This window comes from Methylocaldum sp. 14B, assembly GCF_002005105.1.
Taxonomy (GTDB): Bacteria; Pseudomonadota; Gammaproteobacteria; order Methylococcales; family Methylococcaceae; genus Methylocaldum.
In genome coordinates, this window is sequence record NZ_MSCV01000003.1 from 1 (window position 1) to 115,343 (window position 115,343).

Below are 115,343 nucleotides of genomic sequence, written 5' to 3' on the forward strand. Positions count from 1 at the left end.
TTTCTCTTTGGACACGACCTGGATACCTCGCTACTTCTTATTTTCTAAACATTAACCCACAGATGCCTTCTTAATCACCGCGTCCGCAATGTTCGCAGGGGCTTCTTGGTATTTCTTGAATTCCATCGAGTAAGTGGCTCGACCCTGACTTAATGAGCGCAGAGTGGTCGAATAACCAAACATTTCCGCCAAGGGAACTTCCGCCTTCAGCACCTTGATGCCGGCATTATCTTCCATCCCGAGCACCATGCCGCGCCGCCTGTTCAAGTCACCCACGACATCACCCATATAATCCTCCGGCGTCTCGACGTCCACACTCATGATGGGCTCAAGCAGGACCGGATTGGCCTTACGGGCACCCTCTTTGAAACACATCGAGCCAGCGATCTTAAATGCCATTTCGCTGGAGTCTACGTCGTGGTACGAACCGTCGAACAGCGTGACTTTTACGTCAACAACGGGGTAGCCGGCTAATATACCATTTTGCAGTTGCTCTTGCACACCTTTATCCACCGCCGGAATATATTCCTTCGGAACAACGCCGCCTACGATCCCGTTGACAAACTCGTAACCGCCAGTCTCTAACGGCTCGATCCGCAACCACACGTGCCCATACTGACCGCGCCCACCGGTCTGGCGAATGTATTTCCCCTCTTGCTCGACCGACTTGCGGATGGTTTCCCGGTAGGCCACCTGGGGCGCACCCACGTTGGCTTCAACCTTAAACTCGCGCTTCATTCGGTCGACGATAATCTCCAGGTGCAACTCCCCCATGCCGGAGATAATGGTCTGCCCCGACTCTTCGTCAGTGTGAACGCGAAAAGACGGATCTTCCTGAGCCAGTCGCTGCAGCGCGAGCCCCATCTTTTCCTGGTCACTCTTAGTTTTCGGCTCCACCGCAACCGATATTACCGGCTCAGGGAACTCCATTCGCTCGAGAACCACCGGCTTATCCACAGCCGAAAGGGTCGTCCCGGTAACAATATCCTTCAAGCCGACGCAGGCAGCAATGTCGCCAGCGCGAATCTCTTTTATCTCCTCACGGGTATTGGCATGCATGCGCAACAATCGACCGATGCGCTCTTTGTTTCCGGATTGCGAATTAATTACGCTATCGCCGGAGCTCAATACACCCGAATAAACCCGAACAAAGGTCAGGGTACCCACGAACGGGTCGGTCATAATTTTGAACGCAAGCGCCGAAAACGGCTCATTATCTTCCGATCTGCGCTCAACAGGCTGCCCGGAATCCGCATCCGCTCCTTTTATAGGAGGCACATCCACCGGGGACGGCAGATAGTCGACAACCGCGTCCAACATGGCCTGCACACCCTTGTTCTTGAAGGCGGAGCCACAGAGCATTGGAACGATTTCGAGGCCGATAGTCCGCTTACGGAGCCCGCCTTTAATCTCGTCTTCAGAGAGCTCACCCTGCTCCAGATATTTATTCATCAACTCTTCGTCAGCCTCGGCCGCAGCCTCGACCATCTTTTCCCGCCACTCAACAGCAGCGTCCGCGAGCTCTGCGGGAATGTCCGCATACACAAACGTCGCGCCGTGGTCTTCTTCGTTCCACACAATAGCCTTCATCTTCACAAGGTCGATTACGCCTTTGAACGAATCTTCAGCACCAACGGGAATTTGAATCGGAACCGGGTTCGCGCGCAGACGCTCACGCATCTGCTTATAAACCTTAAAAAAGTCCGCCCCCGTCCGATCCATTTTGTTTACGAACGCGATGCGGGGAACGCCATATTTCGTAGCCTGGCGCCACACCGTTTCCGACTGGGGCTGAACACCACCAACCGCGCAGTAGAGCATGCAAGCACCATCCAAAACGCGCATAGAACGCTCTACTTCGATCGTAAAATCGACGTGCCCAGGAGTATCGATAATATTGATACGGTGCTCAGGATAGTTGAGACCCATACCCCGCCAATAGGTCGTAGTCGCCGCAGAGGTGATGGTGATACCACGCTCCTGCTCCTGCTCCATCCAGTCCATAGTAGCGGCGCCATCATGAACCTCACCGATCTTGTGATTTATGCCGGTATAAAACAACACACGCTCTGTGGTGGTAGTCTTACCCGCATCAATATGCGCGGAAATCCCGATGTTCCGGTATCTCTCGATTGGAGTCGTGCGTGCCACTGCTTTAACCTTCGCTAACCTAATTGGAGATAAGAAGTCACTGCTTACCAGCGATAATGAGAGAATGCTTTGTTTGCCTCTGCCATTCGGTGCGTATCTTCACGCTTCTTCACAGCCGATCCGCGATTCTCGTTCGCATCGAGCAGTTCGGCGGCCAACCTCATGACCATACCCTTCTCACTCCTCTTGCGAGCAGCATCGATTAGCCAACGCATAGCCAAAGCAGCCCTACGCGCCGGACGAACCTCAACTGGAACCTGATAGGTAGCCCCACCAACGCGACGCGACTTGACCTCCACCAGGGGCTGAACGTTTTCCAGAGCCTTGGTCAACACATCCAGGGACGATTGACTGGTCTTGGCAGAAATGTGATCCAAAGCACCGTAGACCACCTTTTCAGCCACGGACTTTTTTCCGTCCAACATCAACATATTGACGAAACGAGCCAGTATTTCGCTGCCGAAGCGCGGATCCGGAATAACTTCTCTTCTTTGAGCGACTCTTCTTCTAGACATAACGCAACCTGGAACTCAGTTAACTTTTCGGTCTTTTCGCACCGTACTTGGACCGCCCTTGGCGACGCTTTTGAACGCCCGCAGTATCAAGACTACCTCGAACAATGTGATACCTCACACCCGGCAAGTCTTTTACACGACCACCCCTAATTAAAACCACGGAGTGCTCCTGCAAATTGTGACCCTCTCCACCAATGTAGCTGGTCACCTCAGCACCATTCGTCAGGCGAACACGAGCCACTTTTCTCAAAGCGGAATTCGGTTTCTTAGGCGTAGTCGTATAAACGCGCGTACATACGCCACGCCTTTGAGGACAACTGTCCAGGGCCGGCACATTGCTTTTGTCTTTTTTTCTGACTCGCGGCTTCCGAACCAACTGGTTTATCGTGCTCATTACCAAACTCCAAAACTTTTTCGCTCAACCTTCGGAAAAATCGTCACCAGAAACCTTGCCCACCCAAAACGTTAAAAGGCGCTGGTAAAGCGGCGAAATTTAAAACTAAAAAACCGACTTGTCAACATCACGCGACCGAAACCTAAAAACCCCAGAATCGCGAGACACAAAGAAATTGGCACTTCGAGAAACATCCCTTCTTAGCTGCGCCGAGATCTACGGAGGAATAAACCAGAACCGCGAACTTGGACGCTACCCACAATCCAATTACCCTCAATCCCGGCTCACAATGACGATCGAGCACATCAACGCATCTTCACAGCCCATCACACCAATCGCCGCGGACTGATGACACCCAAGAAGACAGAAGGGATAAGAAAGAAACCTTGCCAGGACCGCCCCGCGGCCCCAGAGATCGCACGATGACTTCTTACTCGCGAGCCTGACACCAAAAAGCGAACAGAACTCACAACATGGAAATGTGGCTCCCCCGGACGGGCTCGAACCGCCGACCCGCTGGTTAACAGCCAGCTGCTCTACCGACTGAGCTACAGGGGAACAAATTGAGTCGTGGGATTATAGAAACAGACCAATCCCCTGTCAAACCCCACGCAAACCGTACAAGATGGCGCGCCTGGAGAGATTCGAACTCCCGACCACCTAGTTCGTAGCCAGGTACTCTATCCAACTGAGCTACAGGCGCGCGGCAGAATGCGTATTATGAATTATGGCACATGCCTCGTCAAATTATTTTTCTTAACAACTTCACCGCTTCTGATAGTTGCACCGGCCCTAACCGGAAAAGGTCACGCACCAGCAAAAACGAATCAGAGCACTCCCACAGCAAACCTCTACCCATGCCTTGCCCGCAGGTGATGCCGATTCAATGCGAGCCACTGAAGACCTATGATGGGAATAGCGGCCTCAATTCGGCCCCGACTAAGCCAGTCCATCGCTTGATCGAAGCTCGCCACGCGAGCCAGAATATCTTCGTGCTCCTCTTCAACACCGTGAATACCACCCAAGCCCCGTGAGTCGACGATTCCACAATACAGCGTAATTTTTTCCGAACAACCGCCGGGCGTCGGAAAAAACTCGGCAATACGAATAAGCTCAGTGATTTCACATCCCGCCTCCTCGGCGGCTTCGCGATAGGCGACGTCTTCTGGACTTTCCCCTTGTTCGAAGGCTCCCGCCACGATTTCGAGCAACCACGGATCCCCATTCACAAACATGGCTCCGACCCTGAACTGCTCGATAAGCACCACTTGATCCGCCACAGGATCATAGGGAATAACGGCAACGCTCCTGCCACGATGAAACAACTCCCTATCCAAATAGTCACTCCAGCCTCCACGAAACAATGCATGCCTAAATCGTATGCGCGACAGACTGAAGAATCCGCGATAGATCGGCTCTTCCTTGATCAACTCGAACGCCTTGTCGATTTCATTCATAATTGCGCCGACCTAGTTCAAATAGGGGCCGGCCGATACAGCAGTGCGCAGCATGTGGCCGAATGTGATACCAATGCGACTTGTGACGCGGTCCCAAAGATTTTCCTCCGGTGTGTAATTGACCATATCCTTGGCACCGATCACCGATTCTGCAACAGAACGGACATCCCCAAGCCCATCCGCTAGTCCGAGCTTAATACCTTCGTCACCCGTCCAAACCAGCCCCGAATACAGTTCAGGAGTATTCTCCTTGAGGCGTCCGGCCCGCCCTTGACGGACGGCATCGATAAACTGTTGATGAATTGCATTTAACACCGATTGCACATGTTCTTTTGCCACGGGGTCGACCGGCGAAAAAGGATCGAGAATCGCCTTGTGTTCTCCGGCCGTCATTACTCTGCGCTCGATACCGAGTTTGTTAATAGCATCCACGAATCCGAAGCTGTCCATGATTACGCCGATCGATCCGACAATGCTCGATTGGTTGACGAAGATCTTATCGGCAGCGGAGGCAATGTAATACCCACCAGAAGTGCACATATCCGCAACCACCGCATAAATCGGGAGCTCCGGTTTTAGTTTTTTTATCCGTCGAATCTCCTCGTAAACGTAAGCCGACTGAACGGGGCTACCACCTGGCGTATTCATGCGCAATATGATCCCTTTTGCACCAACTGCTTCCGCGGCTGCCCTAAGTCCTTCGATAATGGCATCGGCATTAGCCTTTTCCCCGGCGGCGATCATCCCCGCCACGTCAATAACAGCTGTATGACTTTTCTCCCCCCTACTACGCTGATCCGACAACGGTTGTGCAACCAACCAAAGCGCAACGCCAAAGTAGGCCAGCATAAGCAGCTTAAAAAATATTCCCCAGCGCCTCGCCTGTCGCTGTTCCGTAAGAGACGCCAACAGCACTTTTTCCAGCGTATCGCGCTCCCATGCGGGTGAAGGCGTCGGTGTTTCCGGCTCTTGCTCGATTTCACTCATGTCGCGTTGGTCCATAGCGTTATCTCAGTCGACTTCGTTTGCCTCAGATTCAAACCAAAGTAATTCGTCAGCTCAGAATTTCCAGAAGGTCGGTAGTCCGCTCTATACATGCCAAAGGATCAAACTCAGCCAACTCGAACAAATCATTCGCACCGCATCCGACACCTACCGCAGCGACCCCGGCATTGTGAGCCATGCGCAGATCATGAAGCGAATCACCCACCATTAAAGTCCTCTCTCGGGCGATGCCGGCTTCAGACATGAGTTGAAAGAGCATTTCCGGGTTCGGCTTGGAAACCGTCTCATCCGCACAGCGGGTCGAATGAAAAAACAGCTCCGTCCCAGTTGCGGCAAGCGCATGATTCAACCCCGCGCGGGTCTTCCCAGTAGCGACCGCAAGGCGGTAACCGCGCCCCCTCAACTCCGTCAACATATCGAGCACACCAGCGAATAAACCATCCGCACTAATTATCCTGTCACCGTAATGACGGCGATAACCTTCCGCCAAGCGGCGCGCCATTTCGGAAGGATATTCGGGAAATAAAGCCTCCATCGCCTCCATCAACCCGAGACCTATGACGGATTTAGCCTCTTGGTCAGACGGAATAGGGAGACCGCAGCCGTGCGCAGCCCGCTGCAAGCAATCCACGATCCATCCGACCGAGTCGAACAGAGTGCCATCCCAATCAAAAACCAAAAGATCGAATTGGTTCCTCATCGCGGCAGCACTTTAAGAAATTCGGAAAGCTCCTGATCAAGCGGAGCCTTTACCTCGATCGGAGTGCCCGTACGCGGGTGGAGAAAAACCGTTTCCAAAGCGTGAAGAAAAAGACGTTTCAAACCAAGTCGACGAAACTCCCGATTGACTTTCTCATCGCCGTACCGCTCATCGCCGACAATGGGATGCCCCATAGATTGAGCGTGGACCCGAATTTGATGGGTTCGCCCAGTAACCGGACGTGCCTCAACTAGCGTCGAATCAAAATAGCGCTCCCTTCGCCTGAATTCGGTAACTGCGGGCTTACCCTCGCGCGCGACCTTAACCATCCGTTCGCCGCTCTGCAAGACATTCTTTTTTAACGGCGCATCCGCAATCCATCGCGCTCTCGCCCACACTCCGGCAAGCAGTGCCAGGTAAACCTTCTTTACTTCGTCACCACGAAATTGCGCGTGCAGAGCTCGCAGGGCACTGCGCTTCTTGGCGATCAGCAAACAACCGGAGGTATCTCGATCCAAACGGTGCACAAGCTCCAAGAACCGTGCCTCCGACCGGATTTCCCTCAACCCTTCGATCACACCGAAACTCAATCCACTACCGCCGTGCACGGCCATGCCAGCAGGTTTATTAAGGACCAAAAGATCATCGTCCTCGTACAAAATGCGAGGCTCCAAACGGGCTCGCACGAAAGTCTCCGGAATTTGGCTGGGATTGCTCATCGTTACCCTAATCGGTGGAACACGGATCACATCCCCCGTATCCAGCCGATCTTGGGCCTGAATACGTCCGCCATTTCGGCGGACTTCACCGGTACGCAAAATTCGATAAATATGGCTTTTCGGCACTCCCTTAAGGCGTGTGAATAGAAAGTTGTCGATTCGCTGCCCCGCGCTCTCCTCATCCACTTCGATCCATCTGACAGAGGCGCCACTCAATGCTTGTTTCATAGGAACATAATATCAGCTTTGCCCAGCCAAATTGATGACTCTCCTTAAGATTGTTATAGTTAGCTTACGGTTGACAGCAACCGAACGCCTAGTAGTTATCCGGACCGTGCCCGGTGGTGATAGCCCATGAAGAATTAGAACGGCCTGGACTAAATGGTCGATAAGAATGCCTATAAAGCAATCTGTCTCGGGGCTACATGACATGGGGCGGGAGAATCGTAAGTTTCGCGGTTAAATGAGGACGCCGTCGCGCAGAGCGGCGGGATACGACTCGATTTTCGAGGTAGCGGGGCTCGACTGCTCACACGTCAGCCCAAAATAGTCCATCCCTGGCAAATGCCAGATCTAACCGAGAACCGTTTGCTGAACGGAATTATTGGCGACAGACAGAACATTTTGTTTAGAAGGTCAAAGTACCAAACAGAAAAATTTGGCCGGAAAAAACGACAACAGTAGGGTTTTTTCGCTCGACCCATGACGAGCGAGTATCGCGTGACCTGAAGAGAAGAATGGAACCCCCCTCCTCCGATTGAGGCAGGGTATCCCTCGCAACGTCAAGATTCGGTTTTCAGCGCAATAGGCGCATTCACGTCAATTGAGAACACGCTTTGATTGATAAGAACAATGGCTGCATGAAACCGCTTGCCCGCTTCTTCGGGGAACCGCTAAAGGACCAGCCGGATGAGAAGAATGTTAATCAACGCCACTCAGCCCGAGGAACTTCGGGTTGCACTGGTGGACGGACAAAAACTTTACGACTTTGATATAGAAATCCCTTCCAAAGAACAGAAAAAAGCCAACATTTATAAAGGTATTATTACCCGCATTGAACCCAGTCTCGAAGCGGCCTTCGTCAATTATGGCGCCGACCGCCATGGCTTCTTGCCATTCAAGGAAATTACGCCGAACTATTTCGGACAGCCCCTGGACGAGGAATTTTCCCGCCGGGATATCAAGGATTTAGTCAAAGAGGGACAGGAAGTCATAGTTCAGGTCGAGAAGGAGGAGCGCGGGAGCAAAGGGGCGGCGTTAACGACTTACATCAGCCTGGCCGGCAGTTACCTGGTGCTAATGCCCAATAATCCGCGCGCCGGCGGCATTTCTCGACGTATCGAGGGCGATATTCGTTCCGACATGCGCGAGGTTATGAATCAACTCCAAATTCCGGAAGGCATGGGGCTTATCGTGCGGACTGCCGGGGGCGGCAAGTCAGCCGAAGAACTTCAATGGGACCTGAATTACCTTTTGCAATTGTGGGAGGCTATTGACCGCTCGGCCAAGGAAAAGGCCGCCCCGTTCCTAATCTTTCAGGAAAGCAACGTGATCATTCGTGCGCTGAGAGATCATCTCCGCGGCGATATCGACGAGATACTGATCGATGATGCGGGCACTTTCAAGCTGGTGCGCAGCTTTTTGCAGCAGGTCATGCCGCAGTTCATCCAAAAGGCAAAGCTTTACCAAGACACAGTCCCGCTATTCAGTCGTTATCAGATCGAAAGCCAGATTGAAACAGCTTACAGCCGCGAGGTCCCTTTGCCATCCGGTGGAGCCATCGTAATCGATCACAGCGAAGCCTTGACAGCGATCGACATCAACTCCGCCCGGGCAACCAAAGGCGGCGATATCGAAGAAACAGCGCTAAATACCAACTTGGAAGCCGCCGACGAAATCGCGCGCCAACTCAGACTGCGGGATTTGGGCGGTTTGTTCGTGATCGACTTCATAGACATGATGGCGGCGCGTAATCAGCGGGCCGTCGAAAACCGATTACGTGACGCGATCAAGGCGGATAGAGCCCGGATACAAATCGGCCGAATCTCTCGTTTTGGTTTGCTCGAGATGTCCCGTCAGCGCCTCCGACCGTCGCTCGGTGAATCCAGCCTGCTCACCTGTCCACGATGTAACGGCCAAGGCTCCGTGCGCAGCGTACAGTCGTTGGCACTCTCGGTACTGCGTATCATCGAAGAAGAGGCGATGAAAAAAAATACCGACAAGGTTATCGCGCATCTGCCCGTAGATTCGGCTACCTACCTTCTCAACGAAAAGCGCTCGGCTGTCGCGGACATCGAAAAGCGCCACCTAGTTAGTGTTATCGTAATACCGACCAAACATCTTGAGACGCCGGCGTATGAAATCCAGCGCGTGCGAAGCACTGGCGCAGAGGAAGAAGGAGAGCGGAAACCGAGCTATCAGATGCTGAAGTCAGCTGAATCCGAGCTCCCCAGATTTACGAGGGAAAGCGCATCAATCAGCGCGGAGCCTGCCGTTAAGGAATTCCTGCCCGCTCATCCGGCTCCGATTACTAGCGCAGGGAAACACGCCGCAGGTGGCTTCATAAAGCGGTTCTGGTCGATTTTGACCGGCGGCAAACTTGAGGACGAAGCGGAAGCTGTCGTCGAAAAGCCTCAGCCGATACTCTCACAAGTCGCTCAACACCGCCCCCATCGGATAGCCGACTTCAAACAGCGTCAGCAGTCAATGAGCGGGGAAATGCTTGAAACCAGAGAAATCGAAGCCCGAACTCCAATTCCGGAGAAACAGGAATTCGGCAATGGTGACCGGCGAACCCGAGATCAGTCCAGACGCGGGGGGTCGCGCAGGAGACGCCCGAGGCGGGGCGAGCCCGGCTTAGCGCGTAGCGGCCAGCAAAACCAAGCTAGAGAGATCGCCCCGGAGAAAATCGAAGACGCCAATCTCCCGATCCCGGAGCGTCAAACGATTGGGTACAAACCTACCGAAGAGGCACCGACTGAGACAATCATGTCCGCTCTGGTTTCCGACAATGGGGTCCAAATCGTAACCGAACCAGACCGTCCGTCGCTGGAGAAAGAGGAAAAGCCGGAGATTCCTGCGGTCCATTTGCCAAGGCCCAGGGCGCCCGAGGAATCTCGGGGCGAGCGCGAAAGCATAAGCTCAGTTAGTACGCCGGTTATCGGGTCCTTTGAGCTTGATTCACCATCGGATGATAGCGAGGAAACCGAAGCGGAAGATTTGAGTCTCGAAGCGCGTAAATCGCCTCGCCGATCCTTGGCCAAACGCCGGGGGCGCGGCAGACGAGATAAGAGGTTTAGCGCCAAACGAAGTGAGTCCAGCGAAGGACCCGATGACAGTATTCACGAAGATCGCCGCGAAACGGGTGAAGTGGTCTCGACGGCCAATGACAACCGAGCCACCGATGAGCACCGACCAGCCGAAGAAAGTCGGAGCACTACTGCCGTTGTCGTACCGGACAAATCGAGTGTCGAAAGTGGCACGGAGTGATTTTGGCCAGGGAGAAAGAAATAGCGTGCTAGTCAACTTGTCGGGCGGCTCTGCCGCCCGACAACTTCTTCGTTTGTCTTAGATCTACCGTATAATCCGAGGGCCTTTGTCGCACTGCAAATGGCTCGTACAGTTCACTTCTTAAACAATCTTCAGCGCTCAGTCACACCTCCAACTCGCTTTGCAAGTGGCTATTCAACATCTCCTCGGCATGCGCCAAGGTTTGCTGGGTGACACGGATTCCACCAAGCATACGCGCAATCTCCTGCTTCCTCTCTTCACGAGAAAGCTTTCGGACGGTCGATAGTGTTACCCCATCGGTGCTGACTTTTTCTACTAACAAGTGGTAATGACCTTGAGCCGCAACCTGAGGCAGGTGGGTCACGCAAAATACCTGCCGCCCCTGTCCCAGCGCGCGCAGTTTTTGACCGACGATTTCGGCCACCCGGCCGCCGATTCCCGTATCCACCTCATCGAATATCAAGCTCGGAACTGTCTTGGAGTCGGTAGCAGCCACCTGAATGGCTAGACTGATGCGTGACAATTCGCCGCCAGACGCGACTTTGGCCAAAGGACGCGGCGGCAATCCCGGGTTGGCGCTTACCAAGAACTCGGCCTGATCCAGGCCAAACGGGGTCGGTTCTTTCGCATTCTCGGCACCCACATCCACCAAAAACTGCCCCTGTGGCATGCCCAATTCCTGAATCATCTCCGAGATCCGTGACTGTAACCGGCTAGCGGCCGTACGACGGCGTTGGGACAACATATCGGCAACTTTCCCGTAATCCGTGAGGACCTGCCGAAGATCCGACTCCAACGCTTCGATTCTTTCCGATCCATGGGCGATACCGTTCAATTCCGAGCGTAGCGAATCAAGCAGTCCAGGCAATTCTTCCGGCCGGACCTGGTGTTTGCGGGCCAAACGATGGATATCGCCAAGGCGCTGTTCAAGCCAGTCCAGACGACCGGGGTCGGCCTCAATCCGCTCCAGTTGACGACGGAGCTGCAATGCCCCTTCTTTAACTTGCACTTGCGCTTCATTTAGGAGAGCGGTCGTTTCTTCCAGTTCGGGAGCCAGCCGGCTCAAATCCGATAGGGCATGGATAGCTTGCGCCAGGCGCGCGTTGACCGATTGACTTTCATCTTCATAGAGGAGTTCGAGCTGCGCCTGACCGGTGGTGAGAATTTTGCCAACATTGGCAAGGAGTGTATGCTCGTCAACTAGGGCCGGGTAATCGAGCCCAGAGATGTCGTGCTGCTCCAACTCGTCGATTTGGTAGCGCAACAACTCTTCGCGGGCGGCTTGATCCTTGGCTGTATTGGTAAGCTTTTCCAGCTCGCACCGAGTACTTCGCCAACGATCATAGAGATTGCCGATCTGGACCAACAACGATTCGTTCCCAGCGGCTTCATCCAGTAACCGGCGCTGCTCCGCTGCCTTCAGAAGATGTACATGAGCATGCTGGCCGTGTATCTCGACCAAGCTGGAACCCAACTCCTGCAAGGCTTGCAAGGTAACCGGGCGACCATTGACGAAAGCCTTCGAACGGCCGTCTTGACTGATAACCCGCCGCACCAGACACTCGCCGTCCTCCGATAATTCATTTTCGTCGAGCCAGCGACGCGCATCTGCAGCATCCTCCAAGCCGAACGAAAGACTGATCTCGGCGCGCGCAGCCCCGGGGCGGATGAACCCCGAATCGGCACGCTCGCCCAAAGCCAACCCCAAAGCAGTTAATAATATCGATTTCCCGGCGCCGGTCTCGCCGGTTAGCACGGTCAATCCGCGCTCAAACTCCAGATCGAGTGATCGGACGACGGCCAAATCTCTGATGCTGAGGTGGACAAGCATAGTCAGCTTCGATAACCGGAGCTCCAGTTGAGCTTCGCTCTGAGAATCTCAAAGAAATCATAGTCAAGCGGATGAAGAATGCGAAAAGTCTTAGGTTCTCTTCGAATCTCGATGCGATCCTCTATTTCGACATCAGGAAACGACACATTGTCGCAAACGACCTGAGCTTTGAATTGTTTGCTGGGACGGAAGGCAATTTCGATTACGCTGTCGTCATCCACCACGATCGGACGATTAGACAAGGTATGGGGATTGATCGGCGCTAATACGATAGCCTTAAGCGTGGGATAAAGAATCGGACCTCCAGCCGACAGGGCGTAAGCCGTAGAGCCCGTGGGAGTTGACGCGATAAGCCCATCAGAGCGTTGCGAATTCAGAAAAACGCCGTTGATCGATGCCTCAATCTCGATCATGCTGGCGGCATTCCCGCTATGCACGACTACTTCGTTAACCGCCGTCTGCTCGTATATCACATGACCGTTGCGAAAAATTTTCGCCCGCAACAGAAAGCGCTCATCGGCACTGTAGCGTCCGTCAAGAATTTCATCGAGCTTCGCTCCGGCGTCCGACGGAGAAATATCGACCAGGAACCCCAATCGCCCCAGATTGACCCCAATCAATGGAATCTCGAACTGCGCGAGAACACGCGCGGCGGATAAAAGTGTGCCATCGCCGCCAACCACAATTGCGAGATCGCAGCACTGGCCTATTTCGGCAACGGTACACGTTTCCGGCGAAGAATCGGCTACGAAATGAGCGCAGTCCCGTTGCACCAAAACACGCAGGCATCTCCCGGTAAGATGTCCGTAAAGCGAGGAAAGGGTTTCGGCTATGCGTGGCGCATCGGGCTTCCCGATTAGGGCTACGTTCCGGAAAATGGATGGCATATGTTTCTGAAGCCGCGAGCGTCCCGCGTCACTGTAAATGGGGCTGACCGGTACCGCAGCTTACATCTGAGACTGCAAATAGTTCTGCAGGCCGATTTTCCGAATCAACTCCGCCTGCGTTTCAAGCCAGTCGACCTGCTCTTCCTCATCTTCGAGTATCTCTTCCAGAAGATCTCGGGAGACATAATCTCCGGCCTTTTCACAAAACTCGACCGCTTCGCGCAGCAAAGATACGCTTTGAAGTTCCAACTGAAGGTCGCAGCCGAGCATTTCCTCCGGATTTTCTCCGATCTTCAAATGCCCCAAATCCTGCAAGTTTGGCAATCCTTCAAGAAACAAAATACGCTCGATCAACTTGTCGGCACGCTTCATCTTACCGATAGATTCATCATATTCGTGCTTGTCGAGCTCGCCCAACCCCCAGTTCCTGTACATTCTCGCATGAAGAAAATACTGGTTGATGCCGATCAGTTCGTTGCCCAGCACGCGATTAAGATAATCGATAACCGTCGAGTCGCCTTGCATAATTCTCTCCTTGGATATGGAAGCGTTCGCCATGTGGTGACCTAAGATTTACACCTAATTAGACGCCGCTTTGCTCGATATGGTATGAGCTTCTTGACACATTATCTAGGGGTTGCTAACTTTTTAGCACTCGATGGTCTCGAGTGCTAAAACCCCCACCATTCGAGGATACCGGTGCCTAAATATCCCCAATTGAGCGAGCGAGCCCAACACTTGCTTAAAGTGCTGGTGGAGCGTTATATCGGCGAAGGCCAGCCGGTTGGTTCGCGGGCTTTAGCGCGCGACACCGGCTTGAATTTAAGCCCGGCGACGATCCGCAACATCATGGCGGATCTCGAAGACATAGGGCTGATCACATCGCCACATACGTCAGCGGGACGCATGCCGACGGTAACCGGCTACCGTTTTTTTGTTGATACCTTGCTGACCATCAAACCTTTGCAGCAAGACATCATCCGACAGCTCCGCCAGGACCTGAATACTCAGGAAGATCCCGACGATTTGCTCGAAGCCGCCTCTCGCGTCCTCTCGGAAGTAACCCATATGGCGGGCCTCGTGATGTTGCCGCGCAGGGAGATAGTCACCTTCAGACACATCGAATTTATCCCGCTGTCCGGTCAACGCTTGCTGGTCATCCTGGTCACTAACGAACAGGAAGTCCACAACAAGATCATTCACTCACCCCGTCAGTTCACGCCTGCCGATTTGCAAGCGGCAGCAAATTTCCTCAATTCAACCTATGCAGGCAAGGATCTAACTGCGATCCGCGAGAGTCTATTTAACGACTTGCAGGAAATGCGGAATCGTTTAAGCCAGGAAATTATTGATGCGGCTGAAATCGCGGATTTGGCACTTAAGGATAAAGGAAAACGTCGGAACCCGTTTGTGCTAACCGGCGAAATCAATCTGATGGATTTTGCCGATTTGGCCAATATGGAGCGGCTCCGTTCCTTATTCGAAACGTTTCATCAGAAGGAAGACTTAGTCCATCTACTAGACCGTTGCCTAGAAACCCCCGGCGTCAAGATCTTTATAGGCGAGGAATCCGGCTATCGTGCGCTGGATCAGTGCAGCCTGGTAACCGCCTCTTACTCTCTCAATGGCGAGGCGGTAGGCGTACTCGGCGTTATCGGCCCCACCCGCATGGCGTATGAGCGGGTCATTCCTTTGGTTGACATTACCGCGAAATTGTTGGGGGCCGCCTTGAATCAAAAATCGCTGACCCCATCTTAATTCTTAACCCATATTGGTAGAAATCGTCGACCTGTGTGCGTGCATAGGCACACGGGCTCATTATTTTTCGTTGAGGAGCAGTTATATGAGCAAAGACCAGGCTTCGCCCGAATCGGCGCCAAAGGCGCCAGATCAAGCGGAACAAGCCGCTTCTGTCGACACGGCAATCACAACGGAAGAAGGTGTTGTCGAACCAACGCCGATCGAGCAACTTGCACAGCAATTGACCGAAGCAACTCGCCGAGCGGAGGAGAATTGGGACAAATTCGTACGCACCCAGGCCGAGTTGGAGAATTTGCGCCGACGCTCGGAAAAAGAACTCCAGAATGCCAATAAATATGCTCTGGAGAAATTTTCGAAGGAGCTATTGACCGTGGTCGATAGCCTCGAACTCGGGCTGCAAGCGGCCGTCGGAGAGACCTCGGATGTGGTGAAATTGCGCGAAGGCATGGAGCTCACGCTAAAGCAGCTGAATTCGGTACTGGAAAAATTCAGCGTCCGAGCAGTGGATCCCATAGGCGAAAAGTTCAATCCGGACTTACACCAGGCCATGGCGATGCAACCGACCACTGATATCGAGCCCAATACGGTGGTAAAAGTTTTCCAAAAAGGATATCTCCTCCATGATCGCCTGTTACGTCCGGCCATGGTGGTTATTGCCCAAGCCGCCGCAGAATCCACGCGCATCGACGAGCAAGCTTGAAATCAGCCTTGGCGCCCCCATATTAACGCTAAACCCACACCTAACCCACAAGCTATTGATTAATTTGGAGAATTAAATGGCGAAGATTATTGGCATCGATTTGGGCACCACCAATTCCTGTGTGGCCATTCTTGAAGGGGGCAAACCGCGCGTCATCGAAAATGCCGAAGGCGCTCGCACCACCCCCTCGGTCGTGGCCTTTACGGCCGATAACGAGGTACTGGTCGGGCAGTCCGCTAAGCGGCAGGCGATCACCAATCCCAAGAATACCTTATATGCCATAAAGCGGCTTATCGGACGCCGCTTCAAGGATTCTGTGGTTCAAAAAGACATACATCTTGTGCCGTACAAGATTGTCGAAGCCGATAACGGCGACGCGTGGGTCGAAGTCAACGGCAAAAAAATGGCCCCTCCGGAAATTTCGGCACGCGTATTGATGAAGCTGAAAAAGGACGCCGAAGCGTTTCTCGGCGAGGAGATCAAAGAGGCGGTCATCACCGTACCCGCGTACTTTAACGACTCCCAACGCCAAGCAACGAAAGACGCCGGCCGCATTGCTGGGCTCGATGTCAAGCGCATCATCAATGAGCCGACCGCCGCAGCCATGGCCTTCGGTCTGGACAGAAAGCACGGAGACATCAAAGTTGCGGTCTACGATCTCGGCGGCGGTACGTTCGATATTTCCATCATCGAAATTGCCGAAGTCGACGGTGAGCATCAGTTTGAAGTACTTTCCACCAACGGCGACACCCATCTTGGCGGCGAAGACTTCGACCTGCGCATCATCGATTACATCTGCGACGAGTTTAAAAAAGAGAACGGCATCGACCTGCACAATGATCCGTTGGCTCTGCAACGCCTGAAGGAAGCGGCGGAAAAGGCGAAGATCGAGCTGTCTTCGAGCCAGCAGACCGACATCAACCTGCCCTACGTCACGGCCGATGCGAGCGGGCCCAAGCATCTCAATATGAAGCTTACCCGTGCCAAGCTCGAATCCTTGGTCGAGGATCTGATCTTGAAGACAAAAGGCCCGTGCGAAACCGCGCTCAAGGATGCTGGCCTCAAGCCCAGCGAAATCAACGAGGTTATCCTCGTCGGTGGGCAGACGCGCATGCCGAAAGTTCAGGATTTCGTGAAGGACATCTTCGGCAAAGAGCCTCGCAAGGACGTCAATCCGGATGAAGCGGTGGCGCTCGGTGCGGCGATCCAAGGCGGCGTTCTAGGTGGACAGGTCAAAGACGTACTGCTGCTGGACGTCACTCCGTTGTCTCTAGGCATCGAGACCTTGGGCGGCGTCATGACCAAGCTGATCGAGAAGAACACCACCATCCCCACCAAAACCGGGCAGGTCTTCTCGACGGCCGAGGACAACCAAACCGCGGTTACGATTCACGTCCTGCAGGGCGAACGTGAAATGGCGAAAGACAACAAGTCTCTCGGCAAATTCGATCTGACCGACATCCCGCCGGCTCCGCGCGGCATACCGCAGGTCGAAGTGACTTTCGATATCGACGCCAACGGCATCCTGCACGTGTCGGCCAAGGACAAAGCTACTGGCAAGCAGCAATCGATCCGCATCACCGCCTCCAGCGGCCTGACCGAGGACGAGATCAAGCGTATGGTCAAGGATGCGGAACTGCATGCCGAAGAAGACAAGAAACTGCACGAACTGGTAACTGCGCGCAATAACGCAGACGCCATGATCCATGCAACGAACAAGACGCTGCACGAACTTGGCGATAAAGTGGAAAGCGACGAGCGCAGCAAAATCGAAGGTGCGATTAGTGAATTGAAGACCGCCATGAACGGTGACGATAAGGCGGAAATCGAGCGAAAGACTGAACATCTGACCGAGCTTTCGGGTAAACTGGCGGAACGCTTATACGCACAGAAAGGCGAGACAGCTGGTTCGCCCGGCGCTGAAACCGAACAACCGACGGAAGCCAAGGCAGGCGAAGATGTCGTCGATGCCGAATTCGAAGAAGTGAAAGAGGATCGGAAATAAGGCCTTATCGCTCGGTTTGGCACTGTGCCATGAATGCAGATGAGCGGAAGCAAACTGCTCTGCTCATCCGCCCTCCTCTCCTAAGTTTATGCGTAAAGCAGTCGAGCTTTCGGGTGAGGGAAGGTGGCGAGGAATTAACGCCTGAGTATTTCGGGCAAGTTTGATGCGTCCTGCGCATTGACTCCAACTTAGCCGCAGGCAAAGCCCTGCGGCTCTTTATGTTATGGCGAAAGAAGATTATTACGAACTTTTAGGCGTGGCGCGAAACGCGAGCGATAGCGACATCAAAAAGAGCTTTCGCCGCTTAGCGATGAAATATCATCCAGATCGCAACCGCGACAATCCGAAAGCGGAAGAGCAGTTCAAAAAGATCAAGGAAGCCTACGATGTGCTTTCCGATCCGAAGAAGCGTTCCGCTTATGATCAATTCGGCCATGCCGGAGTTGATCCATCCATGGGCGCAGCCGGTGGGTTCGGCTTTACCGGCGAAAGTTTCAGCGACATCTTCAGTGATGTCTTTGGTGATATCTTCGGTGGCGGTGCGACAGGCCGAAGACGGGGCAGTCGCGTGCAACGCGGTGCCGATCTTCGCTATAACCTGGAGATCACCCTCGAGGAAGCGGTCGCGGGCACCGAAGTCAAGATCCGCGTACCGACCTTCGTAACTTGTGACGAATGCAATGGCACCGGCGCCAAGAAGGGCACGGGACCCACGACCTGCTCTACTTGCCAGGGCCATGGCGCCATCCGCATGCAGCAAGGCTTCTTCGCCGTGCAGCAAACCTGCCCGACCTGTCACGGTACGGGCCAGCAAATAAAGGATCCTTGTCGCGTCTGTCACGGGCAGGGACGTGTTCAGGAAACCAAAACGCTATCAGTCAAGATCCCGCCAGGTGTGGACACGGGGGATCGTATCCGTTTGGCCGGCGAAGGCGAAGCGGGAGAAAGCGGAGGACCACCGGGCGACTTGTACGTACAAATCTCCGTTAAAGAGCACCCGATTTTTACCCGGGATGGTGCCAATCTCTATTGTGAGGTTCCGATCAGCTTCCCGACCGCTTGTTTGGGCGGCGAACTAGAGGTTCCAACGCTCGATGGCAAAGTGGTACTTAAGATTCCCGCGGAAACCCAAACCGGCCGGCTGTTCCGGCTGCGCGGCAAAGGGGTAAAACCGGTGCGCGGCGGCCCGCAGGGCGATCTGTTGTGCCGAGTCCGTATCGAAACGCCGGTACATCTCAATAAGGACCAGATCGAGTTGATCAAGAAACTGGACGACTCCCTGAGCGGGGGCGGCAGTCATCACAGTCCACAAGCACATGGCTGGCTCGACGGAGTGAAACAGTTTTTCGACAAACTCGGGCTTTAATTGCCGGATTGCCGGATTGTCGAAACGCCGCAAGGCCACTGATCGACACGAAAATACCAAAGCCATATCTCAGGAAAACCATAATGATCAAAGTTGGAATCGTCGGAGCCGCTGGTCGCATGGGACAAGCCTTGATACGCGCCTGCCTCGACACCAACGGAATGCTCCTGACAGCCGCGGTGGAGAGAAAAGGCAGCCCCGAAACGGGGAGGGACGCCGGAGAGCTTGCCGGACTGTCGAAGCTCAACATCCCCGTGGTTGACGACCTGAGCCGCGTCGTCTCGGGCCTCGATGTCGTCGTCGACTTCACCCGTCCCGAGGCAACCATGGAACATCTCGCGGTGTGTCGGGAGCACGGTAAACGACTCGTTATCGGTACGACTGGCTTCACGCCTGAACAGAAAGCGGATATCGAACATATCGCACTTACGATACCGCTCGTACTAGCACCGAACATGAGCGTAGGGGTAAATCTTTGCCTCAAACTGTTGGAAATCGCTGCGAAGGTCATCGGCGAGCAAACCGATATCGAGATCATCGAGGCCCATCACAGGCATAAAGTGGATGCCCCCTCCGGGACGGCATTACGTATGGGCGAGGTCGTGGCCGCCGCACTCGGCCGAGATCTGCGCGAATGCGCCGTCTATGGACGGGAAGGCTACACCGGGGAACGCGATCCCAAAACGATAGGCTTTTCCGTGATTCGGGCTGGCGATATCGTGGGCGAACATACCGTGATGTTCGCCGACGAAGGCGAGCGCGTCGAAATTACCCATAACGCGACCAGCCGCATGACCTTTGCCAAGGGAGCCATGCGCGCCGCCATTTGGCTTATGGACAAAACGCCGGGCATTTACGACATGCAGGACGTACTGGGGCTCAAGGCCTAACGGCTTACCTTCGCCTTAACGTGACAATTAGGTAATGGACAGTCGATTCCGTCCGTACTCTCCATGGGTCAACCGCCAAGTCAACACGCTTAAACTTCTTAGCAGGTCGTTTCTTAAGCCGCGGCTAATCCGGCTCACTTTCTGCCTTATCTTTTTCTTGCCGGTAGCGACGGCTGCTCCGCCACAAGCTGCCATCGCCAGCGCGCACCCGCTCGCCACGGAAGCCGGTTTTGAAATTCTGGATAAGGGCGGTAATGCGTTCGATGCCGCGGTGGCCATCAGTGCAGCACTCGCAGTGGTCGAACCTGCGGGATCGGGGCTCGGCGGTGGCGGCTTTTGGCTTCTTCATCGAGCGTCCGACGGCAAAACGGTGATGCTGGACGGTCGAGAGCGGGCTCCCTTGGCGGCCCGGCCCGACATGTACCTCGATGACGAAGGAAAAGCCGTGCCCAACAAATCAGTCAACGGAGCTCTTTCTGCGGGCATTCCAGGCATGCCGGCTGCGCTCGTGCATCTTGCCCGGAATTACGGACGGCTCCCACTCTCTAGCGACTTAGCGCCGGCTATTCGCTATGCCGAAGACGGGTTTCCCATAAGTGAACGTCATTGTCGACTACTGTCATTTCGCGCCGACGTATTGCGCAGGTCGAAAGCAGCAGCCAACGTTTTTCTAGTCAATGGGAAAATGCCCGAGCCCGGTGCGCTTTTGAAGCAAAAGGAACTCGCGAATACGCTCACGCAGCTCGGCGAATCCGGCAAGATCGGCTTTTATAACGGCGATACCGCGAAAAGATTAGTCGAAGGCGTCCGAAGTGCCGGCGGCATTTGGACCGTACAAGACTTGTCCGATTATCGTGTAGTCGAGCGGGAGCCCGTTCAAGGCTTCTACCGTGGAATACGCATAACCGCGCCACCACCGCCTTCCGCGGGCGGGATCGGCTTGATCGAAATCCTGAACATATTGTCCGGCTACGATCTGAAAGCCGTCGACAGCACTACCCGCAAGCATCTCATAGTCGAAGCCATGCGGCGCGCCTATCACGACCGCGAGCGATTCCTGGGTGATCCCGATTTCGTAATGATGCCGTTACGTCGGTTACTCAGCCCGAATTATGCCGCCGGTTTACGCGCGGCGATACACCCGAGCCGAGCACTCCCGAGTCTGTATTTAAGTCAGTTCAACGCCCCTGAGCCGGATGGCGAAAACACCACTCATTTTTCCGTTCTAGACAGGGAAGGCAATCGTGTCGCCGCCACTCTAAGCGTCAACTATCCTTTTGGCTCCGGATTTATGCCTCCTGGCACCGGCGTATTGCTGAACGACGAGATGGATGATTTTGCCGCTCATCCCGGCTCAAGCAACGTTTACGGATTGGTAGGCGGTGAGGCTAACACCATTGCACCCGGTAAACGGATGCTGTCCAGCATGACGCCGACGTTTGTTGAGGACCAGCATCGCATAGGCATGATCGGAACCCCCGGCGGAAGCCGTATCGTCTCCATGGTACTGCTAGCCGTTTTGGATTTCGCCGAAGGCCACACACCGGATTCTTGGGTGTCCATTCCTCGATTTCACCATCAATATCTACCGGATGTTATCCAATATGAACCCGGCGGCCTAACCGAGGAGGAGCAAGTGGAACTTAAGAAAAGGGGTCATGAGTTGAAACCCATCGATCGCCGCTACGGTGACATGCAATCGGTTCTCTGGGACAAGAGCATTAATCGGGTTTACGCCGCCAGCGATCCGCGAGGCGAAGGCTTGGCCAAACTGAAATAGAGTGTTTCGCTGTTTTCCGAGGACTTGCGTTAACTGGACCTATGCGTCGCTTTCTCCGACACTGCATTGACGCGCGTTCGCGCAGCGCTCTCTATATTTGAGTGGTCAATTGCGCGTACGAAGCATTGTTTAAGTCTTGGCGGTCGAGAGAGATCACTCGACCGCCACGCTCACCTCAAAGCTTAGCATCGGGCCGTACAACGCGCGACGTCTGAGTTCGTAAAAAATCGCGCGGACGATGCACTGATTTTAGATGTCCGACCTTACCTAAACCCTCCCCTACTTCCGCGTATGGGAACTCCATCCGCCCGGTGACACCCTTCAGGCGCTACTACGACAACTTGAGAGTGGTCAAATAGTCCTTGAAGCTATCACTCAGTTCTGGATGTTTCAGGCCCTGCTCTACCGTTGCGATCAAATATCCGAGCTTTGAACCGCAGTCATAACGTTTACCATGGAATTCATAAGCTAGAACCGGTTCCTCGTGCAGCAGCATCGCAATAGCATCGGTAAGTTGAATTTCGCCGCCGGCCCCTTTAGCCACGTTATCGAGTTTGTCAAAAATGGCAGGGGTTAAAATGTACCGACCAACTACCGCCAAATTCGAAGGTGCATTTTCTGGCTTCGGTTTCTCGACGATTTGCTCCAACTTTCCAATGTTGTCTTGAATCAGATTAGCTTTAACGATGCCGTAGCTTTGAGTTTCCGAAGGAGCGATCCTCTCAACTCCCAGTACCGAACACTGCCATTCGTCGAAGATTTTAACCATCTGCGACAGACAGCCGGTATGCCCATCGTCGATCATGTCGTCAGCCAGCAACACGGCGAAGGGTTCATCTCCAATCACAGCCCGAGCACAATTGACTGCGTGCCCCAAGCCCAAGGCTTCCGCTTGGCGAATGTAAACGCAAGTGACATGGGGCGGGACGATGTTTTGAACAATCCGCAAGATCTCCGACTTACCGCGGTTGGCCAGCTCGGTTTCAAGTTCGTAGGCCTTGTCGAAATGATCTGAAATTGCCCTTTTCGTCCGGCTAGTAATGAACACCATGACGTCGACCCCGGCCGCAACCGCTTCTTCCACGGCATATTGGATCAATGGCTTGTCTACAATAGGCAACATTTCTTTCGGGCTCGCCTTAGTGGCTGGAAGAAATCGCGTTCCTAGGCCGGCAACCGGAAAAACTGCTTTTCTTACAATCCTCTTCATTGTTTGCTTTGCTCTTTACTCAACCAAATTAAATCTTGTGTTTATCCTCGAGATATCGAAGCACTATCTGAGCACATGTATCCAAAGAGTCGACACCTGAATGTAAGGTAATTTCAGGATTTTCTGGCTCCTCGTACGGAGAAGAGATGCCTGTAAAATCAGGAATTTCGCCAAGTCGAGCCCTCTTATACAAACCTTTGACGTCACGATTTTCGCACACCTCTACCGATGCATCGCAGTAAACTTCGATGAAATCTCCCTCACCGACTAGTGATCTCACCATTTGTCGGTCCCGTCGAAACGGGGATATAAAAGCCGTCAGAGCAATAACGCCTGCATCGATGAACAGCTTACTCATCTCGCCGATGCGGCGGATATTTTCCCGTCTGTCTTCTATACTGAACGCTAAATCAGAGCAAAGTCCATGCCGTACGTTATCGCCATCGAACACGTAGGTACGACATCCCCGTTCGAACAGCAGCTCTTCGACACGATGAGCCAAGGTCGATTTACCGGCCCCGGAAAGGCCGGTAAACCATAAAATAAAGCTTTTGTGCCCATTAAGCCGCTCTCGCTTTTCTCGTGTTACGGACGCGTTGTGCCATACGATGTTTGAACTCATAGAAATCACTTTCACTCTTTTAATTCCCTCGAGTATTTTAGCCTTGAGTTCGATGGCGCTCACCAAGGATGGAAATTTATTTTTCAAAAAAAAGGCTCCACGAAGGAGCCTTTCGGAATCGATAGTCGATTTTTGATTATTTGGCCTTGGCAGATGCCGCTGCCGAATTTGGTGCTTCAGCGCCGACAGTAATCTTGTCGCGGTTCTTTTCGATTGTCGCGGTGCCAATTCCTTTGACACGCGCCAAATCATCCGCCGACTTAAATTTGCCGTTTTTTTCACGATCCTGAATAATCGCTTCCGCTTTTGCCTTGCCTACACCGTTTAAACTTTGGGCAAGCTGGTCGGCCGTAGCGGAATTAATATCTACTGGTTCAGCTGATACGCACCACGCACAGCTAAAAAGCATTAATGCAAATATAACTTTCCTAAGCTTCAACATGACGGCTCCTGTAGGTTGCAAATATGTTGCAAGCTTAAAGCTAGCAGTCGATGCCGCATATGCAATTGAAATTACTGTAGGAATTTTCGGATTTTTGCGTAAGCTTTTGCCGACAAGTCATTTAGGCAGTGCTTTACAGATGAGAGACCGATGAAAGCAGCGCTTGGGTTCTGTTACTGCCGAAGCGGACAGTATTGGAGGCGTTCTCATAGACACCTTCAAGGCAGTTGATAGGCGTGGTTGCTGACACTCCAGCGCATTCCACTGCACTTTCCAAGATTGACTTGTCGCCGGACCCAGACGATCCCAGTGCAGCAATGCACGTCGGAGCACGTCACGGCTGGATGGCAATTTTTGTGAGGAAGGACTTACACCGGCTGGTGTGCTAAACAGAATATGCTAGGACAGAGACAGAGGGACGGAGACGCAATACGATGCCTTTAATGGACCAAATCTATATCGCCTAATTTGTGGCGGCCTCAGGGGCAACTCAACTCCGCGCTTGATTGACTCGATCTCGCAGTTCTTTGCCAGGCTTAAAATGAGGTACAAACTTGGAAGCCAACTCGACTGAGTCGCCTGTTTTTGGATTCCGCCCCATCCTCGGTGGACGATAATGCAGCGAGAAACTCCCGAACCCTCTAATTTCGATGCGCTCGCCCGATGAAAGGGCATGGGTCATATGTTCGATCATTCCTTTTACCGCCAACTCGACATCCTTAAACGCCAAGTGGCCGTACTTCTCTGCTAAGAGATTGATCAATTCTGACTTTGTCACTGTCATTTCCATAAATAGCGGGGGGCAGTGTGTCCGCCCCCCTTGCTTGACCTGACTATTTATTTTCCATCTGTTCCTTGAAGATATCTCCCAAAGTAGGCATACCGGAGGAAGATTGCTGTGAGTACCCCTTGATTGCAGCAGCTTCCTCTTCTTGATCCTTCGCCTTAATCGAGAGAGTAATGGATTTGTTTTTCTTGTCGACCCCGATGAACTTCGCTTCGACTTCGTCGCCTACCTTCAACTGGGTACGAGCGTCTTCTACTCGATCGCGAGAAATTTCGGACGCGCGGAGATAGCCTTCAACACTGTCAGCCAGGGTGATAACTGCCCCCTTAGCGTCGACTTCCTTGACAACCCCGTTGACAATGCTGCCTTTTTCGTGGGTCGCCAAGTAATTCTGGAAGGGATCCTGCTCCAACTGCTTTATGCCGAGCGAGATTCGTTCCCGCTCAGGATCGATGGCCAGGATGATGGTCTCCACTTCATCGCCTTTCTTGTATTGGCGAATCGCTTCTTCGCCCGGAATGGACCAAGAAATGTCCGACAGATGCACCAGACCGTCGATAGCACCTTCCAGTCCGATGAAAATACCGAAATCGGTAATCGACTTGATGCTGCCCTTAATCTTGTCGCCCTTCTTGTGGCTCGCAGCAAATTCTTCCCAAGGATTGGGCTTGCACTGCTTCATGCCGAGAGAAATGCGACGACGCTCCTCGTCGATGTCGAGTACCATGACCTCGACTTCCTCACCCAACTGGATAACCTTGGCCGGGTTGACGTTCTTGTTGGTCCAATCCATCTCGGATACGTGAACGAGGCCTTCGACGCCCTCTTCCAACTCGACGAAACAGCCGTAATCCGTAAGGTTGCTGACCTTTCCGAAAAGGCGCGTGCCCGGCGGATAACGACGTGCGATATTCAGCCACGGATCCTCTCCCAGCTGCTTCAAGCCAAGCGAGACGCGATTCTTTTCCTGATCAAATTTAAGTACCTTGACCTGGATTTCTTGGCCGATCTGAACGGCTTCCGAGGGATGCCGCACTCTCTTCCAAGCCATATCGGTAATGTGGAGCAGGCCGTCGATGCCGCCGAGATCGATAAAGGCGCCATAATCGGTCAGGTTCTTCACCACGCCCGTGACGATCGCACCTTCTTTCAGGTTCTCGAGCAACGCTTCCTTCTCGGCGCTGAACTCGGATTCCACTACGGCGCGGCGGGAAAGCACAACATTATTGCGCTTTTGGTCGATCTTGATGACCTTGAATTCGAGGTCGCGCCCTTCCAAGTAGGACGTGTCGCGGACCGGACGCACATCGACCAGAGATCCGGGCAAAAAGGCGCGCAACGCACCGACAGCCACCGTGAAGCCTCCGCGTACCTTGCCCGTAATTCTACCGACCACGGTCTCATTCTTCTCGTACGCCTGTTCGAGCTCTTGCCATGCCTTCAACCGCTTTGCCTTGTCGCGGGACAACAGCGTAGCCCCTAAACCGTCCTCCAGCATGTCGAGCGCCACTTCGACCGTGTCGCCGATCTGTACTTCGATTTGTCCGTCGGAATTCAAGAACTGCCATTTGGGTATGACGCCTTCCGACTTCAATCCCGCATTGACTACGACCACATCGGGGCCGATATCGATTACGGTGCCCGTGATGATGCTGCCTGGGCGCATTTCCGCCTGAGCCAGACTCTCTTCAAACAATTGTGCAAAGCTATCGCTCATAAAACGAACTTGGTTCTAACAGCCAAGTTTCCCTAGCCGTTTGGGTTAATTGGTTAAACAAATTGCCGAGCAAACGCCGGCAACGCCTCAAAAATTACCGATTACGATCTTACCTACCGCCTATAATATCGAGACATCGGGCGATAACTTGATCAATCGTGAGATCGGACGAATCAATCAGAACAGCGCCATCCGGTACAGTCAGCGGCGCCTCAGCACGTTCCTTGTCGCGCCGGTCCCGTTCTTCAATCTCTTTCGTTAAGCGTTCAAGGTTAACATCAGCCCCCTTCTCTTTCAACTGCTTATGCCGCCTTTTTGCGCGCACTTCCGCGCTGGCAGTTAAAAATATCTTATACGGGGCGTCGGGAAAAACGACTGTGCCCATGTCGCGGCCGTCTGCGACCAAGCCGGGTTCTCGCTGAAAATCGCGCTGCTTCTGCAAGAGTGCCTGTCGTACCGGTCCATAAGCGGCGATCTTCGAAGCCGTGTTGCCGCAGTCTTCCGTCTGGATTTGACAGGCAATATCCTGGCCGTTCAGAAGGATGCGCGGCGGATCGTTCGCCTCGAATTGAAGATCCATCGACCGAGCGACACTGACAACGGCGTCGACATTGTGGGGGTCGATCGCAGCCTGGGTAACGGCGAAGGCCAATGAACGGTAGATGGCCCCGCTGTCCAAGAAATGCCAGCCCAGCGTCTTGGCCAACGCACGGCTCACCGTCCCCTTGCCGGCACCGCTCGGCCCATCAATGGTGATCACCGGCACCTTCGTTGTCATAGGATTTCGCCGAAAATGGCAGAGATGTTTAGGCCCATATCGCGCGCCAACTCCACGAAGCTCGGAAAGGATGTATTGACGTTCGCGCAGTCGTCGATTTCGATCAGGCCGGCGGCCCGCAGCGCGGCAACAGAAAATGCCATGGCAATACGATGGTCGCCGTGGGAATTTACTTTCCCCCCGGACAGTTTTCCGCCCCGTACAATCATACCATCCGGCGTCGGCTGGGCGTCGATGCCCAAGGCTTGCAAACCGTCAGCCATTACTTGGATACGATCGCTTTCCTTGACCCGTAGTTCCTCGGCGCCGGTCAATCGAGTTTCCCCCTCGGCGCAAGCCGCGGCGACAAACAGAACCGGAAACTCGTCGATCGCCAAAGGCACCAATTCTTGCGGAATCTCGATCCCGCGCAGGCGACTTGAACGGATGCGGATATCCGCAACCGGCTCACCGCCCATCTCGCGGACATCGACGACCTGAATATCCGCCCCCATCAGACGCAGAATGTCCAAAACCCCGGTACGAGTCGGATTCACGCCCACATGCCGGAGGGTGACATCGGCATCTTCGCCGATTGCTGCGCCGACCATGAAAAATGCCGCCGATGATATATCGCCAGGCACATCGATGTCGCAGGCAACAAGTCTCCCGTCCGGCTGTACGCATACGGTATCGCCTTCACGAACCACCGGATAGGAAAATCCGGCCAACATGCGCTCGGTATGATCGCGCGTAGGAGCCGGCTCGCGCACACACGTCCTGCCGGCGGCGTAAAGCCCGGCCAAGAGAAGACAGGACTTGACCTGGGCACTGGCCACCGGCATATCGTAGTGAATCCCCCTCAGCTTCGTGCTGCCTCTAATCTTGAGCGGAGCGGTTCCCGCCTCGGTAGTTTCCACCACTGCGCCCATCGTACGTAGCGGCTCGGTTACTCGCTTCATGGGGCGGCGGGAAAGAGAAACGTCGCCGGTCAAAACCGAGTCAAAATGCTGCCCCGCCAACAGACCGCAAAGGAGACGCATCGACGTGCCCGAATTCCCCAGGTACAACGGTTCTTTGGGCGCACGCAACCCATGCAGCCCCACACCTCGAATGCACACCTGCCCGTCTTGCGGGCCCTCGATGTCGACGCCCATCGCCCGAAACGCATTCATAGTGGCGAGGCAATCGTCCGCTTCCAAAAAGCCGGTGACGCGGGTCGTGCCTTCGGCCAGCGCACCCAACATGATGGATCGATGGGAGATGGATTTATCGCCGGGCACCCGGGCCTCTCCGCGAAGCGTGCCACCCGGCTGCACCCGAAAGCTGATCGTGTTGTTCTGCATGGACCTGTTATTTTTCAAGTTGATCTAAGAATCGTTGTCGCGCACTGCGGGCTTCGGAGAATAAAGAATAGAGTTCGTCCTCGGCCCCTCTCGAAATCAGACCAGCGGCCACACTAAGCTCTTCGCGGAACTGATGGATCAAGGATACGATTTGCCGCCGGTTCGCGAGGCAGATATCCAGCCACATTTTCGGATCGCTGGACGCGATACGGGTAAAGTCCCGAAATCCGCCAGCGGCATACTGAAAAATTTCCTGCTGCTCGTCTTTCTTACCTAGCATGTAAGTCAGCGTAAAGGCCAACACGTGAGGCAAATGGCTGGTCGCGGCCAACACTTCGTCGTGATGGGCTGGCTCCATTTCCGAAACCTTGGCTCCTATCGCTTGCCAAAAACGCTCAACCCGCTTGATGGCCAGCGGCGACGTGTTGTTTAGAGGCGTCAGGATAACTCGCTTGCCCTGATACAAATCGGCGGTCGAGGCATCCACACCGCTCCGTTCGGCTCCCGCGATCGGGTGGCCCGGCACGAAATTTTCGGGAACCTCACCAAAAATTCTTTCGGCGGATTCGATGACATTACACTTCGTGCTGCCCGCGTCCGTAACGACCGCTCGGGTGGACCATACCGGTTTCAACGCGCCCAAAATGGCGTCAAAAGTTCCGACGGGGGTCGCGATCATCACCAAGTCTGCATTTGCAGCGCCCTGCTTTGCATCGGAAAACCCGACGTCGATGACACCGCATTCCAATGCGTTTCGCAAGTTATCGGTATCGGCATCGACGCCCACGATTTCATGGCAGAGCCCTTTGGCGCGCGCGGCACGCGCCACCGATCCGCCGATCAGCCCCACGCCGATGATGCATAGACGCTCGATCATAAGGCCAAGACACAGTCCAGTGCGGCCAGGAAAATCCGGTTTTCTTCCTCGGTACCGACGGTGACGCGCAAATGATTGGGAAGACCGTAATTGGCAACCGGCCGAACGATGACGCCCTGCCGTAACAGCGCCTCGTAAACCGGGGCTGCCGGTCTTCCCACGTCGACCATAATGAAGTTGCCGACCGAAGGAATGAAGCTCAAGTCGCGCTCGGTGAAGGCTTCGCTTAGCCGGCACAGGCCCTCTCGATTCAAGCTCACCGAACGGGTCAGATGATCGTTGTCGTCGAGTGCAGCCTTGGCGGCTTCCAAGGCCAGAGAATTGACGTTGAACGGTTGCCGCACGCGATTCAAAAGATCGGCAATCGCTGGGCTCGACACCGCATACCCGACCCGCAGCCCCGCCAGTCCATAGGCTTTGGAAAAAGTCCGGATCACGATCAAACTGGGAAAATCGGACAGCCACTCTATGCAATCGGGATAGTCGGGAGCTTCAACATATTCGAAATACGCCTCGTCCACAACGGCGATGACATGCTCGGGAAGGTCGCCGAGAAAACTGCGCAACTCCGATTTCGTCAAATAGGTCCCGGTCGGATTATTGGGATTGGCAATGAATACGACCCGCGTCGATTCATCAACTGCCTGGGCCATGGCCTGCAAGTCATGGCCATAACGGGGCCCGTGAGAGCCGTCATGGGCCGGTGCAACGACCGCCTGTGCGCCGACGGCTTGCGTCACGATGGAATAAACCGCAAAGGCATATTCGGAATAGATCGCTTTCGACTGCGGGGACAGGAAAGCGCGGGCCACCAACTCCAGTGCGTCGTTGGAACCGTTACCCAAGGTAATCTGTTCGGGTCGGACATCGAGTTTGCGCGATAATGCGGCCTTGAGCTCGAAACCGCTGCCGTCCGGGTATAGGTGGATTTCGGATGATGCACGACGTGCTGCTTCGAGCGCCTTCGGGCTAGGCCCTAGAGGGTTCTCGTTCGATGCCAATTTGACGATATTGCGTAGCCCTAACTCCCGTTCCAGTTCACTGATGGGTTTGCCGGGCAGGTAAGGCGTGAGCGCCCGAACTCCGGGAACGGCTAAATGCTCTGCTTTCATAAAGATGAGTCGAATACTAGGATCAAACGATCAAGACGAGGCCCGAGGATAAGAACCGAGGATTTTCAACATCGTGACGCTTTTCTCAACTTCCTTTAATGCCTCCGCCAATCGAGGTTCATTCCGGTGTCCTTCCACATCGACGAAGAAGACATAGTCCCACGTACCCCGGCGAGACGGTCGGGATTCGATTTTGGTCATGCTGATGCTGTGCCTCGCAAAAGGCTCGAGGACAGCATAAAGAGCGCCGGGATTGTTCCGGGTCGAGAGGAGTAACGACGTCTTATCGTTTCCGGTGGCTCCGACCGGATTCCGCCCGATCACCAAGAACCGCGTGGTATTGTCCGGCTCGTCTTCGATGTTGCGCTCCAGAACATTGAGTCCATACAGCTCGGCCGCCACTTCCCCCGCTATGGCCGCGGTATTCGGCATGACAGCGGCAAGTCGTGCCGCCTCGGCATTGCTGCTGACGGCGGTCTTCCGAACGTTCGGAAGATAACGATCCAGCCATTCGCGGCATTGAGCGAGAGATTGTTGATGGGAGAAAACTTCACGTATTTCTTCGGAGCTACTCAACTTGCTCATCAGGTTGTGGTGAATACGCAGCCCCACCTCGCCGGCGATGAGCAAAAAGGATCGCAAAAAGCTATCCAGGGTGTGGGTGATCACCCCTTCGGTAGAATTTTCGACGGGCACCACGCCGTACTGGCAGGCGCCGCTTTCGACAGCCCGGAAAATTTCGTCGATAGCCGGCAAGGGCACCGCCTGAATGGCATGGCCGAAGTGTTTGTAAGCGGCCTGCTGCGTAAACGTGCCCTGAGGACCGAGAAAAGCAACGGTCAACGGTTTTTCCAAGGCCAGGCATTCCGACATGAGCTCGCGGAAAAAACGGGTGACTGCTTCCTGGCTCAAAGGACCGCTATTGTTTTCGGCGATGCGCCGCAGCACTTCCGCTTCCCGCTCGGGGCGGTGAAAACAATCGACCTCGCCCGCCGCCGTCTTGATTTCGGCAACTTGCTGGGCGCAGCGCGCACGCTGGTTCAACAGCTCCAAGATCCGATCGTCGATCGCATCGATCTCCTTGCGGAGGTGAAGCAACGCAGTATCGACAGTCGATGTATTGTTCGAATTCTCCATGACAACTCGTTATATGACGCGGGCGGAAAGCACTCCCTTGATGGCCCGGATATGTTCCAGCGTTTCGGCGGGCACCTCGGTATTGAGGTCGATGAGCGTATAAGCAAGTTCACCTCTCGACTTGTTCAACAAATCGAGAATATTGAGGTTAGCGTCAGCCAGCGCACCGGAAATCTGCCCTACCATCTTGGGCACGTTCTCATTCGCTACTCCGAGGCGGACGCCCTCGGTCCGCGGCATGACCACGTCCGGAAAATTCACCGAGTGTCGGATGTTACCGTTTTCCAGAAAATCCCGCACCCTATCGGCCACCATTACCGCACAGTTTTCCTCGGCTTCGGCGGTGGAGGCACCGAGATGCGGGAGTACGACTGCGCGGGGATGGTCCAGCATGGCGCGCGAAGGAAAGTCGCATACATAAGCGGCGAGATGGCCTGCGTTCAAAGCGCCGTACACGCTGGCGTCGTCCACGATGCCGGCGCGAGAAAAATTGAGCAAGACCGCCCCTTTCTTCATGATGCCGATTCGTGCCGCATTGACGAGGTGGCGCGTCTGGTCGTTCAGCGGCACGTGCAAGGTCAGGAGGTCGACCTTCGCAATCAAATCGTCGATGCTCGCGGCCCGCGCAACCGACGAAGACAGCTGCCAGGCGCTTTCGACGGTAAGCAGCGGATCGTAACCGATCACATGCATGCCCAAACCCGTCGCCGCATTGGCCACTCTTACGCCAATAGCGCCCAGTCCCAAAACCCCCAAGGTCTTGCCCGCCAGCTCGAAACCGGCGAATTGTTTCTTAGTTTTTTCGACGCGGTGATGAATCGTCTCGTCGTCGCCCTCCAACTGGCGGGCAAAGTCCCAAGCCGTACAAATGTTGCGGGCCGCCAATAGCATCCCCGCAATGACCAACTCTTTCACGGCATTGGCGTTGGCGCCCGGTGCATTGAACACCGGAATGCCGCACTTCGAATACTCCGCGACGGGAATGTTGTTCACCCCGGCGCCGGCACGTCCCACCGCCTTCACCGATTCCGGGATGGGCACGCCGTGGAGGTTATGGGAGCGCAGCAGTATCGCGTCGGGATGCTGAATTTCCGACGCAATCTCGTAACGGTCGCGGGGCAGTCGCTCTAATCCGGCCACCGAGATGTTGTCGTAGGTGAGAATCTTGAACATGAAACTATCCGTGTCTGCGCTCGAACTCGCGCATGAATTCGATTAAGGCATCGACTCCTTCTTCAGGCATCGCGTTGTAGATGCTAGCCCTGAATCCACCTACCGACCGGTGCCCCTCCAGGTTCACTAATCCTGCTGCTTTGGCTTCGGCCAAAAACGTTTTTTCCAGGTCCGCTTTCGCCAGCCGGAACGGGACGTTCATGCGGGAACGATAAGCCGGCTGGATGGGGTTCGAATAGAACGTCGAACCGTCGATAGCGGCGTACAGTTTTTCCGCCTTACGGATATTGCGCGCTTCGACGGCAGCCAATCCGCCCTGATCCCTCAGCCACTCCAACACCAGGCCCAGCAAATACCAGTTGTAGGTCGGCGGCGTATTGAGCATGGAACCGCTGTCCGCCTGCTTCTTATAGTCGAAGATCGACGGCGTACCAGTCAGGGCCTGCCCGATCAGATCTTCGCGCACGATCACCACGACGATACCGGCCGGCCCCATGTTTTTCTGCGCGCCGGCGTAAATCAGGCCGAATCGGCCGACATCCAGCGGGCGCGACAGGATATTGGACGACATGTCGCAAACCAGCGGCAGCCCGGCCGAGTCAGGAACATCCTGGAATTCGACCCCGCCGATGGTTTCGTTGGCGGTGTAATGGAGATAAGCCGCATCCGGATCGATGCGCCAATCGGAGCGAGGCGGAACAGTCGTAAAGCCGCTTTCCTTGGAACTCGCCGCAATAGCGACCGAGCAGTACCGCTCGGCCTCGGAAACGGCCTTCTCCGACCAGAGGCCGGTATTGACATAGCAAGCCTTGAATTTTCCCCGAAGAAGATTCATTGGGACCGCCGCGAATTGTCCGGTCGCGCCACCTTGTAAAAACAAGACTTTGTAATTCGCCGGAATCGTCAGAAGCTCGCGCAGGTCCGCCTCGGATTTCTCGGCGACGGCGACAAAATCTTTGCCGCGGTGACTCATTTCCATGATCGACATACCAGTGGAATGCCAATCCGGCAACTCTTCGCGCGCGCGGAGCAACACCGGCTCGGGAAGCATGGACGGTCCCGCGCTGAAATTGTAAACCCTAGCCATCGTCGCCCTCCTGGTCTTCATCCGTTTCCGCCAACTCGTCGTTTTCGCCCTCAAGGACCGGAATCCTGTCCACTCCGACGACTTTTTCACCCGGACTGAGGCGGATCACCGTCACGCCTTGAGTATTGCGCCCGAGTTCCCGAATCTCTTCGACCCGCGTCCGCACCAGCGTGCCGGCATCGGTGATCAGCATGATCTCGTCCGAATCCTGAACGAGTACGGCGCCGACTACCGAACCGTTACGTTCGCTGGTTTGGATGGCGATCACGCCTTGGCCGCCGCGGCGGTGTATCGGAAAGTCGCTCAGCGCCGTACGCTTGCCGAACCCGTTTTCGGTAATGTTCAGCACCGAACCCTCGGTGCCGATGATGAGGGCAATGATCTTCTGGCCGTCGTGCAGCGTCATGCCGCGGACGCCGGTTGCGCCACGCCCCATGGGCCGCACGTCCTCTTCCTCGAAGCACACGGCCTTGCCCGCATTGCTGAACAGCATGACATGCTGCTTGCCGTCTGTGATGGCCACGTTCACCAAGTGATCGTCCTGCCGCAGATCGATGGCGATTTTCCCGGACGGGCGCGGACGCTCGAACTCCCGCAGCCCCACTTTTTTGACGATACCCGAGGCGGTCGCCATGAAAACGTAATGGCTTTCGTCGAATTCCCGAATCGGGAGGATGGCATTGATGCGCTCGCCCTGCTCCAGCGGCAGCAGATTGACGAAAGGCTTGCCGCGCGACACGCGGCTGGCCGAAGGCAGCTCGTAGACCTTGAGCCAGTACACCTTGCCCACGCTCGAAAAGCACAGAATGGTGTCATGGGTGTTGGCCACGATGAGTTTTTCGATGAAATCCTCTTCCTTGGTGGTCGCCGCCGCCTTGCCGCGCCCGCCCCGCCGTTGCGCCCGGTAGGCGCCGAGCGGCTGCGATTTCACGTAGCCTTCGTGGGAAACCGTGACCACCACGTCTTCCTCGGTGATCAGATCTTCCGCGGACAAATCGAGACGGTCCTCGATGATTTCGGTGCGACGCTTGTCGCCGAACTGGTCGCGGATGGCGACAAGCTCGTCGCGGATGACTTCCATCAATCGCTTGTCGCTGGCCAAAATTTCGAGGAGCTCGTCAATCTGCGCCAACAGCTGCTTGTATTCATCGATGATCTTGTCCTGCTCCAGCCCGGTCAGGCGGTGCAGACGGAGATCCAAAATTGCCTGCGCCTGCTCCGGCGACAGGTTGTAACCGTGTTCGGTCAGACCGTAACCGGCCGCGAGGTTTTCCGGACGGGACCGCATTGCGTCTTCCACCCTGGCCAGAAGATCCGAAACCACGCCGGGACGCCAGGTGCGCTCCAATAGCCGCTGTTTCGCTTCCGCAGGATTGGGCGACGTCTTGATCAGTTCGATCACTTCGTCGATATTCGCGAGAGCGACGGCCTGACCTTCCAGGATATGCGCACGTTCGCGCGCTTTTCGAAGATCGTACAGCGTGCGCCGGGTGACGACTTCGCGGCGATGATCGATAAACGCCGCGAGCAACTCCTTGAGGTTCAGACAGCGCGGACGTCCGTCCAGCAAGGCCACGGTATTGATGCCGAACACGCTCTGCATGGCGGTCTGCTGATAGAGATTGTTCAGCACCACTTCCGGCACTTCGCCGCGCTTGAGTTCGATCACCATGCGCATGCCGTCCTTGTCCGACTCGTCGCGCAGCCCGGAAATGCCCTCCAGCTTCCCCTCCTTGGCCAGCTCGGCGATTTTTTCCATGAGCCGGGCCTTGTTCACCTGATACGGCAACTCGCTGACGATGATGCTGGTGCGTCCGCCGTCTTCCTCGAAATCGCAGCGGGCACGGATGTAAATGCGGCCCCGGCCGGTGAGATAAGCTTCACGGATGCCGCTCGCCCCATTGATGATGCCGGCTGTGGGAAAATCCGGTCCCGGGATGTGTTCCATCAGTTCGGCGATGCCGGCATCCGGATTCTCGATCAGCAACAAGCAGGCGCTGATGACTTCGGTGAGATTGTGGGGCGGGATATTCGTCGCCATGCCCACCGCGATGCCTGCCGAACCGTTGATGAGCAAGTTCGGAATGCGCGTGGGCAGTACCGAAGGCTCTTTTTCGGATTCGTCGTAGTTCGGGATGAAATCGACCGTCTCTTTCTCGAGATCGGCGAGCAATTCGTGCGCAATGCGGGCCATGCGCACTTCGGTATAACGCATGGCCGCCGGCGGATCGCCATCGACCGACCCGAAATTGCCCTGACCGTCGATTAGCATATAGCGCAGCGAAAACGGCTGGGCCATGCGCACGATCGTGTCATACACCGCGGCGTCGCCGTGCGGATGGTATTTACCGATGACGTCACCCACGACGCGGGCAGACTTCTTGTAAGGCTTATTCCAATCGTTGCTCAGCTCGTGCATGGCGTAAAGCACGCGCCGATGTACCGGCTTCAAACCGTCACGCACATCCGGCAAGGCGCGCCCCACGATCACGCTCATGGCGTAATCGAGATAGGACTGTTTCATCTCGTCTTCGAGACTGACCGGAATAATTTCTTTGGCGAAGGAAGTCATGAGGGAGTGCTGTACCGTAAAGGAGCCGCGCCGCTTCAGATACGCCGCGTAAATAACCAACCGGCATTATAACCGTTGAGGCGTGGCCGCTCCACTAAAGCAGGAACGACAGTTGTTCACCGTCCCTGTGCATAAGATTGTGGACCGACCTTAGATAGGCAATCTAAATCATTATTAACCCGGCCTATAAATATAGGCCGGGTTAATCCGGGGCAGGGATGCCCCGGCGCGGCGACAAGCCGCGTGAGCCCAGGCCGGGCTTGTACCGGCCTGGGCGGCGGCCCGAAATACCAGGAGGGTATTTACGGGCCTGATTAATAATACCTAAGACATTCAAGAAAATGGCGGAAATCTGGCCAGTACCGGACAAGCACCCGGCTTACCGCCCCTGCCGCCTCCATCGATCGACGATACCCTCGATGTCTAAATCTTCCGGACCGGACTTCCACGCCGAATAGAAATCCGCGTCGTTGCTGTTGGGCGTCGGGTCGGGCTTATAAATCTGGGTCCGGGTAGGGAGTGGGATGGCCTCGCCGAGGATCATGGCCTCGCCCCGGCTGAGAGACGTCAGGATATCGACCAAATCGGACTCGCCCTCCGGCACCAGCTTGCGCACATAGTCCTGGTCGTCGGGATTGGTAATGCGCAGGCAGATGTACGTGCCGCATTGCGACAATACCGTTTCCGACAACTCGTGGGGCCGCTGACTGATAACCCCCAAACCGACACCGTACTTGCGCCCTTCCTTGGCGATCCGCTCCATGGTCTTGCGAGTGCCTTCAAACTGGGTGTTGGACTCACGGGGAATATAGGCATGAGCTTCTTCGCAGACCAGGAGAATGGGAAACTCTCGGTTGAACGGGTTCCAGTAATTGAACTCGAAGGCCAAGCGCCCGATCTGCGCGGAAACGGTCGGACGCACGTCGAAAGGTACCGGGCTCAAGTCGATAATCGTGATCTGACATTTGGGGTCGCCCAATCCGACGAAATCCCGCAGCAGCCCGGGCAGACTCTCCGAGCGGTTCCGTCTTACCGGATTGAGCAGAAAATCATAGCGCACGTCATTGAGCCGGCTCAGCAGCTTGACCAGAAACTCGTCGAACTGGCCGAACAGCGGGCCTTTGGTCTTGCCGAAATCGGTGCGGAATTCATTGGCTTCCTTGAAGCTGTCGTAAACCTCCTGTAACGAGAAATAAATTGGCGAGTCGAGCGAGATTGTTTCCAAATCCAGGGATTTCGCCGATTTTTTCTTCAACTCGTAAATCGTCTCGCGCAGGAAAGCAGTCTGTATGGCAGCTCCCGGGTCGTTGCGATCGATCAGCAGGTCGAGCAACTCGGCGAAAGTCATCAGCCAATAAGGAATTTCCAGGGCTCGGGCGTCGAGATAACGCGTCTGTTCCGGCTTAAAGGCGGAATGGAGAGCCCTGCTCCTATCCTTCCAGCAATATTCGCCGTGCAAATCGAGCAGGATGATATGCGCGTTGGGCATGGCATCGACCATGCGCTGAATCAAACTTGCCACCGACCATGACTTGCCGGAGCCGGACTGCCCGAGAATAGCGAAATGGCGACTGCACAAAGCCGACGGATCCAGGTAAACGCCGGTCGAGGGATGGCTGCGGAGATAGCCGGGATTGAACCGATACTGCCGGTAATTCGCGAAAATCGAATCGATCTCGTCCTCGGCCACGATGTGCACTTCGGCGCCGGGTGTCGGAAAATGCCTTACACCGCGCTGGAACACGCCTTCATCGGTAATTTGTCCGAGCGGCGTAAGCGCGACCAGGCTGCCGGCCGCGGAACGGCATATTCGACCACCGGAACGATCTGCTTCTACATGATTGATCAGCGCCAAGGATCGAAAACCGTGCTGACGGATCGATACGTAAGATCCCGGTTGTCCGACCACTTTGAGCTCACCGTCCACCGACACAGTCGGGCAAAAGCCTTCTTCCTCGCTCAATAGCTTGGCTACGAATTGACCGTTGCGAACTTCCAGCAAATGACCAATCAGCGTATCGGTGTGTTCGGACATAACGGACCCCTAAAAAGCGCCTGTAAGAAAACCGGAGCCTCCAGCCGGTTCGGTCCGACGGCTGGGAGCCGCCGCTCGCTCCGATCCCGACAGTCACTGTAGAACTTCTGGAGAACTGGCCCAAAAGTTAGACCAGTTCGGCGAATATGCGAATCGGGCCGGTGCGATTCGGCCTGCGCCGCCGCTCTTGGCGCCGCTCGCTTCCTACTATCCGAACTGCCTCGCTGGCAGTACAAGGACCAGGGAAACGCCAGCGCTAAAAATAAGAAATTTCTTGTTTCCTCCCACCTATACTCTAGGCCGTCATCCCCATGGTCCCCGGATTTTTCCTAACACCAGCGCGGATGGCCTTTTCGCAACGTGAACGAACCCTGCCTCGACGATGCAAACGGAACGCGCGCCCGCGCTTTGCCTGCCGAGCGGACTGAATAAAGGCTTCTCTATGAAAATCAATCTTCCCGTCACTGCAAACGAATCGACGTATCCCGCCGGTACACAACTGATCTCGACTACCGATCTTAAGGGAATCATCACTTACGCGAACAAGGACTTTCAGGCAGTCGCCGGGTTCACCGAACAGGAGCTATTGAATAAGAACCACAATATCGTTCGACATCCGGATATGCCGCCGGAAGCGTTCGCCGATCTCTGGACCACCTTGAAAAACCGGACCCCTTGGATGGGCATCGTCAAAAATCGATGTAAGAACGGCGACTATTACTGGGTGGACGCATTCGTTATGCCGATGCTGGATAAAGACCGCATAATCGGCTACGAATCGGTGAGGGTGAGTCCTTCACGGGAGTACGTTGCTAGGGCCGAAGCGCTCTACCGGTCGTTCCGCGAAAAAAAGTTCAAGCTGCCTTCGCTGCTCCGATTGAGCTTCTCGGCGAAAGCGTTCGTCGGATTTCTCGTCGCCATGGCGCCCCTGCTAGCGCTCGGTTTTACCGGAGCCGGCGCACAACCCGTGTTTTATGCGGCAGCCGCCGTCAGTGTGGCCCTCTCGTTATTCATGGCACGTCTTCTCACACGGCCGCTCACCCAGGCTGCGAATTTCTCCAAGCAGTTCATCGACAACGGCATCGCCCGAAAGGTCTATGCCGGAAGAGATGATGAAGTGGGCCAATTGCAGACCGCTATCGTCTCCTTGCAGGCTAGGCTGCGAACCGTAATCGGGCGCTTCGATGATGCCGCCGCCCGGCTCCAGGACATGGCGACTCACGCCCGGCAGGCTGCGGGCCAGACCAGCAACGACCTCACCCATCAGCAGTCGGAGATCGCCATGGTAGCGACGGCGGTCGATGAAATGACGGCAACCGTTCAGAGTATCGCCCGCAATGCCGCAGAAGCCGCTTCCGCAGCCGACCGCGCGACCCATGCAGCCGGCAAGGGCAAGCATGCCGTGGGGCAGACCAGCGTTGCAATCGACGACTTGGCCCATGAGGTCGAGAATGCCGCACAGGTGATAGAAAAACTGGAACAAGAAAGCAGAGGCATCGATGTCGTAGTCAACGTGATCCGCGACATCGCCGACCAAACCAATCTGTTGGCCTTGAACGCCGCCATCGAGGCTGCGCGCGCGGGCGAGCGGGGACGCGGTTTCGCGGTCGTTGCCGAAGAAGTACGCAAGCTGGCGTCCACCACCCAGAGTTCGACCCGGGAAATCCAGAAAATCGTCGAGCGGCTGCAGAAAGAAGCCCAGGAAGCCACCGCCGTTATGGAGAAAGGCCGCCGGCAAGCTCAAGTGAGCGTGCAACAGGCGGAGGTCTGCAATGAAACGCTTTCCGAGATCACGCGAGCGATTGAAGAAATCAAGGATATGAATGTGCAGGTAGCAAGTGCCGTGGAGGAGCAATCCTGCGTCACTCAAGAAATCATGCGCAACGTTGAAAACATCAACCAAAAAACCACGAACATCGCGAAAGAGGCTGAGCGGACCGCCAACACTAGTGAACAAGCGTTACAGTTGGCTGTGGATCTTGAAAACCTCATGAACCGTTTCGCCCAGGCCGACGAATGAGCGATTCGACTAACCATCCAATCGGACGCTCGAGACTTTGCGCACGGGAAGCATTAACCGATCAACTGACAAGAGCAAAAGCCGACGACCGGCCATCACGAGAGGAGCTCGAGCCGGGCTATATCTATAGCGTTTTCGATGTCCTCCCCGCTGGGATAAGTCTCTTTCTGGGACTCGTATCGAGCGAACAAATCGCCCGGAATCCGGACCAGATACTGGCGGACTTGGTGGTTGACCCGATTCCGGCCCCTGTCCATGAAAACACGCCGCTCGAAATCGTGAAAAACCGGCTGAAAAACGAGCACCTGGCGGCTCTAGCGGTTTTCAACGATAGCGGTGATTTTATCGGAGCCGTAACCCGAACCAGCCTGATTGACGCGCTCCTGAAGCGCGAAAAGGAACTTTTGTCGGATGCATCGCATCGCCATGCCGAATTGTCGACGAATCGCGACCCTTCGCCATCCTGGTCCGAGCAGCTGAGGTCGCTTAGCCTAGCGACCCGCTCCTTGCTGCGGATCATGAATACGATAAAGCTGGAACGGCATCTATTGGAAAGTTCTCTCGAATATCTGACCCGTCTGCTGTCGGCGCGCTACGGGGCGATCGGGATTTTCGACGAGCAAGGCCAACTCGCCGAATTCATCTACACAGGTTTGAGCGAAGAACAGGCGCAGCGCATCGAACACTGGCCGGAAGGAAAGGGACTCCTCGGGAGGGCACTGGCCCGGAACCAGTTTCTGCGGCTGCAGAATCTGCACGAGCACCCGCATGCGGCGGGATTTCCGCCGGGCCACCCGCCCATGCGCAACCTTCTCGCCGTCTCGATTTCCCACAACGGAGAGACGTATGGGCGCCTCTATCTCTGCGATAAGACAGACGGCGGGTTCTTCGACGGGGACGACGAACTTCTCGTCGCCACCTTTGCAGATACTTTAGCCTTGGCAATTCGGAATATCTGGAACAAAGAAGGACGCCGGCGCGCCGAAGAACAGCTTCGAATCGCCGCCAGCGTGTTCGAAACCAGTTCGGAAGGCATCCTCATCACCGACGCCAAAGCCAATATCGTGATGGTGAATCGTGCGCTGACCACCATCACCGGCTACTCGAAAGACGAGGTGATAGCACGCAAACCTTCGATGTTCAGTTCCGGACGGCACGACCGGCAATTCTATCGCCAAATGTGGCTCAGCCTGGATGAATCCGGCCAATGGCAGGGCGAAATCTGGAATAAACGGAAGAGCGGCGAGATCTACCCGGAATGGCTGAGCATCACTGCATTGAAGGACGACGGACATCAAGTCATTCGCTACATAGGTGTATTCGCCGATCTAAGCTCCCGAAAATTTACGAATTCTCTCGTCGATCAGCTGATCAATCACGACCATCTGACCGAACTTCCTAACCGACTGATGTTCCGCAATCACCTGAAAAAAGCCATCCTCAGGGCGCATGGCGAACGCAAGCAGGCAGCGTTGCTGTACCTCGACATCGACCGCTTCAAGACCATCAACGATACTTTCGGCCACCAGATCGGCGACCGCCTGCTGCAACAGGTTGCCGAGCGGCTGACAAAGTGCTTGCGTGAAAAAGGACGCACCCGCCGAGGCGACGTCGTTGCCAGGCTGGGCGGCGATGAATTTGCACTTATTGTCAACGATCTGGGTGGCCCAGACGATGCGAATAATATCGCCCAGCGGGTGTTGAAGGCATTTACGGAACCTTTTCTGTTCGGCAATCGTACACGCCGCATTACCGTAACCATCGGCATTGCTTTGAGCCCCCGCGATGCCGAAAACGTCGACGACTTGATCCGCCACGCCGATTTGGCGATGTACGATGCCAAGCACCAGGGCCGGAACACCTATCAGTTCTATTCCGGCAAAATCCACGAGAAAAACAGCACGCGGCTGGATTTGGAAAACGACTTATACAACGCCCTGGAGCGAAGAGAATTCTCGCTTCATTATCAACCTCAGGTTGACCTACGAAACGGCCGTATCGTCAGCATGGAGGCGCTCATCCTCTGGAATCACCCGGACCGCGGCATGATTCCTCCAGACCAGTTCGTGCCGCTTTTGGAAGACACCGGCCTGATTAATCCGGTCGGAGATTGGGTACTCGAGCAGGCCTGTCGGGACTGTCTTCAGTTCGGGAAAATCCTGGGAACCGATCTCAGCGTCTCGGTGAACCTATCCGGCCATCAATTCCGGAATAACCTCACCAAGATCATCGGGTACATTCTGTCACGCGTCGGTCTTTCGCCGTCACGGCTCAAACTGGAGCTGACCGAAAGCCTCGCGATGCAGCAGGTGCAAGAGACCATCGCCGTGTTGGATCAGCTGGCCGACATGGGGATCGACGTGCTGATCGACGACTTCGGCACCGGTTATTCCTCGCTAAGCTACCTGAGGCAATTCAAAATTTCCGCCCTTAAGATCGACAAATCCTTCATCGCCGGCGCGTGTTTGGAGAACGATAACGGAAAAATCATTCGAGCGATCATCGGTTTGGCCCACAATCTCAACCTGCAGGTCGTTGCCGAGGGAGTAGAATCGCCCGAACAACTCGAATTTCTCCGCAGCCACCATTGCCATTTTGGCCAGGGCTATTTGTTCAGCCGGCCGCTGCCGCTTTCAGAGATCGCCCAGTTGGCAGGGCGCCGCATGGATCGCAGTGGCCCGTTGAACTGACAAGAATCTTGGACCAATTCCTAATCGCTCCCGGAACTGCCTGCCGTCAGCCTTGAATCCGATACCACGCCAGGCCGATCCATTCGTGAAATGCGAAGGCGCTGTTGGTTATGGCCCGATAGCTGGGTACAAAATCGATCGGGCTGAGGCGGTCCGTCGGCACATATCCCGTTCCGGCAGGGACCACTTCCAAGCCTTCCCGCTCGAACTCCGGAACCGCTCGCGGCAGATGCCAGGAATGGCTGACGAGATAAATCCGGCGTATGCCTGCTTGCCTGAGAATCGGCGCGGAGAATCGGCCATTCTCTCTCGTATTTAGGGACCTGCTTTCGACCCAGCGGACCGGGACGCCAAACTCGTTCTCCAAAATCGAGCGCATGATAGGACCTTCCGCCGCGTAGCCTTCGGGCGCGCCGCCGGTGACCAAGATCGGTTTTCCGGTCTTGCGGCACAAGGACGCTCCGTATCGAATCCTTTCCAGAGTGCGATCATTGACGGTTGCATCGCCGCCATACTCCGGTGCATTCGACCGAATGCCCCCGCCGAGAATCACGATGGCTTCCGCATCGCGGTCGACGGCAGGCAGAGGCGGAACCTGGAGCGTAGCCAACAGACAGTTGGACACGTAAGGTATCGACAGCAGCCCCAATCCGAAAAGGCCGACGGCGATCAAACCGCGGCCCAGCCGAGGCCGCATCTTGAGCTGCCAGAAACCGATTGCTCCGATAACGAGCATGTTGAGCGGAGGCAACAGCAACGCAGCGAAAAGATTGGTAATAGACCAGTTCCAGTTCATGATATGACTATATTTATGAAAAGAGACAGCAGAACGTATTAGCGGACATCGGGGACGGGATAGCCGCTAGAATCAGAAGAAAAGCACGAAAATTCCAGGCTGCGTTTTTCCGCTTCCTCTCGTCCGGCTCGTAATATTTTTCAACTGCTCTTCTATCATTGAGAGCTCAGATCCAATCCACTTATTGTTGTCGAGACCATTTCATGCAATCGATCAAGGCTCGAGTCTTTAAGCCTTTTGTATTTCTTAAAGTTCAAATGGCTTATGTTTTTGTGGCCGTCCTGCTAACGTCTCCTGTTTCCCGGGCCGAAACCCAGAGTGCCTCCGCTTTTTATGAAGACGCCTTGGTTTATTACAACAAGGAGGATTACAACACTGCGGTGATTCAACTGAAGAATGCTCTACAGTTATCACCTGGACTACCTTCGGCTCATCTGCTTCTGGGACTCTCTTATCTCAAACTAGGAAACGGAGAACTAGCGGCCGAGGAACTGCTTAACGCCAATCGCCTGGGCGCGGATCGCTCCTTGACCGTAGTGCCACTCGCCCAGGCCCTACTAACGCAGATGAAGTACCACGATCTGCTCGCGACGGTGTCGGCCGAAGGTTTTCCACCGGAGCTTCGGTCCGAGATTCTCGCTCTACGCGGACAAGCTTATACGGAGGTGCGGGATTTCGAAGCAGCGGCGGCGAGTTTCCGGGAGGCAGGGAAACTCGATCCGAAAGCCGTTTCGCCATTGGTTGGGCAGGGAACCCTGCTCTTGCGGCGAGGCATGGTGGACGACGCCGAAAAGATCGCAGCAGAAGCCGTATCCCGCGATGCGACCAATGCCGATGGCTGGAATCTCAAGGCGTCGATCAGTCACGCCAAGGGGCAACATGAACAAGCCATAGAAGAATATGGCCGCGTGATCGACCTAGAACCGAAGCATTACGAGGCCCGACTCGCCCGCGCCGGCCTGCTGTTCGAGCTGGGCAAGAACGATCATACTTCGGAAGACCTGAATTTTCTGCGAAAGACGCAACCCTTCGAGCCTAGGGCCAACTACCTTTACGCGCTGTTAATGGCGCGTAAAGGTGCGCCCGAAGCTGCGAAAACCGCGTTGAACGAAACTGTAACCGTTATCGATGGACTCGATACGCAAGTCGTAAGGGGAAAACCTACTTTATTGCTGGTGGCGGGGTTATCTAATTACAACCTGCGCCACTTCGAAAAAGCTCGTGAATTCCTGACCCACTATTTCGAGCAATATCCAGGCCATGCAGAAGTCGCCGAAGCGCTCGGCTCGGTGCTGGTGGAGCAAAGAGACCATAACGAGGCTATCCGTATCCTCAGCCAGGCACTCAAGTACCATCCCGATCATTTCCGCTTGCTGTATTTGCTCGGCACCGCTTACATGCACAAAGGCCAGCATTCGGACGCGATCACCGCACTCGAGAAAGCGAGCCAAGCCAGCGGCGGTTTAGCGGAGGTCAAAACCCAGTTGGCATTTAGCCGCTTGGGAACGAGTCAGCAGAACATCGGTATCAGCGAACTGAGATCCATTCTCGAGAACGATCCCGGCCAGCGCCCAGCGGCAATCGCGCTCGGTGTGCTGTACCTAAAACGGGGGCAGCCAGCGGAAGCCGTGAAGATTCTGACAAAGTCGCTGGAGCGAGAACCGAATAACCTGACGCTGATCAACATGCTGGCGGCGGCCCAAATGGCATCCGGGGAGCGCGATTCAGCCCGGAAGAATTTCGAAAAAGCGCTCTCAAAAGACGCCAGCTTTCTTCCTTCGCTGATTAATCTCGGCAAGTTAGATCTAATCGAAGGGAAAATCGAGCAAGCCGAAAATCGCTTCTTGGGTATTCTTCGAGAACGGCCCCAGGATACGCAGACCATGATCCAACTCGCTGCGCTGGAGGATGCCCGCGGACGCAGCACCGAGGCTCTACGGTGGCTCGAAAAAGCGCGAGCCGCCGATAACAAGGCCATACACATCAAACTCAAACTGATCGACAGGTATCTAGGAGTCCGCGATACCCAAAGAGCACTCGCTGTGGCTCAGGAAGCGGAAACGATAGCTCCCGACAATTTGGACGTTTTGACGGCGTCCGCCCGCTGTCAGCTTGCCCTTGGTAAAAAACCGGTCGCGCAAGTTATCTTGCAGAAGATAGCCCGCTCGGCATTCAACGATGCCGAGCGATTGTTTAAAACGGCTGGATTGCAAATCGCTGCGGATGCCGTGAGCGACGCAATCTGGTCTCTCGAAAGCGCCGCCCGCGCCAACCCGGATTATCTTCCCGTCCAGGCGGCTTTGGTGGAGACTTACCTAAAATCTGGGATAACCGAAAAAGCCATCGAAGTAGTAGAGAATCTGCACAACCGACATCCCGACCTCGCTTTGAGCGATCAACTGACGGGCGACATTCGGATGCATCAATCCCAATACGCCGAGGCCATTGTCAGTTATCGATCCGCCTTCCAGAAGAACCAAGATTCACTGGGCGCCGTCAGGCTCTATCAGGCGCAAAGACTGGCGGGGAAAGGCGAGGAAGCGTTCCGTTTCCTGGAGCAATGGGTAAGTTCCCACTCGGAGGATTTCAATTCGATGCAAGCCCTCGCCGAGGGCTATCTCCAGGCTGGGAAACAGGCTGAGGCGATCGGGTATTTCGAACGGATTCTCAAAAGATACCCGGACTACCCGCCTACCTTAAACAACCTGGCTGTTCTCTATTCGAATGCAAACGACCCGAGAGCTTTGGAGCTCGCGGAACGAGCCCACAAAGCGGCTCCGGACAACCCCTCGGTGAACGACACGATCGGATGGATTCTCGTGCGACAGGGAAAGCCTGCCGAAGGATTGCCCTACTTGCGGAATGCCCATATTCGTTCGTCGTCCGACCCCGAAATCCGTTACCACACTGCCGTCGCCTTGGATGCACTGGGCCGGAGAAAAGAGGCCCTTAACGAGCTAAACGAAGCTTTACGTGCGAATACGATGTTCGATGAGATCGAAGACGCGAAGAAATTACAGGCTAAGCTGCAGGATCATCGGTAAGCGGGTCGAGATTCGGATCGCTGTACGACGCTTACATTTTCCTTGTCGAGAACAATCGCTTGAAAAATTCGTTACTTAAGAAACGAGCACCGATTCACCCAAGTTTTTCGTTCTCGTTCTGTTCCCACAAGCGCGTCCTCATGTCAGTTTTTTTTACAGTTTTTCCATATGGCCGTCGCTCATTAGCGACATTAAAGCCCATGCCATTGAAAATTAACAAAAAAACAGTATTGGCACCTCGGTTGCATAATACTTGCTGTAACAACAATAAAACGATGAGTAACAGAATGCGCACACTGAAACGACTCGGTAAATTCGCTTTGGTTGGATTCTTTGCTTCATTTTTAGCGCCCATAGCTTCGGCGAACTATACCTGGGGACTCCCCAACAGTGGCATCACGACGACTAGCGGTGCTCCTGGCCTAGAGTGGTCAGCCTACGTAAATTCAAGCAACACCTACGGAAGCGGAAATCTCCGGACAGCAAACGTAGGCACCTATTCCGGAGGATTGGGCGTTTGTTCCGCCGGCGACTCAAGTTGCTCCACACCGGAACACGCGATGGACAATTACCGACGCATTGATTCGATAGTCTTCGCTTTCGATGCAGCCGTCGCACTGGACCAAATCACCATCGGATGGCCGAATTTTGGCAACACTAGCCAATGTGACATTGGCTATACTCAAATAACCTGCGACACGGATATCACGGTTCTGGCGTATACCGCAGATACGAGCGACACCGCTGTGTTGCCGAACCTAACCGGATACAACTATAGCAATCTAACCACGACCGGCGGGTGGTCCTTGGTTGACAACTACGCCAATTTACAAAAAGACCAGCCGACGAACATCAACCCGACCGGCATCACCTCCAAATATTGGCTGGTCAGCGCCTACAATCCGAAAATTTCCTGCGGGTCTGGACAGACTTGTGGATTGACTACGAAAGACGACTTCGTGAAGATCGCCTCGCTGCACGGCTTGATTCGCACTCCGCCCCCGACTTCGGGAAGCCCGGTTCCAGAGCCGGCGAGCCTCTTGTTGCTGGCATGGGGCATTCCCCTGCTGAAAACTCGTCGCGGCAAGAAGACGCTAACTGCCTAACTGAAGTGTTATCCATTGGTCCGCGCTGAGCCGCCACTCCAGTTAAAGTGCTGGCGGCGAGACGGGCCTTTCGCTTCTTCCTACGTGTTCAAACAAAGGAGCAAATTCCGAGGCAGCAAGGCAAGGATCGCCCACCCCGAATACCGACTCGATCACCGCCAATAAATCCGCCCCGGCATGTACTAACTGGCCACCGTTCTCAGCCGTAATGCCGCCAATGGCCGCGATAGGAATGCTTAACTGCCGCTTGGCCAACGATAACGTTTCGAGGTGAGCGCAAGGCGCATCGGGCTTGGTCTTGGAAGGGAAAAACCGGCCAAAAGCGACATAGCTGGCACCGCCGGCTTCGGCCCGGACGGCGAGATCGACCGAATCGTAACAGGATACGCCGATGATGGCGTTCGGCCCCAGAACGTCCCGCGCTTCCGTCAACGACAGATCGTCCTTACCCACGTGCACCCCGTCGGCACCGACACGACGGGCAAGTTCCACATCATCATTGATAATCAACGGCACGCCGCCGTCGCGACAGACGGCCAAGAGACGCGCCGCCTCGCGTAGCGGATCGCGGGAGGCTTTCGCGCGGTACTGAACCACGGCAGCCCCGCCCCGAATGGCTGCCGCCACAGCCTCGGCCAAGGCTTGTTCATTCCGGTAAGCTTCTCGAGTGATGGCATAAAGCCCAGAGCGGGGAAACGGTAAGCGGATGTTATGCATGTCCTGGTCGATCAGCCCTTAATGGGTAAACTGGTGAATGGGCATTTGAGCGCCAAATTTGGCGCTCTCAGAATCGCCGAACAATTCCGTGCCGGATGCCAATATTACCGAAATTGCATGCCAATCATCTTTATAGCGCTCAGCAATTTACCGGGATTCAGCGTAAATGCTACTTTTTTTTTGATGCAGGCCTTGAGCATGAATCCATCGCCAAAGCCGTGCAATCGCAACGATCCCCAGCATGGTGGCCATACCTAAAAAGAAATCGGGACGATTCAGAAGCGCTTCCCGAGTCTCTGCGATCAATTGGGGCGTCAGTTCTTTGTACAGGAGGTAGCAGGCGATCGCGATGACGAATACCGCAAAGATCCGCCGCAATGATTGTCCACTGACATGGCGAGAGAGCAGTCCGCCTAACACGCTGCCAACGATTGCGACGCCGGTGACGATGGAAACCAATTCGAGATCGATACTGACGTGAGTAATATATCCGGCGAGGCCCGCAAACGATTTCATGGCGATGACCAACAATGAGGTGCCGATAGCCGCGTGCATGGGCAATCCACCGAGCAAATTCAAGGCAGGCACGACCAAGAAGCCGCCGCCGGCACCAACCAATCCGGTGAGGACACCAACCATGAGCCCGTCGAATATAATCGCCAGCAAAGGGAGATCGGCCGGACAAATCGGCTTAACCGCATCCGCTTCCACGTTGTTTTGCCGTCGCCCGCGCAACATCGCCAAAGCTGTGCCGAACATAATGGCAGCAAACAGCAACAGCAAAACGCCGCCCGGAACATAGGCCGCCAGCCGTCCGCCGCCATAGGCACCCACCATGCCCGCGATGCCGAAGATCAGTCCGGTACGCCAGCAGACCCGCCCGTTGCGGGCGTGATTGACAACTGCGGCGAGGCTGGTGACGCCCACGACGACTAGAGATGTAGCAATGGCTGTTTTAGGTTCGATATGGACCAAATAGACCAGCACCGGGACTGTGAGTATCGATCCGCCACCGCCGAGCAATCCCAGCAGCAAACCGATCACGAGCGATAAGATGACGACGAGGGTCATGAGCAATCTCCCTCAAATACCGGATGACCCGACCTCTCAATTACGCACAGAGGCCGGGTTCCGGTAATGTTTCTCTGGCGAGCGAGCGTTTCAGCCGTGGCGTACGGCGAGTTCCCGGCCGCAGGCTTGGTTTGCCGGCAACGCCTGATCGATGTACTTCGGATACGGCAGGTCAAGTTTATTCATGATATCGATGAATTCCTCGCGACTCTTGCCGCCTCCCACGCGTGGATTTTTGGCCATCTCCTGTTTGATGGTAGAAACCGTGTTGCCGTTGTAGTCATGCCCCGGATAAACCAGAGTATCGGGCGACAGGGTGAACAGTTTCTTGATGATGCTGTCGTACAGCCGACCGGCATCGCCCTGCTGAAAGTCGGTACGCCCGCAACCTCCGATGAACAACGCATCGCCGGTAAAAACCCGGTCGCCGACGACATAGCTTACGCAGCCGTTGGTGTGGCCGGGAGTGTGCCGCACCTCGATTTCGATGTCCCCTATCTGAAGCAGGATGCCGTCGGTCACCAGAAGATCGGCGCACATGGCGCCAGCGTCACGGTGCACGACGCTCTTGCTGCCCAAACGCTCGCGCAAAAGCCCGGAGCCCGTAATGTGGTCGGCATGGACATGAGTCTCCATCGTGTAGCGCAGATCAAGGTCGAGTTTTTTTATTAGGCCAATATAATTTTCGACCTCGGTCGCGACCGGATCGATCAGCAACGCGCGACGGGTCCGTTCGCAGGCGAGCAGATAGGTGTAGGTAAAGGTATCGGGTTCAAAAAGTTGTTTGAAGATCATCGTAGCCTCCTTTGGATCAGGAATCCGCCAACTCTGACTGACTACTTACAAAGACCGTGCCTACGCCGGAACAACCCTTCGCATCTACGGCGTGCCCGGCGTTTCGCGGGTTTTTACGACTCCTGGCCATGGCCCTACCTACCCGACGTTTCATTATACGTTTCGCGTGATACATTATGTGCAACAAAACACGTCGCTTGAAACACCCCCGAAACCTTTCAATCGCCTCATTGTGAGCCAGTTCTCTCCTTTTCTGAATCGTTGGTTGAGCACCGTCGGACCCGATAGAGCCGTATCGACTTTGGCCGAACTGATGGGCGGCGCCGTCTTCGTCGTTAACGCAAAAGGCGAAATTTTGCTATGGAGCCGTGGAGCAGAGCGCCTGCTCGGCTTTTCCAGCGAGCAAGTGCTGGGACAACCTTGTAGCTCTGCCATCCGTTGCCGAGATCGCGATGTTCGAAATAGCATTGCCCAAGAAGGAAGGATCGACGGCGTTTCGATTGAACTCGATCATGCACAGGGCGGAACCGTCCGCGTCAAACGCTCGGCCCAAGCTTTCTTCGACGCCCAAGGGCGTTTTGCGGGAGCGATCGAAATGCTTTGGCCGGCAGAGGCCGAGCCCAGAACGAAAAGCATCGGACTGCAAGCGGCGGATAAAGCGGAAGTCTTTCATGGCCTCATCACCCGCGATTCCGCCCTCAAGCAAGCCTTCCAAATCATCCGCAACGTCGCCCAGACCGAAGCAACGGTTTTGATCCGGGGCGAATCGGGCACCGGCAAGGAATTGGTCGCTCAAGCCCTGCACGAGGAAAGCCATCGCCGCAGTCATCCGTTCTTAGCCATCAACTGCGCCACGCTTAGCGCCAATCTGTTGGAAAGCGAGCTCTTCGGGCATGTCCGCGGCGCATTCACTGGCGCGATCAAGGATCACCAGGGACTGTTCAAACGCGCCGACGGCGGCACGATTTTCCTCGATGAAGTCGCGGAACTCCCGCTGGAGCTGCAAGCCAAGCTGCTGCGCGTACTCCAGGAGAAAACCTTTATCCCGGTGGGCGGCGATCATCCGATCACCGTGGACGTGCGCATCGTCGCGGCCACCCACCGGTCGCTGCGCGAGGAAGTCAAGGCCGGACACTTCCGCGAGGATTTGATGTACCGCTTGCGCGTGGTCCCCATCTTTCTGCCGCCGCTGCGGGCACGGCGGCAGGACATCGGTCTTCTGTTGCAGCACTTCATCGACCAGCACAATCTTCACGGGCCGCGCCGTATCCAGAGCATCGAACCGGAAGCCATGCGGGTGCTTTTGGATCATCACTGGCCCGGCAACGTGCGCGAACTGCAAAATGTCGTGGAATACGCCTTTGCCGTGGGACGGGGCGACGTACTGCAGCTGGACGATCTGCCGCCCGAATTTCGAGAAGAGCCCCTATCGCCGACGGTCGCCGACTTGCCGGTAACGGAAAACGAGGCCGATCGCATTCGCCGAGCCCTGGCATCCGCCCATGGCCATATCGACCGCGCTGCGCAATTGCTCGGCATGAGCCGAGCGACCTTTTGGAGAAAGCGGAAGAAGTACGGGCTGTGAAAGAACTGCGATATCGTTGCCGTTACGAGCCGGCATCGGCGACGAACTCGATGACCGTCGCGCGTGTTTGGGGGATCGAACTCGGCCATGGACACGACAGCAGCTCCGCGATCAACGCGGGATTTCCCAGACGATCGCTGTTGGTCGCCTACTCTCACGGGACCGTCAGATCGGGATAGCAGAAAAATTCATCCGAGGTCATCCGAACCTTGACCTCTCGAAACGTTCGAAATCCGTAGCCTCACGCTGCGCGAGCTTCGCGACAACGTTATAATCTCGCCGTTTTTCTCTTCTTCACGCAACGGGAACATCATGTCCAACCAGACTGTAAAAAAGGTCGCCCTCGCCTACTCCGGCGGGCTCGACACCTCTGTCATCCTCAAGTGGCTGCAGGAGACCTACGGCTGCGAAGTCGTCACCTTCACCGCGGACATCGGCCAGGGCGAGGAGTTGGAGCCCGCGCGTGTCAAAGCTCAGGCTCTCGGCATCAAAGAAATCTACATCGACGACCTCAAGGAGGAATTCGCCCGGGATTTCGTGTTCCCGATGTTCCGCGCCAATGCGATCTATGAAGGCGAATACCTCTTGGGAACGTCGATTGCCCGACCCTTGATCGCCAAGCGTCTCATCGAAATCACCAACGAGACCGGGGCCGACGCCATCGCCCACGGCGCTACCGGTAAGGGTAACGATCAGGTCCGGTTCGAATTGGGCGCTTACGCGCTGCGGCCCGACATCAAGATCATCGCCCCTTGGCGGGAATGGGATCTGAATTCGCGCGAGAAGCTCCTGGCCTATGCCGAGCGGCACGGCATTCCGATCGAAATGAAACGTGGCAAGGCATCGCCCTATTCCATGGATGCCAACCTGCTGCACATCTCCTACGAAGGCGGCATTCTCGAAGATCCATGGGCCGAACCCGAGGAAGACATGTGGCGCTGGACCGTGTCCCCGGAAAAAGCAGCGGACAAACCGACCTATATCGAGCTGAGTTACGAGCGCGGCGACATCGTAGCTATCAACGGCGAATCGCTCTCACCCGCACAAATCCTGGCGAAGCTCAACCAACTGGGCGGCGCTAACGGCGTCGGCCGCTTGGATATCGTCGAAAACCGGTACGTCGGCATGAAGTCCCGCGGCTGCTACGAAACACCGGGCGGCACCATCATGCTCAGAGCCCATCGCGCCATCGAATCCCTCACGCTGGACCGCGAAGTAGCACATCTGAAGGACGAACTGATGCCCCGCTATGCCAGCCTAATTTACAACGGCTACTGGTGGAGCCCGGAACGTCTGATGCTGCAAGAACTGATCGACGCCTCGCAGGCGGCAGTGAACGGCGAAGTCAGAGTGAAGCTTTACAAAGGCAATGTGACCGTCGTCGGCCGCAAGTCCGACAGCAACAGCCTGTTCGACATGAGCATCGCCACGTTCGAGGACGATCGCGGCGCGTACAACCAGAAAGACGCGGAAGGGTTCATCAAACTCAATGCCTTACGCATGCGGATTGCTGCGAAAAAAGGTCTGAAGTTCGTCTAAACGAAAAAAGCCCGTGGTCTTACCGCGGGCTTTAAGAATTCCGTTGGGCGGGAGAGTGAGACCGCCCAGGAAAATGTCTCTTAGCTGATTCCGTATTTCTGCATGCGATAAAGCAAAGTATCCCGTGAGATTCCCAAAAGCCGGGCCGAACGGCTGCGGTTGCCATTGGTCCGCGCCAAGGCCTGGCGAATCAGATCCATCTCGACTTTTTCCAGATCGATGCCCAGCTCAGGCAAGTCAAATACCGGCTTCTGCGACGGCACCCGATTGACGATCTCCAGAGGCAGATTGCCCTCATCGATAGTCCGCCCGGCCAGCAGGATGGACAGTCGCTCGCACACATTGCGAAGTTCTCTGACGTTGCCAGGCCAGGAGTAAGTTGCAAGCCGGCTGAGAGCCGCCTTGCTGAACGAAGCCTCCGGAAGCTTATGCTCTTCGGCAAACTGCATCATAAAGTGCTGCAGCAGCAACTGGATGTCGCCCATGCGCTCGCGCAACGGCGGTATCTCGATCGGAACGACGTTGAGACGGTAATAGAGGTCTTTACGGAACTCTCCCCGCGCAATCTTTTCCTGAAGATTGGCATTGGTCGCGGCGATAATCCGGACGTCTACGTTCAACGTATGGGTTTCGCCGACCGGCTGAATCTCGCCGGTCTCGAGGAAACGCAGGAACTTCGCCTGCAGAGCCATGGGCAGAGAATCGACTTCGTCGAGGAATACGGTACCCCCGTCAGCGGCTTGAAGACGGCCGGTTTGACCATTCACCGCACCGGTGAACGAGCCTTTGCGATGCCCGAACAATTCCGACTCGGCCAACGCCTCGGGAAGTGCGGCGCAATTCAGCGTGATGAAAGGTTTATTTGCACGAGGACTATGTTCTTTCAAAGCATGCGCCAGCACCTCCTTGCCGGTACCGGTCTCTCCGACGACCAAAACAGTCACGTCGGTCGCGGCAATCATTCTGGCGCTGCGCAATAACGCCTCGAAATTCGGTGATTGGCCGATCAGCTTCTCAAACATAATCTCACCCTCCTCCTTCTTTTAGGAACCTATTGTATGGCGAACCATGGGGTTGAGCCAAGGGAATGCCGCCAATAGGGCCAAGACAATCAGAGTGACCCCTGCCGCCTGGCGAAATTTCTTCATATTGGACAACCGCACCATTAACGAGGTCATTATACCGACGCCCATGACGGCAGGCAAAGTACCTATGCCGAACGCCAACATGGTGAAGGTGCTGCGCACCACATCTCCGGTCGTCGCGGCGAGCGCCAACGCGGTATAGACCAGACCGCACGGCAGCCAACCCCAAATCATGCCGAAGATGAAAGCCTTGGGCAAGGTCTCCACCGGGATCAGGCGCCGGCCGTAAGGCTCGATTCTTTTCCAGATGATTCCGCCGGCCTTCTCGATGTAAGCGAATCGCGGAAACCAGCCGGCGATATGCAGACCCGCTCCGGCCATGATCAGTGCGGATATGATTTGCAAGATGCGATGCCCGTGCCCTTCTCCGAGCGGCATACTGAGAACATGATGAGCAAGACCCGCAAGCAGCCCCCCCAACGAGTAGCTGGCTATGCGCCCCAAGTTGTAGCTGAATACGAAGGGCATGAGCAGGGATTTTTGCTCGCGGATTTCCCGCCTCAAACTCAGGGTCAGCGAACCGATGATGGAACCGCACATCCCTAAGCAATGCAGGGAACTGAAAAGCCCCATCAGCAGGGCTACGAGATAGGACGTGCTGAACGCGGTTTCGAGATGGTGCATAAGGGGGCGAACGATAGCACAAAAACTTATAGGTATAACAGATCGGGCTTAACGATAAGCTGCCTCGGCGCGTATCCTGGAGAGCCCTTCGTCAGGCAACGTTCAGGCGAGTCGACGGGAGCGAATCGGGGGTCCCACAGTCAGATTAAGAACTGCCATCGCAGGAGAAATTCCATGAAACTGCGTTTTGCTGCTGTTTATTTTCTTTTCGCGAGTCTGGCCACGCCGGCAGGAGCCGCGACTCTTTATCGTTGGACGGATAATTCGGGCACTGTCCGCTACGGCTATCATCCACCCGCGGGCATGAATGCGACTCCGGCCGAGGACGAGCAGCGAAACCTTTATAAAGGCCCGATCGACGCAGTCTGCCGAAATCTCGCCAAGGACCATTTGCGCCGGATCGATCGGGAAATGGATCGAATAAAGAAGATGCCGGCCGGTTTGGGACCGGAGTACGAATTGACGCCTGCGGCCAAGCAAGAGTTGATTTTGGACTTGCTCGCTCATCGCGCGGCCCTATTGAGCGGCAGGAAGGCGTCCGAATTCAGGTCTCCGAGCGGGCAGGACATGGAACGGCTGAAGGAAAGATATCAGGGGGAAAAAGCCCGCTTGCAGCAAGCTTTGGAATCGAAAGACGAAACGATTCAAACCCAGCAAGATCAACTGGAACGGACGCGCCGGAAGGTTGAGGCCGCAAGGCATATTCCGATTGCGCCATATCCGATAGTGGTTCCGGGAATCGTCCACCGCCGCTAAAAATCGACTATGGACGGATCAGCACCTTAAGGACGCCCGGCCTCTTAGCGAATTCGAAGGCTTCGACCGCACGGGCTAGAGAATATTCCGCATCGATCAACGGAGCGGGATCAACGGCTTTCTGCTCCAGCAAGCGCAGGGCCGAACCGAAAGGGCCGCAGCGAGAACCGAGCAGCGAAATCTCGTCCACGACCAAGGAAGAAAGATTCACGTTTACGCTGTCCCGATAAGTCGATTTCAACACCAGCGTGCCGCGCTGGCGGACGACGCGCCGGGCAAGATCGAAACCGGCCGGCGAACCGGTCGCCTCGATGACGATGTCGTAATGTCGAGCGGGAATCTCGTCTTCGGCAATCAACCGGATTCCCCGACTCAGAAGCAGCGCTTTCTGCCGGGGATGTCGCGCCGAAACGCACAAATCGCAGCCGGTAAGCGTCAGCGTCTGAGCAATGAGCTGTCCCAACCGGCCCGCTCCGATCAACAATATTCGATCGCCGGCATTTATCGATATTTGCCGCTGAATTTGCAGCGCCGCGGCGAGTGGTTCGGCAAAGACCGCCGCCTCGTCCGGCACGGTGTCCGGCACCCGATGCAGATTCCGCAAAGGCAAGGTGAGATATTCGGCGAATGCGCCGTGCCGATCGCGGATACCGAGCACGGTACGGCGCTCGCAGTGGGTGGGAAGATTTCGCCGGCAGCTCTCGCACTCTCCGCAAGAGACATTGATTTCACCGACTATCCGGCAGCCTATGAGCGTACCATCGGGCGAGTCGGCGACTTCGCCGACGAATTCATGTCCGGGAATGCCGGCGTAAGGATAATAACCCCGCACCAACTCCAAATCGGTGCCGCAGATGCCTGCGAGCCGCACCCGAACCAGCGCCTCGCCTGCGGGCGGGACGGGAATGGAAAGATCGTTACGAATGGAGAGCCGTCTGTCTTCCAGCCAAAGGGCTTGCATAGCGGGACTCGCGAGACGACAAGCCAGAGCTGACGTTTTAACTCGCCACCCTCCTGAACACGTTTTCGATCTGCGCCTGCACCTTTTCCGCCGCCTCGCGCGGATTGTCCGCATCCCGTATCGGGCGGCCGACGACGATGTAATCGGCGCCGTTCAAGAAGGCTTGCTCGACCGTTACAACCCGCTTCTGGTCGTCCGTCGGACGGTTTTCCACGGGACGAATGCCGGGTGAAATGACCAGCAGCTTTTCGTCAATTTCCTGCCGCAATGCGGGAACCTCAAGGCCCGAAGAAATCACGCCGTCGCAGCCCAAGGCCAAAGCGCGCCGGGCGCGGGAGAGAACCAAGCGCTGCACGTCGCACTCGAAGCCGAGATCTCTGAGATCGCCTTGATCGAGGCTGGTCAATACCGTGACGGCCAGAATCTTGAGATTGTCCTTGGCTTTCGCAGCGGCCTCCATGATCGCATCGTTGCCGTGCACGGTGGCGAATTCGACGCCATGGGCGCTCAGGGCTCTAACTGCCCGCGCAACCGTTTCCGGCACGTCGAAAAACTTGAGGTCGGCGAAGATCTTCTTGCCCCGTTTCTTGAGCCATTCGATCAATTCGAAGTAGTCGCCGGCCATGAACAGTTCCAGCCCGATTTTGTAAAAACTCACCGAATCGCCCAAGGTTTCCACCAGGTCCTTGGCTTCGGCAATGCTCGGCAGGTCCAGAGCCATGATGAGGCGGTCTCGGGAGGGGATAGGTTTCTTCGAAAGGGTGTCGGTCATGGCTGTTCCTCTTTTTCCGGGTCGTTCGACCGCTGTGATCTCGGTGTCGGCACTGCGATTGCTAGAATAACGCCTCCTCGAACCCAGGAGTCGCGAATGGTTTCCGTGCTGATGCAGATGGCCGTATTGATCCTGTGCGGCGCAATGTGGCGCATTATACGGCCTGGCGGGCTGGATGCCGATCAAACTCGCTTGGCGCTGACCGCTGTGGTATTTCATCTTTTGCTGCCGGCGCTGGTGCTTTCCGTGCTGTGGACGGCCGATTTAGGTATCGAGACATTGAAGATTTCGCTGTTCGGCGCGGGGATCATTCTGTTCGGCACCGCCATCACCTGGCTGGCCGCCCGTCTGGTCAAGCTGGCTCGGCCACGCCTGGGCGCCGCGATGCTGAGCATCGCTTTCTCGAACGTGACTTACATGGGGCTTCCCGTGCTGGAGCAGACCTTCGGTGCTTGGGCACGCACCATCGTTATTCAAATCGATTTGTTCGCGTCCATGCCGCTGGTTTTTACCCTCGGTATCCTGATCGCCCGGCACTACGGTACGACGAACTCGGAAAACGGTTCGATGCTCCGCTCTCTGCTGCTCAATCCGCCGCTCTGGGCCGCGGCGGTCGCACTAGGCCTGAATTTCGCGGGCGTGGCGCAACCCGCCTGGATGGAGCGGTTTTTGATGGGCTTGTCTGCGGCCGTCGTGCCTCTCATGCTGATTTCATTGGGACTCGGCCTGCGCTGGAATTCCTGGCATAGCCGTAACCTGCCGCTCGCTTCGGTTGTCGTGGCATTCAAAATGGGCGCCATGCCGTTGTTCGGTCTGGGGTTGGGGCTCTCCCTGGGATTCGAGGGCGATACTCTGACAGCACTCGTATTGGAGGCCGCCATGCCGAGCATGCTGCTCGGCGTCGTTTATTGCGACCGCTACCGGCTCGACACTTCGTTCTACGCCCTGGCCGTCTCGCTGACCACGCTCTTCGCCATGGTCTCCCTACCTTTCTGGCATCATCGGGTGGCCGCCATACATTCCGGACATTGATCATGCAAAGACCTATCGCAGAAATCTTTTCGCAAGGGGATGAAATCGTCACCGGCGAAATCACCGATACCAATTCGGCCTGGCTGTCGCGAAAGTTGACCTCACTGGGGTTTGACGTGGCCCGGCATACCGCGGTCGGCGACCGGCTGGAAGCGTTGGTCGATTTGCTCCGCGAAATCGCCGGGCGCGCCGATCTATGCATTTGTACCGGCGGATTGGGACCGACCTGCGACGATCTCACCGCCGAAGCGGTCAGCCAGGCTTTCGGCCCGCCCCTCGAACTGGACGAAGACGCGCTGGCTCAGGTCGAGTCTTATTTCACGAGGCTCGGACGCGCGATGCCGGACGTCAACAGGAAGCAGGCACTCCTCCCGCGCGGCTCGGAGCGTCTCGACAATCTTTGGGGCACCGCTCCCGGCTTCGCCCTCACGGCCGGCCGTTGCCGCTTCGTCTTCATGCCCGGCGTGCCCGGCGAGATGAAGGCGATGTTCCGTCGCTGGATCAAACCGGATCTGCACCGTCGCTTTCGGTTATGTCCGGCGCGGCTGGTGGTATTGAACACTGTGGGCATGGGCGAATCGAGTCTACAGGAGCGTCTCGATCGAATCGCCTTGCCGCCCGAGGTAAAACTCGGCTTTCGCGCCGGCGGACCGGAAAACCAGGTCAAGCTGCTGTTTCCCGCCGATTTCTCCGAGACCGAGATCAACGACATCGCAAAACGCGCCGCCGACGCAATCGGGGATGCAGTATTTGCTATCGGCGGCTCAGGGGAAGCGGAAAACGACATAGCTTCGGTGGTCGGCCGCGAACTCGCCGCGCGCCGGTCGACACTTCATGTCGTCGAAACTCTGAGCGGAGGCAAGCTGGCCAACCGCTGCGCCGGCGAGCCCTGGTTCCGCGGAGCGGTCGTGATCCCGGATTCGGCCGGCCTGTGCCGATATTTCGGCGTGGAGCCGTCCGACGATCTTGCCCGGGCCGCAGCATGGATTGCCCCGCGTCTACGGGAGCAAGGCGCGGATCATGCGCTTGCTCAAATCGCCTACTACGCCCGCGACAAGCTACACGACGAAACAGCAACGATCGAAGTCCATTTCATCCTTGCGGCTCCCGATGGCGTCTGGCGGCAAACTCGGACTATAGGCGGCGGTACCGCACGTAAACAATCCACCGTCACGGCGCTTAGTTTCGATCTCTTGCGCCGGTACTTCCAGAAAAAACCAGGTCTCCACGCCTTGTAAATCAGCACGAAGCGGCCGTCTCAAACCCTGCTGACGACTCGTCGCTCGGTCAGCAATCGGTTCAGCACGGCGCGATTCTTAAGAAGATCCGCCAACGTATACCGATTCAGAACTTCCTGAAAGGCCGAGACCGCTTCCTGGAGTACCTTTTTCAGGGTGCAGCCCGGAATGATTCGGCACAAACTGCGTCCGGGATCAAGGCATTCCACAACGTGGAAGTTGCTCTCCATGTGGCGTACGACCTCGCCGATATTGATCTCCTCGGGAGGGCGTCCGAGCTCTATCCCGCCATGCTTTCCGCGCGTGCTCTTGACATAGCCCTTTGCGGACAGCTCCTGAACGACCTTCATCAAATGGTTGTGAGACATATCGAACACGCTGGCGATCTCGGCGATAGTCACCATGCGTTCGGTATGTATGCCGACATACATCAGCACTCTTAAAGCGTAATCGGTGTAACGGGTCAGCTGCATTTAGCACCTCGAATGGACAATTAGAGCCGTTTTACGATACCGATTGGCTTAAGGCAAATGCGGCACAAAAGTTTCGACTCAATAATTTCTTGACTTTTTCGGTCATGCCGTCTTGAAATATAAACATGCATGTGCGATACATTAGAACCGTAATCATGTATTTAATATGCATGATAAACAAGATGCCATAAGAGATGCATCAATTTTTTGGGCCGACGTCAGGTCCGGAAACGGACTGGAACCCTTTATTAGGAGTGTGACTATGAGTCTCTCGTGTATTCTCCGACGAACGTCATCGTTTCTCTCATCACCTTTGCTGTTGGCGATCTTTTTTATCCCGATCGCGCAAGCGGAGTATGTCCCTGCCAAAACCGATTCGGTTTCGGGGAGCACCCATCGCATCACCTTGCGTGCAGCCCCCTTACCGTCCGGGCAATTCGGCTATCAGATGGTGAGCCATAAGATCCAGACTGCTGGTGGCCAAACCGAGGATGTCACTGCGCGGTACAGCGACAAGCCGACCATTCCGGGCCCTGCCATCGTCATGACCGAGGGCGATGTTGCGGAAATCACCCTGGAAAACGGCATCCCCAACACCGATCAGCCCGTCAGCCTGCACGTGCACGGGGTGCATTTCGATATCCGCAGCGACGGCACGATGAAGATGCTCAACGGCGTTGCCGACGAAGCCGCCTTCCCCGGCAAGCCGTACACCTACAAATGGACCGCAGCGCCGGGTACCGCCGGCACCTGGCCGTATCACGACCACACCTTCGGCAATCCCATGCTCGGAGCCGAGGACAAGGGACTGTTCGGTACCCTGATCGTCAATCCGCGTAGCGGAAAGGTGCCGGCACTCATCAACGGCAAGATCGAGGATGTGAATGTCGGCGATATCAAACGCGAGTTCGTCCTGTGGATGCACGAAACGACATTCTGGGGGATGGAAGTCAATAACATCCTCAAGGGCAAGCAGGTTCCGCTGTGGACCAATCCCACGGTGGGCGCGCGTCTCGGCGAGAAAGTCCGCTTCCACGTGATCGGGCTGGGAACCGCCTTCCACACCTTCCATTTGCACGGGCACCGTTGGCTCAACCCCGGCACCACCCATGTCGTCGATACGGTCAACATCGGACCGATCAGCCGCGACACGTTCGTCGTCCAAGCCGGCGAAGGCGTCGGCACCGGCGACTGGCACTTCCACTGCCATGTCATCCAGCACATGCAGGCCGGCATGATGGGTGACTTCAAAGTCGTCAAGTAAGCTCTATCAAAATCACATCAAAACAAGAGGTTATGAATATGAATAAGTTTCGCAAACTGACCACCGCCATTGCCGTGAGTCTCGGAACCATGAGCTTGACGCCCATCGTGAGCGCCGAAACAGCCTCGTCCGAAGACGACGTCATTCTCAGCGTTCCGGGCGTCATGCCGGTCGGCGCGCTGGAAATGACCGACGAGCCCGGTCGGTGGTTCAAAGACCCGACGGATGGCGACAGCCTGGTCGTGGTCAAACCCGGCGACGCGGTCTTGATCAAGATGACCGACGTCAACGCCGAACACACGATTACCAGCCTGTTGTGGCAGCCCGGCGCCGCCAAGTTCCCGGTCGACCAGGACAAGCCGTCGAGCGCCAGCGTCACACAAACGTTCGATAAACCCGGCCTGTACGTATTTACCTGCAAGGTCCATCCCTACATGTTTGGCGCCGTCGTAGTGGATGACCCCAATACGGAAGGACTGGATCTGGGCAGCGAAATCCAGCTCGTCACCGGAGCAAAAGTGCCGACCACCAGCGATATCGCCAAGAAGCTGCTTCGGACCTTCTTCGTTGCCACCACGCCGTCGCTCTGGCGTGACTATTCCAAGCCGAACTGGGACCTAAAGCTGCCGTCCATCCCCCTGAATCTGGGCGGAACCGTCATCAGCCTGGATGCGCTGAACGTATCCATGCCGAACAAGTTGTCCAATCCGGCTACGCCCGGTGTCGGCGAGGTCTGGGTGAACGCTCAGTTCGAGACCATCAAGGGAAAGAGCAAGCCGGGTTCCGCCACACAAGTTGACGCAGCGAACTGGACCATCAAGAAAAAGGTCAAGGGCGTCGACATCAATATGAACAATCCTCACAACATGTGGACGGACAGGTCCTACAAGTACATCTATCAAACCGAATGGTTCGATAAGCGCTTGGTCACCTTCGACCGTGAAACCGGACAGATTTACGGCGCTCTGACGGTCGGCCAATCGCCTTCTCATGTCATGTCGCGACCGTCGGATGACAGCCTGACCGTGGCACTCAACGGCGAAGACCGCGTATTGAAGCTGACCGGAGGCAAGCACCCGACGGCTCAGGACAGCGTTAACACTGGCCCGAACTCCGGACCCCATGGCCATCACGTGACCCATGACGGCAAATACGCGCTGACGCCGAATGCCTTGGCGGGCTCCGTATCCATCGTCGATCTGGACAGCGGCCAGGCCTCCACCGTGCCGAACGTGGGCGTGATTCCCATCGCCATCTGGGGCGACGCGACCGACAAGGCCTATGTAGCCAACCTGCTAGGCACGCCGCCGCTGCTCAGCACCCTGAGCGTGATCGACATCAAGAGCAAGCAGAAGATCAAGGACATCGATCTCGCTGCGGATTACGATCCGATCAGCGGCAAGACGACAGGCGAAGCGTATGGCCTGCTGCCGATCCAGACCCCGATCAGCCCGGACGGAAAATACGTGGTCACGGCCAACACCCTGAGCGCAACCATTACCATCACCGACACGTCGACTCACAAGGTGGTCAAGAGCCTGCCCTGCGAGCCGGGCTGCCATGGCGTCAACTTCGGCATGAAAAAAGGCGGTGGCTACTACGCCTATGTCGCCAGCAAGTTCGCCAACGATCTCATCGTGGTCGACATGGACAAGCTTGAAGTCGCCGGCCGCGTGATGCTCGCCGACGCCAAGGATGCCGATATCGTCGGCAACAACGGCATGGGCGGCCAAGGCGTCCTGCCGCTGCCTGTCGCCGATCACGGCTGGATCGAGCAAACCGCCAAACTGGCCGGCTCGGGCCAGCTCAGCGCCGAGGTCGAGTCTTGGCTGGGCGCTCTGACGACCGCTCAACGCGGAATTGAATTATCCGGAAAGATCGTGCAATCAGAGGGCAAGCACTGATCCGGAAACGGTTCCTCTTTTTCCAAAGTTAGGAGCTCTCCGCCCGCTCAAGCGCACTACGGCGCTTGAGCGGGCGTCTTTTCGTTTCGACGACACCCCTTCACACGCTACCCCGAGTCGCGGATTCGGCCGCAGACTCGACTTTATTCCGGCTTTCACGGATACCAAGACTCACGAGCCCTCTCTAACGGTATGATCGGGGGATCCGTCAGGAGGAGATTCAGTGATGCCTTTCACTCGCCGTCTGAAATTCTCGGTCGCGCTGCTGTGCATCGGACTCTTCGGCACAGCGGCTCACGCCGACGAATATGCCGCCAAACGCCAGGCTCTGATCGATGAAATCCGAAGCGAAACCCGCTGGGTCAGCAGCGAAATCGGCAAAACCGAGTTAGATGCCCAGGTCCTGGCCGCCATGGGGAAGGTTCCCCGGCACGAGTTCGTGAGCGAGGATCTGCGCAGTATCGCGTATGCGAACCGGCCTTTGCCCATCGGTTACGGACAAACCATTTCCCAGCCTTTCATCGTGGCGCTGATGACCGATCTGCTGCGCGTCAAACCGGATGAAACGGTGCTCGAAATCGGCACCGGTTCCGGCTATCAGGCGGCCGTCCTGGCGGAATTGGCCGAGCGGGTCTACTCCATCGAGATTGTGCCGGAATTGACCCAAATGGCGACGGAACGTCTGAAACGGCTGGGCTACGCCAAGGTTGAGACCAAGACCGGCGACGGCTATTACGGCTGGCCGGAACACGCGCCTTTCGATGCCATCATCGTCACCGCCGCCCCCACGCAAATTCCGCCGCCGCTGGTGCAACAGCTCAAGCCGGGCGGCCGCATGATCATACCGGTCGGCGGACAATTCCTGCTGCAGTATCTGGTGCTCGTCGAGAAGAGCGAACAGGGCAAGATCTCGACTCGGCAGATCGTGCCGGTGCAATTCGTGCCTTTGACGGGCGCTCATTAGACATGGCCGATTCCGCGATCGAATCTCGCCGCGACGAGGAGCGCGCGCGCCATGAAGCGCCGCCGCGGCTGCTCTTGCTCTCGGTTTCGCTGATTTCGGCTGCGGCGCTGGTCTATGAAATCCTCTTGATGCGGCTTTTTTCCGTTATCCAATGGCATCACTTTGCCTACATGATGATCAGCTTGGCGCTGCTCGGCTACGGCGCGAGCGGAACGTTCCTGACGCTCGCACGGGAATATTTGTTGCCCCGTTTCGGTGCCGCATTCGTTCTCAACGCGGCTTTGTTCGGCTTGAGCGCGACATTGTGCTTTCTGGCCGCGCAGCAAGTGCCCTTCAATGCGCTGGAAGTGCTTTGGAGTCCGCGGGAATGGGGGCATCTCGTTCTGATCTACCTTATCCTGACGCCGCCCTTCTTTTTCGCGGCCAACTGCATCGGCCTGACCTTCCAGCGCTACAAAGCGACGATAGGCCGCACCTATGCGGCCGATCTCTCGGGAGCGGGAACAGGCGCTTTGGCGGTCGTTCTTCTGCTGTTCCTGGTGTTTCCGTTGAATGCGCTGGTCCTCGCGAGCGGAGCGGGATTTGCGGCCGCGTCCTTGGCCTGGATTGCGTTGGGAATGCGTCCCCGCGAACTGATCGCGCCTTTAGTTGCGGTGATTGCCGCTCTGTGGCTTCTGGTTCACTGGAGCGGTGCGGAACTCCGGCCGGTGGAATACAAAAGCCTCTCCCAGGCATTGCGCGTGTCCGGAGCGGAGCGAATCGAGGAACGTTCCAGCCCGCTCGGGCTGCTCAGCGTGGTGCGCAGCCCCGAAGTACCGTTCCGCCATGCGCCGGGGCTCAGCCTGAACAGCCCGGTTCCGGTGCCGGAGCAACTGGCGGTGTTTACCGACGGCGAAGGCATGAGCGCCATCAATCGTTGGGATGGAAGCCGAGGCAGCCTCGCTTTTCTCGATTACGTGCCGTCCGCCCTGCCGTATCACCTGTTGCCCCGGAAGCCGAAAGTCCTCGTTTTGGGCGCGGGCGGGGGCAGCGAAGTGCTTCAGGCGATCTATCACGATGCGGAACGCATCGACGCCGTGGAACTCAATCCGCAAATGATCGACCTGGTATCCCGCGATGTTGCCGATTTTGCCGGGCAGGTTTACGGTCAGCCCTCGGTTCGCGTACATGCGGCCGAGGCGAGGAGTTTCGTCGCCGCGTCGGCGGAGCATTACGATTTGATTCAAATTGCCTTGCTGGACGCCTTCAACACCTCGTCGGCGGGTTCGTATGCACTGAACGAAAGCTATCTCTATACGGTTGAGGCCCTGCAAGCCTATTTGGCGCACCTGAGATCCGGAGGTTTTCTGGCCATCACCCGCTGGGTCCGCCTGCCGCCCCGTGACGAGATCAAGCTGTTCGCGACCGCTGCCGATGCCTTGGCGCGTGCCGGCGCGAGCGCGCCGGAACGGCGCTTGATCTGGATCCGCGGCTGGCAGACCAGCACTCTGTTGATCAAGAACGGCGAAATTTCCGATCCGGAGATCGCCACGCTGCGGCAGTTCTGCGACGAACGCTCATTCGACCTTGCCTACTATCCCGGCATCGAAGCACAGCAAGCCAATCTCCACAACCGGTTGAAAGAACCTTATTTCTTCGAAGCGGCGACGGCCTTGCTGAGTCCCGAACGGGAATCGTTTACAGAGCGCTACAAGTTCGATGTCCGTCCAGCCACCGACGACCGGCCGTATTTCTTTCACTTCTTCAAATGGCCGCTTCTAGCGGAAGCCTTCAAGCTGAAAGGGTCGGGAGGACTTTCGCTGCTCGACATGGGCTATCCGATCCTGCTGGCAACGCTGCTCCAATCAGTGATCATCAGTACCTTGCTGATCCTGGCCCCGCTCGGGGTCTTGATGCATCGGAGCGACGGCGGGCTGAAAAATAGCCGACGATCCCCGGTTTTCGGCTATTTCTTCGCGATCGGCCTGGCATTCATGTTTACGGAAATCGTTTACATACAGAAATTCATTCTTTACCTGGGTCATCCGCTCTATGCCGTGGCGATGGTACTCGCAGGATTTCTGATCTTCGCCGGACTGGGAAGCCGATATGCGGCGAGGATTACGCCCCAACAGGCCGGAATGCATATTTCTCGGGCTACCAAAGCGATTATTGCCGTCTCCGCAGTTTATTTCTTAACGCTACCATCGCTGTTTGATGTATCCATCGCCCTTCCCGCCCCTATCAAAGTGACGGTCGTCCTCGCCCTTATCGCGCCGTTGGCGTTTTTTATGGGCATGCCTTTTCCGCTAGGGCTTTCGCGGCTGGCGGCCGAGGCGGAGCGGCTGATTCCCTGGGCTTTCGGAATCAACGGCTGCGCATCGGTCATCGCCGCCATTCTGGCCACGGTATTGGCCATTCACGTCGGTCAGTTCTGGCTATTGGTCGCCGCCTTGTCGCTTTACGGACTGGCGGGTTTTGCGGGGCCCCATCGGGGTTGAGATCGATGCACCGGCTTTCCGACGTTTCGGCCGGCCCGTGCCACGCTCAGGAACCCAAATGTCTCCGTCACGTCTAAGATTCGGATAGGAATGTATCCGCCGCTTTGCTTCAAGGATGAGAGGCGGTTTTTTTCATTGAATTCATGTTTTGCCGATACGAAGCCCAAGCTTCGCAAGGACGCGAGGTTCTGTCATGAAGTATCTGCTTGTCATCGCCATGTCATTGCTGGCCGGCTGCGCACCGATATTACGCGAGGAGCCCTTGACCAGCCGGATCTATCCCCCCACGGCCGAGATCGATATTCTGGATTCCTGGCCCGAAAACAGGGCGTTCATCGAAATCGCGGAGATTACGGCCCGTGCCGACCGGGAGACCGTAGGCGCAATCGTCGATCGAGCCAAAGCGGCCGGTGCCGATGCCGTCCTCTTCGGACCGCCCTACCATTACGGCGATGTGGTCATATTGTTTGCCGGCGGCAACATCGGCGGACATCAGGCGGGAGGGATCAACACGGTTCCCATGACGCGAATCCAGGCTCGGCTGATCAAATATCTGCCATGACCGATGTCGTCCACGATCCGATCACTGGCAACTCGAAGTCTTGAACTGTGACCCGGTATCCGGCTTCCTCAGCCGATGCTCGGCAATCACGCGGGTGATGTCCTCCAGCCTCACCGGCTTGATGAAGTGGTGGTCGAAACCGGCCGTGAGGCAGCGGTAACGGTCCTGATCCTGGCCGTAGCCACTGATGGCGATCAACAGGGCCTGCCGGATCTGAGGCATGGCGCGCAACTTCTGCGCCACTTCGCAGCCGTCCATCACGGGCAGCCCGATATCCAGCAAGACCACATCCGGGGCGAATCTCTGCGCAACCGCGAGAGCTGTAGGGCCATCCGGCGCCCGCTCGACCTCGCATCCTTCCAACTCGAGCAGCAAAGACAATCCCTCGACGGCATCCGCATTGTCGTCAACCACCAGCACGCGCAGAGCAGCGCGTTTTTCCGCATCGGTATCGTCCGCTGGCTTGGCTGTCGATTGCTCCGCCGGCTTATCGGATAGCAACGGCAACCGGACGATAAATTCGGAACCCTTGCCGATACCCTCGCTCTTTGCCTCGACACTGCCGCCGTGCAAATCGACCAATTGTTTCACAAGGCTGAGCCCGATGCCCAACCCACCTTTCGCACGATCCAAAGAACGGTCGGCTTGGGCGAAAAGGTCAAAAATGCGGGGCAACACCTCCGGACTGATCCCGACACCTGCATCCCGCACCCGGATGACGGCTTGTCCGTTCTCCGTTGCCGCCGTCAGCCAAATCTGTCTGTTCGGCTCGGAATATTTGGCGGCATTGTTGAGCAAATTCGATACGACTTGCGCGATTCGGATCTGGTCGCCTTCGATCCAGACCGGCTCGGAAGGCAGGGATAGGCTGATGCTGTGGCCGTGAGCCTGAATCAGCGGCCGGCTCGTTTCCATGGCGTGGTTGACGATGGTGGCCAGTTCCAGCGGCTGCTTGTTCAAGGTGACCTTTCCGCGGCTGATGCGGGACACGTCCAACAAATCGTCGACCAGCCGGGTGAGATGCTTCGTCTGCCGCTCGATGACATCTCTGGCCCAAGCGTACTGCGGTCCGTCGCCGCTGGTTCGATGCAGGATCTGTACGGCGCTCATGATCGGCGCCAGCGGGTTGCGCATTTCGTGCGCCAGCGTGGCCAAGAATTCATCCTTTTGCCGGTCGGCGGCAGTCAACTCTTCGGTCTTACGGATCAGCTCATCCTGTAGCTTTTTCATTTCGGTAATGTCGAGATTCATGCCCGCCCAGGCCGTCACCTTGCCTTCGGCGTTCCGGATCGGGACGCCGCGACTCAAAATGTGTCGGTAAGAGCCTTCCGCGCTCCGGATACGATATTCGTAATCCCAGAAGCAGCCGGTTTTGACGCAGTACCTCCAATGATCCAGGATGGGCTGCAGGTCCTCCGGATGCACACGCGAGGTCCAACCGACGTGTATGCACTCGTCCAGCGTCATCCCGGTCATTTTCAAGAACGAATCGCTCAAGTAGCGGATATCGCCGTTCGGCTCGCAGATCCAGGCTCCGAAAGGGATCGACTCGCCGATCGCACGATAGAGCGCCTCCGATTCGGCGAGAGCAGCCTCCGCGCGGCGGCTTTCAGTGACATCCCGAAAAATCAGAATCACGCCCAATAACCGGCCGTCCATGCCTCGTATGGGCGCAGCGCTGTCGCTGATCGGAATTTTCCGTCCGTTTCTCGCAATCAGCACCGTATGATTCGCGAGACCGACGACGGCGCCGGTTCTCAGTACCTTTTCGACGGGGTTTTCGATCGGATTGAGCGTCTCCTCGTTAACGACGCGAAACACGTTCTCCAGCGGCTGGCCGCGCGCTTCATCCTGAATCCATCCGGTCAGCGATTCCGCAGTCGGATTGAACAGTTCTATACGACCCCCGGTATCGGTGACGACGGCCGCATCGCCGATGCTGGTCAAGGTCACGACAAAACGATCGCGCTCGACGCGGAGCTGTTCTTCGGCCTGCTGGCGTCTGAAAATCTCGTCCTCCAATCGCTGTCGCGCCTGCAACTCGCGCCGCACGAGCCCGGTGCGCCATAAATGGACCAGTAGGACGATGGCAAGTCCCATTACGACAAAAGCGCCTAGCGGAATCCATTCGTCAGCCCCCTCGCCCCTCGGCGAACCAACCGGAGTTATCGCGAGATAAGTACCCAGCACGGCGCCCGATAACGTGGCCAGCAGCCCTGGGCCGAATCCGCCGTAAAGAGCGCCTATCAGCACCGGCAGCAGAAAGGGCATCACTATGGGCGCGCCTTGATACGATGGGCGCAGGAGCAATATGGCCAGCGCTACGGCAACCGCTGCGCCGAACGATAGGGCATACGCCGATACGGACGAGAGCTTGGAGTGAACCATGACGAGAATCCTGTCTCCATCAAATGGCGAGATTCCGGTTAGCGGATATCGCACCCGGGCAGCGGCCATGCCGGGCAATCCGCATCGTCGGCCCGATGTTAACACGGTTCGGCCGGCGAATCGCTCGCATCACTCATCGCCCGCCAGTGAACCCCGGATAGTCGGCTAAGCCGCCTATCCGCCGAGTTCAAGAAAATGAACGTTTAGCGCCTTGGAAACAGCATCCTTGCCGCGGCCAAGGCACGAAAGCCAAGATTTAAGTCAAACCGCTCTTCAGCCGCTCCATGGCCTTCTGAAGATTGGCCATGCTGGTGGCGATGGAGAGGCGCACATGACCCGGAGCGCCGAAAGCGGAGCCCGGAACCACGGCGACGCCGCCGTGCTCGATGAGATGCTCCGATAGGCCCAAGTCGTCGGAAATTCCCGGCATGCGGTCGATCACGCCCTGCACATTGGGAAGGACATAGAAGGTCCCGTCGGTTTCGAGACAGGATACGCCGGGAATGCTGTTCAACTCGCTCACCACGTAATCGTGCCGTTCCTTGAAGGCCTTGACCATCTCGCCGATAAAGGACTGATCGCCGGTCAAAGCGATTTCTGCGGCCACCTGAGAGATGGACGTGGGGTTGGATGTGCTTTGCGACTGGATATTGGTCATCGCCTCGATCAGCTTCGCGGGTCCCGCCGCATAGCCGATACGCCAGCCGGTCATGGAATAGGCTTTGGATACGCCGTTCAAGACCACGGTGCGGTCGTACAGCTCCGGGCAGACATTGAGAATATTGCAGAAGCTGCCGGCCTTCCAGACGATGTGCTCGTACATGTCGTCGGTGGCGACAACCACGTCCGGATAGTCTTTCAACACCTCGCCGAGGGCTTTAAGCTCCGCTTCGCTGTACGCCATGCCGGTCGGGTTGGACGGGCTGTTGATCACGAACAACCGGGTTTTCGGCGTCAGCGCCGCCTTGAGTTGGGCGGGCGTGATTTTGAACTTCTGCGACTGCGGCGCGTCGATAATGACGGGGACGGCGCCTGCCAAGAGCACCATGTCCGGGTAGGACACCCAGTACGGCGCCGGAATGATGACTTCGTCGCCCGGATTCAAAAGCGCTTGCGCCAGATTGTAAAAGCTCTGCTTGCCGCCGCAGGATACCAACACTTGCTTGACGTCGTAGTCGAACCCGTTTTCCCGCTTGAACTTTGCGACCACCGCCTTCTTGAGGCCGGGCGTACCGTCGACCGCCGTATATTTGGTGAAACCGTCCTGAATGGCCTTGATGGCAGCCTGTTTGATATGCTCGGGGGTATCGAAATCCGGCTCGCCGGCTCCGAGGCCCACGATGTCTTTGCCGGCGGCGCGCATGGCGGCCGCTCTCGCGGTCACGGCCAAGGTAGGTGAGGGTTTGATCGACTGTACGCGGTCGGAAAGTTTGATGTTCATTGTGTCGAGTTAAAGATTGGTCAAATAGGTCAGGCTTTATGCCGCAAAAAATGATACTCGATGAAACCTTGCCCCTGAATCCCACCAGGGGAAAAAGTTTCGATCTTCATAGTCAGTTCAAGCCGTCCGGCGATCAACCGGAAGCGATCCGGCAACTGATCGAAGGTCTCGGCGACGGCTTGTTACACCAGACTCTCTTGGGCGTCACCGGTTCCGGAAAAACCTTCACCGTCGCCAATGTCATTCAGGCCGTGCAGCGCCCGACGCTGATCCTGGCGCCGAACAAGACGCTGGCCGCCCAGCTTTACGGGGAAATGAAGGAATTTTTCCCGGAAAACTCCGTGGAATACTTCGTTTCCTATTACGACTACTATCAGCCAGAAGCGTACGTCCCGGCTTCCGATACCTATATCCAGAAGGACGCCTCGCTCAACGAGCATATCGAGCAGATGCGCCTGTCGGCCACCAAGGCGCTGATCGAACGGCGCGACACGATCATCGTGGCGACCGTGTCCTCCATCTACGGCTTGGGCGAGCCGGCCTCCTATTTCAGCATGGTGCTGCATCTGGTGCGCGGGGACATGATCGATCAGCGGACGATCCTGCGCCGCCTGGCCGAATTGCAATACACCCGCAACGAAACCGAGCTGCGCCGCGCCACCTACCGGGTGCGGGGCGATGTGATCGACGTGTTTCCGGCGGAATCCGAAAAGGAAGCGCTGCGCATCGAGTTGTTCGACGACGAGATCGAACGGCTATCGCTGTTCGATCCACTGACAGGAGAGATCATCTCCCGCATCGCCCGCTACACGGTCTATCCCAAGACCCATTACGTCACGCCGCGGGAAAAAATCATGGAAGCCGTGGACCAGATCAAGGCCGATCTCAAGGTACGGCTGGAGGAGCTGCGCTCGCTCAACAAGCTGGTCGAAGCCCAGCGGCTGGAGCAGCGCACGCTGTTCGATCTCGAAATCATGCTGGAAGTCGGCTATTGCTCGGGCATCGAGAACTATTCGCGCTATCTCTCCGGCCGCGCGCCGGGCGAACCCCCGCCCACCCTGTTCGATTACCTGCCGGCCGATGCCTTGCTGGTGATCGACGAGAGCCACGTCACCATTCCGCAGCTCGGCGCCATGTACCGGGGCGACCGCTCGCGCAAGGAGACGCTGGTCGAGTACGGTTTCCGCCTGCCCTCCGCGCTGGATAACCGGCCGCTCAAGTTCGAGGAGTTCGAGGCCCGTTCGCCGCAGCGCATCTACATTTCGGCGACGCCGGGACCGTACGAACTCAAGCATTCCGGAGCGGTCATCGAGCAGGTGGTGCGACCTACCGGCCTGGTGGACCCCGAGGTTGAAATACGCCCGGCCCTGAGCCAGGTGGAAGACCTGCTTTCGGAAATTCGCGAGCGCATCGCCCGCAGCGAACGGGTGCTGGTCACGACGCTGACCAAGCGCATGGCGGAAGATTTGACCGAATATCTGTTCGAGCACGACATCGCCGTGCGTTACCTCCATTCCGACGTCGAAACCGTGGAGCGCGTCGAGATCATCCGCGACCTCCGGCTCGGTCGGTTCGACGTGCTCGTGGGCATCAATCTGCTGCGGGAAGGACTGGACATCCCCGAAGTCTCGCTGGTCGCCATCCTCGACGCCGACAAGGAAGGTTTCCTGCGGTCTACCGTTTCGCTCATTCAGACCATCGGCCGTGCCGCCCGCAACCTTCGCGGGAAGGCAATCCTCTATGCGGACACGGTCACCGGCTCGATCCAGCGAGCGATCGAAGAAACCGAACGCCGCCGTGCCAAGCAGATCGACTACAACAAGCGAACCGGCCTCACCCCGACCGGCATCTCGAAGCGCGTGACGGACATCCTGGAAGTCCCGATACCGGGCGCTTTACAAACGGGTTCCGGGAAAAAGAAGCTGGCCAAAGTGGCCGAGAAAGGCGCCGACTACCACGCGGTAAAACCGGCGGAAGCCGCCAAGCTGATCAAGCAGCTCGAAGAAAAGATGTACACCCACGCCCGCGAACTCGAATTCGAGGAAGCGGCACGATTGCGCGACGAAATTCGGCGGATTCAGGCGGAAGTGTTTTCCGGGGCATAGGCGTACGCTCAAAAGCCGCTCAAAGACAGTAAGAAAGAAACGCGTTTCGGGTTATTCGATCCAAATCATAGTTTCCGGCATTATCTTTCGTCTCAGCACTCTGGTTGCTGATTTCCATGGTCAAATCGAGCATCTCGATCGAGCTATATTGGACTCTGGATGGATACCGTGTCGTGGTCTGGTCGAGCGGAAAGGTCGCTTACGCCAGGACCTATGCCTTACGCCAGGTCGCACTGAAGGCTTGCAAACGGCTGGCGAAATCGCTGACTGCTCCGCCGGAGAACCGGGACCGCCGCCCCGAGTAATCGAATATCGGAAAGCCGGCGACCTCAAGCATTGCGAACCGCACGTCCGAATTCCTCGATGGCTTGAACGGACAGGGGATGATCGCCCATCTCGAGTAATAGGGGCAAAGGAATGGTGACGTGATGAGCGCCCGCGACCACAGCCTGCACCACTTCGCTCGCGGATTTCAGACTCGCGACCAGAATCGTGGTCGGCGTGTCGCAGGCATCGACCACCTCACGCATCTCCGAAACCAGCGCCGCGCCGTCGCCTTGAAGACGCGTGCTGCGGTTCACATAGGCGATCGAATACGCCACGCCCGCCTCGCAGGTGAGATACGTCTGCGCGGCACTGTAGCTGGCAGTCATGCCGACCTTGACGCCTTCTTTGGCGAACTTCGCGGCCAGCACCAGATTTTCGGTGGTCATCCCGATCTTCAGCGCCACGTTGGACCTCAAGGCCAGGAAACGCCGCGCTTCGGCCTCGCGTTCGGACACGGTCGGCGCGGTCAGCTGATAGAAAACCGGACCGGGGCAAATGTCGGCCAATTCGGCGATCACATCCTCCGGCTTGCGGTCGACTTTCGCCATCAAGGTCGGATTGGTCGTTATCCCGGCGACGAAGCCGAGCGTCATCGCCTGGCGTGCGTCGGCGGGGAAGGCTGAATCCAGAAACAGGGACATCGTGTTCTCCTCATAAGGTTAAATCTATCGGCAAAGGATTGCCTTCCTACGGCTGGGCCGTTGTAGGTCGGGAATCCTTTCCCGACGTAGGGTTCGTCGGCAAAGGATTGCCGACCTACCGCAGCCATCGGCCTGTGCTGATTGGCTTTCTATTGAATCGCGCCGATGACTTCGCGGATGTCTTCCATCACCCAGGTCGGCGCATAATCGAGGTCGGCCAAGTGCGCCCGCGTGGAAATGCCCGAAAGCACCAAAATGCTCCGAATGCCTGCGCGCACGGCACCGAGGATGTCGGTGTCCAGGCGATCGCCCAAGGCAACGGTTTCTTCGGGCGGCACCTGCAAGCGCTCCATCGCCAGTTGATACATGATCGGCTCGGGCTTGCCGATGATGGTGGGTTCGATACCCGTGGCGGCTTGCAAGGCCGCCAAGACCGCGCCGTTGCCGTGGGTCATGCCATGCTCGGTCGGCAGGGAGGTGTCGGGATTGGTGCCGATAAATTTCGCCCCGGCGCGAAGGTTCAGGGTGGCGGTGGCCAGCTTGTCCCACGACAGGGTTCGGTCCAGGCCGCAGACCACGTAATCGGCATCCTTTTCGTAGAGTTCCGCCAGGCGGAAGCCGTTTTCGAGCAAAGCCCGGCACACGCCGTCCTCGCCGATGGGGAACACCTTGGCACCGGCCGGCGCGTGCTGCTTGAGATACAGCGCGGCGGCGAGGCCGGAACCGATCACCTGCTCCCGGTCGACGCCAACGCCCATGCGGGCGAGCTTGGCGACGTACTGCTCCGGCGTGTTGCTGGCGTTGTTTGTGGCCAATACGAAACGGATGTCACGGGCCCGCAGGGTCTCGAAAAACTCCACCAGTCCGGGCATCGGGCGATCGCCCTCCCAGAGCACGCCGTCCATATCGATGATCAGGGCGCGAATGTCGTTGAGTGTCATGAGATCGATTCTCGATTATGGATTGCCGATCGAAGCGCGCCTAAATTACCCTTTGATGGCCGGCTCGTCGATACTTGGCCGCTTTTCAAAAACCGTAAACAACCCCGAAGAGTAGTCCCATGTCAGCAAGCACCACTCAAATCAAGGCCTACATCCAGGCTGCCGATGCCGTCATCCGCGAACACGCCGAAGAAGTCACCGAACTCGACCAGGCGATCGGCGATGGCGATCATATCGCGAACCTGCAGCGGGGCCTGGCCGCATTGGACGCGTTGGCGGAAGAGCTCGGGCGAATGGATTGGTCCGCCGCCTTCCAGAAAATCGGCATGAGCCTCATGAGCAGCGTGGGCGGGGCTTCCGGTTCGCTCTACGGCACGTTCTTTCTGTCCATGAGCAAGGCCATGCGGGACAAGGACATGAACCTACCCAATCTGGCCGAAGCCTTCAGCCAGGGCGTCGAATCGGTCAAACAGCGGGGCAAGGCCGATTTGGGCGAAAAAACCATGCTCGACGTCTTGATACCAGTGGCGAACGCTTTGCGACAGGCAGCGCGAGAGTCTTGGGAATTGACGCAAGCTTTGGAAACGGTCAACCGCGTAGCCGAGGCGGGCTGCGAATCGACCCGCGACATGGTCGCCACCAAGGGACGAGCCTCCTTCCTCGGCGAACGCGCCCGCGGCCATATCGATGCGGGGGCGAGGACCAGTCAGTTAATGATTGGGGCGATCGGGGACGTGGTGGCGAAGAGCTCGCAATAGACCGTTTGGAGCGTCCAAGTGAACGTCACAGTCATCCCTTTGCGATGATGATCAGGCTGGAGAGAAGCGGCGATAAGCTTGAAGAATGGATTCATTTTTCATGTTTCACCTATAGCTCCTTTCGGCTGATTTCTAGTGCAGCCTTTATCATCCGATCATGTTTCAAGGAAGCGAAACGATTCCAGAAAAATGCGATCGGCCACAAAAAAATTGCGAACTGGCTAACCGCACTTTCAATGTGACAGCCCCAGTTGAATTCGTCGATAAATCGATGCAACTCAGCTTGTAGCTCGTCATCACTAACTTGGGGATGTAACGCTCGATATTCGCGCGCGTGTGAGATGAGATTTCTTATATCGACCATTGTCTTAATGGCTAGAGCATTTTCATACCTACTGTACGGGCACTCGCGAGTAGGTCGGGAATCCTTCCCAATCGCAAACGGCGTCTTCGGGAGCGCCGAAGCCGCCCTTCCCGACACCACGTCCCGGCCGAGCGTCTTCGTCGGCAAAGGATTGTCGACCTACGAATGCTTGAATCAATTCACCCGAGCCGAAGGCGCCAACGACTTTCGCCAAGCCTGTTTTGCCGTACGAGCGAGATGAAAACGCTCTAATGGCCTAACACGATCTCAACACCCCCACCGCAGCGCCGCCGTATGAACCGGCGTGTCCCACAGCCTGATCATCTCTTCGTCCAGCAGAGTCAGCGTGACGGAGCAGCCCGCCATGTCCAGCGACGTGGTGAAATTGCCGACCAGCGAACGGACGATGCTCACTCCGCGCTGATCCCAGAACTGGCGAGCCAGATCGTAGACCAGATAAAGCTCCATCAACGGCGTCGCGCCGAAGCCGTTGACGTGCAGCAGGGCCGGCTGGCCTTTGGCGGGTTTCAGCTCGCCGTCGATGGCTTGCGTCAGGTGCTCGACGATTTCCGAAGCGCTGGCCAGAGCCATGCGCTCCCTGCCCTTCTCCCCGTGTATGCCCACGCCCATTTCCATTTCATTGTCGGCGATCTCGAAGGTGGGCTTGCCCAGGGCCGGAACGGTACAACTGGTCAGCGCCACGCCCATGGATGCCGTCGCCCGCACGACCCGCTCTCCCAGCGCCTTGCACCTGGCGAGATCCATGCCGGCTTCCGCCGCCGCGCCCACGATCTTTTCGACGATAGTCGTGCCCGCCACTCCGCGCCGGCCCATGCCCTGGTGCTCGGGGATGGAGACATCGTCGTGCACCAGTACGGTCTCGTGGGGGCAGTCGAGCATTTCCGCCGCGATCTCGAAATTCATCACATCACCGGCGTAATTCTTGACGATGAACAATACGCCGCCGCCGTTTTCCGTGGCCTCCGCGGCGGCGAGCATCTGATCGGGCGTGGGCGAGGTGAATACCTGTCCCGGACAGGCCGCGTCCAGCATGCCTAAACCGACGAAACCAGTGTGCAAGGGCTCGTGCCCGGAACCGCCGCCCGAAATCAGCGCCACCTTGCCCGGTACGCGCGGCGCGATGCGGACCATATAGCGGGGTTCCGGATTGAAGCGAACGATATCGGCATGCGCCAGCGCAAAGCCGCGCCCGCTTTCATCCAGCAAACTCTCGACAGTGTTGATGAATTTCTTCATGGGATTCCCTAAGACGTTCGATAACTCGTTAACTGAAGCGGCCCGCGGGCCTGGATAGCGTGCCTGAAAGCAAACCATCGGGCCCTCCTCGGGTCAAGCTTTGTCTGAATAAGCGCATGTCGGCAAAGGATTGCCGACCTACTTAGCGACGCCCTTTCGTAGGTCGGCAATCCTTTGCCGACACAGCTATACCCCGGTAGGAACCGTGCTAGAGGCCGCAACCTGCCGCGACTGCCCCAAAATGGCGTAACAGACCGGCGTGAGTATCAGGCTGGCCCCCATGCCGAACAACAGCCCGGCGGCCAGCGACAAGGTCATCGGGACCAGAAATTGGGCTTGCTGGCTGGTCTCCAGCAGAGTCGGCAGAAAACCGGCGAAGGTCGTGAGAAACGCCAGCAGAATCGGGCGGAAGCGGACGGTGCAGGCCTCGAGAATGAGGTTATAGGCTTTAGGCTCTAGGCTGTAGCCAGCATTTATCGGCGAGTCTTGCTCCCTTTCTTCGCCTAGAGCTACGAGCCTAGGGCCTGTAGCCTCATGTTCCTTGATGTAGTCGAGCAGCACCAAACTGTCGTTCACTACCACGCCGCTGGCGGCGATCATGCCCACCAGGGATTCCATGGATAAAGGCAAACCCGCCAGCCAGTGGGCGAAAACCGCGCCGCACCAGGCGACGGGCGCGGCCAGCAGAAAAATCAGCGGAATGACATAGGAGCGGAACGGCACGGCGATCAGGGCGTAGATCACCACCAGGGCGATCAGGGTGTAGAAAGCGAGAGCATGAACGGACGCCTCCTGCTCGATTCGCTCCTCGCCCAGGCCTACGTCCAGCCCCGGGAACTGCTGTTTCAAACGGGGAATTTCCGCTGCTTCCAGATCGGCATAGATCGCATTGAGGTCCGCCGACTTGGGATCGACCCGCGCTTGCACTTTCAGCACACGCTGCCGATCCTGCCGGGCCAGCTTGGCGTAGCCGGGCACGAGGTCGATCTCGGCGAGGGTCCGAAGCGGCGCTTGTGCTCCGTTGGGCAGGCGGATCGGCAGATTATGCAGATCGTCCAAGGACTGCCGCTCGCTCCGGGGCAGGCGCACCATGACTTTGACTTCGCTGCGCCCTCGTTGCAGCCGATGAACTTCGTCGCCGTAGTAGCCGTGCCGCGTCTGCTCGGCGACGTCTTCCAGCCGCAGCCCCAAGCGTTCCGCTTCAGGCTTCACGCGAAGGCGGATCTCGGGTTTGCCGGGTTCGGCGGAGTCCACCACGTCGTACACGCCGGGATATGCGGCCAGTTTGCGCTTGAGCTGTTCGGCCGCCGCGGTCAGCAGCGACGGATCGGGCGCCCCGAGGTCGAGCTCGATATCGTAGGGAACATCGCCTTCCTTGTAGAGAAAATCGATTTTCGCGCGCCCGATGTCGCCGATGCGCCGGCGCCATTCCCGGATGAAATCCTCGACCACGATGCGTTGCCGTCCTTCCGGCGAAAGCTCGGTCCAGAATCCGGCGCCGTGCTCCCACACCAGCGTCTCCAGACCGACGATTACCGAGGCTGGCTCCAGGCTTGAGACCTGAGGCTGGAGACTTGAGGAAGATAGTGCTGCTGTTTTCTCTCTGCCTTTTCCTCCAGCCTGATCCAGTTCATCCCGCAACTCCAGCAAAGCCCGCTCCACTTTTTCCGCCGCCCGGAGGGTTTCACTATAGGGCGCATCCTGCGGTAACTTCAGATTGACCCAGAAACTGTCCTTGGTGACATCCGCCTGCAGCGACAACCGGATATGGCCGCCGGCCACCAGCGCGGCGCCCAGCATCAGCAATACGGCGAAAGCGGCAACGGTGAGATAGCGCCATGCCAAGGCTTTTTCCAGAAAGGGGCCGTAAATCCGCCGGACGAAATCCTCCAAACCGCGGTTGAGCCTGATACGCAATCTCTCCAAGCGAGAGACATATGGGCCGGGTCTTGAGGGAGCGGCCAAATGCGCAGGCAAGATCAATAGCGCCTCGATCAAAGAAAATACCAGCGTGAGAATCATCACCAGGCAGATCGGCCGCATCATCTCCCCCGCCCAGCCGGGCAGGAACAGGCCGGGCAGGAAGGCAACCAGGGTGGTCAACACCGCCAGAATCACCGGCTGGGCGACGCTTTCCGCGCCGCGAATGGCACAGGCGAGGCTATAGGCTCTAGACTCTAGGTCTTGATTTTCCAGCGTCTGAGGTCTAGAGCCTAGCGCCTCTTCTTGAGCCTTCAGCCTATGGCCTAGGGACTCTGGCCTAGAGTCTAGAGTCTGTTCCTTATGCACCGCATCCCCGACGATGATGGCGTCGTCCACCAGAATACCCATGGCGAGCAGAAAACCGAACAGGGACAGCATATTGAGCGAGATGCCCAGCATCGGCATCAGCCAGAGCGCGCCGAACACCGAGGTGAGAATCCCCGCGCCGGCCCACAAAGCCACCTTGAATCGCAGAAATAGGCTCAGCACGGCGCACACCAGAACGAAACCGCAGAGGCCGTCCTCGATGAGAGTCCGGATGCGCTCGTCGTAGGCTTGGGAATCGTCCCACCAGGTAATCATCGAGAGCCGTTCCGGCAGCCGGGCACTCATCTCCTCCACATAGGCCTTGACCCGGCGGGCGACCTCGACCGTGTCATGCTCGGCGTGGATTTCCCAGCCCTGAGCCGTCTCGCCGTTGTGGCGCCATGCCGAGAGGCGTTCTTCCAGGCCGTCAGTGACGGTGGCTACGTCGCGGAGCAGCACCCGGCTGCCGTCCGGATGGGTTTTGAGCACCAGATCCCCGATCGAAGCTCCCTCTCGGGCTTTGCCCTTGACCCGCAGCAACAGTTCACCGGCCGGGCTCTTCACCATGCCGCCGGGCAGGTCCACCGAAGTCCGTCGGACCGCGTCGGCAACATCGTGCAGGGACAACCGGTGTTGCCGCAGCCGTTCCGAAGAAACCTCGATGGCGATTTCGTAAGGCACGTCGTAGTAATTGAGGGCGCGGGTGACGCCGGGTAACCGCGCCAGATCGCCCTGGATACGTTCGCCGAGCCGCTTGAGGATGAGCGGATCGGTGGGACCGTGCAGCGCCACCCAGATGACGCCGTCGTCGCCCTCCCGGTAAGCCGGCTGCACCTCGATCTTTTCGAGAGTCTTCGGCAGTCGCTGAATGGACTGGACCCGCCCGCGCACGGCGTTCATCACCCGGTCTTTGTCGTGACCCGGCAGAACCACCACATTCACCCTACATTCGCCCTCGCTGATCTCCGACTTGAGCCGCTTGACGCCCGGCAGATCGTAAACCGCCTCTTCGATGCGGATGCACACCGATTCCTCGATCTCCAAGGGCCCGGCACCAGGATAGATCGCCTTGATTTCGATTTGGTGGGGGAGAAAGCGTGGAAACACCTCCTTGTCCATGACGATCAGGCTGCCGATTCCGCCGAACAGGATCAGCAGCATCAAGAGATTGGCGGCGACCGGGTTGGAAGCGAACCAACCGACGAGACCCGAGGAAAAGGTTTGAGACTTGAGGCTGTAGGCTTGAGAGCTATCAATTGGAGGCACGGTCATTCCTTTCCTCCGGCCCCAAGTCTCCAGCCTCGAGTCTCACGAGCATTCCCTCCACGGGCACCTGCACGCCGCCGATGACCACCTTCTCCCCGGCAGCCAGTCCGCCGCCGATCAAGACCCGATCGGCTTCGGTGCGCAGCACCGCGAGGCGGCGGATATGGAGGTGCCGCTCGGCGTCCACCACCAGCGCTTCCTGAGCCGCATTGACGGCGCCGGGCGGCAGCACGAAAACCCCGGACTGTTCCCTGCCATCGATCTCAGCCTTGACGAACAAACCGGTCAGCAAGGGTTGGGGATGTTTTTGCGCATACGGCTCCCGAACTTCCGCCACGAGATGCAAGAGGCCGGTCGCGTCGTCGACTTGCGCCTCGCTGCGCACGATGCGCCCCTCCCAGCGCTGTTCGACGTTCCCGAGATCCGCCGTCAAAATAACCCTGGGGCCTTCGTCGCGATGGCCGTTGCGCCGGCCCAGGTCCAGATCGAGGTATGCCAGTTGATCGGTCGAAACCGGCAAGCGCACCTCGGCCACATCGGTGGCATAGACCCGCGCCAGTTTTTCGCCGGGCTGCACGTATTGGCCGAGTCCCACGTACTTGGCCAATACCCGACCTGCGAACGGCGCGTGCAGTTCACACCGGCTCCGCTGCACGCGAGCCTTGACCAAATCGGCTTCGGCGGCTTTCAGCTTGGCCCGCGCTTCGGCCAGTTGCGGCTCGTGCAGGATGAGCGGCGAGGGCTGTCCTTCGCCGAGAGCCTGCCATTCGCTTCGAGCCTGTTCCGCTTCGGCTTCCTCCTGGGCGAGCCGACGCTTAGCCTCCGCAAGCTGGGCTTCGGCGGCGAGGACGGCCTGATCGTAGTCGCGGGGGTCGAGGCCCACGAGTTCCTCGCCCATCTCGAAGAACCCGCCGGCGACGAAATCGGGATTCAACCGGATCACCTTGCCCGCCACCTCCGCGACCCAGTCGATTTCGTTGCGGGGCATGACGACACCTTGTGAACGCACGTTCAACCGAACGGTCTGCGGCTCGGCACGAACGACCGAGACCAGCGGCGGTTCCGCTTTGGCGGGCTGGGTTTCCAGCGCCGGCCGGTGGGATACGATGGCATAAGCGCCGACCGCGCCGGTCAGCAACACGAGAATGGGGAGGAGGATTTTCATCTGGACGTTAACTACGCCGGAGGGAAAGCCCCAAGCTTCGACGCCTATCTCGCTGCTCGGGCGGGCACCCGGCGCACGCTCTCGGTTCGGCCTCAAGTCCAACGTCCAAAGTCACCAGCCTCATGCCTCTCCAAGACTCACCGGCAGTTCACCTGCCCCGTTTGGTGCGTGGGCCTAAGCCCATCCCGGCGGAGCGGCCAAAGCCCTGCCGAGACGGGCCCATCACAATCAAAAAACCGGCCATCGCAAGACCGGTCCGGCGTGTATCGGCACCCAAAAAGCCGGGGGGCGTTTCAGCCATCCGTGTCATCGGCTATCCAGCTTGGCCTTGGCGGCCGTCGCCACGGCACCGAGCTGTTCGACCTCGGCGCGGAAGCGTGCCTGTTCATCGTTTGCCGTCTCGGCGATGACCGAGTTGTCTGCATTGGCTTCCTTGACGATGCAGTCGTTGTAGGCTTGCGCCTTTTGCTGCCAGTCTCTCGCCACCTTGAGACTGCGGTTGTAGGCGTCGACGCTGCGGGAATCGATCTCCGGCACGGCCGGCCGCGTTCCGCAACTTGCCGGACTCCATTTGCCGTCGGCGAGAGTACCGGCATGGATCTCCAGCGCAACAATCAGCATGACAAGGGCGGCAGTCAGTGTGCGTCGTTTCACGGATTACTCCTGAAGGGAACAGCAAAACCAAAGACTCGGCCAAAGGCAATTTGCCGCAGCCATTCCATATAAGACGTTTGACCGCCCCAAAACCCGTACTCCGGTCACTCATTTTTATTGGTACGGCAAATAGTGAGTCCGTGTGTTCCGCTTTACGCGGGCCGCAGAAGCGCGGGAATCCGTTCGTTGAATTATGCACATAGTGCTGACAAAATTATGTGCATTGAAAATAGGATTTTAATCCCATGAGAACGCATGTCGATTTGGATGAAAACCTGCTTGATCAGGTAGTGCAGTTGGGCCGCTTCCCGACCAAAAAAGCCGCTATCCAAGCCGCTCTGACCGAGTTCGTCAAAACGCTCAAACGCCGGCAACTGCTGGCCTTGCGCGGTCAGGTCCCGTGGCAGGGTGACCTCGATCAGTTACGCGCCAGACCGAACCTCGAAGAAGACTGATGCTCGTCGATACCTCGGTTTGGATCGACTATTTCAACGGCCATGCCTCAGCGGAAGCGGATCGGCTGTCGCAGGCGCTAGCCGATGCCGAACCTATCGCGCTTCCGGGTGTAGTATGGACGGAAATCCTGCTCGGCCTGCGCACCGAATCCGAAGCGGTCAAAATTTCCGGTTTGTTGGAAGCGTTCGACTACGTCAAAGAGCCTGCGCAGTCGGATTATATCGAGGCCGCAAGGATTTACCGGGCTTGCCGCGCCAAGGGCTATACCATTCGATCGACGATCGATTGTGTGATCGCGCGACTCTGCCTGCGCGACAACCTGCCACTACTCTGCAAAGATCGCGATTTCCAAGCTATCAGCCAATGTTTTCCCTTGCGCTTGATCGCGATCTGAAAAACGCGACGCAAAATACTGAACGAGACCAAGCCAGAGGCTTAATAGAGTCGACAATCGCAGCCGCTCCGTTCCTCCTATTGCCTTAAGTCTTCGGCCTCTTACCAGCCCCCCTCACAGCCTCCTCGAAGATTCCGGCGATCCGGTCGATGTCGCCCGCGGTCACGATCAGAGGCGGCAGGAAGCGGGCCACGCTTCCCTGACGCCCGCCCAATTCGAGAATCAAGCCGCGATTGAGACATTCCTTTTGAATCCGGCGCGCCAGTTCGCGGCAAGGCGGACGAGCGCCGAGACGATCGGGCTCGGCTCGCGCATCCACGATCTCGGCGCCGATCATCAGGCCCCGTCCCCGCACGTCGCCCACATGAGGCGACTCCCGTTGGATACGGCGCAGATGGGCCATTAAACGCTCGCCCATCGCGTCCGCATGGCGGTCGAGCGTCTGCTCCTTGACGAATCGCAGAGTCGCGGCGCCCGCCGCCATGGCCAATTGGTTGCCTCGAAACGTGCCGGCATGGGCGCCGGGCTCCCAGCGGTCCAGACTTTCGTGGTAGACCGCCACGCTAAGCGGCAGTCCGCCGCCCACCGCTTTCGAAAGCACCAACACATCCGGCAGGATGCCGGCATGCTCGAAGGCATACATCGCTCCCGTGCGACCTACGCCGGTCTGTACTTCGTCGACGATCAAGGGAATCTCCCGTTCGCGGGTGATGCGCCGTATTTCCCGAAGCCACTCGTCCGGCGCCGGAATCACCCCGCCCTCCCCTTGCACGGCTTCCAGGATCATGCCGGCGGGCGGCGCGATGCCGCTGTTGGTGTCGTCCAACAGCCTCTCGATGTAGGCGATGGATGCGCGCCAGGTCGCCTCGCCGCCGAGATTGAACGGGCAGCGATAGGCGTAGGGATAAGGCAGGAAATGCACCTCGGGCATGAGTCCCCCGATCGCCAGCTTGGGCCCGGTCTCGCCGGTCAAGCCCAGCGCGCCGTGGGTCATGCCGTGGTAGGCCCCATGAAAAGCAAGGACCGAACGCCGACGAGTGGCGGTCTTGACCAGCTTGAGCGCCGCTTCGATGGCATCCGCCCCGGACGGCCCGCAGAACTGGATACGGGCGTGGCCGGCGAATTCGTTCGGCAGCGTAGAGAAAAGCTCCTCGACAAAAGCGTCCTTGACCGGCGTCGTCAAATCCAGGGTTTGCCAGGGCACGCCATCGGCCACCGCGCGTTGCACCGCTTCCACCACCACCGGATGATAGTGCCCGAGCGTCAAGGCCCCCGCCCCAGCCAGGCAATCGATATAGCGCCGTCCGTCGGTATCCTCGACATGAATGCCTTCGGCCCGGCGAATGGCGATGGGCAGCTTGCGCGGATAGGTCCGGGCGTTGGATTCGAACGCCGTCTGCCGATCCAGATAATACGCGTTGCCCGAAATATCGTTCCGCCTCGTTCGATTCGATGACGCCAACGATAATCCGTCGGCCCCGGCTAAGGGTTCCTGCGAGGGAAGGTCAATTTTCGGCTCCGCAACAATGTGCGTCATGATGACAACTCCGTTTCAGTTTTATGCGATTCGTTGCCCGAAGCACTTCCGGGCATCTGGTCCCACTGCCATGCGGCACCGGGCATTTCCGCAAATCCTTGCCCCCTCTCTTCCAATCCCACTGAATTCAGTCCTCCACTGGCACCAGATAAAGCCGATGAACGAGATCATCGACTAAAAAAGGCGTAGGAGTTCCTTCCACCCAAGCCGAGTGTTGGTCGTCATAATGTGCCGACAGCGGATGCCCGGATTGGCCTCCCGGCATATGGAAAAGGCCGTTGAGTTCATGACCCGGCGCGACCACCATACGCTCGCTGGCTCCATAGCCGGGCGAGTAAACGCGGACGCATTCGCGGCATCCCGACACGGGAACCGGCGGCATGTCCAGGAAGGTGCCGAGCAATGGAAGCGCGGATGAAAACGGATGGGCGATAGACACGCGATTGACCGCGCCCCAAGTCAGCGATTCCGCGGACTCGCCTCCATACTTAGCAGAGATGTTACGCTCCGACCGTATCAGGAGATCGCGGAGAAAAGCATCCCAATCCGGATAGCGTTCTTTGTGAGGCAACAATTCCGGCAATTTCGCCTCTAGAAGTTGCTGCAAGGGCTCATCGATGGTCGCTCTCTGAAGCCGGAAGCCGGGATCTAGGCTACGACACCTCGTCAGGTAGGGAGAAATAACCTCGTCGAGCAACAAGCGGCGAAATTCCACCAGCAGCGCAAATCCTACCGACCCTTTTTCCGCGGAACCGTCCCACCTTTCCAAGCTCTCCCGCCAACGTTCCCCCGCCTCGCGCGCATCGCCGGGCGGAAGAGACAGGGCAAGCCGTTGATAAAACCGATAGAACTCCACCCGCGTGTCGAGTTGCAGGGTAAGCATATCCCGCTCGTCGAGATTATTGGCCATGGAGAGTTTTTCGGCGATTCGGTGGGCGCGGTGCCCGTGGTCGAAATCATGGCCGATGACATAGGGATAATCGTCATTGAGCATCCGCTGATTGGCGTTGACGATGAAACCGGCTGACGGATTCACCGAGCGTGGCAGCTCTTCGGGCGGAATGTAACCTTTCCAGCCGCGCGAGCCATCTGCCCAAGAGCGGGTAACCGATCCGTCGAAACCGAAGCGTCTCGGGATTTTCCCCGTGTAAGTCCAACCGATGTTGCCTCGGCTATCCGCCGCCATGGCATTCAAGGGCGGACCGCCGCCCCGGTTGAACACGGCCTGGGCGGCAGCGACATCCTCCACCGCATCCAGGTTGAGAAGATGCAGGTCGGTAGCCTCCGGATCCAGGGCGGTCCAGTGCACGGCCACCCGCTTGCCCAGTAGGGGTTCGGGCAGAGCGGGTCCCCAGATGGTTTCCAGTACTTTGAACGTGCGCTCGGTTCCGTCCCGTACCGGCACCGTTTCGATGCGTTCGCCGAAGCGGGCAAATCCCTGAGGCGTGCGATAGCGTCCGGGATCGTCCGGATCGAGTTCCAGTTCCACCAAATCGACGAAATCGCCCTCTATGTTGGTAAAGCCCCAGGCCACCTTACCGTTGGAACCCACCACGACCAGAGGGATTCCCGGCAAGCTAAGACCGGTGAGCTGCACGTCCTTATAGCGAATTTGCACCCGGTACCATATGTTGGGGACACGTAGCGACAAGTGCATATCATTTGCGAGGATGGCTCGTCCGTCCCAAGTTTTCGAAGGACCGACCACCCAACCGTTCGATCCCTTGGGGGCAGGACCGTCCGTTGCCAAACCGGCGTAGTGTTCTCCAGCATTCCTCAGCAAGGCAGACAAGTCCTCCTTGGGAATCGGAGGGAGCCGAGTCCGAGAGGCTTTGCCGCTTAGAAGTTGGTTGGTGTAGCGATCGACGGCCGGAGAGAAAAACGCATTTACCGCTTTCGGCAGGGCGGCCTCCATGACCGTGGCCATGCGCTCCGCTTCCCCCGTCCATCCCAAGTCCTCTTCCATGGCCAGCACCACCAGCAGGCTGTCCTCGGGCCGCCAAGCGGAAGGCCGATATCCCAACAGCAAGAATTCGAACGGTACGACCGGCATGGACGCCATTCCCTGGTTGATCCCCGCTGCATAAGCCTCCAACACCCGCAACTGATCCTCCGGAAGGCGTTTCACAATAGCTCCGGCCACATGTTCGAAACCCATTACCCGATGCCGATGGTCCGACTCCACCAAATCTTCTCCCATGACCTCGGCCAGCCGTCCCGCCATTTGCCTCCTCAGCAGATCGAGTTGAAACAGGCGGTCGCGAGCGTTCACAAAACCTAACGCATAAAAGGCGTCCTCGCGGGATTTTGCCGAAATCGAGGGAATTCCCTGGCTGTCGAATTCCACCACGACGCCCGATGCAAGCTCAGTAAGCCGGTAAGTCCCCTGCTCGGGGGGCAACGATAGTCGTAGCGAGCAATACCCCGCCAAGCAGCCGGCACCGATCAAAATGACGGCGCCGAAAAACAGGCGATGCGTTACTTTCGTGCTCGTTCGGTTCCACCGCCGTGACGACATTCGGTTCGATAGCTCTGCCGAAACCGCCGATTTTTCTTCCTTGTCTCCAGGGCTCGAGCAACCCATTTCAGGCTCCATGGCCGACCTCTAACATTGTCGTAGTAGGGGCGGCGAAATTTTCGGCTCTCCCATGGCTATCGCTCGCCTTGGCCACCGGCACCTCGAAAAGCTTTCCGTCCCGCAGCTTGAGACAACGATCCGCCAATGAAAAATACGCATCGTCGTGAGTAATCACGATAACCGTCTTTCCGCGGGATTTTAGGGAACCGAGAATCTCTCGGTAGAAAATCCTCTTGAATATCGGATCCTGATCCGCAGCCCATTCATCGAACACATAGAATGGACGATCTTCCAGATAAGCAACCAGAAGTGCGAGCCGTTTTCGCTGCCCTTGCGATAAATTGACCGTAGAAAACTTACCGTCCTTGACGGTGACCTTGTGAGCGAGGTCCAGATGCTTCAGGTATTCCCATATTTTGCTGTTGGATTCCAGATTGTCGAAGCCCAATAGGTTTTCGAACAGGAAAAAGTCGAAAAAAATGGCCGAGAAGTGCTGTCGATAATATTCGAGATTTCCATCGTTTATCGGTTCGCCATCCAACTGTATTTCTCCGCTTTCCGGCCGATATAATCCAACCAATAAAAAAGCTAACGTGGATTTCCCGCTGCCGTTTCCTCCAATAATAAAAACGATTTCACCGGGGTATAGAGTTAGGTCGATAGGGCCGAGTACGAACTCCACGCGCCCGTTTTCTCCACGATAACAATGCTGGACTTTCGAAAGCTCCAAAATCGGCGTACGCGCTTCGGGATCTCTTCTTGGAAGCAGCCCGTAATCCTGATTTTTGCCGGAAAGCCCTTTCTCCAGAGCGTGAATCTTTCCGGCCGACACCCTGGCTTTCGACAGGATAGGAATAACTTCGAGCAGAAGCTGGAGCGGCATAGCCATGTATAAAATGATCAAACAATAGCCTCGCGCGATCTCGGACGGAATTTCCTGCCACTGAGGCAGAATGAAAAGAATCGTACCGATCACTGCGTAAAACAATCCGTTTCCCCAGTTGATGGCGACCGCATACCACAGCATTGCCAATAGCCTATTCCGACGGCAATTGATAATCGAAGCTTCCACGCAGTCCGACAAAAACGCCCGGCGACGCGGCTGATTGAGCTTTAGCTCCTTGATTCCATCGGTCATGTTCCGAATGTATCTATATACCGAATCCTCGTGCTCGCGGGCGACCACCAGCCATCGATAGGCCCAGTATTGAATCGTCCTAAAACTGAGGATGCCGACGGCCATGGCCCCTAACACGATCCAGAGGATATCCCTCGATAACCAGCCGAGATAACCCAGGCCGCCGAACACCACGGCGATATTGACGCAAATGGAAGGAATTCGGGTGAACGCCTCGGAGACTGCCGCCACATCTTCTGTGAGATTTGCCAAGGCCTTGCCGGGGCCCATTTTCTGAAATTCAGCCAGCGGTAATTCGAGAATTTCTCGACACAGCCTGATTCGTAAATCACGAATCGTATTTTGTCCTAGGAATATGACGACGTATTCCGATACGAGCCTGGCCGCGATAAAACTGCCACACAGTCCGACGAATACCGGCCAATACTCGTCTATAGAAGCAGGGGGCTGCAGTGCGCCATTGATCACGGCGAGCAGTGCGACCCCGCTAAGCCCACTAACCATGCCCGTTAGGGCAGCGATCAAGAGCGCGATCCATGACCGAAACGGAAGAAAGCCGAATAAATCACTCATCGGGTTGTCACATTATCAAGACCGAGCAGGTTCAGTGCGGCGTATTTCGAGTTCGACGCATCGCTGTTTCTTGTGCAAGAACGCATATATAAACTCCCAGTTCATTCTGCCGACACCCCAGACACCGTTGCTATCCGGCCCGATATCGGCTTTCAGAATAATCCCGATAGGGGTATCTCCCCTATTTTCAGAGGAGCAAAAATTTCCCAATGAATAAGCTAATAATCTTGTATTGCGATTAGTTTCACAAAGCTCGACTGGTTGCGGACAATGCGAATGATGGCCGATGATCATATCCCACATATTTAATAATCTGCGGCCGTGCAGCACCTGATGATATTTAGGACGCAATTGCATTTCGTATCCCCAGTGCGGATACAAAATATTGAATTCGGCATCGCCAGCAAAATAATCATCGACCTCATCTATCGTCGCTACGAATTCGCATTTTTGATTCGACCAACGGGTACAACCGACAATATTTACCTTACCGTCAATGAGCACAGACGGTTCATCCCGCCTTCCCACGGTTATAAAGCCATAATCTTGCAGCCGCCGGTAGGATTCGCAAAACCCATCCCAGCCATAATCGCCCGTGTGATTATTGGCACAGGACAGAACCGTGCGCTCAGGTGGAAAAAGCTTGGACAGATGGTCCAAAATCTCCTCGGTGTGAGCCTGGGCCATAAACACCTGCTTGCGGTGGCCGGTAACAATAGTCCCTTCGAAATTACCGACCACGAAATCCGTATCAGAGAAAAAGCGCCTGATATCCTCTCCGATTCTTAAATCCATTCCTTCGAGGATCATGATATCTCCGATAAAACCCAGCTTTATCCGAGGCATAACGGTATTTATCACGCTGTTATCGGGAACGAATTCTTCGAATGGGCCGTGGCTTCGCGGCGGATTGATCAGGACGCGGTAAATCCACTCCAATCCCTCGACGAGGCTATAAGGCTGGGAAAAATATCGGGTCGGCTTGTCGTTATCCCAACCGGGGCACCTTACTGCTACTTTGCGTTTGAGCAGGTCCATCGAACTAATCCGGCGTGTTGTTTCAGGGTGGATGCTTGCAAGTCGCTCAACGAAAGGGCCGTTCCAGAACGCCCGCGTCGACCAGATAATCGAGCGATTTGGCAAACACGCCCTCATCGACCGTCGGCAAGGCGATTCCGGCTTGCCTCAATGCTTCAGCCGTCGTGCCGCATCGATAAGGCACTGAACCATCGTGATGATGTTCTACAAAGGACTCCACCATTCCGGCCATGGTGTGCAAAGGCTGATCGGGCGACCGAGAGGCGAGCGTGGAAAAGGCGCTCATCCATTCCGGGGGTGAAGCCTTTTCAATCCGATACCCATACCTGTCGAGCCAGGCAATAAGATCCGATACCGGTGTCGGATGAGGATTGAAAACGTGATAGGTACGCCCTGGCGAGGAATCGAGGGCGGACAGCCCCACGATGGCGCGGCTGACGAAGTCGACGGGTGTCAGCACGAATGACGTCCTATTCGTGGGAAATATCCCGAGATCGAGGCACACCTTAAGAAACCGGCAGTGGAAATCATTCGGATTCCAAGCGCCGGTGCCGCCATGTCCCGTCACGGTGCCCAATCGGTAAACGGTAACCGGCAAGCCGCGGTCGCGCGCGATTCGAATCAGATGCTCGGCCACCAACTTGCTCTGCGAATACCCCAAGGTCAAACGGGTATTCAGGCTGGGCAGATCGTCCTCCGAAAATCCTGGCGGCTCGGGCTCGGTTCCGTCGTCGAAAATAGACAACGTCGATACGTAATGAACCGGCTTGACCGTGCCGGTGCAGGCAAGGCGAAGGATCTCCCGCGTACCCGACACGTTGGCGGGTTTCAAAGCCGGATAAGATAAGATCAGGTTGGTCGACGATCCGTTGTGATAGATCACGTCGACTTCATCGCCCAACTCCCGAAACCGCGCCGCCGGCAGTCCGAGAAACGGTTTTGCCAAATCACCGGGCAAAGGCACGATCCGCTGTTTTGCCAAAGGGTTATGGATGGCATAGCGATCGAGGGTTTCTTCGATTTTATTGGCTGCGTCCTCAGCCGAACCGGAACGCACCAGGCAAAAAATCTTTCCTTGAGTTTGCGCCAATAGTTCGTCCAGTAAAAAAGGGCCCACGAACCCGGTAATTCCAGTCAACAACACATTGCGAGGAAGTCCGTTCGGTTTCCCTGGGCGGAAAGCAGGCGTGATGGACGAATCCAGAATCGCTTCCGCGGCCAGATTCACAATGGAAGTTGATGGTTCTTGTTGCTCCGAATTCACGGCATCGCCGAGCGATGCTGCTGCCGAACAAGCCGCGGCGGCATCTTCGAGTATCCCTAAAAGCCTGCCGGCAAGTCGCTCGATGGTTTCCCGCGAATGACAGGCATGGCTGTAGCTCCAATGAACGCGCAATTCACCCGCCACGACCGAGGCATCGATCGACAGGCTGCGCGGCCGCATTCCCGCTGGATCGTTCAGGCGGCAGGCGGGTTCCGGAGCGAGAGAAAACCAAGCGTCGACCGCGGTTCCTTGATCGATTCGGCCAAGGTAGTTAAACCCGATTTGAGGTTCCGGAACGGCTTCCAGCCGGCTGACAAGATCGGGATTCCGATTCAGATAGCGCACGACGCCGTAATCGATGCCGTGGTTCGGGATGACGGCCAGTTGCTCCTTCACCGCTTGGACTATTTCCGGAAAAGCCCGATCGGGCGAAATTTCGAACAAAACCGGAAATAAGGCGGTAAACCAGCCTACGGTGCGCGAGATGTCTACATCGTCAAAAAGGTATTCACGGCCATGGCTTTCCATTTCCAAAAATACCGAGTCGCTTTGCGCCCATTCGGCCAGCACGGCCACTACCGCCGCGAGAAGAACCTCGTTGATCCGCGCGCCATAGGCCAGCGGGGCGTTTTGCAGCAAAACGGACGTTTTCGTCGGGTCCAGCGAAATGGTCACGGTCTCGCCGGTTGCCTCGGAATCGACGCCCCCGGCGAAATCCATCGGCAGTGCAGCGATCCGGCTCCAATCGGTGTTCAGCCAATAGGCGACGTTGCGCTCCGGCATTGCCGTTTGCGCATGATCCGCGAGGCGTTCCGCCCATTGCTTGAAGGCGGTGGTTTTTTTCGGCAACCTCATCTCTCGCGCCGCGAGAGCCTGCCGGTAAAGGGCGCTCATGTCTTCCAAAAGAATGCGCCAACTTACTCCGTCCACCACCAGGTGGTGGATGATGATCAACAAACGGCTGCTCGAATCGCCTCCGCAATCGAACCACACCACCCGAATTAAAGGCCCGTGACGCAAATCGAGGCTGCGCTGCCACCGCGAAGCCTGTTCGGTCAGCGCGGCTTGCCGGCGATCCTCGGCGAGACCCGAAAAATCGACCGAAACGATTTCGACTGCGCCCTCGACATCCTCCGCCAGCACCTGCGTCCAAAGACCGCCGCACTCGCGAAAACGGGTGCGCAAAACATCGTGGTGGTGCAGCAGGTGCCGTATGACGTCTGTCAGTACCGCGGGGACGATCGGCTGTTTTGCCTCCAGCAGAACCGATTGGTTCCAATGATTCGGGTTAGGGAAGGACTGTTCGAAAAACCACCGCTGGATGGGCGTCAAGGGAACTTCTCCCGTAATGATGCCCTGTTCCGCCTGCACGTCCGTGTCGCGGTCCTTTGCTTTCGCCAATGCTTCGATGGTTTGGTATTCGAAAACCTGCCGGGGATGAATGGTCAAGCCGGCCTGCTTCGCCCGATTCACCATCTGCATGCTTAATATGGAATCGCCGCCGATCTCGAAAAAGTTATCCTGGATGCCGACTTTCTCCAGACCCAATACCTGCCCCCAGATAGCGCACAACACGGCCTCGATCTTGGTGCGCGGTGCGACGTAGCGGTCCTCCGATTGATCCCGGACGTCCACTGAAGGTAATGCCTTGCGGTCCAGTTTGCCGTTGGGCGTCAGCGGGAGACGATCGAGAAATACAAAGGCCGACGGAATCATGTAGCTGGGCAACATGTTTTGCAGAAACGCGCGTAACCCGTCGGCGTCGGCCGCGCGTTCGCCTTGCCTTGGCACGAGGTACGCAATCAGGCGCTTGCTTCCCGAAGGGGTTTCGTGATCGGTCACGACCGCTGCTTCGATATCCGGGTGCTTCAGCAACTTGACCTCGATCTCGCTCAACTCTACTCGAAACCCCCTAATCTTGACTTGGTGATCGGCCCTCCCCAAGAACACGATATTGCCGTCGGCGCGGAAATGCGCACGGTCTCCCGTCCGGTAAAGACGAGCCCCGGAGGCATTATCGAAAGGGTTGGGCAAAAAACGTTCGGCGGTCAATGCCGGCTGATTCAAATAGCGGGCGGCAAGACCTTCGCCGCCGATATAAAGCTCGCCGGGTACGCCAACGGGCACCGGATTCAAATAGGCATCCAATAGATATATCCGCGCACCGGGAATGGGGCGGCCGATGGGTATCGAGTCCTCGGAAAATTTCGGCGGGATTTTATATGCGGTGCACCAGACGGTGCCTTCGGTGGGGCCGTATTCGTTATAGAGATCCGCTCCCGGCAGTTGTGCGTAGTGGCGTTCGGCCACTCCCGCCGAGCAAGCTTCTCCGGCGACGATAACCGCCCGCAAGCTATCGAGTTGCCCCGCATCCGCTTGCTCGAGGAGGATATTGTAAAAAGACGGCAGGCCTAACAAATGGGTAATCCGCTCTTTCCTGATCCAATCGACCACAAACGCCGGAACGGTATGAGTCGAATCATCGGGAATGCACAGTTTTCCGCCTTGGCTCAAGGTCCAGAATATGCCCGCCACGGAACTGTCGAAGGCAAAGGAAGAAAGCAATAAAAAGCTTTCCACCGGGTTGCGGTAATAGGCAAACCGGGCCTGGGTCGAGTGCAGGACATTGCGATGAGTAATGGCTACGCCCTTGGGTTTTCCCGTGGACCCGGAGGTGTAAATAACGTAGGCCAGGTCGCCGGAATCGGTCGTCACCCGCGGATCCACGACGGGTTGTTCGGCAATCGCTTCCCAATCACAGTCGACGCATGTCGCCGCTATCGATAGATTCGGCAACGCCGCCAGCACCGATTCCCGAGTCAGAAGCAGCGCTGCGCCGGAATCGTCCAGCAGATACGCAATCTCGTCCTTGGGGTATTTCGGATCGATCGGCACATAGGTTCCGCCGGCTTTCAGAACGCCGAGTATCCCGACCACCATTTCCGGCAAGCGACCGATACATAGTGCGACCGTGATTCCGGGTCCTACCCCTTTGCTACGGAGGTAGTGCGCCAGTTGATTGGCCCTGGCGTTAAGCTCCGCGTAAGTCAAAGTCGATCCGTTGCCGTACAGGGCGATTGCTGACGGCACACGCCGCGCCTGATCCTCGAACAGTGCGTGGATGAATCCGTCCGCCGACGTCTCTCCCGAGCGCGCGGGCAGGCCATTCGCACTCTCCGGACCGCCATCCGATAACACGTAGGCGGTTACAGTGCTCCATTCCTCGGTCAGTTGCCGGTTTTCCTCCGGCGTCAGCAGCCGCAATTCGCTGATCCGCGTGTCCGGGGCGTCTGCGATGTGCTCCAGTAATACCCGGAAGTGACTCGCCATGCGGGCGATCGTGCTCTCGTCGAACAAATCGACGTTGTATTCCAGGGATGTGCGCAGACCGTCCGGCTCTTCGGTAACGTGCAGGGTCAAGTCGAACTTTGAAATATGGTTCTCGACCGAGAATGGCGTGATATCCAGTCCGGTCACCCGTATCGAGTCGAACGGCACGTTGTGCAGTACGAACATGACCTGGAATAACGGATTGGAACTCGCATCTCGAATCGGCTTGAGCTTTTTAACCAATAACTCGAAGGGATACTCCTGATGCGGCTGGGTATCCAACATCGTTTCGTGGGTTCGGCCCAGCAAGGCGGTGAATTTCGGATTGCCCGAAAGATCGGTTTGCAGTGCCAATACATTGACGAAAAAACCGATCAGCCCTTCGAGCTCCGCATGGTTGCGGTTGGCTACCGGGGTCCCTACGCAAATATGTTGCTCACCGGTATAGCGATGCAGGAGCACATTGAAGGCGGAAAACAAGAGCGCGAACAAAGTCACGTTCCGCCGGCGGCATAACTGGTTCAGCTTTACGGTGAGTTCCTTGGCCAGAAAAAAGTGGTAGTCGCTCCCGCGATACGTCTGCACCGCCGGCCTCGTCCGATCGGTCGGCAACTCGAAACCGGAATCGGAACCGGATAAATGACGCTCCCAGAACGAAAACATTTTCGCGAGGACATCCGGTTGCAACCGCTGCCGCTGCCAATAAGCGAAGTCGGCGTATTGGATGGGCAACTCGGGTAACGGTGACGGGCGGCCTAGGACATAAGCTTCGTACAGCGTGGCCAGCTCCCGGTATAGAACAGCCGCCGACCAGCCGTCGGTGATAATGTGGGGCATGGTGATGAGGAGAACATGCTCCTGTTCGTCTTGGGTGCCCTCGGCCAAGCGAAAGAGCCTGACGCGCAGCAGCGGGCATTCGGATAAATCAAAAGGCGTTCTCGATTCCCGGTTAAGCAGTTTTCCAAGGTAGTTGCGGCGTTCCGACGGAGATTGTCCGCTCAGATCCTCCACACTGACGGACAAGCTAAGTTCCGGCAGCACTCGCTGGATCGGCTCGGAGTTCGCGATGACAAATTCGGTCCGCAAGGACTCGTGCCGACGGATGATCTCGTTGATGGCTTTTTCCAATGCATCAACGACTAGCGTTCCCCTAAGCCGAACCGCAATGGAAAAGTTATAGGCGGCGCTGTCCGATTCCAATTGATCGAGGAAGAACAACTGCTGTTGGGAGAAAGACAGAGGCGATGGTCCCTGAGGCCGCTTGGGCATCGTGGATGGTCCGAGCCGACGGGGAATCAGCCGCCCTTGCAGGCGTTCTTGCAAAAGCGCTCGTTTGCTTGCGGATAATGCAGACTTGGATTCGGATAATTCGATCTCGTTTTTCATCCCATTGTCCTTTCCAGACGTTTCTTGAACCCGGCCTCGCTCCGCCTTGCCGCCTTTCGCTTCTGTAGCCAGCGCACGATTCCGCTGACGTAAAGGATCAAGGGCGTGAAACCGATGACACACCATGCGATGCGGCCCGGAAGGCCAATCGCTTCTCCGCTATGCAGGGGCCACATGAGGTTGAGGAATGTCTCGCCGGCGGTAAATTGATTCGGGTCCTGAACCGCCAGCACCTTGCCGGTGTACTGGTCGATCCAGATCTTGGTGCGCGGCCTGAGCCGGTTAGCTTCTCCGGATTGCCTTTTCTCGATGACATAGACGCCATCGGGACCGTCCGGCGTCTGTACTCCACGCAGTTCTGCGCCGGGAAAAACGGAGTCGGCTATTGCCACGGCGTCGGCTATCGAAATCCGGCGCCCACCGGCGGCTGATTCCGATTTAAGTTCGGGGTCCTTTAAATGCTCGGCGCCGATAGGCGAAAAACATCGTATCAACGGCTTTAGATAATCATCGTAACTGAACGAAAACCCGGTAAAAGCCAGTGTGACGAGAACCGTTGCTGCGTAAAAGCCGGTTACTTTATGCAAATCGAAATAAAACCGTTCCGGACTCGCCCTTCGTTTGAAAGTGATCGCGGTTTTCATTTTGTTCCAACGCGGCCACCACAGGTACAAGCCGCTCAACGCGGAAAGCAGCAGGAGCAGGCCGGAGAAACAGACTATGTCAAAACCCAGTTTGCCGGGTTTCGAACCGAGCTTGCCCAAAAGAAAGCTGGCGTGAATCTCGTAAATCAGGGTCGATAAGGATTGCCCCCAAAAGCTCTCCTTAAGAATTTCACCACTGTAAACATCCACCAAAACCCGCAACGGTGCGTAAAATTCATCCATCGTTTCCTCGGGGTTCGGATATATTGCCCACAAATAGGTTTTCCCATACCCAGGCAATACCAAGATCCATTGCCCCTTTCTTTGTGGATGTGCCGCCGTGAGGGTTTGCATGATTTCGTCCAATGAATGTGGTTGCACATCGGATTCGTGATGGGTTTGCGTCGGCAAACCGAGTTCTTCCAATTCTCGGAAGAAAACATTAACCGACCCCGTCAGTCCGAGAACGACGAAAACAAACCCTGCCGCCAAGGCGATAAATAAATGCACCTTGAGCCAGAAAGCGCGAAAACGCCGTCGAAGAGTAAGGTGTCCCGGGTTTCGTTCCATGTTCGCGTTCGTGGAATACTTTTTCGTACAGCAATAGGTTTAATCTTTTCTAAAGCGCGACGTCATGACGCCTATCGCGAATTTCGATAGTAAGACCAAAGGACAGCGGCTTATCGTTGAAACCGGTTTTATCGCCAGGCTGTTTTTCGGGTGACAGTCGGATTTGGAAATTTCCGCAAATCATCGCCAAGGCGCTTTTGATAACCAGCATGGCCAAACCTCTTCCCGGACATGAACGCGGCCCCGAGCCGAAACCCAAAAAGGCTTTGCCGTTATGTTTGGAAGATTCCACTTTGGTTTCGCTGCGCCATCGCCGGTGATCAAATACCCTGGCCTGATGAAAATTTTCATCGTCCAGAGCGCAACGCGCGATCAGCAATACCAACGGAGTTCCAGCGGGTATCTCGACATCGTCCATTACCAAATCCGCCTTGGCCTCCACGATAGCGATGCGGGATACCGACGACGTTCTCATCGTCTCTAAAATAACGGCGTCGATACATTTGAGCTTCTTGATATCTTCAATGTCCTCGATAATGCCGCCATTGCCTAATACAGCATCGACTTCGTCCTGAATGTCCCTTTGGACCTGGGGGTCTTTGGAAATGCAGAAGAGCACCCGGAGCAGGGTATTCGCTGTAGTGGGTTCGGAGGCCAGGACTATCAACAGAATATTTTCGATGAGTTTTATATTGCGAATATCAGAACCCTTTTCTTTCATGGCTTCTATAAGGAGCCGGACCATGCTCACCGCGTTGCCAGCCCCATTTGTGTCATTTAAAAGGGATCCTTTACGTGCGATGACATTTTTAACGGCTCTGAAGATTTCCCTTATGTCTTCGTCAAAATACTTGTCTTCGGAGAAGCTTTCCAAATGCATTTGCGGCAGTAAGGCATCGATGCGCCTGCCCAAAATGGGGACCAGGTTATGTAAGATATTTTTCGTGACGTCTTGCTCGCCCACTGGCATATCGGTCAGATCGCCGAATACCATCGATGTAAATACCGATATCGAGAAGCCCAAAATCTCCGCTTCCAAATCAATTTTCGAAAGGTTTTCGCCATGAGTGATCCAATGGTTTTTCAAATCTCCGGTAGCCGCCTTGATATATTCGAAATATTGGGCCATATGGCGGGATTCCATGGATGCAGCTATAACTTCCCGTTGACGTTTCCAGCCGTGGTCGTCGGCAGCCTCGATTCCGTCCACTTTCATGGTTTCGAGAACTCTGTTTTTCCTGCTATATGGGCCGAAAAGGTCCGGCCTTTTGCGAAGAATGAAATTGATCTGATTGGCATTCGCGACGACTACTAGCGGCCGGTTCGCAAATTGAACCGTGAAAAGTTTTCCGTACCGGTCCGCTAGCTTCTCGAAGATTTCATGAACCCGGTTGAAGTCAGGCTCCAATACCACCGGGTCCGGATGGCCGGGGAGCGCAGAAATGGTTTTGATACTACACATCACAATCCTCTTTTCCCGGCCGATTGAATCGCCTCTGCTGGTTCACCCCAGATCCACCGGTGTACCTTAAGCCAGACCCTGCACGCGCCTTGAGCGACCGAGACGTCGCGCACCGCTCTGAAGCCCAGCTTCTCTTTCAAGGACGTTTGCAAGGAGGCTCATCGGCATTGCGTGTTCGGGTCGTCTTAGCTATCCAAATACTTGAACATCAAAATTCCACCCGCACCGAACCGATGGCCGTCAGCGGTGCGCCGGGATAAACGCCCAGGCGCGGCGATACATTGATATCCGGATCGGTGGACTCGTAATACGTCTTGTCGAGCAGGTTGCGGATATTGAATTGAGCCGTGACGCGCGTCGGCCCTACCTTCAATCGGTATGCCGCGAAGGCGTCCATCCGCACATAGCCGGGTAATTGGAAGGTATTCTCGACATCGCCTTCCCGTTGCCCCGCCAGTACGCCGCCTAGACCGAAACTCCAACCGTCCGGCGCTTCGTACCCGTTGAGGTCGTATCTGAGCCATAGGCTTGCCGCATGCTCGGGCACATTGTTCAGTCGCTTGCCCTCGTACCCCTTAATCTGGCCATTCAGGGCTCGGTTGTCCTTGGTAATCCGGGCATCGGTGAAGGCATAGCTGCTGATGATGCTCAAGTTGTCGGTAATACGCCCCGCTACGTCCAGTTCGATTCCCTGGCTGCGCTGCTGGCCGATCGCCACGCTGTCGTTGGGATCGGGCGTCGTCAGGTCGGGGGTGAGCAGGTTGTCCTTGGTGATGTGGTAATAAGCCAAGGTAGCGAGCAAACGATCTTCGAACAAAGAGGTCTTGATTCCGGCTTCGAATTGCTCGCCGATTTGAGGATCAAAGGATCTCCCGGTTGCCGATATCCCATTGTTGGCGCCGAGCGAGGTCGTCCAATTACCGTAAACTCCCAGCCACTGCCAAGGCTGGTAGAGAATGCCCACGCGCGGACTGAATCCGTCGTCTTTCCGGATGGTGTCCGGCAGGTTTTTGTCGGCAGCCGAGAAGGAGCTGCCCCGACCTCTACCCGTTTCGATCCAGTCGTAACGGCCTCCCCCCATGATATGCAGCTTGTCCCACAAGGTGATGTGGTCCTGGAAATAAACGCCGTGCCACTCGTCTTTGATCACCGAGCGGTTGTTCGGAAATTCCGTCTCTAATACGGCACTGTCGAATACGGCCTTGTCGATTCCATAACTGGGCGAAGGATTGAATATGTTGATCGCCAGCGCCGGGTCGGGGGTGTCGAAAAAACCCTGGGTGCGGTATTTGGTGAAGGACCGGAAATAGTCGTATCCCACCAGGACGTCGTGGTCGGTTGGACCGATCCGGAACTTGCCGGTCAAATCGAGGTTGGTAGTGTAGCCCTCGCTGTCATAACGCTGGAAAAAGACGTTGCGCTGAAGGATGCCGGTAACGGGATTCAATGCGTTCCCGAATGCCGGTGCAGGGTTGAGAAAGGTTTCGTCGCCATGGCCGAAGTTGGCGAGGAACCGGTTATGGATGGCCCAGTCTTCGTTGAACCGATGGTTGATTTCGGTACCCAGCAACACCCTGGAAATATTGTCCAACGGATCGTTGGGATCGCCGAGGGCACGTCTCACGGGGATATTCGCCGGGCGCTTGCCGATGACAGGGATGCCATAATCGGCTTGGTAGTCCTGATTGAGCCCCTCGATGTTGATCGTTATATCGGTTGCCTCGGTCGGTCGCCACGTGACGCTGGGATAAACCATGATCCTGTCATTGGAGATGAAATCCCGGAACGACTCGTTGTTCTGGTAGGAGCCGGTGAAGCGATACAACAAGGATTTGTCGTCGGTGATCGGGCCGGTAGCGTCCCATTCGGTGCGATAGAAGTCGTACGAGCCGAACCGTTGTTCCAGGGAGTAATAAGGAATGTCGAGCGCCCTCTTAGTCGTGACATGGATCAAGCCGCCGGGCTCCGCGCGTCCGAACAGAACCGACGCCGGCCCCTTGAGCACTTCGACGCTTTGCAGATCGGCCGTATCGAATTCGGAACGGAAACCGCTCGGTATGGCCATCAGGCCGTTGCGGTAGATCAAGGGATTTCTAAATCCGCGGACGATGAAGCCGGTGCCCGCTCCGAGGGAGGATTGTGCTCGAACGCCGCTCACGTTCTCCAGAGCATCCGTAATCCTGGTAGTTTTCTGATCCTCCATCACCGCTCTCGGCACTACTTGAATCGATACCGGCGTCTCGATGATCGGCGTGTCGGTCTTGGTGGCTGGGAAGGATTTGGAAACGGCGTAGTCCTCGTTGTAGGGATCGTTCGGATCGGCCTCCGCTCCCGCACTGACAGTCACTTTCCCGAGCGCGATGGCGTCGGCTGCATCGCCGCCGGATTGAACGGCGATTGGCTTGCGCTCCAGGGTCACCGTCCGTTGGCCGGTGAAACGGGCTTGAACGGGAGCCGCGCTCAGCAGCACTTTCAAGGCCTTTTCCGGTGTATAGGCGCCTTTGAGGGGGGCGTTGCGCAGCCCCTCGGCGACATCGCCTTCGTAAAGAACCTGGACGCGGCTCTGCACGGTGAAAGCGGACAGAGCGCGGGGCAAATCTTGCGCCGGAATGTCGAATTGGATCGGCGCTTGAGCGGTCGTCGTGGCCTTGCCGACGGGCTGCGGCTCGGCGCCGACGGAAGCAAGCGGAACATAGGCCGCAAAAGCCGCGGCAATGGCCGTACTCTTGCGGGTAAGGGCACCTGGGCACAGGCCATTCTTCGAACCTGTCTCAACACCATTCCCTCCTTGATGAGCGACAGCTTCTTGTTGTCGATCCTTGTTAATCGCCAGGACGTCTTCCCCAGTAAATTTCAAGTTATCGGTCGTTTTCATCGTTATTTTTTCTTTCTGCAGGCTGGTCGAATGACACCTCAGAATCACTCGGCTCCGGGCGAATTCGTGCCGGAATTCAGAGCACAGGAGTTAAGAGGCCTTTGCCGTCCTTGGCTTCCGGACCCCGGCAATCCATGCCGGGGCGACGACTTCAGTAGATGCCTTTACCCACACGGGAAGGTTTCTTACAGTGTTTCTTCAGTTCATGATCCGTCCTCCAGTAACGCCAAGGCTTCCTCTTCCGAAAGGGATTCGAGTTGTTCGATCAGGCATTCCTCGATCACCAAGGCGAGCTGTGTGATGGTGGAGGCCTCGAAGACGCGTCTCAGGGGAACCTCGACATCGAAAGCGGTCCGTACCCGAGACAGCACTTGTACGGCGATGAGGGAGTGCCCGCCGAGATCGAAAAAGTTGTCCTCGACGCCGACCCTATCCAGGCCCAATACGTCTTTCCAGATGTCGGCGAGAATTTCTTCCGCAGGGGTGCGCGGGGCCACGTAGCGCGCTTCCCTTTGAGCGGCGACGTCCGGCGCCGGCAAGGCCTTGCGGTCGATTTTGCCGTTGCTACCGAGAGGCATGGCGTCGAGGCGAACGAAGACCGATGGCACCATGAAGTTCGGAAGCCGTGCCGAGAGATAGGCGCGCAACTGGTCGATCAGGGAAAGACCGTCCGCGGTTTCCTCGCGAGCCGCGATACTCGGCTTGCTCTCCAAATTTTCTCCGGGTTGCGCATCCGGCCCGTTGCCGGAGGGAGAGGGAGAAAACGGCAAGCGTTCCGTGACATAGGCCACCAGACGTTTGCCGCCCGCGCCTCCGTCGTCTCGGGCCACCACCACGGCTTGCTCCACGGCCGGATGCAGGAGAAGCTGCGCCTCGATTTCGCCCGGTTCGATCCGCGCCCCGCGAATCTTGAGTTGGTGGTCGATGCGTCCGAGAAACTCGATGGCGCCGTCCTCCCGGTAACGGCCGAGGTCGCCGGTGCGGTACAAGCGCCCGCCGACAGGGCCGAACGGGTCCGGAACGAACTTTTCCGCCGTCGTTTCCGGCCGGTGCAGGTAACCTCGCCCGACCTGGATACCGGCCACGCAGATTTCTCCGGGCACGCCCACGGGAACCGGGGTGAGCCAGGCATCCAGAAGATACAGCCGGGTGTTGTCCACGGGGCGCCCGACCGGCACGATCGTTTCGGTTTCTGCGAGCGTTTCCGGTACCTCGTAGTAGGAAACGTCGTCCGAGCATTCGGCGGGACCGTAGGCATTGAGCACCCGCACGTGCGGGAAGCGTTTCATCCAGCGCCGGCAGAGGTCCGGCGGAAACGCCTCGCCGCAGGCGATCAGCCAGCGCAGCCGCGGCAGCTCGATACCCCCGGCCATTTCCAGCAGGGCCTGGATCATCGACGGAACCGCCTCGCCGCAGGCGATCAGCCAGCGCAGCCGCGGCAGCTCGATACCCCCGGCCATTTCCAGCAGGGCCTGGATCATCGACGGAACCGCCTCCAAAACGGTGACTTCGCGTTCGGCGATTTGGCGGAGAAGCAGGCCGGGATCGCGCACGATGTCGTCCGGGAAAATCTCGACCCGAGCGCCGCATGCGAGAGCCGTCAGGTGCTGCCAGACGGAAATGTCGAAACACTGTCCCGCGGTTTGTGCGATGGCGTCGGCTTCGCTCAAACCCAAAGTCGGAACCTTGGTGATCAGGTTGTTGAACATGCCCCGGTGCTCGACCATGGCGCCCTTGGGCGTTCCGGTGGAGCCGGACGTGAAGATCGTGAAGGCCAGGCTGCCGGGGCCGTGCAGGCGTTCGGGATCGGTGGCCGGATAGCTTTGCGCCACGGGTTCGTCCAGTACCAGCAGCGCCGGCCGCCGGGAGACCGTCCGGCACACTGATTCGGCCCGTTCCCGGAAGGACTTGCCAACCAGCAGCCGAGCGGCGCGGGCTTCCTCCAGCACCTGCGTCAGGCGTGCGTCGGGATGGCCGGGATCGAGCGGCAGATAGGCGCCGCCGGCTTTGAACACGCCCAACATCATCACCAGGAAATCGATGCCGCGATCGTTCAACAGGGCGACCAGCGTCTCGGGGCCCACCCCAGCGGCGCGCAAGGCGTGAGCCAGGCGATTGACGCGGGCGTTGAGTTCACGATAGGTCAATGCCTCGCCGCGGCAGGCGACGGCGACCGCCTCGGGCGCCAGCGCCGTCTGCGCTTCGAAACGGGCCACGATGTCCCGAGGTTCGGGATAGGGATGATCGGTCCGGTTCCATTGCTCCAGGATTGCGCCGCGCTCGCTTTCGGTCAGCATCGGGAGCGAGCCCAGGCGGGCGTCGGGATGGCGGATGAGGCTTTCCAGCAAGGTCTTGAAATGCCCGAGCATCCGTTCCACGGCGGCCGGTTCGAAACGGTTTACGTCATAGGTAATTTGCAGGTGGAAACGCGGGGAAGGAACCAGCACCGCGTTGATCGGATAATTGGAATGGGTGCGGTGCTTGTCGTCGACGATGTTCAAAACGTCCTTGGAACCCCGCAAGGTCGGATCGACCGGCGCGTTTTCGAACACGAACAGGTGCTGGAAGAGCGCCTGGCCTCTGGGAAGCTCGCTCAAAGCTTGTATCTGTACCAAAGGCATGTATTCGTATTGGCGGAGCTCCAGATTGTGGTACAGCAGTTCGCGCAGGAATTCCAGGGCCGGCTGGTCCGGCTTGACCTTGACCCGCAACGGCAGGCTGTTGATGAACAATCCCAGCGCCGTTTCCACCCCGGGCAAATCGGTCGGGCGTCCGGCCACAGTCACTCCGAACACGACTTCGTCGCACCGCGAATAATGGGCCAGCATCAGCGCCCAGGCGGCCTGCAAGACGCTGTTCGGCGTCACTTGGCAACGCTGCGCCAAAGCATGAAGCGCCTTGGTGTCTTCCTCGGACAACAGCGCCACCCGATCCCGAACCTGGCTCGTGCCTTTTGTTTCCGGCGGAACCGGCTTGTCCACGACCAGCGGCGTGGGTTCGCCGAATCCGGTAAGGTACCGGCGCCAGAAATTTTCAGCAGCCTCCCGGTTCTGCTCCGCAAGCCAGCCGATATAGTCCCGATAGGGTATCGCAGCCTCCCTGGGCGGGCAGGGCTCTCCTTTTACCTTGGCCTCGTAGTTCGCCCGGAACTCCAACAAAACCGGCGACTTGCACCAGGCGTCCATGAGAATGTGGTGATGGCTGCGGATGAAGCGGTAGCTGCGCTCGCCGAAACGGACCAGGCGTATCCGCATCAAAGGCGCCACCGTGAAATCGAAACCCGTTTTCAGCTCGGTTTCGATCAAAGCCTTGAACCGCCGTTCCTGTTCGGCCTCGGGCACCCCTCTCCAGTCCTGATAATCGAACGGCAGCGCCAGGTGCTTCTGCACGCACTGGTGCGGACTCGAATAGTCTTTCCAAAGAAAGGACGTGCGGAGGATGGGGTGACGGTCCAAGACCTCCTGCCAGGCCGCCTTGAAAGCCTCGATTTCGACATCCCCGTCGATTTCGTAGCGATCGATCATGTGATAGATGCCCGATCCCGGATACATCAGGGAATAGAACAGCATGCCTTCCTGCATGGGCCCCAGCGGATAGACATCCTCGATGTTTCCCGGCGGATAAGGCAGTCTGTCGAGCTCCTGCGCGGACAGCTTGGCCAGCGGAAAATCGGAGGGCGTTAGCCCGGACACGCCGGGTTCGAGACAGTGGGAGATCAGCGTCTCCAATGCCTGGATCACGGCGTCGCCGAGGCGGGCGATGGTCGAGCCGCCATAACGCGCCGCGCTGTAAATCCAGGTCAGTTGGAGATGCCCGCCGCTGACCGCGGCGTTGACCGCCAATTCGTGCGTCCGGCGGTTCGCCGAGGCGCGGGCGATGCCCGATGCCAGCGTGCATTGCCGGAAATACGCGTGGGCGTCGGTTCCGAGGTCCAGGTGGCCGAGATAATTGAACAGGATGGGCGCATCCGCCGAACAGCCTTTTTCCCGCCCTTCGCCGAGCCAGCGCCAGACGGTGTAGTCGAATCCCCATGCGGACTGGCGGCGGAACTGCTCCTTGAGGTCCTTGATGATGCCTCCGGTGGCGTTCGCCGGATCGATATCGAAGGTCACCGGGTAGGAGGTCGTGAACCGTCCTATCGTCCGCGTAAAATCCAAATCCCTGAACGGGCCGTTGTCGCGGCTGTGCGCTTCGACCTCCACCCGCAACCGGTGCAGGCCGGACCAGTCCGAAAGACCCTTGACGACGGCGATGAGCAACAATTCCTGAACGCTGGTCCGATAGGCCGCTCCGGCTTCCTGAATGAGCGCCCGAGTGAGTTTTTCGGAGAGCTTGACCGTATACTCGGCGGCATCGGCTTCGGTGTTCGTGCCTTCGTCGCGATCGACCGGCAAAGCCGTTTCAGCAGCCTCCCGCGAGTGCCACCAGGGTGGCGCTCTCCCCTCCCCCGCCAGGGTTCCGGCATAGTCCTGAAGCCGCGCAGCCCATTGTCGGTAAGAGGTCGTTTTGGCCGGCAAGGTCACGGCGTGGCCGGAGGCCAATTGGTCGTGGATGAGCACGAGATCGTCCAGCAGGATGCGCCAGCTCGCGATATCCATGGTCAGGTGATGGATGACCAGCAACAGCCGCGCGCCGCGTCCCCGCCCGAGTTCGAACCAGACCGCCCGGAGCGTGGGCCCCTCGCCGAGATCGATCTGTCGCTGCCAATACTCCGCGCGTTCGGCAAGAAAGGCCTCGAACGCCGCGTCAGGGATAGCGGACAGATCTTCCCGATGAAACATGGGCTGCCGCTCTTTCCCGACGTAACAGGCCCGCCAAGCCGCCGCGTCGCGGGAAAACCGCAGCCGCAAGACGTCATGATGGAACACCAGTTGCTCCACGGCGCGCTCCATCAGGCCGGGGTCGAACGGATGCAGCATGTCCAACAGCAGGGATTGATTCCAGTGATGCGGATTCGCGAGATCCTGGGCGAAGAATTTCTGCTGGACCGGCGTTAGAGGAGCCGGTCCTTCGATAATGCCTTGCTCGGCCTCGAACGGAGCCGCGCTTTCCGCCGCCAGCGCCAATTCCGCCACTGTCTGGTGCTGAAAAATCTGCCGCGGCGCCAGGTTCAAGCCGATCCGCCGAGCGCGGCTCGCCACCTGTATGCTGAGGATGGAATCCCCTCCCAGCGAAAAGAAGTTATCGTGGATGCCGACCCTGTCGATGCGCAGCACCTCGGCCCAAATGGCAGCCAGCCGGGCTTCCGCGTCGTTTCGGGGTGCGGCGTATCGGCGCGTCAATTGACGGGAAGGATCGGGCTTAGGCAGGGACCTCCGATCCAGCTTGCCGTTGGGAGTCAGCGGCAAACCGTCCAGGAACACGAAGGCCGCCGGAACCATGTAGTCCGGCAGAGCGATTTGGACATGGACACGCAGGGCTTCGGGGTCCGGTTCGTCGCCGCTGGATACGATGTACGCGGCAAGACGTTTGACTCCGCGTTCGTCTTCCCAGGCCGTCACCACGGCATCCCGCACTTCGGGATGGGTCCGCAGGCGGGCCTCGATCTCGCCCGGCTCGATACGAAAGCCTCGAATCTTGAGCTGATGGTCAGCGCGCCCCAGGAATTCGACGAGGCCGTCGGCTCTCCGACGCACGAGGTCGCCGGTCCGGTACAGGCGCTCGCCGGGGCCTGCACCGAACGGATCGGGAACGAAGCGTTCGGCGGTCAGGTCCGGACGATTCAGATACCCTTGAGCCAGCCCCGCGCCGCCGATGTACAACTCGCCTGCGACACCGTTCGGCACCGGTTCGAGATTGCCGTCGAGAACATAGGCCAGGCTGTTGGCGATCGGGCGGCCGATCGGTACCGATTCCCTTGCCCCGCTCTCCCGCACGTCCGGTTCAATCGGAAGAATCAGCGATCCGACCGTGGTCTCCGTGGGGCCGTAGTGATTGAAGATAAGGCATTCCGGACGCTGGGCGATGATCCGGCCGACCAGATCGTAGGTGAGCACGTCGCCGCCGCAAATCAACGCCCGTCGAGGCGCGATGGTCCTGCCTTCGGCCGAATCCAGGAGGGCCGCGAGATGAGAGGGCACGATCTTCAGCACGTCGATCGGCTGGCGTTCGATGTAGTCGGCGAACACGCGCCCATCCGTGGCGGCATCCTGGTCGAATACATGCAGACATCCGCCGGAAACGAGGGAAGCGAACAGGACCGTATTGCCGAGATCCGCCGCGGGCGTAGATACCATTGCGTAACGAAATCCGGCGAGCGCGGAAATCTGCCCGGCAATAAGCTGGGTGTAATTAGCGAGGCTCCGGTGAGAAACCACGACGCCTTTGGATTGTCCGGTCGACCCCGATGTGTAGATCACATAGGCGGGATGGTCCGGCGTCATTGCAGGGTGCGGATTGTCGTGCGCCGGTTCCGGTCCTTCCGGCCATAGATCCATATCGAGCCGGACGATGGCGGGAAAATGGCTGGAAGCGTTCAAGCCGGTTTGCGTCAGCAATAGGCCGACGCCGGCGTCGGCCAGCACGCGGGCCACCCGGTCTTCCGGATAAGCGGGGTCGAGGGGAACGTAGGCGGCGCCGGCCTTGAGCACGGACAGGATGGCCGTCACGAAATTCGCGGAGCGCTCGACGCAAATGCCGACCCGGCTGCCAGGCCCGACTCCGAGCGCTATCAGATGATGCGCCCAGCGGTTGGCGACGGCGTTCAATTCGCGGTAGGTCAGGCGTTGGTCCTTGCAGGCCACGGCCGGAAGATCGGGGGTGTTGGCCGCCTGCAGCTCGAACAGCCGATGAATGCACGGTTCTTCCGGAAGCGGCGTCTCCGGCCCGATGGCCTGATCCAGCAGCTGGATTCGCTCCTGCTCGCCGAACAGCCTCAAGCCGCCGATACTTGTTGCGGGATTCGCCGCCACAGCCTCTAAGAGATTGCGGAAATGATCGGCAATCCGGGAAACCGTCCGTTCCGTGAAAAGATCGGTGCGGTATTGGAAGGACAGCAGGAGGCTGGCTCCATCTTCGGCCGCCATCAGTTTGAGATCGAACCGCTCTATGCGCTGCCTGATGGCCAGCGGGCGCACTGGCCAATCGTTCCCGACCGACATCTCGCCGTTTTCCCCCAGAGCGAGCTGCGCCAGTTCGCTTCCGATATTCGCTTGCGCCTGCTGCAGCACGAATAGGGTTTGATAGACCGGCCAGTGATCGGCGTTGCGCTCGACATGCAGGCGTTCCACCATGAGGGAAAACGGATAGTCCTGATGTTCTAGAGCACCCAATAAAGCGTCGTGTATCTCCGCCAGATAAACTGAAAAAGGCTTGTCGGCGGCGGGCTGGCTGCGCAGCGGCACCGGATTGACGAAGTTGCCCACCACGGACGCGAGTCGGGCCTGACTGCGCCCGGCCGTGGGAACGCCTACGATCAGGTCGGTTTGACGGGTGTAGCGATGGAGCAGGACCTTGTACGCCGCGAGCAATAGGGTGAACAGGGTGACGCCACTCCGCGCCGCGAAATCCTTTAGCCTGTCGGTTTCCTCCCGGCTCAGGCGAACCGCTACCGAAGCGCCGCGGTAGTTCGGTACCGCAGGCCGCGCACGGTCAGTGGGCAGGGCGAGGATCGGGAGTTCTCCGGAAAGCCGTTGCCGCCAGTAATCCCAGTCGGCATTGCCGGCCGGACTTTCCAGATAGTTCCGTTGCCAGGCCGCGAATTCAGCATAGCTGGAAGCCGGTGGGGACAAGCTCGGCCCTGGAACCGTCTCACCCAATTCCGAACGGATTTTTCTCAACTCGTCGACGAGCACGAGCACCGACCAAAGGTCCAGGGCGATGTGGTGGGCGCAAAGCAGGAGGGTATGCGGAGAGGCTTGAGGCCCTAGGCTATGGGCTACAGGTTCCTGGACATCCGAAGTCTTGAGCCTGAAGTCTGGAGCCTTGGTTCCATGTCGATAGAGGACCACCCGCAAGACCGGTCCGTGCGCCAAGTCGAAGGGTTCGCGGATGCGCCGCGCCATGTCGTCTTGAAGTTCGGATTCCGACCAAACCGAGGCGTCGACGGCAGTAAAGAAGTCGGGCAGGTCGGCCAGCGGCAATACCGACTGAAAGACCTCGTCGCCCTCGTTGCGATAAACCGTGCGCAGCATTTCGTGCCGCTCCGCCAGGCGGTAGAAGGATCGCCGCAAGGCTTCCGCGTCGGCGCCGTTCTCGATGCGCAAGGCTAGATGCAGGTTGTAAACGATGCTGTTCGGTTCCATGTGTTGCATCGTCCACATGGAAAACTGGGTCGAAGAAAGGCTCGAGGCTAGAGACTCGAGACTTGAGGAAACGGAGACTATTGCCTGTTCCTTGTCATTTCCTACAGCCTCCAGCCTCAAACCTTCAGCCTGACAGGCAAGAGCTTCAGCCACTTCCACCACCGACCGGTCGGACAGGAATAGCGTCAACGGGGCCTCGATGCCCAATAATTCGTCCACCGTGTGCTTGAGTTCGACGGCCTTCAGGGAATCGAGGCCCGACGCTCGCAGCGGCGATTCCATGGATACGGCGAATTCCTCGATCTTCAGCAGATGGGCGATCTTGGTCCGGAGGAAACGAGCGATCAGCGCGGCGCGCTGCGGGTGAGGAACGACGGACAAGGCTTCCTGCAGAAGTTGGAGTTGGAATTCCTGCGGCGTCGCCTTGCGTTCGCTCGCCTTCCTCATCCCACCCGAAGTAACCGGGCTGTCCTGCCCGGCAAGCTGCGCGCCCCCTTCCTTCGGGTCGTCCGACCGCGCCAACACCGGTAGAGCACCCTCCAGGTACGCTTGCTTACAGGCTTGGCGCCGCAGTTTGCCACTGGAGGTCTTGGGAACGCCGCCGGGCTGGACGAGAACCAGTTCGGCGGCCGTCAATTCACAAGCCTCGGCCAGGGTGCTCCGCAAGGATGCGAAAATCGCTTCGTAATCGGCCTTCCGTATGGCTTCGCGGGTCAGTTCCGCGACCACGATCGGCTTTTCCTCGTCCTGACAGGTCACAGAGAATGCGGCGCAGCCTCCGGGACGCAGGACATCCACTCTGTCAGTCAGTGCGTGCTCGATGTCCTGCGGGTAATAGTTCCGCCCTCGGATGATGATCAGGTCCTTGATACGCCCGGTAACGTATAACCGGCCGTCGTCGAGTAATCCCAGGTCGCCGGTGCGGAGAAATGAGGCTTCAGGCTTTAGGCCAGAGTCCATAGGCCGGATTCCGCTAGTCCGAAGTCTATGGTCTAGAGCCTCTAGCCTCGCCCTGAAGGTGTTCTCGGATTCCTCGGCGCGGTTCCAGTAGCCCTGCGCCACGCTGGGACCCGAGACCCAGATTTCGCCTTCCCGGCCCGGCAGGCACGGTTTTCCCGTATGGGGATCGACAATTTGGACAATATGGCGATCCGTGGGCAAGCCGCAGGAAACGAGGCTGGAGGCTGGAGACTTGAGGCTTGAGGAATCGCCGATCTTGGGTTTGGCCTTTGTTTCCTCCAGCCTCACGCCTCCGGTTTCTAGCCTCGCTCCTGTTACAAACAGCGTAGCCTCGGCCAGACCGTAACAAGGAAAGAAACTTTCGCGGCGAAAGCCGCATTCGGCGAAGGCGCCGGCGAAACGCTCCAAGGTCGCGGCGCGTACCGGTTCGGACCCATTAAAGGCCAATGTCCAGGCGCTGAGATCCAGGTCGCGCTTTTGTTCGGCCGTCACCTTGCAAACGCAGAGATCGTAAGCGAAGTTGGGACCGCCGGAAGTCGCGGCCCGGAATTCGGAAATGGCCTTCAGCCAGCGTACCGGCTTCTCCAGAAAGGCCATGGGTGGCATCAGGACGGCGGTAGAGCCGACATAAAGCGGCTGGAGGATGTTTCCGATCAAGCCCATGTCGTGATACAGGGGCAGCCAGCCGACCACGGTCGAGCGCTCGGTGTGTCCGAAGCTTTGCCGGATGGCCTCCTGGTTGGCGAGCAGATTACCGTGGCTCACCATCACGCCCTTGGGGTCGCCGGTGGAACCCGAGGTGTATTGCAGGAAGGCGATGTTTTCCGGCGCGAGTACGGGCGCCTGCCAACACCCGGCTTCGTCCGAAGCCACGGTATCGGTGGCGAACCAGTTCGACGCGGCGCGCAGCGCGCCTCCAACGAATTCATCCCGGAATTTTGCGGCGAGTTCCGCCGTGGTCATGATGGCGGCGGGTGCGGCGTCGCGCATCACGGCCTGGAGACGCGGCAGATGCTGGCGGGTCGGAGGATAAGCCGGTACCGCGATGGCTCCGGCATACAGGCAGCCGAAAAAGGCCTCGATATATTCAAGCCCCGGCGGATACAGCAGCACCGCTCGTTCCCCGACCATCCCCAGGGTCTGAAGGCGGGCGGCGATGGCGCGGGCCCGCCGGTCTAGATCGGCGAACGTCAGCCGGCCGTTTTCGATTTCGCCGTCGGCGAGAAAAACGTATCCTTTTCCCAAGGCATCCTCGTTGGCTCTCGCGCCCAGCAGCTCGACCAGATTGGAGCAAGTCATCCCAACATTTCCCATCACTCCGGACTCCTCGAAGTTGCGCACTGCGGCCTCCTTTATGAAACGTAATTCAGATATGAGCGGTACCAGGGGAGTACCCGCTTGGCGGAAACGCCGGCGCATAGCCCGAGGGCGATCACCGTGTTGTAGTACACGTTCTTGAGCGGCATCCCTCGTCCCAATGCCAAAATTCCCTGAACGGAGCTGTCGCGGGTATGCCAGTCCACGTTGAAGGAGATGGCGCAGTCGAGACTGCGGACGTGGTGAAGCATTCCCGGGGGCATGTAAAGCATGTCTCCCGGTTCCACGGTGCACTCACGAGCCTGCGCCTCCCGAAAAAGCGGATGGCGCACGAAATTCGGGTTTTCGGCGTCCACTTCGCACCAGCGCCACCGATAGCGGTAACAGTAGGAGAGCTGGTCGTGATCCAGCAGGATGAAACGCTTCCGCCCCGCCACCTGGAAGAACAGGTTATGGGTGAGCAGGCAATCGAAATGAAGCGGCGTCAGACTGTGTTTCGGCCCCAGGAAAAACTGGGCGAACTGCAACCAATAAGGGCGGTACCAGCCCGGAAAATAGTCGGACGGAAAGCCGCGGAGGTCGTTTGCCGCATCGGGTAAGACGCTGAGTAGAGGCACGTCGTGAAAATAGGGCGGCCGATCCTTGGCTGCCATTTCGTCCGATTCAAGTCGGGATTGGTAGGCCTCCAATTGATCCAGATACTCGCTCAACCTGGCGTCGACCGTCCTCAAACCGGCGACGCCTTCATCGGCCAGCCCTTGCTTGAGCTTGACGAAGCGTTGGCCGGAGACTCGGCGCAGATGGTCGAATGTCCAGCGAGCGAGTGCCGGGCAATGGTTGAGCGCCCCGCTCACGACTACCGGAATGCCTTTGGCCACGTACCCGGAGAAAAAATCGGCGGATGAGAGTTTTGCTCTGCGCTCGATTGGAGGGTATACCTTACCTGCAGCCGGATTCCCCGGTTGCGCGTCTGCCGCCGTTTCGATCGCCGGCTTCCGGAGCATCAAATTCGCCATGCTCCCTCCGAATGCCTGCGTAGTTCCGTACCCTTCAAACCAGCATTTCCCAGCATGCTTCCGGTCGTACTAGAAATCGCTCTCGAGTCGGATTCACGGGAAGGAACGGCGGTCGCCGGCTTGGTCGTTGTCGTGCTTTCCACCCAGTGGCGAACAGTGATTCGGACCGGCTCTCCCTCTACCGCGAGAGCCGAAACGAAACCGTGAATCAGGTCGAGAGGGTAAAGCCACCAGCCGGACGGCTGCCCCAGCGCGTCTTGAATCTCGACGGCGGATCGGGTTTCGAGCGGTCCCAAGGGTATGTCGAAGGCATCGAGAGAAAACGACAAGCCGTCGCCACGGCCTTTGACATAGGCCTCCTTCCTGGTCCAGCCCCGAAGAAATGCCGCCGTCTTTTCGGACAAGGAAATTTCGCTGAATTCGGCCTGCTCGTTCGGCGAAAAGACCAAAGGCGCCAGTTCTTGCCAGGGGACATCGTTTCTCACGGGCTCGATATCGATGCCGACCTCGCTATCGCAGGAAATGGCGTATGCCGCCCAGCCCCCGGCATGGGAAAGATTGAACCGGAGCCGCTCGACCGGGCGGCCCGCCACCATTTCGCCGGGAGCGAAATGGGACGCGCAGCGGCCCGTCGGGACGGAGTCCACGGAGGGACTTCGCAATTCCGGTTTGCCAAAAGCGCCATAGGCGAAACGGATTTCAGAAGGGTCGATGTTCAGATATCCGGCGAGCAGCCGGCGGAGAATTCCTCTGGCCGCGGCGTATTGAGCCCGGTCTCGCTCGAACGCGAAGCGGCCGGCTCTTTCCCGTTCGTCATTAGACAAATCTGCGAAGTACCAGGAATAGGATTCGTAAGCGACGGCGCTGTGGTCTGCGGCATTGC

General features: G+C 57.3%; 78 protein-coding genes and 2 tRNA genes (1 of these 80 running past the window's edge). 26 read left to right on the forward strand and 54 right to left on the reverse strand.

Features of this window, described 5'->3' with window-relative positions:
- Positions 1-51 precede the first annotated feature (51 nt).
- From fusA to rluC, 9 genes are all read right to left on the reverse strand, one after another.
- Complete coding sequence (gene fusA / locus B2A78_RS02570) at positions 52-2,151, reverse strand: elongation factor G (RefSeq protein WP_077728353.1); 2,100 nt, start codon at positions 2,149-2,151, stop codon at positions 52-54.
- A gap of 44 nt (positions 2,152-2,195) precedes the next feature.
- Positions 2,196-2,666: a 30S ribosomal protein S7 gene (gene rpsG, locus B2A78_RS02575; protein WP_077728354.1), complete on the reverse strand. Its 471-nt coding sequence runs from the start codon at positions 2,664-2,666 to the stop codon at positions 2,196-2,198.
- A 19-nt stretch (positions 2,667-2,685) separates the two neighbouring features.
- A complete protein-coding gene (rpsL, locus tag B2A78_RS02580) occupies positions 2,686-3,060 on the reverse strand; it encodes a 30S ribosomal protein S12 (RefSeq protein WP_077728355.1) in 375 nt (124 codons plus the stop codon).
- A gap of 482 nt (positions 3,061-3,542) precedes the next feature.
- Positions 3,543-3,618, reverse strand: a tRNA-Asn gene (locus B2A78_RS02585).
- A gap of 68 nt (positions 3,619-3,686) precedes the next feature.
- A tRNA-Arg gene (locus tag B2A78_RS02590) sits at positions 3,687-3,763 on the reverse strand.
- 148 nt (positions 3,764-3,911) lie between these two features.
- Positions 3,912-4,508 carry an NUDIX domain-containing protein gene (locus B2A78_RS02595; protein WP_077728532.1) on the reverse strand — a complete coding sequence of 199 codons (597 nt, stop codon included), beginning with the start codon at positions 4,506-4,508 and terminating at the stop codon, positions 3,912-3,914.
- Positions 4,509-4,529: 21 nt separating this feature from the next.
- Complete coding sequence (locus B2A78_RS02600) at positions 4,530-5,519, reverse strand: S49 family peptidase (protein WP_240502379.1); 990 nt, start codon at positions 5,517-5,519, stop codon at positions 4,530-4,532.
- A gap of 52 nt (positions 5,520-5,571) precedes the next feature.
- Positions 5,572-6,222 carry an HAD-IIIA family hydrolase gene (locus B2A78_RS02605; protein WP_077728356.1) on the reverse strand — a complete coding sequence of 217 codons (651 nt, stop codon included), beginning with the start codon at positions 6,220-6,222 and terminating at the stop codon, positions 5,572-5,574.
- The gene (gene rluC / locus B2A78_RS02610) at positions 6,219-7,169 is read right to left on the reverse strand and encodes a 23S rRNA pseudouridine(955/2504/2580) synthase RluC (protein ID WP_077728357.1); all 951 of its coding nucleotides are present in this window, start codon (positions 7,167-7,169) and stop codon (positions 6,219-6,221) included. The genes B2A78_RS02605 and rluC overlap by 4 nt, the downstream gene beginning before the upstream one ends.
- A gap of 681 nt (positions 7,170-7,850) precedes the next feature.
- Between rluC and B2A78_RS02615 the strand changes: the two genes are divergently transcribed.
- Positions 7,851-10,430, forward strand: coding sequence for an Rne/Rng family ribonuclease (locus B2A78_RS02615; protein WP_077728358.1), 2,580 nt, complete (start codon positions 7,851-7,853; stop codon positions 10,428-10,430).
- Positions 10,431-10,593: 163 nt separating this feature from the next.
- On the opposite strand, the gene recN is transcribed toward B2A78_RS02615, so the two are convergent.
- The 3 genes from recN to bfr are packed head-to-tail and all read right to left on the reverse strand — an operon-like array spanning position 10,594 to position 13,694.
- Positions 10,594-12,282, reverse strand: a complete 1,689-nt coding sequence (gene recN / locus B2A78_RS02620; RefSeq protein ID WP_077728359.1) for a DNA repair protein RecN — start codon at positions 12,280-12,282, stop codon at positions 10,594-10,596.
- 2 nt (positions 12,283-12,284) lie between these two features.
- Positions 12,285-13,169: an NAD(+) kinase gene (locus B2A78_RS02625; protein ID WP_077728360.1), complete on the reverse strand. Its 885-nt coding sequence runs from the start codon at positions 13,167-13,169 to the stop codon at positions 12,285-12,287.
- Positions 13,170-13,229: 60 nt separating this feature from the next.
- Entirely contained in the window at positions 13,230-13,694 is a 465-nt protein-coding gene (bfr, locus tag B2A78_RS02630; protein WP_077728361.1) for a bacterioferritin, read from the reverse strand.
- Between the two features lie 174 nt (positions 13,695-13,868).
- Here bfr and hrcA point away from each other — a divergent pair, with 174 nt between their 5' ends.
- The 6 genes from hrcA to ggt all read left to right on the forward strand — a co-directional run bounded on the left by hrcA (position 13,869) and on the right by ggt (position 21,671).
- The gene (hrcA, locus tag B2A78_RS02635) at positions 13,869-14,927 is read left to right on the forward strand and encodes a heat-inducible transcriptional repressor HrcA (RefSeq protein ID WP_077728362.1); all 1,059 of its coding nucleotides are present in this window, start codon (positions 13,869-13,871) and stop codon (positions 14,925-14,927) included.
- An 85-nt stretch (positions 14,928-15,012) separates the two neighbouring features.
- Positions 15,013-15,630, forward strand: coding sequence for a nucleotide exchange factor GrpE (gene grpE, locus B2A78_RS02640; protein ID WP_077728363.1), 618 nt, complete (start codon positions 15,013-15,015; stop codon positions 15,628-15,630).
- Between the two features lie 76 nt (positions 15,631-15,706).
- A complete protein-coding gene (gene dnaK / locus B2A78_RS02645) occupies positions 15,707-17,635 on the forward strand; it encodes a molecular chaperone DnaK (protein WP_077728364.1) in 1,929 nt (642 codons plus the stop codon).
- A 223-nt stretch (positions 17,636-17,858) separates the two neighbouring features.
- A complete protein-coding gene (dnaJ, locus tag B2A78_RS02650) occupies positions 17,859-19,001 on the forward strand; it encodes a molecular chaperone DnaJ (protein ID WP_077728365.1) in 1,143 nt (380 codons plus the stop codon).
- An 83-nt stretch (positions 19,002-19,084) separates the two neighbouring features.
- On the forward strand, positions 19,085-19,891 hold the full coding sequence (gene dapB / locus B2A78_RS02655; protein ID WP_077728366.1) for a 4-hydroxy-tetrahydrodipicolinate reductase: 807 nt from the start codon (positions 19,085-19,087) through the stop codon (positions 19,889-19,891).
- 34 nt (positions 19,892-19,925) lie between these two features.
- Complete coding sequence (gene ggt, locus B2A78_RS02660) at positions 19,926-21,671, forward strand: gamma-glutamyltransferase (RefSeq protein ID WP_077728367.1); 1,746 nt, start codon at positions 19,926-19,928, stop codon at positions 21,669-21,671.
- 331 nt (positions 21,672-22,002) lie between these two features.
- On the opposite strand, the gene galU is transcribed toward ggt, so the two are convergent.
- The 14 genes from galU to B2A78_RS02730 form a co-directional block, all read right to left on the reverse strand.
- Positions 22,003-22,881 carry a UTP--glucose-1-phosphate uridylyltransferase GalU gene (galU, locus tag B2A78_RS02665; protein ID WP_077728368.1) on the reverse strand — a complete coding sequence of 293 codons (879 nt, stop codon included), beginning with the start codon at positions 22,879-22,881 and terminating at the stop codon, positions 22,003-22,005.
- A 28-nt stretch (positions 22,882-22,909) separates the two neighbouring features.
- Complete coding sequence (gene cysC, locus B2A78_RS02670) at positions 22,910-23,503, reverse strand: adenylyl-sulfate kinase (protein ID WP_077728534.1); 594 nt, start codon at positions 23,501-23,503, stop codon at positions 22,910-22,912.
- Between the two features lie 136 nt (positions 23,504-23,639).
- Entirely contained in the window at positions 23,640-23,945 is a 306-nt protein-coding gene (locus B2A78_RS02675; RefSeq protein WP_077728369.1) for a ComEA family DNA-binding protein, read from the reverse strand.
- A 490-nt stretch (positions 23,946-24,435) separates the two neighbouring features.
- The gene (locus B2A78_RS02680) at positions 24,436-24,735 is read right to left on the reverse strand and encodes an integration host factor subunit beta (RefSeq protein WP_276205321.1); all 300 of its coding nucleotides are present in this window, start codon (positions 24,733-24,735) and stop codon (positions 24,436-24,438) included.
- Positions 24,736-24,778: 43 nt separating this feature from the next.
- A complete protein-coding gene (gene rpsA, locus B2A78_RS02685) occupies positions 24,779-26,449 on the reverse strand; it encodes a 30S ribosomal protein S1 (RefSeq protein ID WP_077728370.1) in 1,671 nt (556 codons plus the stop codon).
- A 109-nt stretch (positions 26,450-26,558) separates the two neighbouring features.
- The gene (cmk, locus tag B2A78_RS02690) at positions 26,559-27,227 is read right to left on the reverse strand and encodes a (d)CMP kinase (RefSeq protein WP_077728371.1); all 669 of its coding nucleotides are present in this window, start codon (positions 27,225-27,227) and stop codon (positions 26,559-26,561) included.
- Positions 27,224-28,552 carry a 3-phosphoshikimate 1-carboxyvinyltransferase gene (gene aroA, locus B2A78_RS02695; RefSeq protein ID WP_077728372.1) on the reverse strand — a complete coding sequence of 443 codons (1,329 nt, stop codon included), beginning with the start codon at positions 28,550-28,552 and terminating at the stop codon, positions 27,224-27,226. The genes cmk and aroA overlap by 4 nt, the downstream gene beginning before the upstream one ends.
- Before the next feature lie 7 nt (positions 28,553-28,559).
- Entirely contained in the window at positions 28,560-29,429 is an 870-nt protein-coding gene (locus B2A78_RS02700; RefSeq protein WP_077728373.1) for a prephenate dehydrogenase/arogenate dehydrogenase family protein, read from the reverse strand.
- Positions 29,426-30,541, reverse strand: coding sequence for a histidinol-phosphate transaminase (gene hisC, locus B2A78_RS02705; protein WP_077728374.1), 1,116 nt, complete (start codon positions 30,539-30,541; stop codon positions 29,426-29,428). The genes B2A78_RS02700 and hisC overlap by 4 nt, the downstream gene beginning before the upstream one ends.
- Before the next feature lie 30 nt (positions 30,542-30,571).
- Complete coding sequence (gene pheA / locus B2A78_RS02710) at positions 30,572-31,678, reverse strand: prephenate dehydratase (RefSeq protein ID WP_077728375.1); 1,107 nt, start codon at positions 31,676-31,678, stop codon at positions 30,572-30,574.
- 9 nt (positions 31,679-31,687) lie between these two features.
- Complete coding sequence (locus B2A78_RS02715; protein ID WP_077728376.1) at positions 31,688-32,851, reverse strand: phosphoglycerate dehydrogenase; 1,164 nt, start codon at positions 32,849-32,851, stop codon at positions 31,688-31,690.
- Between the two features lie 4 nt (positions 32,852-32,855).
- Positions 32,856-33,938 carry a 3-phosphoserine/phosphohydroxythreonine transaminase gene (gene serC / locus B2A78_RS02720; protein ID WP_077728377.1) on the reverse strand — a complete coding sequence of 361 codons (1,083 nt, stop codon included), beginning with the start codon at positions 33,936-33,938 and terminating at the stop codon, positions 32,856-32,858.
- The gene (gene gyrA / locus B2A78_RS02725) at positions 33,931-36,510 is read right to left on the reverse strand and encodes a DNA gyrase subunit A (protein ID WP_077728536.1); all 2,580 of its coding nucleotides are present in this window, start codon (positions 36,508-36,510) and stop codon (positions 33,931-33,933) included. The genes serC and gyrA overlap by 8 nt, the downstream gene beginning before the upstream one ends.
- A 379-nt stretch (positions 36,511-36,889) precedes the next feature.
- On the reverse strand, positions 36,890-38,545 hold the full coding sequence (locus B2A78_RS02730) for an ATP-binding protein (RefSeq protein ID WP_077728378.1): 1,656 nt from the start codon (positions 38,543-38,545) through the stop codon (positions 36,890-36,892).
- A 442-nt stretch (positions 38,546-38,987) separates the two neighbouring features.
- Between B2A78_RS02730 and B2A78_RS02735 the strand changes: the two genes are divergently transcribed.
- Positions 38,988-40,565: a PAS domain-containing methyl-accepting chemotaxis protein gene (locus B2A78_RS02735; protein WP_168175325.1), complete on the forward strand. Its 1,578-nt coding sequence runs from the start codon at positions 38,988-38,990 to the stop codon at positions 40,563-40,565.
- Complete coding sequence (locus B2A78_RS02740) at positions 40,562-43,255, forward strand: EAL domain-containing protein (RefSeq protein WP_077728380.1); 2,694 nt, start codon at positions 40,562-40,564, stop codon at positions 43,253-43,255. The genes B2A78_RS02735 and B2A78_RS02740 overlap by 4 nt, the downstream gene beginning before the upstream one ends.
- A 46-nt stretch (positions 43,256-43,301) precedes the next feature.
- On the opposite strand, the gene B2A78_RS02745 is transcribed toward B2A78_RS02740, so the two are convergent.
- The gene (locus tag B2A78_RS02745; RefSeq protein ID WP_205780647.1) at positions 43,302-44,051 is read right to left on the reverse strand and encodes a YdcF family protein; all 750 of its coding nucleotides are present in this window, start codon (positions 44,049-44,051) and stop codon (positions 43,302-43,304) included.
- A 203-nt stretch (positions 44,052-44,254) separates the two neighbouring features.
- Here B2A78_RS02745 and prsT point away from each other — a divergent pair, with 203 nt between their 5' ends.
- The gene (prsT, locus tag B2A78_RS02750; RefSeq protein ID WP_077728381.1) at positions 44,255-47,095 is read left to right on the forward strand and encodes an XrtA/PEP-CTERM system TPR-repeat protein PrsT; all 2,841 of its coding nucleotides are present in this window, start codon (positions 44,255-44,257) and stop codon (positions 47,093-47,095) included.
- Positions 47,096-47,382: 287 nt separating this feature from the next.
- Positions 47,383-48,201 (forward strand): exosortase-dependent surface protein XDP1, encoded by an 819-nt coding sequence (xdp1, locus tag B2A78_RS02755; RefSeq protein ID WP_143735049.1) that lies wholly within the window; start codon positions 47,383-47,385, stop codon positions 48,199-48,201.
- 42 nt (positions 48,202-48,243) lie between these two features.
- On the opposite strand, the gene thiE is transcribed toward xdp1, so the two are convergent.
- From thiE to B2A78_RS02770, 3 genes are all read right to left on the reverse strand, one after another.
- On the reverse strand, positions 48,244-48,918 hold the full coding sequence (gene thiE / locus B2A78_RS02760; protein WP_077728383.1) for a thiamine phosphate synthase: 675 nt from the start codon (positions 48,916-48,918) through the stop codon (positions 48,244-48,246).
- A gap of 147 nt (positions 48,919-49,065) precedes the next feature.
- Positions 49,066-49,989, reverse strand: coding sequence for a sulfite exporter TauE/SafE family protein (locus tag B2A78_RS02765; protein WP_077728384.1), 924 nt, complete (start codon positions 49,987-49,989; stop codon positions 49,066-49,068).
- A 90-nt stretch (positions 49,990-50,079) separates the two neighbouring features.
- The gene (locus tag B2A78_RS02770; protein ID WP_077728385.1) at positions 50,080-50,784 is read right to left on the reverse strand and encodes an MBL fold metallo-hydrolase; all 705 of its coding nucleotides are present in this window, start codon (positions 50,782-50,784) and stop codon (positions 50,080-50,082) included.
- 265 nt (positions 50,785-51,049) lie between these two features.
- Between B2A78_RS02770 and B2A78_RS02775 the strand changes: the two genes are divergently transcribed.
- Positions 51,050-52,369, forward strand: a complete 1,320-nt coding sequence (locus tag B2A78_RS02775; protein ID WP_240502380.1) for a sigma 54-interacting transcriptional regulator — start codon at positions 51,050-51,052, stop codon at positions 52,367-52,369.
- A gap of 312 nt (positions 52,370-52,681) precedes the next feature.
- Positions 52,682-53,908, forward strand: a complete 1,227-nt coding sequence (locus tag B2A78_RS02785) for an argininosuccinate synthase (protein ID WP_077728388.1) — start codon at positions 52,682-52,684, stop codon at positions 53,906-53,908.
- 80 nt (positions 53,909-53,988) lie between these two features.
- Here B2A78_RS02785 and B2A78_RS02790 read toward each other — a convergent pair whose 3' ends face one another.
- Both B2A78_RS02790 and B2A78_RS02795 read right to left on the reverse strand, forming a co-directional pair.
- The gene (locus B2A78_RS02790; RefSeq protein ID WP_077728389.1) at positions 53,989-54,930 is read right to left on the reverse strand and encodes a sigma-54 dependent transcriptional regulator; all 942 of its coding nucleotides are present in this window, start codon (positions 54,928-54,930) and stop codon (positions 53,989-53,991) included.
- Positions 54,931-54,951: 21 nt separating this feature from the next.
- Positions 54,952-55,677 carry a sulfite exporter TauE/SafE family protein gene (locus B2A78_RS02795; protein WP_240502381.1) on the reverse strand — a complete coding sequence of 242 codons (726 nt, stop codon included), beginning with the start codon at positions 55,675-55,677 and terminating at the stop codon, positions 54,952-54,954.
- Between the two features lie 174 nt (positions 55,678-55,851).
- Here B2A78_RS02795 and B2A78_RS02800 point away from each other — a divergent pair, with 174 nt between their 5' ends.
- A complete protein-coding gene (locus B2A78_RS02800) occupies positions 55,852-56,433 on the forward strand; it encodes a DUF4124 domain-containing protein (protein ID WP_077728390.1) in 582 nt (193 codons plus the stop codon).
- Positions 56,434-56,440: 7 nt separating this feature from the next.
- Here the strand turns inward: B2A78_RS02800 and B2A78_RS02805 are convergent, their stop codons facing one another.
- Positions 56,441-57,394, reverse strand: coding sequence for an alcohol dehydrogenase catalytic domain-containing protein (locus B2A78_RS02805; protein WP_077728391.1), 954 nt, complete (start codon positions 57,392-57,394; stop codon positions 56,441-56,443).
- 37 nt (positions 57,395-57,431) lie between these two features.
- The gene (gene pyrF / locus B2A78_RS02810; RefSeq protein ID WP_077728392.1) at positions 57,432-58,166 is read right to left on the reverse strand and encodes an orotidine-5'-phosphate decarboxylase; all 735 of its coding nucleotides are present in this window, start codon (positions 58,164-58,166) and stop codon (positions 57,432-57,434) included.
- Positions 58,167-58,262: 96 nt separating this feature from the next.
- On the opposite strand from pyrF, the gene B2A78_RS02815 reads away from it, so the two are divergent.
- Together B2A78_RS02815 and B2A78_RS02820 are read left to right on the forward strand one after the other, a co-directional pair.
- A complete protein-coding gene (locus tag B2A78_RS02815; RefSeq protein WP_077728393.1) occupies positions 58,263-59,198 on the forward strand; it encodes an AEC family transporter in 936 nt (311 codons plus the stop codon).
- Positions 59,199-59,200: 2 nt separating this feature from the next.
- A complete protein-coding gene (locus B2A78_RS02820) occupies positions 59,201-60,436 on the forward strand; it encodes a molybdopterin-binding protein (protein ID WP_077728394.1) in 1,236 nt (411 codons plus the stop codon).
- Between the two features lie 20 nt (positions 60,437-60,456).
- On the opposite strand, the gene B2A78_RS02825 is transcribed toward B2A78_RS02820, so the two are convergent.
- Positions 60,457-60,909, reverse strand: a complete 453-nt coding sequence (locus tag B2A78_RS02825; RefSeq protein ID WP_077728395.1) for an Rrf2 family transcriptional regulator — start codon at positions 60,907-60,909, stop codon at positions 60,457-60,459.
- Between the two features lie 262 nt (positions 60,910-61,171).
- Here B2A78_RS02825 and B2A78_RS02830 point away from each other — a divergent pair, with 262 nt between their 5' ends.
- The 5 genes from B2A78_RS02830 (at position 61,172) to B2A78_RS02850 (ending at position 68,083) form a co-directional block, all read left to right on the forward strand.
- A complete protein-coding gene (locus B2A78_RS02830; protein WP_077728396.1) occupies positions 61,172-62,173 on the forward strand; it encodes a multicopper oxidase domain-containing protein in 1,002 nt (333 codons plus the stop codon).
- A 38-nt stretch (positions 62,174-62,211) separates the two neighbouring features.
- Entirely contained in the window at positions 62,212-64,077 is a 1,866-nt protein-coding gene (locus B2A78_RS02835; RefSeq protein WP_077728539.1) for a hypothetical protein, read from the forward strand.
- Positions 64,078-64,303: 226 nt separating this feature from the next.
- Entirely contained in the window at positions 64,304-65,041 is a 738-nt protein-coding gene (locus B2A78_RS02840) for a protein-L-isoaspartate(D-aspartate) O-methyltransferase (RefSeq protein WP_077728397.1), read from the forward strand.
- Positions 65,042-65,043: 2 nt separating this feature from the next.
- Complete coding sequence (locus tag B2A78_RS02845; RefSeq protein WP_077728398.1) at positions 65,044-67,521, forward strand: SAM-dependent methyltransferase; 2,478 nt, start codon at positions 65,044-65,046, stop codon at positions 67,519-67,521.
- 193 nt (positions 67,522-67,714) lie between these two features.
- Positions 67,715-68,083, forward strand: coding sequence for a hypothetical protein (locus B2A78_RS02850; protein WP_077728399.1), 369 nt, complete (start codon positions 67,715-67,717; stop codon positions 68,081-68,083).
- 21 nt (positions 68,084-68,104) lie between these two features.
- Here the strand turns inward: B2A78_RS02850 and B2A78_RS02855 are convergent, their stop codons facing one another.
- Together B2A78_RS02855 and B2A78_RS02860 are read right to left on the reverse strand one after the other, a co-directional pair.
- Positions 68,105-70,471 (reverse strand): PAS domain S-box protein, encoded by a 2,367-nt coding sequence (locus tag B2A78_RS02855; RefSeq protein WP_168175326.1) that lies wholly within the window; start codon positions 70,469-70,471, stop codon positions 68,105-68,107.
- A gap of 256 nt (positions 70,472-70,727) precedes the next feature.
- Positions 70,728-71,912 carry a pyridoxal phosphate-dependent aminotransferase gene (locus tag B2A78_RS02860; RefSeq protein ID WP_077728401.1) on the reverse strand — a complete coding sequence of 395 codons (1,185 nt, stop codon included), beginning with the start codon at positions 71,910-71,912 and terminating at the stop codon, positions 70,728-70,730.
- A gap of 50 nt (positions 71,913-71,962) precedes the next feature.
- Here B2A78_RS02860 and uvrB point away from each other — a divergent pair, with 50 nt between their 5' ends.
- Both uvrB and B2A78_RS02870 read left to right on the forward strand, forming a co-directional pair.
- On the forward strand, positions 71,963-74,017 hold the full coding sequence (uvrB, locus tag B2A78_RS02865; protein WP_077728540.1) for an excinuclease ABC subunit UvrB: 2,055 nt from the start codon (positions 71,963-71,965) through the stop codon (positions 74,015-74,017).
- 116 nt (positions 74,018-74,133) lie between these two features.
- Positions 74,134-74,322 carry a hypothetical protein gene (locus B2A78_RS02870; protein ID WP_143735050.1) on the forward strand — a complete coding sequence of 63 codons (189 nt, stop codon included), beginning with the start codon at positions 74,134-74,136 and terminating at the stop codon, positions 74,320-74,322.
- 24 nt (positions 74,323-74,346) lie between these two features.
- Here the strand turns inward: B2A78_RS02870 and B2A78_RS02875 are convergent, their stop codons facing one another.
- Together B2A78_RS02875 and B2A78_RS02880 are read right to left on the reverse strand one after the other, a co-directional pair.
- Complete coding sequence (locus tag B2A78_RS02875) at positions 74,347-74,985, reverse strand: transaldolase family protein (RefSeq protein ID WP_077728403.1); 639 nt, start codon at positions 74,983-74,985, stop codon at positions 74,347-74,349.
- A gap of 149 nt (positions 74,986-75,134) precedes the next feature.
- A complete protein-coding gene (locus B2A78_RS02880; protein ID WP_077728404.1) occupies positions 75,135-75,926 on the reverse strand; it encodes an HAD-IIA family hydrolase in 792 nt (263 codons plus the stop codon).
- A gap of 119 nt (positions 75,927-76,045) precedes the next feature.
- On the opposite strand from B2A78_RS02880, the gene dhaL reads away from it, so the two are divergent.
- Positions 76,046-76,684 carry a dihydroxyacetone kinase subunit DhaL gene (gene dhaL, locus B2A78_RS02885; RefSeq protein ID WP_077728405.1) on the forward strand — a complete coding sequence of 213 codons (639 nt, stop codon included), beginning with the start codon at positions 76,046-76,048 and terminating at the stop codon, positions 76,682-76,684.
- A gap of 631 nt (positions 76,685-77,315) precedes the next feature.
- Here the strand turns inward: dhaL and dhaK are convergent.
- The 4 genes from dhaK to B2A78_RS02915 form a co-directional block, all read right to left on the reverse strand.
- Positions 77,316-78,305 (reverse strand): dihydroxyacetone kinase subunit DhaK, encoded by a 990-nt coding sequence (gene dhaK / locus B2A78_RS02900; protein ID WP_077728408.1) that lies wholly within the window; start codon positions 78,303-78,305, stop codon positions 77,316-77,318.
- Positions 78,306-78,491: 186 nt separating this feature from the next.
- Positions 78,492-81,866 (reverse strand): efflux RND transporter permease subunit, encoded by a 3,375-nt coding sequence (locus tag B2A78_RS02905; RefSeq protein ID WP_077728409.1) that lies wholly within the window; start codon positions 81,864-81,866, stop codon positions 78,492-78,494.
- Positions 81,847-83,121 (reverse strand): efflux RND transporter periplasmic adaptor subunit, encoded by a 1,275-nt coding sequence (locus B2A78_RS02910; protein WP_240502382.1) that lies wholly within the window; start codon positions 83,119-83,121, stop codon positions 81,847-81,849. The genes B2A78_RS02905 and B2A78_RS02910 overlap by 20 nt, the downstream gene beginning before the upstream one ends.
- 210 nt (positions 83,122-83,331) lie before the next feature.
- Positions 83,332-83,679 carry a hypothetical protein gene (locus tag B2A78_RS02915; RefSeq protein ID WP_240502383.1) on the reverse strand — a complete coding sequence of 116 codons (348 nt, stop codon included), beginning with the start codon at positions 83,677-83,679 and terminating at the stop codon, positions 83,332-83,334.
- A 245-nt stretch (positions 83,680-83,924) separates the two neighbouring features.
- Here B2A78_RS02915 and B2A78_RS02920 point away from each other — a divergent pair, with 245 nt between their 5' ends.
- Both B2A78_RS02920 and B2A78_RS02925 read left to right on the forward strand, forming a co-directional pair.
- Positions 83,925-84,134 carry a type II toxin-antitoxin system VapB family antitoxin gene (locus B2A78_RS02920; protein WP_077728412.1) on the forward strand — a complete coding sequence of 70 codons (210 nt, stop codon included), beginning with the start codon at positions 83,925-83,927 and terminating at the stop codon, positions 84,132-84,134.
- The gene (locus tag B2A78_RS02925) at positions 84,134-84,529 is read left to right on the forward strand and encodes a PIN domain nuclease (RefSeq protein ID WP_077728413.1); all 396 of its coding nucleotides are present in this window, start codon (positions 84,134-84,136) and stop codon (positions 84,527-84,529) included. Before B2A78_RS02920 ends, B2A78_RS02925 begins: the two co-directional genes overlap by 1 nt.
- 85 nt (positions 84,530-84,614) lie before the next feature.
- Here B2A78_RS02925 and B2A78_RS02930 read toward each other — a convergent pair whose 3' ends face one another.
- From B2A78_RS02930 to B2A78_RS02980, 11 genes are all read right to left on the reverse strand, one after another.
- Positions 84,615-86,066: a diaminobutyrate--2-oxoglutarate transaminase gene (locus B2A78_RS02930; protein ID WP_077728414.1), complete on the reverse strand. Its 1,452-nt coding sequence runs from the start codon at positions 86,064-86,066 to the stop codon at positions 84,615-84,617.
- A 127-nt stretch (positions 86,067-86,193) separates the two neighbouring features.
- Positions 86,194-88,650, reverse strand: a complete 2,457-nt coding sequence (locus B2A78_RS02935) for a penicillin acylase family protein (protein ID WP_168175327.1) — start codon at positions 88,648-88,650, stop codon at positions 86,194-86,196.
- Between the two features lies 1 nt (position 88,651).
- Positions 88,652-90,355 carry a cyclic peptide export ABC transporter gene (locus tag B2A78_RS02940; RefSeq protein WP_077728416.1) on the reverse strand — a complete coding sequence of 568 codons (1,704 nt, stop codon included), beginning with the start codon at positions 90,353-90,355 and terminating at the stop codon, positions 88,652-88,654.
- A gap of 15 nt (positions 90,356-90,370) precedes the next feature.
- Positions 90,371-91,393 (reverse strand): CapA family protein, encoded by a 1,023-nt coding sequence (locus B2A78_RS02945; RefSeq protein WP_168175328.1) that lies wholly within the window; start codon positions 91,391-91,393, stop codon positions 90,371-90,373.
- Between the two features lie 46 nt (positions 91,394-91,439).
- Positions 91,440-97,373 carry a non-ribosomal peptide synthetase gene (locus B2A78_RS02950; protein ID WP_168175329.1) on the reverse strand — a complete coding sequence of 1,978 codons (5,934 nt, stop codon included), beginning with the start codon at positions 97,371-97,373 and terminating at the stop codon, positions 91,440-91,442.
- Complete coding sequence (locus tag B2A78_RS02955) at positions 97,370-98,587, reverse strand: PepSY-associated TM helix domain-containing protein (protein ID WP_077728419.1); 1,218 nt, start codon at positions 98,585-98,587, stop codon at positions 97,370-97,372. Before B2A78_RS02955 ends, B2A78_RS02950 begins: the two co-directional genes overlap by 4 nt.
- A gap of 49 nt (positions 98,588-98,636) precedes the next feature.
- A complete protein-coding gene (locus tag B2A78_RS02960; RefSeq protein ID WP_077728420.1) occupies positions 98,637-100,049 on the reverse strand; it encodes a cytochrome P450 in 1,413 nt (470 codons plus the stop codon).
- 208 nt (positions 100,050-100,257) lie between these two features.
- Entirely contained in the window at positions 100,258-102,924 is a 2,667-nt protein-coding gene (locus B2A78_RS02965; RefSeq protein WP_077728421.1) for a TonB-dependent receptor, read from the reverse strand.
- Between the two features lie 203 nt (positions 102,925-103,127).
- Positions 103,128-113,426, reverse strand: coding sequence for a non-ribosomal peptide synthetase (locus tag B2A78_RS02970; RefSeq protein ID WP_240502384.1), 10,299 nt, complete (start codon positions 113,424-113,426; stop codon positions 103,128-103,130).
- 53 nt (positions 113,427-113,479) lie between these two features.
- Positions 113,480-114,460, reverse strand: a complete 981-nt coding sequence (locus B2A78_RS02975) for a cupin-like domain-containing protein (protein ID WP_077728423.1) — start codon at positions 114,458-114,460, stop codon at positions 113,480-113,482.
- Positions 114,448-115,343, reverse strand: partial view of a 4'-phosphopantetheinyl transferase superfamily protein gene (locus tag B2A78_RS02980; RefSeq protein WP_077728424.1) — the 3' portion only. The gene runs 91 nt beyond the window's last position; only the last 896 of its 987 coding nucleotides appear in the window; the start codon falls outside the window, past its right edge; it ends in the stop codon at positions 114,448-114,450. The genes B2A78_RS02975 and B2A78_RS02980 overlap by 13 nt, the downstream gene beginning before the upstream one ends.

Coding starts and splice junctions, on each gene's coding strand:
- B2A78_RS02715 (WP_077728376.1), bottom strand. CDS start 32,851: ATGTTCAAGATTCTCACCTACGACAACATCTCGGTGGCCGGATTAGAG.
- xdp1 (WP_143735049.1), top strand. CDS start 47,383: ATGCGCACACTGAAACGACTCGGTAAATTCGCTTTGGTTGGATTCTTT.
- B2A78_RS02925 (WP_077728413.1), top strand. CDS start 84,134: ATGCTCGTCGATACCTCGGTTTGGATCGACTATTTCAACGGCCATGCC.
- B2A78_RS02970 (WP_240502384.1), bottom strand. CDS start 113,426: ATGACTTGCTCCAATCTGGTCGAGCTGCTGGGCGCGAGAGCCAACGAG.
- pheA (WP_077728375.1), bottom strand. CDS start 31,678: ATGGAGAATTCGAACAATACATCGACTGTCGATACTGCGTTGCTTCAC.
- B2A78_RS02795 (WP_240502381.1), bottom strand. CDS start 55,677: ATGCACCATCTCGAAACCGCGTTCAGCACGTCCTATCTCGTAGCCCTG.
- B2A78_RS02825 (WP_077728395.1), bottom strand. CDS start 60,909: ATGCAGCTGACCCGTTACACCGATTACGCTTTAAGAGTGCTGATGTAT.
- B2A78_RS02850 (WP_077728399.1), top strand. CDS start 67,715: ATGAAGTATCTGCTTGTCATCGCCATGTCATTGCTGGCCGGCTGCGCA.
- dhaK (WP_077728408.1), bottom strand. CDS start 78,305: ATGAAGAAATTCATCAACACTGTCGAGAGTTTGCTGGATGAAAGCGGG.
- B2A78_RS02700 (WP_077728373.1), bottom strand. CDS start 29,429: ATGATCGAGCGTCTATGCATCATCGGCGTGGGGCTGATCGGCGGATCG.
- rpsA (WP_077728370.1), bottom strand. CDS start 26,449: ATGAGCGATAGCTTTGCACAATTGTTTGAAGAGAGTCTGGCTCAGGCG.
- B2A78_RS02955 (WP_077728419.1), bottom strand. CDS start 98,587: ATGGAACGAAACCCGGGACACCTTACTCTTCGACGGCGTTTTCGCGCT.
- B2A78_RS02940 (WP_077728416.1), bottom strand. CDS start 90,355: ATGAGTGATTTATTCGGCTTTCTTCCGTTTCGGTCATGGATCGCGCTC.
- aroA (WP_077728372.1), bottom strand. CDS start 28,552: ATGCAGAACAACACGATCAGCTTTCGGGTGCAGCCGGGTGGCACGCTT.
- B2A78_RS02625 (WP_077728360.1), bottom strand. CDS start 13,169: ATGCCATCCATTTTCCGGAACGTAGCCCTAATCGGGAAGCCCGATGCG.
- cysC (WP_077728534.1), bottom strand. CDS start 23,503: ATGAGTTCAAACATCGTATGGCACAACGCGTCCGTAACACGAGAAAAG.
- dhaL (WP_077728405.1), top strand. CDS start 76,046: ATGTCAGCAAGCACCACTCAAATCAAGGCCTACATCCAGGCTGCCGAT.
- B2A78_RS02600 (WP_240502379.1), bottom strand. CDS start 5,519: ATGGACCAACGCGACATGAGTGAAATCGAGCAAGAGCCGGAAACACCG.
- rpsG (WP_077728354.1), bottom strand. CDS start 2,666: ATGTCTAGAAGAAGAGTCGCTCAAAGAAGAGAAGTTATTCCGGATCCG.
- B2A78_RS02680 (WP_276205321.1), bottom strand. CDS start 24,735: ATGGAAATGACAGTGACAAAGTCAGAATTGATCAATCTCTTAGCAGAG.
- B2A78_RS02785 (WP_077728388.1), top strand. CDS start 52,682: ATGTCCAACCAGACTGTAAAAAAGGTCGCCCTCGCCTACTCCGGCGGG.
- B2A78_RS02765 (WP_077728384.1), bottom strand. CDS start 49,989: ATGACCCTCGTCGTCATCTTATCGCTCGTGATCGGTTTGCTGCTGGGA.
- pyrF (WP_077728392.1), bottom strand. CDS start 58,166: ATGACCGACACCCTTTCGAAGAAACCTATCCCCTCCCGAGACCGCCTC.
- B2A78_RS02790 (WP_077728389.1), bottom strand. CDS start 54,930: ATGTTTGAGAAGCTGATCGGCCAATCACCGAATTTCGAGGCGTTATTG.
- B2A78_RS02770 (WP_077728385.1), bottom strand. CDS start 50,784: ATGATCTTCAAACAACTTTTTGAACCCGATACCTTTACCTACACCTAT.
- B2A78_RS02975 (WP_077728423.1), bottom strand. CDS start 114,460: ATGGCGAATTTGATGCTCCGGAAGCCGGCGATCGAAACGGCGGCAGAC.
- dnaK (WP_077728364.1), top strand. CDS start 15,707: ATGGCGAAGATTATTGGCATCGATTTGGGCACCACCAATTCCTGTGTG.
- rpsL (WP_077728355.1), bottom strand. CDS start 3,060: ATGAGCACGATAAACCAGTTGGTTCGGAAGCCGCGAGTCAGAAAAAAA.
- B2A78_RS02840 (WP_077728397.1), top strand. CDS start 64,304: ATGCCTTTCACTCGCCGTCTGAAATTCTCGGTCGCGCTGCTGTGCATC.
- thiE (WP_077728383.1), bottom strand. CDS start 48,918: ATGCATAACATCCGCTTACCGTTTCCCCGCTCTGGGCTTTATGCCATC.
- B2A78_RS02675 (WP_077728369.1), bottom strand. CDS start 23,945: ATGTTGAAGCTTAGGAAAGTTATATTTGCATTAATGCTTTTTAGCTGT.
- B2A78_RS02880 (WP_077728404.1), bottom strand. CDS start 75,926: ATGACACTCAACGACATTCGCGCCCTGATCATCGATATGGACGGCGTG.
- B2A78_RS02605 (WP_077728356.1), bottom strand. CDS start 6,222: ATGAGGAACCAATTCGATCTTTTGGTTTTTGATTGGGATGGCACTCTG.
- B2A78_RS02930 (WP_077728414.1), bottom strand. CDS start 86,066: ATGACGCACATTGTTGCGGAGCCGAAAATTGACCTTCCCTCGCAGGAA.
- B2A78_RS02830 (WP_077728396.1), top strand. CDS start 61,172: ATGAGTCTCTCGTGTATTCTCCGACGAACGTCATCGTTTCTCTCATCA.
- B2A78_RS02745 (WP_205780647.1), bottom strand. CDS start 44,051: ATGAACTGGAACTGGTCTATTACCAATCTTTTCGCTGCGTTGCTGTTG.
- cmk (WP_077728371.1), bottom strand. CDS start 27,227: ATGACAACGAAGGTGCCGGTGATCACCATTGATGGGCCGAGCGGTGCC.
- B2A78_RS02875 (WP_077728403.1), bottom strand. CDS start 74,985: ATGTCCCTGTTTCTGGATTCAGCCTTCCCCGCCGACGCACGCCAGGCG.
- B2A78_RS02855 (WP_168175326.1), bottom strand. CDS start 70,471: ATGGTTCACTCCAAGCTCTCGTCCGTATCGGCGTATGCCCTATCGTTC.
- B2A78_RS02965 (WP_077728421.1), bottom strand. CDS start 102,924: ATGAAAACGACCGATAACTTGAAATTTACTGGGGAAGACGTCCTGGCG.
- grpE (WP_077728363.1), top strand. CDS start 15,013: ATGAGCAAAGACCAGGCTTCGCCCGAATCGGCGCCAAAGGCGCCAGAT.
- recN (WP_077728359.1), bottom strand. CDS start 12,282: ATGCTTGTCCACCTCAGCATCAGAGATTTGGCCGTCGTCCGATCACTC.
- B2A78_RS02845 (WP_077728398.1), top strand. CDS start 65,044: ATGGCCGATTCCGCGATCGAATCTCGCCGCGACGAGGAGCGCGCGCGC.
- dapB (WP_077728366.1), top strand. CDS start 19,085: ATGATCAAAGTTGGAATCGTCGGAGCCGCTGGTCGCATGGGACAAGCC.
- B2A78_RS02960 (WP_077728420.1), bottom strand. CDS start 100,049: ATGTGTAGTATCAAAACCATTTCTGCGCTCCCCGGCCATCCGGACCCG.
- B2A78_RS02945 (WP_168175328.1), bottom strand. CDS start 91,393: ATGGACCTGCTCAAACGCAAAGTAGCAGTAAGGTGCCCCGGTTGGGAT.
- B2A78_RS02860 (WP_077728401.1), bottom strand. CDS start 71,912: ATGAACATCAAACTTTCCGACCGCGTACAGTCGATCAAACCCTCACCT.
- B2A78_RS02835 (WP_077728539.1), top strand. CDS start 62,212: ATGAATAAGTTTCGCAAACTGACCACCGCCATTGCCGTGAGTCTCGGA.
- B2A78_RS02950 (WP_168175329.1), bottom strand. CDS start 97,373: ATGAAAAACGAGATCGAATTATCCGAATCCAAGTCTGCATTATCCGCA.
- B2A78_RS02800 (WP_077728390.1), top strand. CDS start 55,852: ATGAAACTGCGTTTTGCTGCTGTTTATTTTCTTTTCGCGAGTCTGGCC.
- serC (WP_077728377.1), bottom strand. CDS start 33,938: ATGGCTAGGGTTTACAATTTCAGCGCGGGACCGTCCATGCTTCCCGAG.
- dnaJ (WP_077728365.1), top strand. CDS start 17,859: ATGGCGAAAGAAGATTATTACGAACTTTTAGGCGTGGCGCGAAACGCG.
- B2A78_RS02905 (WP_077728409.1), bottom strand. CDS start 81,866: ATGACCGTGCCTCCAATTGATAGCTCTCAAGCCTACAGCCTCAAGTCT.
- gyrA (WP_077728536.1), bottom strand. CDS start 36,510: ATGACTTCCTTCGCCAAAGAAATTATTCCGGTCAGTCTCGAAGACGAG.
- B2A78_RS02870 (WP_143735050.1), top strand. CDS start 74,134: ATGGTCAAATCGAGCATCTCGATCGAGCTATATTGGACTCTGGATGGA.
- hisC (WP_077728374.1), bottom strand. CDS start 30,541: ATGAAAGCAGAGCATTTAGCCGTTCCCGGAGTTCGGGCGCTCACGCCT.
- bfr (WP_077728361.1), bottom strand. CDS start 13,694: ATGCAAGGCGACTCGACGGTTATCGATTATCTTAATCGCGTGCTGGGC.
- B2A78_RS02820 (WP_077728394.1), top strand. CDS start 59,201: ATGCAAAGACCTATCGCAGAAATCTTTTCGCAAGGGGATGAAATCGTC.
- uvrB (WP_077728540.1), top strand. CDS start 71,963: ATGATACTCGATGAAACCTTGCCCCTGAATCCCACCAGGGGAAAAAGT.
- ggt (WP_077728367.1), top strand. CDS start 19,926: ATGGACAGTCGATTCCGTCCGTACTCTCCATGGGTCAACCGCCAAGTC.
- B2A78_RS02730 (WP_077728378.1), bottom strand. CDS start 38,545: ATGTCCGAACACACCGATACGCTGATTGGTCATTTGCTGGAAGTTCGC.
- B2A78_RS02740 (WP_077728380.1), top strand. CDS start 40,562: ATGAGCGATTCGACTAACCATCCAATCGGACGCTCGAGACTTTGCGCA.
- galU (WP_077728368.1), bottom strand. CDS start 22,881: ATGAAGAGGATTGTAAGAAAAGCAGTTTTTCCGGTTGCCGGCCTAGGA.
- B2A78_RS02935 (WP_168175327.1), bottom strand. CDS start 88,650: ATGGGTTGCTCGAGCCCTGGAGACAAGGAAGAAAAATCGGCGGTTTCG.
- rluC (WP_077728357.1), bottom strand. CDS start 7,169: ATGAAACAAGCATTGAGTGGCGCCTCTGTCAGATGGATCGAAGTGGAT.
- B2A78_RS02805 (WP_077728391.1), bottom strand. CDS start 57,394: ATGCAAGCCCTTTGGCTGGAAGACAGACGGCTCTCCATTCGTAACGAT.
- B2A78_RS02815 (WP_077728393.1), top strand. CDS start 58,263: ATGGTTTCCGTGCTGATGCAGATGGCCGTATTGATCCTGTGCGGCGCA.
- B2A78_RS02615 (WP_077728358.1), top strand. CDS start 7,851: ATGAGAAGAATGTTAATCAACGCCACTCAGCCCGAGGAACTTCGGGTT.
- B2A78_RS02735 (WP_168175325.1), top strand. CDS start 38,988: ATGAAAATCAATCTTCCCGTCACTGCAAACGAATCGACGTATCCCGCC.
- B2A78_RS02920 (WP_077728412.1), top strand. CDS start 83,925: ATGAGAACGCATGTCGATTTGGATGAAAACCTGCTTGATCAGGTAGTG.
- prsT (WP_077728381.1), top strand. CDS start 44,255: ATGCAATCGATCAAGGCTCGAGTCTTTAAGCCTTTTGTATTTCTTAAA.